Origin of the sequence: Streptomyces inusitatus, from assembly GCF_014651115.1 — a bacterium.
In the GTDB taxonomy this organism is placed as follows: domain Bacteria; phylum Actinomycetota; class Actinomycetes; order Streptomycetales; family Streptomycetaceae; genus Streptomyces; species Streptomyces amakusaensis.
In genome coordinates, this window is the sequence record NZ_BMWG01000003.1 from 193,176 (window position 1) to 308,518 (window position 115,343).

The 115,343-nt window shown below is 70.7% G+C and carries 90 protein-coding genes and 2 tRNA genes (1 of these 92 only partly in view); 42 read left to right on the plus strand and 50 right to left on the minus strand.

Translation table 11 applies throughout. The features are described 5' to 3' along the window. Positions 1-214 carry the end of a hypothetical protein gene (locus IE247_RS08400; RefSeq protein WP_190122319.1) on the plus strand. It extends 488 nt beyond the left edge of the window, so only the last 214 of its 702 coding nucleotides appear in the window; its start codon lies beyond the left edge, outside the window; its stop codon occupies positions 212-214. Between the two features lie 63 nt (positions 215-277). On the opposite strand, the gene IE247_RS08405 is transcribed toward IE247_RS08400, so the two are convergent. The 9 genes from IE247_RS08405 to rsmI all read right to left on the minus strand — a co-directional run bounded on the left by IE247_RS08405 (position 278) and on the right by rsmI (position 9,176). Beyond that, a complete protein-coding gene (locus tag IE247_RS08405; protein ID WP_190122320.1) occupies positions 278-682 on the minus strand; it encodes an Ig-like domain-containing protein in 405 nt (134 codons plus the stop codon). A gap of 223 nt (positions 683-905) precedes the next feature. Then, entirely contained in the window at positions 906-1,505 is a 600-nt protein-coding gene (locus IE247_RS08410; protein WP_190122321.1) for an RICIN domain-containing protein, read from the minus strand. A gap of 125 nt (positions 1,506-1,630) precedes the next feature. Continuing rightward, entirely contained in the window at positions 1,631-3,172 is a 1,542-nt protein-coding gene (locus IE247_RS08415) for an alpha/beta hydrolase (RefSeq protein WP_229868863.1), read from the minus strand. Between the two features lie 240 nt (positions 3,173-3,412). Then, entirely contained in the window at positions 3,413-4,333 is a 921-nt protein-coding gene (locus IE247_RS08420; RefSeq protein WP_229868866.1) for a 4-(cytidine 5'-diphospho)-2-C-methyl-D-erythritol kinase, read from the minus strand. Further along, complete coding sequence (gene rsmA / locus IE247_RS08425; protein WP_190122323.1) at positions 4,330-5,187, minus strand: 16S rRNA (adenine(1518)-N(6)/adenine(1519)-N(6))-dimethyltransferase RsmA; 858 nt, start codon at positions 5,185-5,187, stop codon at positions 4,330-4,332. Before rsmA ends, IE247_RS08420 begins: the two co-directional genes overlap by 4 nt. Before the next feature lie 16 nt (positions 5,188-5,203). Continuing rightward, positions 5,204-6,685 carry a resuscitation-promoting factor gene (locus IE247_RS08430; protein ID WP_190122324.1) on the minus strand — a complete coding sequence of 494 codons (1,482 nt, stop codon included), beginning with the start codon at positions 6,683-6,685 and terminating at the stop codon, positions 5,204-5,206. Between the two features lie 158 nt (positions 6,686-6,843). Next, on the minus strand, positions 6,844-7,713 hold the full coding sequence (locus tag IE247_RS08435; RefSeq protein ID WP_190122325.1) for a TatD family hydrolase: 870 nt from the start codon (positions 7,711-7,713) through the stop codon (positions 6,844-6,846). Between the two features lie 51 nt (positions 7,714-7,764). Then, a complete protein-coding gene (locus IE247_RS08440) occupies positions 7,765-8,178 on the minus strand; it encodes a hypothetical protein (RefSeq protein ID WP_190122326.1) in 414 nt (137 codons plus the stop codon). Positions 8,179-8,327: 149 nt separating this feature from the next. Next, the gene (gene rsmI, locus IE247_RS08445; RefSeq protein WP_190122542.1) at positions 8,328-9,176 is read right to left on the minus strand and encodes a 16S rRNA (cytidine(1402)-2'-O)-methyltransferase; all 849 of its coding nucleotides are present in this window, start codon (positions 9,174-9,176) and stop codon (positions 8,328-8,330) included. Between the two features lie 213 nt (positions 9,177-9,389). Between rsmI and IE247_RS08450 the strand changes: the two genes are divergently transcribed. Next, a complete protein-coding gene (locus tag IE247_RS08450; RefSeq protein WP_190122327.1) occupies positions 9,390-11,162 on the plus strand; it encodes a dolichyl-phosphate-mannose--protein mannosyltransferase in 1,773 nt (590 codons plus the stop codon). Positions 11,163-11,237: 75 nt separating this feature from the next. Here the strand turns inward: IE247_RS08450 and IE247_RS08455 are convergent, their stop codons facing one another. Further along, complete coding sequence (locus IE247_RS08455) at positions 11,238-11,666, minus strand: PPOX class F420-dependent oxidoreductase (RefSeq protein ID WP_190122328.1); 429 nt, start codon at positions 11,664-11,666, stop codon at positions 11,238-11,240. Between the two features lie 189 nt (positions 11,667-11,855). Between IE247_RS08455 and IE247_RS08460 the strand changes: the two genes are divergently transcribed. From IE247_RS08460 to IE247_RS08480, 5 genes are all read left to right on the plus strand, one after another. Then, entirely contained in the window at positions 11,856-13,490 is a 1,635-nt protein-coding gene (locus tag IE247_RS08460; protein WP_190122329.1) for a penicillin-binding transpeptidase domain-containing protein, read from the plus strand. A gap of 127 nt (positions 13,491-13,617) precedes the next feature. Further along, the gene (locus IE247_RS08465) at positions 13,618-14,106 is read left to right on the plus strand and encodes a YbaK/EbsC family protein (protein ID WP_190122330.1); all 489 of its coding nucleotides are present in this window, start codon (positions 13,618-13,620) and stop codon (positions 14,104-14,106) included. A gap of 106 nt (positions 14,107-14,212) precedes the next feature. Beyond that, the gene (locus IE247_RS08470) at positions 14,213-15,049 is read left to right on the plus strand and encodes a hypothetical protein (RefSeq protein ID WP_190122331.1); all 837 of its coding nucleotides are present in this window, start codon (positions 14,213-14,215) and stop codon (positions 15,047-15,049) included. A gap of 134 nt (positions 15,050-15,183) precedes the next feature. Then, a complete protein-coding gene (locus IE247_RS08475; RefSeq protein ID WP_190122332.1) occupies positions 15,184-16,005 on the plus strand; it encodes a DUF5707 domain-containing protein in 822 nt (273 codons plus the stop codon). Between the two features lie 113 nt (positions 16,006-16,118). Next, positions 16,119-16,943, plus strand: a complete 825-nt coding sequence (locus IE247_RS08480; RefSeq protein ID WP_190122333.1) for a calcium-binding protein — start codon at positions 16,119-16,121, stop codon at positions 16,941-16,943. Here the strand turns inward: IE247_RS08480 and IE247_RS08485 are convergent. Continuing rightward, complete coding sequence (locus tag IE247_RS08485; protein ID WP_190122334.1) at positions 16,940-17,968, minus strand: AraC family transcriptional regulator; 1,029 nt, start codon at positions 17,966-17,968, stop codon at positions 16,940-16,942. The genes IE247_RS08480 and IE247_RS08485 overlap by 4 nt on opposite strands. 198 nt (positions 17,969-18,166) lie before the next feature. Between IE247_RS08485 and IE247_RS08490 the strand changes: the two genes are divergently transcribed. From IE247_RS08490 to IE247_RS08510, 5 genes are all read left to right on the plus strand, one after another. Continuing rightward, positions 18,167-18,433 carry an acyl carrier protein gene (locus IE247_RS08490; protein ID WP_190122335.1) on the plus strand — a complete coding sequence of 89 codons (267 nt, stop codon included), beginning with the start codon at positions 18,167-18,169 and terminating at the stop codon, positions 18,431-18,433. Beyond that, a complete protein-coding gene (locus IE247_RS08495; RefSeq protein ID WP_229868868.1) occupies positions 18,430-19,413 on the plus strand; it encodes a 3-oxoacyl-ACP synthase III family protein in 984 nt (327 codons plus the stop codon). Before IE247_RS08490 ends, IE247_RS08495 begins: the two co-directional genes overlap by 4 nt. A gap of 100 nt (positions 19,414-19,513) precedes the next feature. Beyond that, positions 19,514-20,878 carry a cytochrome P450 gene (locus tag IE247_RS08500; protein WP_229868870.1) on the plus strand — a complete coding sequence of 455 codons (1,365 nt, stop codon included), beginning with the start codon at positions 19,514-19,516 and terminating at the stop codon, positions 20,876-20,878. Between the two features lie 60 nt (positions 20,879-20,938). Beyond that, a complete protein-coding gene (locus IE247_RS08505; RefSeq protein ID WP_190122337.1) occupies positions 20,939-21,985 on the plus strand; it encodes a 3-oxoacyl-ACP synthase III family protein in 1,047 nt (348 codons plus the stop codon). 20 nt (positions 21,986-22,005) lie between these two features. Continuing rightward, positions 22,006-24,627 carry an aminotransferase class III-fold pyridoxal phosphate-dependent enzyme gene (locus IE247_RS08510; RefSeq protein ID WP_190122338.1) on the plus strand — a complete coding sequence of 874 codons (2,622 nt, stop codon included), beginning with the start codon at positions 22,006-22,008 and terminating at the stop codon, positions 24,625-24,627. Between the two features lie 41 nt (positions 24,628-24,668). Here the strand turns inward: IE247_RS08510 and IE247_RS08515 are convergent, their stop codons facing one another. Next, on the minus strand, positions 24,669-25,520 hold the full coding sequence (locus IE247_RS08515) for an SDR family NAD(P)-dependent oxidoreductase (RefSeq protein WP_190122339.1): 852 nt from the start codon (positions 25,518-25,520) through the stop codon (positions 24,669-24,671). Then, on the minus strand, positions 25,517-26,674 hold the full coding sequence (locus IE247_RS08520; protein WP_190122544.1) for a serine hydrolase domain-containing protein: 1,158 nt from the start codon (positions 26,672-26,674) through the stop codon (positions 25,517-25,519). Before IE247_RS08520 ends, IE247_RS08515 begins: the two co-directional genes overlap by 4 nt. A 165-nt stretch (positions 26,675-26,839) precedes the next feature. Here IE247_RS08520 and IE247_RS08525 point away from each other — a divergent pair, with 165 nt between their 5' ends. Further along, the gene (locus IE247_RS08525; protein WP_190122340.1) at positions 26,840-27,364 is read left to right on the plus strand and encodes a GNAT family N-acetyltransferase; all 525 of its coding nucleotides are present in this window, start codon (positions 26,840-26,842) and stop codon (positions 27,362-27,364) included. Positions 27,365-27,534: 170 nt separating this feature from the next. Here the strand turns inward: IE247_RS08525 and IE247_RS08530 are convergent, their stop codons facing one another. The 3 genes from IE247_RS08530 to IE247_RS08540 are packed head-to-tail and all read right to left on the minus strand — an operon-like array spanning position 27,535 to position 30,204. After that, the gene (locus IE247_RS08530; RefSeq protein WP_190122341.1) at positions 27,535-28,323 is read right to left on the minus strand and encodes an energy-coupling factor ABC transporter ATP-binding protein; all 789 of its coding nucleotides are present in this window, start codon (positions 28,321-28,323) and stop codon (positions 27,535-27,537) included. Then, positions 28,320-29,078: a cobalt ECF transporter T component CbiQ gene (gene cbiQ / locus IE247_RS08535; RefSeq protein WP_190122342.1), complete on the minus strand. Its 759-nt coding sequence runs from the start codon at positions 29,076-29,078 to the stop codon at positions 28,320-28,322. Before cbiQ ends, IE247_RS08530 begins: the two co-directional genes overlap by 4 nt. 1 nt (position 29,079) lies before the next feature. After that, complete coding sequence (locus IE247_RS08540; RefSeq protein WP_190122343.1) at positions 29,080-30,204, minus strand: energy-coupling factor ABC transporter permease; 1,125 nt, start codon at positions 30,202-30,204, stop codon at positions 29,080-29,082. A 272-nt stretch (positions 30,205-30,476) separates the two neighbouring features. Here IE247_RS08540 and IE247_RS08545 point away from each other — a divergent pair, with 272 nt between their 5' ends. Further along, complete coding sequence (locus IE247_RS08545; RefSeq protein ID WP_190122344.1) at positions 30,477-30,833, plus strand: SsgA family sporulation/cell division regulator; 357 nt, start codon at positions 30,477-30,479, stop codon at positions 30,831-30,833. A 156-nt stretch (positions 30,834-30,989) separates the two neighbouring features. Here IE247_RS08545 and IE247_RS08550 read toward each other — a convergent pair whose 3' ends face one another. Together IE247_RS08550 and IE247_RS08555 are read right to left on the minus strand one after the other, a co-directional pair. Further along, positions 30,990-33,227, minus strand: a complete 2,238-nt coding sequence (locus IE247_RS08550; protein ID WP_190122345.1) for an MMPL family transporter — start codon at positions 33,225-33,227, stop codon at positions 30,990-30,992. A gap of 339 nt (positions 33,228-33,566) precedes the next feature. After that, positions 33,567-34,139 (minus strand): TetR/AcrR family transcriptional regulator, encoded by a 573-nt coding sequence (locus IE247_RS08555; protein ID WP_190122346.1) that lies wholly within the window; start codon positions 34,137-34,139, stop codon positions 33,567-33,569. Positions 34,140-34,344: 205 nt separating this feature from the next. Here IE247_RS08555 and IE247_RS08560 point away from each other — a divergent pair, with 205 nt between their 5' ends. Further along, positions 34,345-37,698, plus strand: coding sequence for a S41 family peptidase (locus IE247_RS08560; RefSeq protein WP_190122347.1), 3,354 nt, complete (start codon positions 34,345-34,347; stop codon positions 37,696-37,698). Between the two features lie 29 nt (positions 37,699-37,727). On the opposite strand, the gene IE247_RS08565 is transcribed toward IE247_RS08560, so the two are convergent. Both IE247_RS08565 and IE247_RS08570 read right to left on the minus strand, forming a co-directional pair. After that, on the minus strand, positions 37,728-38,606 hold the full coding sequence (locus IE247_RS08565) for an SDR family oxidoreductase (protein WP_190122348.1): 879 nt from the start codon (positions 38,604-38,606) through the stop codon (positions 37,728-37,730). Then, positions 38,603-40,138 (minus strand): flavin-containing monooxygenase, encoded by a 1,536-nt coding sequence (locus IE247_RS08570; protein WP_190122349.1) that lies wholly within the window; start codon positions 40,136-40,138, stop codon positions 38,603-38,605. The genes IE247_RS08565 and IE247_RS08570 overlap by 4 nt, the downstream gene beginning before the upstream one ends. Before the next feature lie 153 nt (positions 40,139-40,291). On the opposite strand from IE247_RS08570, the gene IE247_RS08575 reads away from it, so the two are divergent. Both IE247_RS08575 and IE247_RS08580 read left to right on the plus strand, forming a co-directional pair. Beyond that, positions 40,292-40,927 (plus strand): MerR family transcriptional regulator, encoded by a 636-nt coding sequence (locus IE247_RS08575; RefSeq protein ID WP_190122545.1) that lies wholly within the window; start codon positions 40,292-40,294, stop codon positions 40,925-40,927. Positions 40,928-41,162: 235 nt separating this feature from the next. Further along, a complete protein-coding gene (locus IE247_RS08580; RefSeq protein ID WP_190122350.1) occupies positions 41,163-41,957 on the plus strand; it encodes a calcium-binding protein in 795 nt (264 codons plus the stop codon). Between the two features lie 9 nt (positions 41,958-41,966). On the opposite strand, the gene IE247_RS08585 is transcribed toward IE247_RS08580, so the two are convergent. After that, positions 41,967-42,764 (minus strand): exodeoxyribonuclease III, encoded by a 798-nt coding sequence (locus IE247_RS08585; RefSeq protein ID WP_190122351.1) that lies wholly within the window; start codon positions 42,762-42,764, stop codon positions 41,967-41,969. 63 nt (positions 42,765-42,827) lie between these two features. Here IE247_RS08585 and IE247_RS08590 point away from each other — a divergent pair, with 63 nt between their 5' ends. Then, positions 42,828-43,313, plus strand: coding sequence for a GNAT family N-acetyltransferase (locus IE247_RS08590; protein ID WP_190122352.1), 486 nt, complete (start codon positions 42,828-42,830; stop codon positions 43,311-43,313). Positions 43,314-43,446: 133 nt separating this feature from the next. Here IE247_RS08590 and IE247_RS08595 read toward each other — a convergent pair. The 7 genes from IE247_RS08595 to galU all read right to left on the minus strand — a co-directional run bounded on the left by IE247_RS08595 (position 43,447) and on the right by galU (position 48,796). Further along, positions 43,447-43,520 (minus strand) — tRNA-Ala (locus IE247_RS08595). Between the two features lie 93 nt (positions 43,521-43,613). Then, complete coding sequence (gene sepX, locus IE247_RS08600) at positions 43,614-44,729, minus strand: divisome protein SepX/GlpR (protein WP_190122353.1); 1,116 nt, start codon at positions 44,727-44,729, stop codon at positions 43,614-43,616. Positions 44,730-44,846: 117 nt separating this feature from the next. Continuing rightward, positions 44,847-45,461: a GNAT family N-acetyltransferase gene (locus IE247_RS08605; RefSeq protein WP_190122354.1), complete on the minus strand. Its 615-nt coding sequence runs from the start codon at positions 45,459-45,461 to the stop codon at positions 44,847-44,849. Positions 45,462-45,475: 14 nt separating this feature from the next. After that, positions 45,476-46,027, minus strand: a complete 552-nt coding sequence (locus IE247_RS08610) for a MogA/MoaB family molybdenum cofactor biosynthesis protein (RefSeq protein WP_190122355.1) — start codon at positions 46,025-46,027, stop codon at positions 45,476-45,478. Beyond that, complete coding sequence (moaC, locus tag IE247_RS08615) at positions 46,024-46,503, minus strand: cyclic pyranopterin monophosphate synthase MoaC (protein WP_190122356.1); 480 nt, start codon at positions 46,501-46,503, stop codon at positions 46,024-46,026. Before moaC ends, IE247_RS08610 begins: the two co-directional genes overlap by 4 nt. An 80-nt stretch (positions 46,504-46,583) precedes the next feature. Continuing rightward, positions 46,584-47,888, minus strand: coding sequence for a molybdotransferase-like divisome protein Glp (gene glp, locus IE247_RS08620; RefSeq protein ID WP_190122357.1), 1,305 nt, complete (start codon positions 47,886-47,888; stop codon positions 46,584-46,586). Positions 47,889-47,893: 5 nt separating this feature from the next. Further along, positions 47,894-48,796 (minus strand): UTP--glucose-1-phosphate uridylyltransferase GalU, encoded by a 903-nt coding sequence (galU, locus tag IE247_RS08625; RefSeq protein ID WP_190122358.1) that lies wholly within the window; start codon positions 48,794-48,796, stop codon positions 47,894-47,896. A gap of 103 nt (positions 48,797-48,899) precedes the next feature. Between galU and IE247_RS08630 the strand changes: the two genes are divergently transcribed. Then, complete coding sequence (locus IE247_RS08630) at positions 48,900-49,487, plus strand: 5-formyltetrahydrofolate cyclo-ligase (protein ID WP_229868874.1); 588 nt, start codon at positions 48,900-48,902, stop codon at positions 49,485-49,487. Here the strand turns inward: IE247_RS08630 and IE247_RS08635 are convergent. Next, positions 49,471-52,335 carry a penicillin acylase family protein gene (locus IE247_RS08635; protein WP_190122360.1) on the minus strand — a complete coding sequence of 955 codons (2,865 nt, stop codon included), beginning with the start codon at positions 52,333-52,335 and terminating at the stop codon, positions 49,471-49,473. The genes IE247_RS08630 and IE247_RS08635 overlap by 17 nt on opposite strands. A gap of 312 nt (positions 52,336-52,647) precedes the next feature. On the opposite strand from IE247_RS08635, the gene IE247_RS08640 reads away from it, so the two are divergent. From IE247_RS08640 to mscL, 6 genes are all read left to right on the plus strand, one after another. Continuing rightward, positions 52,648-54,090, plus strand: a complete 1,443-nt coding sequence (locus tag IE247_RS08640; RefSeq protein ID WP_308433208.1) for a potassium/proton antiporter — start codon at positions 52,648-52,650, stop codon at positions 54,088-54,090. Between the two features lie 243 nt (positions 54,091-54,333). Further along, positions 54,334-55,632 carry an MFS transporter gene (locus IE247_RS08645; protein ID WP_190122361.1) on the plus strand — a complete coding sequence of 433 codons (1,299 nt, stop codon included), beginning with the start codon at positions 54,334-54,336 and terminating at the stop codon, positions 55,630-55,632. A gap of 69 nt (positions 55,633-55,701) precedes the next feature. Next, positions 55,702-56,058, plus strand: a complete 357-nt coding sequence (locus IE247_RS08650) for an FmdB family zinc ribbon protein (protein WP_190122362.1) — start codon at positions 55,702-55,704, stop codon at positions 56,056-56,058. Positions 56,059-56,211: 153 nt separating this feature from the next. Beyond that, positions 56,212-57,063, plus strand: coding sequence for an S-methyl-5'-thioadenosine phosphorylase (locus IE247_RS08655; protein ID WP_190122363.1), 852 nt, complete (start codon positions 56,212-56,214; stop codon positions 57,061-57,063). A gap of 462 nt (positions 57,064-57,525) precedes the next feature. Next, positions 57,526-57,825 carry an RcpC/CpaB family pilus assembly protein gene (locus IE247_RS34865; protein ID WP_308433209.1) on the plus strand — a complete coding sequence of 100 codons (300 nt, stop codon included), beginning with the start codon at positions 57,526-57,528 and terminating at the stop codon, positions 57,823-57,825. Between the two features lie 156 nt (positions 57,826-57,981). Then, positions 57,982-58,527 carry a large conductance mechanosensitive channel protein MscL gene (gene mscL / locus IE247_RS08665; RefSeq protein ID WP_190122365.1) on the plus strand — a complete coding sequence of 182 codons (546 nt, stop codon included), beginning with the start codon at positions 57,982-57,984 and terminating at the stop codon, positions 58,525-58,527. A gap of 34 nt (positions 58,528-58,561) precedes the next feature. On the opposite strand, the gene IE247_RS08670 is transcribed toward mscL, so the two are convergent. Then, positions 58,562-58,768 (minus strand): hypothetical protein, encoded by a 207-nt coding sequence (locus IE247_RS08670; RefSeq protein WP_190122366.1) that lies wholly within the window; start codon positions 58,766-58,768, stop codon positions 58,562-58,564. A gap of 311 nt (positions 58,769-59,079) precedes the next feature. On the opposite strand from IE247_RS08670, the gene IE247_RS08675 reads away from it, so the two are divergent. The 3 genes from IE247_RS08675 to IE247_RS08685 all read left to right on the plus strand — a co-directional run bounded on the left by IE247_RS08675 (position 59,080) and on the right by IE247_RS08685 (position 62,330). Then, positions 59,080-60,231 carry a low temperature requirement protein A gene (locus IE247_RS08675; protein ID WP_229868955.1) on the plus strand — a complete coding sequence of 384 codons (1,152 nt, stop codon included), beginning with the start codon at positions 59,080-59,082 and terminating at the stop codon, positions 60,229-60,231. Positions 60,232-60,281: 50 nt separating this feature from the next. After that, entirely contained in the window at positions 60,282-61,334 is a 1,053-nt protein-coding gene (locus IE247_RS08680) for a P1 family peptidase (protein ID WP_190122368.1), read from the plus strand. 144 nt (positions 61,335-61,478) lie between these two features. Next, a complete protein-coding gene (locus tag IE247_RS08685) occupies positions 61,479-62,330 on the plus strand; it encodes a DUF6227 family protein (protein ID WP_190122369.1) in 852 nt (283 codons plus the stop codon). Between the two features lie 43 nt (positions 62,331-62,373). Here the strand turns inward: IE247_RS08685 and IE247_RS08690 are convergent, their stop codons facing one another. Continuing rightward, positions 62,374-63,933, minus strand: a complete 1,560-nt coding sequence (locus IE247_RS08690; protein ID WP_229868878.1) for an MFS transporter — start codon at positions 63,931-63,933, stop codon at positions 62,374-62,376. Between the two features lie 63 nt (positions 63,934-63,996). Between IE247_RS08690 and IE247_RS08695 the strand changes: the two genes are divergently transcribed. Beyond that, positions 63,997-64,956, plus strand: a complete 960-nt coding sequence (locus tag IE247_RS08695; RefSeq protein ID WP_190122370.1) for a helix-turn-helix transcriptional regulator — start codon at positions 63,997-63,999, stop codon at positions 64,954-64,956. Between the two features lie 146 nt (positions 64,957-65,102). Here IE247_RS08695 and IE247_RS08700 read toward each other — a convergent pair whose 3' ends face one another. Then, complete coding sequence (locus tag IE247_RS08700) at positions 65,103-66,110, minus strand: sigma-70 family RNA polymerase sigma factor (RefSeq protein ID WP_190122371.1); 1,008 nt, start codon at positions 66,108-66,110, stop codon at positions 65,103-65,105. A 485-nt stretch (positions 66,111-66,595) separates the two neighbouring features. Here IE247_RS08700 and IE247_RS08705 point away from each other — a divergent pair, with 485 nt between their 5' ends. Next, on the plus strand, positions 66,596-67,615 hold the full coding sequence (locus tag IE247_RS08705; RefSeq protein ID WP_190122372.1) for a questin oxidase family protein: 1,020 nt from the start codon (positions 66,596-66,598) through the stop codon (positions 67,613-67,615). A 65-nt stretch (positions 67,616-67,680) separates the two neighbouring features. On the opposite strand, the gene IE247_RS08710 is transcribed toward IE247_RS08705, so the two are convergent. Beyond that, positions 67,681-68,463: a dioxygenase family protein gene (locus IE247_RS08710; RefSeq protein WP_190122373.1), complete on the minus strand. Its 783-nt coding sequence runs from the start codon at positions 68,461-68,463 to the stop codon at positions 67,681-67,683. A gap of 106 nt (positions 68,464-68,569) precedes the next feature. Between IE247_RS08710 and IE247_RS08715 the strand changes: the two genes are divergently transcribed. Further along, positions 68,570-69,085 carry a MarR family winged helix-turn-helix transcriptional regulator gene (locus IE247_RS08715; RefSeq protein ID WP_190122374.1) on the plus strand — a complete coding sequence of 172 codons (516 nt, stop codon included), beginning with the start codon at positions 68,570-68,572 and terminating at the stop codon, positions 69,083-69,085. A gap of 101 nt (positions 69,086-69,186) precedes the next feature. On the opposite strand, the gene IE247_RS08720 is transcribed toward IE247_RS08715, so the two are convergent. Both IE247_RS08720 and IE247_RS08725 read right to left on the minus strand, forming a co-directional pair. Beyond that, the gene (locus tag IE247_RS08720; protein ID WP_190122375.1) at positions 69,187-70,716 is read right to left on the minus strand and encodes an MFS transporter; all 1,530 of its coding nucleotides are present in this window, start codon (positions 70,714-70,716) and stop codon (positions 69,187-69,189) included. A gap of 188 nt (positions 70,717-70,904) precedes the next feature. Further along, positions 70,905-71,612, minus strand: coding sequence for a TetR/AcrR family transcriptional regulator (locus IE247_RS08725; protein ID WP_190122376.1), 708 nt, complete (start codon positions 71,610-71,612; stop codon positions 70,905-70,907). Positions 71,613-71,891: 279 nt separating this feature from the next. Here IE247_RS08725 and IE247_RS08730 point away from each other — a divergent pair, with 279 nt between their 5' ends. Continuing rightward, a complete protein-coding gene (locus tag IE247_RS08730; protein WP_229868882.1) occupies positions 71,892-73,244 on the plus strand; it encodes a M6 family metalloprotease domain-containing protein in 1,353 nt (450 codons plus the stop codon). Here IE247_RS08730 and IE247_RS08735 read toward each other — a convergent pair. After that, positions 73,228-74,931, minus strand: coding sequence for a class I adenylate-forming enzyme family protein (locus IE247_RS08735; RefSeq protein WP_190122378.1), 1,704 nt, complete (start codon positions 74,929-74,931; stop codon positions 73,228-73,230). The two genes, IE247_RS08730 and IE247_RS08735, sit on opposite strands and share 17 nt — an antisense overlap. A gap of 313 nt (positions 74,932-75,244) precedes the next feature. Between IE247_RS08735 and IE247_RS08740 the strand changes: the two genes are divergently transcribed. After that, on the plus strand, positions 75,245-76,243 hold the full coding sequence (locus IE247_RS08740; RefSeq protein WP_190122379.1) for a LysR family transcriptional regulator: 999 nt from the start codon (positions 75,245-75,247) through the stop codon (positions 76,241-76,243). Between the two features lie 40 nt (positions 76,244-76,283). On the opposite strand, the gene IE247_RS08745 is transcribed toward IE247_RS08740, so the two are convergent. Beyond that, a complete protein-coding gene (locus tag IE247_RS08745) occupies positions 76,284-77,489 on the minus strand; it encodes an FAD-dependent monooxygenase (protein ID WP_373305532.1) in 1,206 nt (401 codons plus the stop codon). Continuing rightward, positions 77,476-84,987 carry a non-ribosomal peptide synthetase gene (locus IE247_RS08750; protein ID WP_190122381.1) on the minus strand — a complete coding sequence of 2,504 codons (7,512 nt, stop codon included), beginning with the start codon at positions 84,985-84,987 and terminating at the stop codon, positions 77,476-77,478. Before IE247_RS08750 ends, IE247_RS08745 begins: the two co-directional genes overlap by 14 nt. A 554-nt stretch (positions 84,988-85,541) precedes the next feature. On the opposite strand from IE247_RS08750, the gene IE247_RS08755 reads away from it, so the two are divergent. Next, positions 85,542-85,614: transfer RNA gene (locus IE247_RS08755), tRNA-Arg, on the plus strand. Between the two features lie 148 nt (positions 85,615-85,762). Here IE247_RS08755 and IE247_RS08760 read toward each other — a convergent pair. From IE247_RS08760 to IE247_RS08785, 6 genes are all read right to left on the minus strand, one after another. Further along, positions 85,763-86,863, minus strand: a complete 1,101-nt coding sequence (locus tag IE247_RS08760) for a hypothetical protein (RefSeq protein ID WP_190122382.1) — start codon at positions 86,861-86,863, stop codon at positions 85,763-85,765. Between the two features lie 76 nt (positions 86,864-86,939). Then, the gene (gene fxlM, locus IE247_RS08765; protein WP_190122383.1) at positions 86,940-89,021 is read right to left on the minus strand and encodes a methyltransferase, FxLD system; all 2,082 of its coding nucleotides are present in this window, start codon (positions 89,019-89,021) and stop codon (positions 86,940-86,942) included. A gap of 21 nt (positions 89,022-89,042) precedes the next feature. Then, the gene (locus IE247_RS08770) at positions 89,043-90,275 is read right to left on the minus strand and encodes a lanthionine synthetase C family protein (protein ID WP_190122384.1); all 1,233 of its coding nucleotides are present in this window, start codon (positions 90,273-90,275) and stop codon (positions 89,043-89,045) included. Then, positions 90,272-93,199 carry a lantibiotic dehydratase gene (locus IE247_RS08775; RefSeq protein ID WP_373305533.1) on the minus strand — a complete coding sequence of 976 codons (2,928 nt, stop codon included), beginning with the start codon at positions 93,197-93,199 and terminating at the stop codon, positions 90,272-90,274. The genes IE247_RS08770 and IE247_RS08775 overlap by 4 nt, the downstream gene beginning before the upstream one ends. 222 nt (positions 93,200-93,421) lie before the next feature. Continuing rightward, positions 93,422-93,601, minus strand: coding sequence for an FxLD family lanthipeptide (locus IE247_RS08780; RefSeq protein ID WP_190122385.1), 180 nt, complete (start codon positions 93,599-93,601; stop codon positions 93,422-93,424). A 54-nt stretch (positions 93,602-93,655) separates the two neighbouring features. Continuing rightward, the gene (locus tag IE247_RS08785) at positions 93,656-94,102 is read right to left on the minus strand and encodes an ATP-binding protein (protein ID WP_190122386.1); all 447 of its coding nucleotides are present in this window, start codon (positions 94,100-94,102) and stop codon (positions 93,656-93,658) included. 230 nt (positions 94,103-94,332) lie between these two features. On the opposite strand from IE247_RS08785, the gene IE247_RS08790 reads away from it, so the two are divergent. Then, positions 94,333-95,616 (plus strand): NsdA family TPR-like regulatory protein, encoded by a 1,284-nt coding sequence (locus IE247_RS08790; RefSeq protein ID WP_229868884.1) that lies wholly within the window; start codon positions 94,333-94,335, stop codon positions 95,614-95,616. Beyond that, complete coding sequence (locus tag IE247_RS08795) at positions 95,613-96,152, plus strand: GNAT family N-acetyltransferase (protein WP_190122388.1); 540 nt, start codon at positions 95,613-95,615, stop codon at positions 96,150-96,152. Before IE247_RS08790 ends, IE247_RS08795 begins: the two co-directional genes overlap by 4 nt. A 288-nt stretch (positions 96,153-96,440) precedes the next feature. Here IE247_RS08795 and IE247_RS08800 read toward each other — a convergent pair whose 3' ends face one another. From IE247_RS08800 to IE247_RS08810, 3 genes are all read right to left on the minus strand, one after another. After that, positions 96,441-99,575, minus strand: coding sequence for a type I restriction endonuclease subunit R (locus IE247_RS08800; RefSeq protein ID WP_190122389.1), 3,135 nt, complete (start codon positions 99,573-99,575; stop codon positions 96,441-96,443). Next, complete coding sequence (locus IE247_RS08805; RefSeq protein ID WP_190122390.1) at positions 99,575-100,789, minus strand: restriction endonuclease subunit S; 1,215 nt, start codon at positions 100,787-100,789, stop codon at positions 99,575-99,577. Before IE247_RS08805 ends, IE247_RS08800 begins: the two co-directional genes overlap by 1 nt. Before the next feature lie 80 nt (positions 100,790-100,869). Next, positions 100,870-102,615, minus strand: coding sequence for a type I restriction-modification system subunit M (locus IE247_RS08810; RefSeq protein WP_190122391.1), 1,746 nt, complete (start codon positions 102,613-102,615; stop codon positions 100,870-100,872). Between the two features lie 852 nt (positions 102,616-103,467). Between IE247_RS08810 and IE247_RS34960 the strand changes: the two genes are divergently transcribed. The 4 genes from IE247_RS34960 to IE247_RS08830 all read left to right on the plus strand — a co-directional run bounded on the left by IE247_RS34960 (position 103,468) and on the right by IE247_RS08830 (position 107,564). Then, positions 103,468-103,659: a transposase gene (locus IE247_RS34960; protein WP_373305534.1), complete on the plus strand. Its 192-nt coding sequence runs from the start codon at positions 103,468-103,470 to the stop codon at positions 103,657-103,659. A gap of 283 nt (positions 103,660-103,942) precedes the next feature. Beyond that, positions 103,943-104,470, plus strand: coding sequence for a PadR family transcriptional regulator (locus tag IE247_RS08820; RefSeq protein ID WP_190122393.1), 528 nt, complete (start codon positions 103,943-103,945; stop codon positions 104,468-104,470). Next, positions 104,467-105,156, plus strand: a complete 690-nt coding sequence (locus tag IE247_RS08825; protein ID WP_190122394.1) for an ABC transporter ATP-binding protein — start codon at positions 104,467-104,469, stop codon at positions 105,154-105,156. Before IE247_RS08820 ends, IE247_RS08825 begins: the two co-directional genes overlap by 4 nt. Then, entirely contained in the window at positions 105,153-107,564 is a 2,412-nt protein-coding gene (locus tag IE247_RS08830) for an ABC transporter permease (RefSeq protein ID WP_229868886.1), read from the plus strand. The genes IE247_RS08825 and IE247_RS08830 overlap by 4 nt, the downstream gene beginning before the upstream one ends. A gap of 66 nt (positions 107,565-107,630) precedes the next feature. On the opposite strand, the gene IE247_RS08835 is transcribed toward IE247_RS08830, so the two are convergent. The 3 genes from IE247_RS08835 to IE247_RS08845 form a co-directional block, all read right to left on the minus strand. Continuing rightward, positions 107,631-108,533: an alpha/beta fold hydrolase gene (locus tag IE247_RS08835; protein WP_190122395.1), complete on the minus strand. Its 903-nt coding sequence runs from the start codon at positions 108,531-108,533 to the stop codon at positions 107,631-107,633. Between the two features lie 141 nt (positions 108,534-108,674). Then, the gene (locus IE247_RS08840) at positions 108,675-110,519 is read right to left on the minus strand and encodes a DUF8823 domain-containing protein (RefSeq protein WP_190122396.1); all 1,845 of its coding nucleotides are present in this window, start codon (positions 110,517-110,519) and stop codon (positions 108,675-108,677) included. 263 nt (positions 110,520-110,782) lie between these two features. Further along, positions 110,783-112,963, minus strand: a complete 2,181-nt coding sequence (locus tag IE247_RS08845; protein ID WP_308433210.1) for a D-alanyl-D-alanine carboxypeptidase family protein — start codon at positions 112,961-112,963, stop codon at positions 110,783-110,785. A gap of 341 nt (positions 112,964-113,304) precedes the next feature. On the opposite strand from IE247_RS08845, the gene IE247_RS08850 reads away from it, so the two are divergent. Both IE247_RS08850 and IE247_RS08855 read left to right on the plus strand, forming a co-directional pair. Further along, positions 113,305-114,030, plus strand: coding sequence for a GOLPH3/VPS74 family protein (locus IE247_RS08850; protein WP_190122397.1), 726 nt, complete (start codon positions 113,305-113,307; stop codon positions 114,028-114,030). A gap of 334 nt (positions 114,031-114,364) precedes the next feature. After that, complete coding sequence (locus IE247_RS08855) at positions 114,365-115,225, plus strand: helix-turn-helix domain-containing protein (RefSeq protein WP_190122398.1); 861 nt, start codon at positions 114,365-114,367, stop codon at positions 115,223-115,225. The last annotated feature ends 118 nt before the right edge of the window (positions 115,226-115,343 follow it).

Genomic DNA, 115,343 nt, shown 5'->3' on the forward strand with positions numbered 1-115,343 from the left:
CGCCGTCTCCGTGGAGGGCGTGGAGTTCGTCGAGGCGACCTTCGTCCGCACCTGCGCCGGCTCCGGGGCGGCACCGGTCTACGGGTCCGTCACGACCTGGCACAACCGCTTCGGCGGGATGTTCGAGTGCGGGACCGTCCCGAGGAACGACTACATGAAGGAGACGTACGAGATGGTCTGCGCCGCCGGGAAGGCCGCGCCCGCGGCCTCGTGACCGCGGCCCCTCGCGCCCGCGGCCCCGGGGCGGGGGCCGCGGGCGCGCGCCGGGCGGAGGGGCTCAGGTGGTGACGTTGAAGCTGCCGATGGCCTTCGCGCCGTCGTAGTTCGCGGAGCCCTTGTACTCGGCCACGTAACCGGAGACCGCCGCCGTGATCATCAGCTGGGGGTCGCTGATGTGCTGGCCGGTGTCCCACTCCGCGACGCCCTCGCGGTCGGTCTTCACGGTGCCGAAGGTCTGGCCGCCCGTGCGCACGTAGAACCGGATCGACTGGCCCTTGAGCGGCTCGTTGTTCTCATCGGTGAGCGTGGCCCTGAGCTTGGCCCGCGCCTTGCCCTGGAGGGCGCTGCCCGCCACCGTCTCCACCTCGATGTAGGACGCCTCGCGGCGCTCCCCCAGCTCGGGGTTGCGCTTCTTCTGCGGCTCGTCGGAGGTGTCGGCACCCGGGTACTGAATCTGCGACATGGAACATGCTCCTTGTGCATACGTGGGGCGTGAAATGGCCCGGACCGCTGGGCGAAGCCGGATCGGACTGTCGCCCAGCGTGCCGGTCAGATGATGCCGTACCAGCCAAAAACGCCGACTTATCGCCGCAATCACCTCAAACGAATGACTCTCGGACCTTGCGGTGTACGGGAGTTGACGATCCCCCGGTCGGCGCGCCCCGGCCAGATCCGATCAGGTCCGGTCAGATCCGGCTGATGGACCACCAGTTCTTCGCGATGTTGCTGTCCGTCTCCAGCACGACGACCTCACCGGGCTGCTGGCCGAAGTAGGGCGAGAGCACCTTGTTGGCCGAACGGGAGATCAGCTTGTAGGTGTCGCCCAGGACGTTCGCCTTGTCCTGCCAGTGGTACTCGTAGGTGTCGTTGCAGGCCCCCTGGGTCACCGACGTCTTGAAGTGGAACTCGCCGCCGGGCTTGAGGCACTTGCCGGTCCTGACATTGCGGATGAGGAGATACCCGGAGGGGGTCCGCTCCAGGTTCCACTGCTCCCCGCCCCGGGTGTCGTAGTCGTGCCAGGCGTACATGAGGATGTTGTCCGAGGAGTTGCCGCCGAAGTCCTGGGGGATGAGGGTGCCGCCGGTGGCGTTGTTGGTGATCCGGAAGTTGTCGCCGGGGGCGGCGTTCGCGGTGCCTGTGGTCAGTCCGATCAGCAGGGCGGTGAGGACGGTGAAGACCAGCGTCAGCCGGTTGAAGACATGGGTCATGAGGGTGCTTCTCTCCTGAGGAGCCTCCGTGCCGCTCTCACCGGTCGCACAGCCGGCGTCCGCCGCTACGAAGATCACTGAATGAACGAGACCTTCGTAGCGGTTGGGACGACACCGCGTCGAACCGCGCGGGCCGCCCCCCGGCCATCGGAGTGATAAGTCGGACCGCTCCCGAAGGCCGGCCGGAGCCGCTCGGGGACGGATCAGCCGATGGTCACCGGGAGAAGCGGGGACCGCGGGGGAACGGGCAGGACGGTGGCCGACTCGCTCTTGCCCTCGCGGGGGTTGGGCGCGCAGGTGACGTTTCCGGCGGGGAGCCGGCCGGTGGCCAGATAGGCGTCGGTGGTGCGGTCGGCGCAGGCGCTGCGGTTGAGCAGGTAGACGGCGTGGCCCTCGCCGCCCTTCACCGTGACCATCTTGGAGCCCTTCATCGCCCGGTGCATGCCGAGGGCGGCGGAGAGCGGGGTCTGCGAGTCCCACTCGCTCTGCACGATCAGCGCGCCGACCTTGTTGTCGACCGTGGTCTTGGGCTCGACGGCCCGGTCCCAGAAGGCGCAGGGCGTGATGTTGGAGACGTGGTCGCCGACGAGCGGGTGGCGGGCCGCGTCGCGGCGGGAGTCCTCGCGGTAGGTCTCGGGGTTCCGGGGCCAGGTGGTGTCACCGCACAGCACGGACCACTGGGACGAGATGATCGCGTCGGGCACCGGCTCGGCGGCGGGCGGCTGCGGGACGGGCTTCCCGTCGGCGAGGTCCTTGAAGATCACGACCGATTCGGCCGCGCCGCGGACGTCGAAGACCGCGGGCCGCATCGCGCCGCGCAACAGAGCGCCGTCGAAGGCCATCCCGCCGTAGACGATGGGCTCCCGTTCGGCGTGGGCGACGAGGTCCCAGAAGGACTGGGAGACCTTGGCGGGGGTGTCGCCCAGCCGGTACGTCGCCGAGCGCTCGGCGGTCCACTCGGTCCACCGCTCGAACGCCGACTCGGCCTCGGGGCCCCAGTCGCGGACCATTCCGCGCCATGCCTTCCCCGGGTCGGTCGCGCTGTCGAGGACGAACCGGTCGGCGCGCTTCGGGAACATCTGGGTGTACACGGACCCGAGGTAGGTGCCGTAGGAGTAGCCGAGGTAGGAGATCTTCTTCTCGCCGAGGACGGCGCGGATGACGTCCATGTCCCGGGCGGTGTTGCGGGTGGTGATGTGCGGGAGGATGTCGCCGTGCTGTGCACGGCACTTGTCGGCGACCGACTTGGCCCACCGCACGTCCTTGGCGAAGGTCTTCGCCTTGTACGGACGCGGCCAGGGCCGCTCGTCGGGGGTCAGTCCGCAGACGACGGGGGTGCTCGCGCCGGTGCCCCGGGGGTCAAAGCCGATGAGGTCGTACCGCTCGCGCACGGAGGCGGTCAGCATCGTGTCCAGCTCCGCCGGGAGGCCGAGCCCCGGGCCGCCGGGGCCGCCGGGGTTGGAGAGGAGCACACCGTGGCGCTTGGCCGGGTTCGCGGCCTTGAACCGGGATATCGCGATGTCGATCCTCTTGCCGCCGGGTTCCGCGTAGTCGAGCGGCACTTTGATCGTCGCGCACTGGAAGTCGGCGGGCAGGGCGGTGTGACACCTCTTCCAGTCCGGGGTCTGCCCGGTGTACTGGGCCGGCGGGGCCACGGCGGCTGCCGCCGGAGAGGCCGGGGTGGCCGGGGCCGCCGCCGCTGCGGCGGAGGCGAGGCCGGGGGTCAGGGTGGCGAGAAGGCTCACCGCGATCAGGGGCACTAACCGTCGGCTGCGCACAAGGAAGATCCTTCCGGTCGGCGTACGTACAGGGCTCGCACAGGGTGCGTACAGGGCCCGTACAGATGTACGGCCAACCCTTTCGTGTCTCGCCGCCGGAGAAATCATCCCTTGGGGCATGAACCGTCAACCCAGGTCGGACATGAGGAGGTTGACGTCTACTGCGGTGGTTGTAGAGAGCACCTGACCCGCGCCGGCCGCCGGGGATCAGCGGAGGACGGTCGCGCCCGGGGCCGGGGAGCAGGCGGTGCGGGCGGTGCGGCAGGTGCCGGAGGCGGTGAGGGCGGCGGCCACCGAGACGGCGGACGCGGCGTCCTTCACCAGGAAGGCGGTGGTGGGGCCGGAGCCGGAGACGAGGGCGGCGAGCGCGCCCGCCGCGGTCCCCGCGTCGAGGACGGCGGTCAGGGAGGGGCGCAGCGAGACGGCGGCGGGCTGGAGGTCGTTGGTGAGGGCGGCGGCGAGGGCGACCGGGTCGCCGGTGCGCAGGGCGGCGAGCAGGGCGGGGGACGCCGTCGGCTCGGGGATCTCGGCGCCCGCGGTGAGGCGGTCGAACTCGCCGTACACCGCCGGGGTGGAGAGTCCGCCGTCGGCGACGGCGAACACCCAGTGGAAGTCGCCGCCGACGTCCAGCGCGGTGAGCCGCTCGCCCCGGCCGGTGCCGAGCGCGGCACCGCCGACCAGGCTGAAGGGCACATCGCTGCCGAGTTCGGCGCAGATGTCGAGCAGCTCTTCGCGGGTGGAGCCCAGGCCCCACAGGGCGTCGCAGGCGAGGAGCGCGGCGGCGCCGTCGGCGCTGCCGCCCGCCATGCCGCCCGCGACGGGGATGTCCTTGACGATGTGGAGATGGACGTCGGGGGTGCGGCCGTGGCGCTGGGCGAGGAGGATCGCCGCGCGGGCCGCGAGGTTCGTGGCGTCCAGCGGGACCCGCGCCGCGTCGGGGCCCTCGCAGGTGACGGTGAGGGCGGCGGCGGGGCGGGCGGTCACCTCGTCGAAGAGGGAGACCGCGAGGAAGACATTGGCCAGGTCGTGGAAGCCGTCGGGGCGGGCGGCGCCCACCGCGAGCTGGACGTTGACCTTCGCGGGGACGCGGACGGTGACGGCGCTCAGGGCTTCGTCCGCGGTGCTCACGGCTTGGCCTCCGCGATCCGGGCGAACTCCTCGACGGTCAGCGACTCGCCCCGGGCCTGCGGGGAGATCCCGGCCGCCACGAGGGCCGTCTCGGCGGCGGCGGGCGAGCCCGCCCAGCCGGCGAGGGCGGCGCGCAGCGTCTTGCGGCGCTGGGCGAAGGCGGCGTCGACCACGGCGAAGACCTCGGACTTGGCGGCGGTGGTCTTCGGCGGGTCGCGGCGGACCAGCGAGACCAGGCCGGAGTCGACGTTGGGCGCGGGCCAGAACACATTGCGGCCGATGGAGCCGGCGCGCTTGACCTCCGCGTACCAGTTGGCCTTCACCGACGGCACTCCGTAGACCTTGTTGCCGGGCGCGGCGGCGAGCCGGTCGGCGACCTCGGCCTGGACCATCACCAGGGTGCGGTCGATGGTGGGGAAGCGGTCCAGCATGTGCAGCAGCACCGGGACGGCGACGTTGTACGGGAGGTTCGCGACCAGCGCGGTCGGCTCCTCGGGCAGTTCGTCGACCTTCATCGCGTCGGAGTGCACCAGGGAGAAGCGGGGGGCGCGCTCCGGCAGCCGGGCCAGGATCGTGGCGGGCAGCGCGGCGGCCAGCACATCGTCGATCTCGACGGCGACGACCTTGTCCGCCGCCTCCAGCAGCGCCAGCGTCAGGGAGCCGAGCCCGGGGCCGACCTCCACGACCACGTCGTCCTCGCGGACACCGGCGGTGCGGACGATCCGGCGGACGGTGTTGGCGTCGATGACGAAGTTCTGTCCGCGCTGCTTGGTGGGGCGGACGCCCAGCGCCGAGGCGAGTTCGCGGATGTCGGCGGGGCCGAGGAGTACGTCGGAGGGCTCAGTGGTGCTCACCGATACAGCGTACGGGTCAGCGGTACAGGCTTTGGCCGCAGTGCGGCCAGGGAGTCGCGCCGCGCTGGATGTACAGCTTCTTGGCGCGGAAGGTCTGCTCGGCGGGGGCGGCGTCCTGCGGGCGGCCCCGGCCGCCCAGCGCCCGCCAGGTGAGGACGTCGAACTGGTAGAGCCCGCCGTGGGCCCCGGTGGGGGAGACGGCGGAGGGCCGACCGCCGGACTCGCAGCGGGCCAGCGCGTCCCAGTTCAGGCCGTCCGCGCCGGGCACGGCGTCGGGCATCCGCCGGGTGCCGGTGTGGACGCGCTGGGTGACCGGCTGCCGCAGCACCACGTCGGCGACCTTCCGGGGCCGCTGGCGGACGCCGTTGACCGTGCGCAGCTCGTAGGTGACCCGGCGGGCCCCGGCCCGGCCCTGCTGGACGACGATCTCGGTGCCCGCGAAGAGCACCGGATCCTCGACGGTGACGACCTCGTACGGGATGGACACCTCGCGCACCTCGCGGCTGCCGGTGATCCGTTTGACGGTGACGGTCTGCCCGTCGCGCGGGAAGCTCGCGGGCGGTACGGAGGTGGTGTCCTGGCCGCCGAGGGTGATCCCGGCCTCGGCGAGCGCCTCGGCGACGGTGGCCGCGTTGGTGCGGATGGCGCGCTCGTGGCCGTCGGCGCGGAAGGTCACGGTCCGTTCGGTGCGGACGTCCAGGGCGAGGCCCGCGCGGGAGATCGCCGCCGAGCGGGAGGCGGAGAGATACGCGCCGTCGGCCCGTACGCCCAGCTCGCGCAGTGCGCCGCCGACCGTGCGGGCGGTGGTCCACACCTCGCGGCGCTCTCCGTCGAGGGTGAGGACGACGGGCCGGGCATGGCGGACGACGATCTCGTCGCCGCTGGTCAGCTCCGTGCCGGGGGCGGGGGCGACGAGGTCGTGGGTGCCGACGCCGACGCCGACGTCGTCGAGCAGCTCCTGTACGCGGTCGGCGAAGGTGTGCAGGGTGCGGGGGCGGCCGTCGACGGTGAGGCGTACCGCCTTGTCGCTGGCGACGAACGCCGAGGTGCCGCCCGCGAGGATGACGACGACCAGGGCCTGGGGGACGAGTCGGCGCAGACCGGTCTCCGGGCGGTCGGCGGGGCGGCGGCGACGGCCCCCGCCCCCTCCCCCGAGGGTCCCGCCGACGGCCCCGCCGATGACGGTTCCGCCGCCGCTGTGGGCGCCGCTGCCGCCTTCGGTGCGGCCGGGCGGGGCGGTGTTCCGCCGCGAGAAGGGGAGGAGGGGCGGGACGGCGGCGGGCGGGGGGACGGGCGGGGCGTACGCGGGGTGGGCGGGGTACGGGGCGGTGTACGCGGGCGCGCCGGGGCGCGGGGTGAGGATGACGGTGTCGTCGGCCGCCCGGGGGCGTGGCTCGGCGTAGCCGTACGGCCGGTACCCCGGCCCGTACCCCTGGCCGTACCCCTGCCCGTATCCGTGTCCGTACCCGTTGTGGCCCTGATGGCTGAAATGGCTCACGACGACGCTCCGTAAGGTCCGGGTCGTCCCGGGACGGCCCTGTGGGCCGGACGCTATCGGCAGCCGCGGTGACTCTCCAAAGCCATTCCGCCACCCGGCGTCACCTTCGTACGCGCGCGCTCCCGTACAGCCGCACGGGTCGGTACGGGTCGGTACGGTCAGTAGTCGAACGCGGCGGCCGTGTTCGCCGCCACCGCCTCGGCCATGGTGTCCTCGTCCAGCCCCTTCACCGCCGCCATCGCACGCAGGGTGATGGGGATCAGATAGGGCGCGTTGGGCCGTCCTCGGTACGGCATCGGGGTGAGGAAGGGCGCGTCGGTCTCCACCAGGACGAGTTCCCTGGGCGCGACGGCGAGCGCGTCGCGCAGCGGCTGGGCGTTCTTGAAGGTCATATTGCCCGCGAAGGACATGTAATAGCCCGCGTCGGCGCACAACCGCGCCATTTCCGCGTCGCCGGAATAGCAGTGGAACACCGTGCGCTCCGGCGCGCCCTCCTCCGCGAGTATGCGCAGAACGTCCGCGTGCGCGTCCCGGTCGTGAATGACCAGGGCCTTTCCACGGCGCTTGGCGATCTCGATATGGGCGCGGAAAGACCGCTCCTGGGCGGCGATCCCTTCCGGTCCGGTGCGGAAATAGTCGAGCCCTGTCTCGCCGACCGCGCGCACCTGCGGCAGCGCGGCCAGCGCGTCGATCTCGGCCAGCGCGTCGTCGAGCGCGCTCTCGCCGCCCGCCTCACGGGCCCCCTGGCGCGCGGTGCCGTCCGGGTCGCCGAAGACGATGCGCGGGGCCTCGTTGGGGTGCAGGGCGACGGCCGCGTGCACGGCGGCGTGCTCGGCGGCGGTGCGGGCGGCCCAGCGGGAGCCCTCGATGTCGCAGCCGACCTGGACGACGGTGGTCACCCCGACGGCGGCGGCCCGGGCGAGTGCCTCCTCCACCGTGCCCTGCTGCATGTCCAGGTGGGTATGGGAATCGGCGACCGGGACACGGAGCGGTTCGGGCAGCGGCGGCGGGTCGGACTTCGAGGTCATGGGCGTGATCCTACGAGGCACGCGCCCATGACCCCGGCCGAGGACCCCGTGCTACCTGCGCTGGAAGGGGTGGAGCAGATCCGACAGGTGCCAGTGGTGGGCCGGCTTGGCGGCCGGCGGCTCCTCCCCGGCGGCGCCGGCCCCGGTGCCCTTGCCCGGGGGCATCGCCTCCCGGTGCGGGGGCGCGATACGCGCCGGACTGGCGGTCCTCGCCATCAGGTCCAGCACGGAGGAGACCTGTCCGGCCCGCATGATCCGTACAACGTGCCCCCCGCAGTTCAGGCAGGTGGGGCTGGACAGCGGGGACGGAACCCGCTCTCCGTTCGCCTTGTAGACGACGTACTCGTGCCCGGCGGGGTCGCGGTGGTGCTCGATGTCGTACGACTGCTCCCAGCCGTGCCCGCAGCGCATGCACGCGAAGGCATATGCCTCGTGGACCGTGGCGGCGCCTGTGATCTCACTCATGCCTGCTCCTTTCCACTGACCCAGTGGACGCCTATTCCGGCGGGAGCGCATCAGCGCTGTCGAATAATGGATTGGTCTTTGGGCTTCCCATGCCCAAAGGGCCCCGGAGCCGGTCTGCGCTTTGCCTTCTACGGTATCCCTTTACCGTCTCAGGGGTTCGGTCGAGCAGAGTTCTTTGCCGCCACGACGGCATCGAACACCTCTCGCTTGGGCAGCCCTGCCTCGGCGGCGACGGCCGCGATGGCCTCTTTCCGGCGCTCTCCGGCCTCTTCCCGGACCCGTACCCGGCGCACCAGCTCCTCCGCGTCGAGATCGCCGGGGCCGGGGGCGGGGGCGCCCTCGACGACGACGGTGATCTCGCCGCGCACCCCGTCGGCGGCCCAGGCGGCCAGCTCGGCGAGAGAGCCGCGCTTGACCTCCTCGTACGTCTTGGTCAGCTCGCGGCAGACGGCGGCGCGGCGATCCGCTCCGAACACCTCGGCCATTGCGGTGAGGGTGTCGTCCAGTCGGTGGGGGGCCTCGAAGTAGACGAGGGTGCGGCGCTCGGACTCGTTGTCGCGGAGCCGGGTGAGGCGCTCGCCCGCCTTGCGGGGCAGGAAGCCCTCGAAGCAGAAGCGGTCCACCGGGAGCCCGGAGAGGGCGAGCGCGGTGAGCACGGCGGAGGGGCCGGGGACGGCGGTGACCCTGATGTCCTTCTCCACGGCGGCGGCGACCAGCCGGTAGCCGGGGTCGGAGACGGAGGGCATCCCCGCGTCGGTGACCAGCAGCACCCGTGCGCCGCCGATGAGGGCGTCGACCAGCTCCGGCGTACGCGCGGACTCGTTGCCCTCGAAGTAGGAGACGACCCTTCCGCTCGTCTGGACGCCGAGCGCCTGGGTCAGCCGGCGCAGCCGTCGGGTGTCCTCGGCGGCGACGACATCGGCTCCGGCCAGCTCGGCGGCGAGCCGGGGCGGGGCGTCGGCGACATCGCCGATCGGGGTCCCGGCGAGGACCAGCAGACCGGACGAGCCGGAACGGTCGGCGGGGGCCGGGGGGCCGGGGGGCGTGTCGCGGGGCTCAGTGGTCACACCGGCCATTGTCCCGCACCGGTGGCGGGGGTCGGTCCGGCGGCGGGTCCCAGGAGGGCCGACGGGGGTTCCCGCGAGGCTCTCAGGGGGTCCTCGCGGGGCCGGAGGCGCACCTCGCATACATACGTTCCCTACGATGGCGCGGTGACCAGTACCGCGCCACAGACCCACCAGGGCAGGGACGCCGAGCCGCCGCCCTCCGGCCGGCAGCAGCGGCTGCGCAGATTCGGCTACACGTCCCCGGCCGTGATCGGGCTGCGCGAGCGCCTGGTGCCGCCCTACGTCCGCCCCTCGACCCGGCTGTGGCCCGTCCTCGGCATCGCCCCCTCGGCGGTGGCACCGCTGCTGCGGGCCTCCGCCTGGCTGGGGCCGCTGCTGGTGGCGCTGGTCGCGGGCCTGCTCCGGTTCTGGAACCTGGGCAAGCCGAACCAGGTGATATTCGACGAGACGTACTACGCCAAGGACGCCTGGGCGCTGATCAACCAGGGGTACGAGGGCAACTGGCCCAAGGACATCGACAAGTCGATCCTCAAGGATCCCTCGGCCGTCGCCATCCCCACCGACCCCGGCTATGTGGTCCATCCCCCGGTCGGCAAGTGGATCATCGGCCTGGGCGAGAAGCTCTTCGACTTCACGCCCTTCGGCTGGCGTTTCATGGTCGCGGTGCTCGGCACCCTGTCGGTGCTGATGCTCTGCCGGATCGGCCGCAGGCTGTTCCGCTCGACCTTCCTCGGCTGTCTGGCGGGCGCGCTGCTCGCCGTCGACGGGCTGCACTTCGTGATGAGCCGGGCCGCCCTGCTCGACCTGGTGCTGATGTTCTTCGTCCTGGCCGCCTTCGGGGCTCTGGTGCTGGACCGGGACTGGGCGCGGCGCAGGCTGGCGGGCGCGCTGCCCGAGGACGAGGAGGGGGTGCTGCGGCCGGACGCGCACATCGCCCAGACCCTGCGGCTGGGGTGGCGGCCCTGGCGGATCACCGCGGGCGTGATGCTGGGCCTGGCGGCGGGCACCAAGTGGAACGGCCTCTATGTGATGGCCGCGTTCTGTCTGATGGCGGTCTTGTGGGACGTCGGCGCACGGCGCACGGCGGGCGCGGTGCGGCCGTACCGCGCGGTGCTGCGCAAGGACCTGGTGCCCGCCTTCGTCTCGACGGTGCCGGTGGCGCTCGCCGCGTACATGGCCTCCTGGGCCGGCTGGTTCATCACGGACAAGGGCTATTTCCGGGACTGGGCGAAGGGCCGCGAGGGGCTCTCGCCCGACAGCGTCACGCTGCCGCTGCTGGGGCAGATCGATCTGCCGCAGTTCTCCATGACCTGGGTCCCGGAGGCGCTGCGCGCCTTCTGGCACTACGAGACCGAGGTCTACAGCTTTCACGTGAATCTGAAGTCCGGGCACACCTACGAGTCGAACCCCTGGAGCTGGATCGTCCTGGGCCGCCCGGTCTCGTACTACTACGAGGACCCGGCGGCGGGCGAGGACGGCTGTCCCGCGAGTGCCGCCGACAAGTGCGCGAGCGAGGTGCTGGCGCTGGGGACGCCGCTGCTGTGGTGGGCGGCGTGCTTCGCGGTCTGCTACATCCTGTGGCGGTGGGCCTTCCGCCGGGACTGGCGGGCGGGCGCGATCGCCTGCGGTATCGCGGCGGGATGGGTGCCGTGGTTCCTGTACCAGGAGCGCACGATCTTCCTCTTCTACGCGGTGGTCTTTGTTCCGTTCCTCTGTCTGGCGGTCGCGATGATGATCGGCGCGATGCTGGGCCCGCCGGGGTCGGACGAGCGGCGGCGGACGATCGGCGCGATCGGCTCCGGCGTGCTGGTGCTGCTGATCATCTGGAACTTCATCTACTTCTATCCGCTGTACACGGGGACGCCGATCCCGGTGGAGGAGTGGCGCGACCGGATGTGGCTGGACACCTGGGTCTGATCCCCGGACCCGAGCCCGGACCCGGACCCGGACCCGGTGGCGGGTCCGGGTCCGGGTCCGGGCGGAGGGGCGGGTTCAGTCGGTGAGCCCGGAGACCGCGATCGCCTTGGCGACCCTGATCCGTACGGTGATCGAACCCGGGCCGCTGTTGCGCGCGCCGACCGCGGCGGCCACGTCCTCGCCCAGATACCGGGCCGCGATCCGGGTCGCCCAGTGCAGGGCCTGTTCCTGATCCTCACTCACCTCCGCCCGTCCCTGGAGGGTCACGAAGGCGAACGGCGGGGTCTCGTCGTCCACACAGATGGCGACCCTGCCGTCCCTGATCAGATTGTGGCCCTTGACCGACTCCTTGTCGGTGTTGAAGACCAGTTCGTCGCCGTCGAGGAGGAACCACACCGGAGCGATGTGCGGGCTGCCGTCGGCCCGTACGGTCGAGAGCTTCGCGGTGCGGGTGCCCTCCGAGACGAACGTGTGCCACTCGCCCTTCGTCATTGTTTTCGCCATTTGGCCATATTCCGACAGTTGCGGGATGACGGGCGGTCAGGCACGCCGGGCGCGGGCCGCCGCATACGTTCCGGTCCAGTAACAAGGCTGCCCCGGGAGCGTCCGCGTCCCGTAGGGTGCACGGGCCGGTTCCTTCTTGAACGCGTTCAAGAAGGAAGGTGTCGAGGTGTCGAAGAGGGGCTGCAAGCCATGCGGAGTGGAGCGAAGGTCGCCGTCGTCGGCGGCGTCTTCCTGGTCATAGCCGGCGGTGTGGGGTACGGGGGCTACGCCATGCTGAGCGACGGGAGCGGCGGCCGCGAGGCCCCCCGCGCGGAGAAGATCAGAACGGGCCCGCCGAGCGCCCAGGAGATCGAGAGGACCAGCACCGCCTTTCTCGCCGCCTGGGCCGAGGGCCGCACCCCCGAGGCGTCCCAGCTGACCAACAAGCCGGTGGACGCCGAGCCCCGGCTCACCGGCTACCGCGAGGACGCCAAGGTCTCCAGGGCGGTGATCACCCCGGGCACGCCGGTCGGCGCGAAGGTGCCGTTCAGGGTCGAGGCGACGGTGACGCACGAACACGGCAGCAAGCCCTGGTCGTACTCCTCCGAGCTGACCGTGGTGCGCGGCAGAACCACCGGCCGGCCGCTGGTCGACTGGAAGCCCTCCGTGCTGCACCCCCGGCTGACGGAGACCACCACACTGGAGCTGGACGAGTCGGCGGCCCCCGGCTTCAAGGCCCTCGACCGTGAGAACCGGCCGCTGACGAAGGAGAAGTACCCCTCGCTCTCGACCGTCCTGGACCCCCTGCGCCAGAGGTACGGCCGCGAGGAGGCGGGCGGCACCCCCGCCACCCGGCTGGTGCTCTCCTCCACCCTGGAGGGGGTGGCGAACCAGACCCTGCTGCCGCTGCACAAGGGCAGGCCGGGCACCCTGCGGACCACCCTCGACGCGGACGTCCAGGCGGCGGCCGAGCGGGCGGTGAAGCGGTACGGGCAGGCGTCCGCGGTGGCGATCCAGCCCAGCACCGGGGAGATCCGGGCCGTCGCCGGCAGCCCGGCGGGCGGCTTCAACGCGGCCATGATGGGGACACAGGCCCCCGGCTCCACCATGAAGATCGTGACGGCCGCGATGATGCTCGACAAGGGCATCGTCAAGGGGCCGGACGCGAAGGTGGAGTGCCCGGCGACGGTCGGCTGGGCGGGCGCGAACTTCCAGAACCTCGACAAGTTCGACATCCCGAACGCCACCTTCCGGGATGCCTTCCTCCGCTCCTGCAACACCACCTTCATCAAGGCGGTCACCCCGCTCGGCAGCGGGGCGCGGGACACCGCGCTGGGCGAGACCGCGCGGAAGTACTTCGGCATCGGCCTCGACTGGCAGACCGGGATCCCCAGCTTCGACGGCAGCGTGCCCGCGTCCTCGGGGACCGAGACGGCCGCCTCGTACATCGGCCAGGGCCGGATCACGATGAACGCGCTCACCATGGCGTCCATCAGCGCGACCGCGAAGAACGGGGCCTTCAAGCAGCCGATCCTGGTCCCCGCCTCCCTCGACGACCGGCGGCTGGCCGAGGCCGAGCCACTGCCGGGAGCCGTCGCCGGGGCGCTGCGGGACATGATGGGCGCGACCACCCGGGGCGCGGGCACCGGGCGGGCCGCGATGGCCTCGGTGACCGGCGTCAAGGGCGCGAAGACCGGCTCCGCCGAGGTGGACGGCCAAGGCAAGTCCAACAGCTGGTTCACCGGCTACGCCGACGACCTCGCCGCCGCGGCGGTCGTCCAGGCCGGCGGGCACGGCGGCGACGCGGCGGGCCCGGTGGTGGCTCAGGTGCTCAACGCCCGCTGAGCCCGGCCGGGCCCTTGGGGGGCCGCCCGGCCCCGGTCGGCCCCGGTCGGCCCCGGTCGGCCCCGGTCGGCCCCGGTCGGCCGAAAGATTCTCGCGCGGCGGGCGGTGCGGGCGCTAGCGTGTCGCCATGAGCGATCAAGCCACCGATGCCCATCCCCGATTCGCCGAGGCCCTGCGGGAGTTGGGCCTCGACGTGCCCGTACGCCGCTTCCCCGACGCGACCCGCACCGCCGCCGAGGCCGCCGCCGCGATCGGCTGCGACGTCAGCGAGATCGTGAAGTCGCTGATCTTCGCGGTGGACGGGGATCCCGTGCTGGTGCTGCTGGACGGCTCCTCCCGGGTGGATCTGGAGCGGGTGCGCGAGGAGCTGGGCGCGGACGCCGTCAAGCGCGCGAACGCGGACCTCGTACGGAAGACCACCGGCTACGCGATCGGCGGCGTACCGCCCTTCGGGCATCTCACCCGGACCCGGGTGCTCGCCGATCGCGCCCTGCTGGACCACCCGGTGGTGTGGGCTGCGGCAGGAACCCCGCACACGGTGTTCCCGCTCGACCCGAAGACGCTGATCGAGCACGCGGGCGGCAGGCTGGTGGACGTGCGCGAACGCGCGGCCTGAGAAATCCCGGGCAACTTCCCTTCCCCGTACAACCATTCACTCCCGTCCCGTGTCTACGTGTGCGAGTCAGCAGACTCATGAGCCACATCTGAGTACGGGGAATTACATGCGTTTTCGGATATCCGCCGCCGTCGTGACCGGTGCCGTCGTTCTCACCGGCCTCTCCGCCCCCGCAGCCCAGGCCGATGAGAAGCCGGCCGGCTTCTCGAAGGCCTTCGCCGCCAAGCCCCAGGGCGACATCTCCATCGGCGACATCAAGATCTCGGACGTCTCCCTCAACGGCGGCAAGCCGGTCATCGTCGGCACCACCAAGGAGAAGAAGGTCACGCTGACCTTCAAGGCCATCGACAACTCGGGCGTCAACGTGGCCTTCGCCTATCTGTGGCGGGGCAACGACCCCCAGGACCCCCAGGGCTTCTTCTTCGCCGACTCGGGCGAGAAAGACGTCAAGTGCAGCGGCAGCGGCAAGAAGACCAAGGCCACCTGCAAGATGACCTTCACCATCGACCCGAGCTTCGACCTGTCCAACACCGACGCGGGCGGCGGCTGGCGGGTCATGGCCGCCGCGCAGGCCAACGACGGCAACGTCCGTGCGATGTACAAGGCCAAGTCCTTCAACCTGAACCGCGGCTCCCAGATCTCGATCAACGCCGCGCCCGAGCCGGTGAAGAAGGGCAAGGACCTCACCATCACCGGGTCGCTGACCCGCGCCGACTGGGAGTCCGGCAAGTACATCGGCTACACCAAGCAGCCGGTGCAGCTCCAGTTCCGCAAGAAGGGCGCCAAGACCTTCACCACCGTCAAGACGGTCAAGACGGGCGACAGCCGCGCCCTGAGCACCACCGTCAAGGCCACGGTCGACGGCACCTACCGCTACTCCTTCGCGGGCAGCTCCACCACCGCCCCCGTCACCAACGGCGGCGACTTCGTCGACGTCAACTGACGCGACAGCTCTGAAGGCCTCCACCCGAAGGCCCTCTCCCCCGGATGCCCGCGCCCTTCCCGGCCGCGGGCATCCGGCGCATCCTCACAACCCCCTCCACGGCCCTCCGGGCCGCCATCGCACCAGGGAAACAAATGCGCTTTCGTGTCTCCGCCGCCGTCGTGACCGGGGCGATCGCCCTCACCGGCCTCTCCGCCCCCGCCGTCCAGGCCGATGAGAAGCCGGCCGGCTTCTCGAAGGCCTTCGCCGCCAAGCCCCAGGACGACATCTCCACCGGCGACACCAAGATCACGGACATCGTCCTCAACGGCGGCAAGCCGCTCGCCCTCGGCACCGCCAAGAAGAAGTTCACCCTCACCTTCAAGGCCGCCGACAGCTCCGGCATCGAGTCCGGCTCCGGTCTCCTCTGGCGCGGCAAGGACTTCACCTCCGCCAAGGAAGGCATCCGCCCCGACCAGGACGAGGTCAAGTGCAAGGGCGGCACCAAGGCCACCTGCACCGTCACCTTCACCCTCGACCCCCGCGCCGACGACGCCACCAACTCCTTCGCCGGCGGCGGCTGGCACCTCGCCGTCTCCGCCCTCGGCAAGGACCGCAGCGTCCGCGCCATCTTCAAGGCCAAGACCACCAACCTCCACCGCGCCTCCCAGATCTCGGTCAACGCCTCCCCCGAAGACGTGAAGAAGGGCAAGACCCTCACCGTCACCGGCTCCCTCGCCCGCGCCGACTGGGAGGCCAAGAAGTACACCGGCTACGGCAAGCAGCCCGTGAAGCTCCAGTTCCGCAAGAAGGGCGCCAAGACCTTCACCACCCTCAAGACCGTCAAGACCGACGCCAAGGGCAAGCTCAAGACCACCGTCAAGGCCACCGTCGACGGCACCTACCGCTACGCCTTCGACGGCACCTCCACCACCGCCCCCATCACCAACGGCGGCGACTTCATCGACGTCCGCTGACACCCCGGCCGTGTCTGCTCCGACACGGTCCGACCAGCGGATACAACCTTTCACCCGGCTTGTCCGTCTGTGGTCGGTGAGTCACAAGATTCACCGACCGAACGGAAAAGCACATGCGCATCCGGACATCCGCCGCCGCCATCACCACCGGGGCGATCGCCCTCACCTGTCTCACCGCCCCCGCGGCCCAGGCCGCCGAGAAGCCGGCAGGGCCGTCGGCATTCGCGGTGAAGATGCAGGGCGACGACATCACCATCGGAAACACCAAGGTGTGGAACGCGGTCCTCAACGGCGGCAAGCCGATCATCGTCGGTGTCAGCAAGAAGAAGAAGGTCACGCTGACCTTCAACGCCAGCGACAATTCCGGCGTCCTCGGGTCGGCCGGGCTGTGGCGCGGGAAGAACCTCGACGAGATGGAGGCGGCCATCGAAGCAGATCAGCCCGAGGTCGGGTGCACGGGCAAGAGCGCCACGAAGACCTGCAAGATGACCTTCACCTTCGACCCGAAGTCGGGCTTCCTGAACAACGGCATGGCCGGCCGCTGGAAGCTCGGCATCGCCGCGCTCGCCAAGGACGAGGACCTGGCGGTGAAGGGCAACGCGCGGAGCGCCCTCCTCCAGCGTCTGTCGAAGATCTCCATCAATGTCTCGCCCGAGCCGGTGAAGAAGGGCAAGACCCTCACCGTCACCGGCTCGCTGACCCGCGCCAACTGGGAGAGCGGCAAGTACGCCGGTTACACCAAGCAGCCGGTGCAGCTCCAGTTCCGCAAGAAGGGCGGCAAGACCTTCACCACGGTCAAGACCGTCAAGACGGACAGCAAGGGCAACCTGAAGACCACCGTCAAGGCCTCCGCCGACGGCACCTACCGCTACTCCTTCGCGGGCAACTCGACCACCCCCGCCATCACCAACGGCGGCGACTTCATCGACGTCCGCTAATACGGATCCGGTCCCGGCCGGGCCGGGGGACGGTACGAGGCGGCCACCGCCCGTGCCACTTCGGCCCGGTCCCGTGGCACGCGAGCGGCTTCCCTGAAGCGTTTGGGCGCGACTCCGGTCGCCCGTTTGAAGGCGTGGCTGAAGGCGCTCTTGGAGGCGTAGCCGAGGGAGAGCGCCAGTTCCGACACTGGTGTGTCCTCCTGGAGCAGGCTCTGTTCAGCCAGCCGCATGCGCCATTGGTGGAGGTAGGTGAGCGGCGGCACCCCGGCCACGGAGGTGAAGACCCCGGCGAAGGCGCTGCGGGACATGGCCGCCGCCCGGGCGAGTTCGGCGAGCTGCCAGGGCCGGGCGGGATCGGTGTGCATCAGCCGCAGGGCGGGGGCGATGCGCTCGTCCGCGAGAGCCCGGAGCCAGCCGACGGGAAAGGACTCGCTCCCGGCGAGATAGGCGCGCAGGACATGGGCGAAGACAAGCTGGGAGAGCTGCTCGGCCACCCTGTTCCCACCGGGGCGGTCGGCGCTCATCTCTCTCAGCAGCTGCTGGAGGTGCTGGCACAGCGTGGCCGCCTCCTCCCCGGCACGGGACATGTGGATCACCGGGGGCAGCGCCTGGAGCAGTAAGGTCCGTCCCGCGGTGTTCAGTTCGAAATGGGCGCCGATCGACACGACCTCGATGACGCCTTCCTGCCCGGCGTGGGCGAAGAGATGGGGCGAGGTCTCCAGCAGCGCCAGCGCGTCCTGCGGCGGCAGGGCCGGATCGGCGGCCAGTACATAGGGCAGGCTTCCGTTCAGGGCCACGACGTCTCCCGGCTCCAGGAGTACGGGTCGCTCGCCTCCGTCGACCGTCAGCCAGCTGACTCCGCTGAGCACGGCGTGGACCTTGAGCCTGCCGGGGGCCGGGAACCGCAGGGCCCAGGCCCCGCCGGCGGTGAGCCCTCTGGCGAGTACACAGCGCGCACCGGTCACACCGAGGGTGTGAGTGAGCGGATCGGGATTGATCGAACCCAGAAACGGTGGTGCGCCCATACGAGGACTCTCGCTCAATTTATTTGGACTGACAAGCATTTACCGGTAGTCGACAGTCGTTGCATCCTAAACAAGTCACGTTCCACGGCCGACGGGCGCCGCACGAAATGACATTTCCTTGTCTTCGTACAGATGCATGACGTACGTATATTCGATTACTGCCCGCCCGGGGGCCTATCAATCGAGATGGGAGACCCCATGACACCCTCCGAGCTGGAAAAGCTCATCACGAACATTGTGCATGGCGACAATCCGTCCACCGACCGAGTGGTGACGCTTCCGGAAAGCGATCTCGATAAAACGTTCGACCAGTTGGATGTGGACTCACTGGCCCGGGCGGAAATGGTGGAGACGATCAGCGACACCTACCGGATCGAGATCAGCGACGTACAGGCGGGGGTGCTGGACACCCCCCGCGCGGTACTGGAGTTCGTGACAGCCCATGAGACGCGGACCGGCCAGTGATCACCGAGGCCGGGCGGTCGTGCAGGGTCGTGTCGGCGGGCGCGTACCGGCCGACGCCGGTGGATTCCCTGGTGGCGGCCGAGCAGTTGGGGGTGGACCGGGAGTGGATCGTGTCCCGGACCGGAGTGGAGACCCGCGGGGTGGCCGGACCGGCCGAGTCCGTGGTCGCCATGGCCGTCCTCGCCGCCCAGGACGCCCTGTCCGCGGCCGGGGTCTCGGCGGACACGGTGGACGCCGTCCTGGTGGCGACGTCGACCAACCCGCAGCTCTGCCCGGCCATCGCCCCTCAGGTCGCCGAAGCGCTCGGCCTGCGGGTGGCGGCGTTCGACATCAACATCGCCTGTTCCGGGTTCTGCTACACGCTGCACGTGGCCAGATCGCTGATCGTCGCCGGCAGCTGCGACACGGTGCTGGTGATCGGCGCGGACAGGATGCTGGACATGGTCAACCCCAGCGATCGGGCCACCGCCCCGGTCTTCGCCGACGGAGCGGGCGCGGTGCTGGTCTCGGTGACGGACGGGCCGTCCGGGATCGGGCCTGTGGTGTGGGGTTCCTCCGGCGACCGGGCGGCCGCGCTGGAGATGCGCCCGACCATGTTCGAGGCCAACAACAACAGCTCGGTGCGCGCGGAGCTGAAGATGGACGGCCTGGCGGTCACCCGCTGGGCCTGCTCCACCGTGCCGGCCGTGGTGCGTGAGGTCCTGTCGGTGACCGGGATCGGCTGGGACGACGTGGCCATGTTCGTCCCGCACCAGGCGAACTGGAAACTGATCCAGCGGATCGCCAGATCCCTCGACCTGCCCGAAAAAGTGGCGGTGGCCGACGATGTGCGGCTGGCGGGCAACACCAGTTCCGCGTCCGTCCCGCTGGCCCTGCACCGGCTGCTGTCCACCGAGCATGCCGGCTCGGGCCAGTGGGCGGTACTGGTCGGCTTCGGCTCCGGTCTGGCCTACGCCGGACAGGCCATCCGCATCCCCTGAACCACCCGGCGGCGGCCGGGCGGCGGAGCATCGTCCGGCCGCACCGGGGCTGTGGCGGAGCGGCCGATCGGTTCCTGAGCTCCGGGAAGGAGAAAATACCGTGTCGATCAGAACAATCGGGAGCGGCGAGGCCCGTGGGCCGACCCCGCCCGGTCCGCGTCTGCCGTCGCCGGTGCAGACAGCGATCTTCACCTGGAAGCGGCAGCGGTGGGCGAACAGCCTGCGTGAGAAGTACGGCGACGTGGTCGCGCTGAAGGTTTTCCCATGGGGTTCGGTGATCCTCGTCTTCACCGCCGATCACATCGGGGCCATGTTCGGCTCACCGCCGTCCAGATTCCACGCCGGCGAGGGCAACCGGGTGCTGGCTCCGGTGTTCGGCGAGCACGCCCTGATCACCGCGGACGGCGACGAGCACCGGCGGCTGCGCAAGACGCTGGCGCCGCTCTTCGGCAGGGCCGCCGTGCGCGGCCACCAGGGCGCGGTGCGTGAGCTGACCGAGCGCGAGTTGGAGCGCTGGCCCGTGGGGAGGCCCTTCAAGAGCCTCGACCGGTGCCGCGTACTGATCCTCGACATCATCTGGCGCGTCATCTTCGGCCCCGACGAGGGCCCGGACGCCGCCCGTCTCCGCGGAATCGTCAGACGGCTCCCGGTCGTGGATCTCCTGATCCTCATGGGGCTCAACAGCCCTCAGGCACGACGCTTCGGGCCGTGGCGGCGGACGGCGAGACTGCTCGGCCGCATGGACGAGCTGATCTACGAGACGATCGAGCGGCGGAGGACCGCGCCGGACCTGGAGCGGCGTACCGATGTCCTGTCCCGGCTGGTCAGCCTCGACGGCGCGGAGCGGCTGAGCCCGGTCGAGATCCGCGATCAGCTCGTCACACTGCTGTTCGCGGGGCACGAGCCCACCGCCACGGCACTCGCCTGGACGCTGCACGAACTGGCCCGCAACCCACGAGTGGCGAAGCACGCGGCACGGGCCGCGCTCCTGGACGACTCCGCTTATCTGGAAGCCGTGGTGAAGGAGTCGCTGCGACGGCGCCCGGCGATCTTCGAGTCCATCTGGACCCTGGCCGAGGACGTCGAGCTGGCCGGTCTCCGGCTGCCCAAAGGGGCCACGGTCATGCCGATGCTCGGAGTCGTGCACCTGGATCCGGCGAACTACCGGGCCCCGGACGAGTTCCGCCCCGAACGCTTCCTGGAGGACGACATCCCTCCGCACGCCTTCATTCCGTTCGGCGGCGGCGCCCGGCGGTGCATCGGCGCGCATCTGGCCCTGATGCAGGCCACCGAGGTGCTGCGGGTCCTGCTGTCCAAGCGCGTCATCACCACCGATCGGCAGAAGCCGGAGGAGGAAGTCGCCAGAAACGTCACCGTCCTGCCCGGAGACGGCGCACGCATCATCGTGCGACCGCTGAGCGACATCGAGCAGGAGATTCCACGACCGGAGAGCCGGGCCGGATGAGCCCGAACCGATGACCGACACCGGGGACCGGGGCCACCACGAACACAGGAGTGCGTTGATATGAAACTCCGCGCTGTCACCAGTGCAATCCCCTCTCGTAAGATCACCAATACCGACATCCTGGAACTCATCGGCGAGCACAGTGCCGATCTCTTCACCGGAAATCTGAAAGGCGCTCAGCGCAAGGTCGGAAATCTATTGAACTTCACCGGTTCCGACACCCGCTACTGGCTCGAAGCCGACGAACGCCCGATCGATCTGCTGCGTACCGCCGCGCATTCCGCGCTGACACGGGCCGGCCTCGCACCCGAACAGATCGATCTGCTGATCTACACAGGGGTGGGCCGCGGCTTCCTCGAACCCGGCGGCGCCTACCACTCGGCGGCCGCCATCGGGCTGCGCAACGCTCACTGCTTCGACGTCCTCGACGCCTGCATGAGCTGGACCAGGGCCGTACAGCTCGCGGAGTCCCTGTTCCGGACCGGACAGTACCGCAGCGCCATGATCGTCAACGCCGAATTCGCCGTCAGCCGGGGCGGTGCGGTCCTCCCGCACGTGTTCCGGCTGAAGCGGATCGAAGACCTGGAATCAAAGCTGCCCGCCTACACGCTCGGCGAGGCCGCCACCGCCACCGTACTCACCGCCGACGACGCCGGTGAACCGTGGAAGTTCCGCTTCATCTCGCGGCCGGACCTCGCACCGCTGTGCAACATCACGCTCGACGGCTACGAGGGCTACTGCGACCCCTCGGACAAGCTGGCCCGCAACGGCATCGGCGTCTTCACCTCCTTCGGCATCGAGATGCACGACGTGGGCAGGGCCGAGGTGCAGGCGGTGTTCGACCAGTTGGATCCGCCGGTCGACGAGGTGGCCGCGCTGGTCACCCACGCGTCGAGCAAGCGCGCGTGGCAGGCCTTCGCCGACACGGTCGGGCTCGGCCCGGTGACCCACCATGTCTTCGACCGGATCGGCAATGTCGTATCGGCCTCGGTGCCGGCGGCCCTCGCTTCCGCCATCGACTCGGGGCAGCTTCGGCCGGGGCAGCGCGCGGTCGGTCTGATGGGCAGCGCGGGCATGTCCTTCGGCGCCTTCACCTTCGTTCTCTGAGCCACCGAACAGGAGCCGAGATGTTGCCACATCTGGTCAAAGCGGCCTCCGCCACCGCGCTGGAGACGGCGAAGTACGCGCTCGCCCGGGTACGCGAGCGCGACGCCGCGACACGCGACCAGCGCCGCGCCGACGCCATCCTGGCTTTCCTCACCCGTATGGGCCCGCTCTACATCAAGATCGGACAGATCGCCGCGACCCGTTCGGATCTGCTGCCGGCGGAGTGGGTGAGCACGCTGCGGAGTCTGCACGACCGGACCCCGCACATGTCGCCGCAGCGCACCCGCCGGGCGGTCGAGCGGGAACTGGGCGATGCGCTGGAGTCCGTCTTCAGCGCCTTCGAACTGCGGCCGGTGGCCAGCGCCTCCGTGGCCCAGGTGCACAAGGCCACCCTGCGCGACGGGCGCGAGGTCGCCGTCAAACTGGTCAAGGACGGGGTCCCCGCGCAGATCGAGGAGAGCCTCCGCACGCTCGGTACGCTCGTGAGGCTGGTCCACCGCGGTGTGCCACGGGCGCGCGGACTCAACCTCCCGACCCGCTTCGACGAGCTGGCCCGGCTGCTCCGGCCGCAGGCCGACATGAAACACGAGGCGCGCCAACAGCAGCGCATCCACACCAACTTCGCCGATCACCCCTATGTGCGGGTGCCCGCCGTACTGCCCGAGCTGGTGACCGGGCGGATGCTCGTCATGGAATTCATGGACGGAATCCCGGGAAACCGCGCCGAAACGGTCGGATTTCCACGCGAGAGGCTGGCCCGACGGCTCCAGGATGTCGTCTACACCATGCTGTACATGCATGGATTCAGCCATGGGGATCCGCATCCCGGGAACATTCTGTTCACCCCCGAGGGCGAGTTGGTGCTGCTCGACTTCGGTGTCACCGTGGAGCTGAGCGAGAACGAGAAATGGGGCTTGTCCTCGTTCTACTACGCCTGCATTCGCAAGGAGTGGAGTCTGGCGAGCGAGCGCTTCACCCGACACTTCGTACTCACCAGCCCCGAACTGGAAGCCAGGCGCGCCGAATACGATCGGCAGATGGTCGAAATTCTGCGCCATCACTTCGACATCAACTCCACCCAGTGGTCGTCCATGACCTATGTCGGCGACGTACTGAAGCTGCTGGGGCAGTACGATGCGCAGTACACCACGAATTTCACCAAGGTCGAGCTGGTTTTCCTCTCCTCCGAAGGATTCGTCACGCAGATCGACCCCGGAATCAATATCTGGGCCAACGCGCGCAAATTCACCGACCGCTACTCGCCCTATATGAGTGCGGAGGTGGAGAGCCGCTTCGCGGCCGGCTTCGCCCAGCAGATGCCGGCCACGCTGGAACTGCGCGAACGCGCCCGCGACACGCTGGTGGCCCCCGGCCACGCCGACCGCTACTTCTTCCCCAGCTCCTTCCCGGTCTTCGTACGGCAGGCCTCGGGCGGCCGTGTACGCGACTTCGACGGCAACGATTACCTCGATCTGTGCGGCGGATACGGCCCGCATCTCCTCGGCTACGCGCATCCGGCCATCAACACGGCGATCTCCTCCGCCCTCGAACGCGGACTGGTCAACGGCATCGGCAACCCGCACGAGGTCGAACTCGCCGAACTGCTCGTCGATTCGCTTCCCACGGCGGAGAAGGCCCTGATGTGCAATTCGGGCACCGAGGCGATCCTGTTCGCCGTCCGGATGTGCCGCGGGTACCGACGGCGCAGCATGGTCGCCAAGTTCGAGGGGCACTACCACGGCTTCTCCGACCAAGGCATGGTGAGTTCCTGGTTCCGCTTCTCCGGGGAGAAGGACCGGCCCGAGCCCATCGCGGGGTCACTGGGCAGTGATCCCGGCACGGTCGACAACACGCTGGTGTTGCAGTACGGGGATCTGGGGGGTCTGTCGCGGCTTCGTGAGCACGCCGACGAGCTGGCCTGCGTGCTCCTGGAGCCGATGCCGACCTCGGTGGTCACCCTCGATGTGCCCTTCCTCGCCGAACTGCGGGCGCTCTGCACCGAACTGGGCATCCCCCTGGTCTTCGACGAGGTGGTCAGCGGTTTCCGGGTCGCCTACGGAGGGGTCCAGAGCATGGTGGACATCCATCCCGATCTCACCTGTCTCGGCAAGGTGATCGGCGGTGGTCTGCCGTGCGGCGCGGTGGTGGGACGGGCCGAATTCATCGACATGGCGAAGAGTTCCCAGGATCCGTTCTACGACTACGAGAACAAGGTCTTCGCCGGTGGCACGCTGAGCGGGAACTCCCTGACCTGTGCCGCGGGCTCGGCCGTCCTGCGCCATCTCCAGGGAAATCCGCAGCTCTACACCCAGTTGGAGGAGAACACCCGGACGCTCGCCGCCATGCTGCGTGAGTCGGCGCTTCAGCGCGACATCGCCTGCCGGATCAATGCCCGCAACTCCATCTTCTCGCTCACCTTCAGCCACCGTGAGGCGACGCTCTACCGGGAACGCATGGCGGGCAGCAACTTCAAGGCCACCATCGCCCTCGCGTACTACATGCGAAAGCACCAGGTGTACTTGCCGGAGCTGCACAGCTTCCTCATCAGCGCCGCTCACACCGCGGGCGATCTGGACGAGATCGCCGGTGCTTTCGAGAAGAGCCTCGACGAAATGCTCACCGACGGGCTCTTCGTGGTCTGACCTCGGGGTGGGCCGGGACCGGGCGGGTCCCGGCCCAAGGGCTACCCGGCTGCCGGGTCCGGGTCCGGGCCCGCGTCCGGGCCCGGGTCCGGGTCCGGGCCCGGGTCCGCGTCCGCGTCCGCGAGGATGTCGCGGAAGGCCATGTTCACGGCGGTGATGCCGCCGTCGACGCGGAGGGTGGTGCCGGTGATCCAGGAGGCGTCGCGGGAGGCGAGGAAGGCGACCGCGGAGGCGATGTCCTCGGGTTCGCCGACGCGGCCGAGGGGGTAGAGGCGGCGGCCCAGCTCGGCGAGGCCCTTGGAGTCGTCGGCCCAGGCGCGGGTGCGGACGGTGCCGGGGTTGATCTGGTTGACGCGGACGCCTCGGGGGCCCGCGTGGCCCGCGAGGGTGCGGGTGAGGGAGGCCAGGCCGGCCTTGGCGGCGCTGTAGGAGTGGCCGTCGAAGTCGATCTCGGCGTTGACGGAGCCGATGTTGACGATCGCGCCCCGGCCGGAGGCGACCAGGTGGGGCAGCGCGGCGCGGGCGCAGCGGAACGCGCCGGTCAGGGAGATGTCGAGGTCGCGCTGCCAGGTGTCGTCGGGCTCGTCCTCGAAGAGCGGGGCGTCGGTGGCGCAGGCGAAGGCGTTGTTGACGAGGACGTCCAGGGTGCCGAAGTGCTCGACGGCGTACGCCACCGCGGCCTCGACCTGGTCCCGGTCGGCGACGTCGCAGCGGATGGAGTCGGCGCCGGGTATGGATCCGGCGGTCTTCGCGGCCTCCTCCTCGTCCAGGTCGCTGATCAGTACGCGTGCCCCTTCCTCGGCCAGTCTCCGTGCGGTGGCCGCGCCGATCCCCCTGGCCGCGCCCGTGATCAGTACCCCGTACCCCTCAAAACGCCTCAACGGTTCAGTCATAGCGCTGAACGTACAGCGCGAATCAGGGCCTGAGCACGGGGATCAGCGGTAACTCCTTTCCGCAGACCGTTGGTTACATAGCCGAGCGCGACCCCCGACTCGGGGTCGGCGAGGCCGAGGGAGCCGCCGCGGCCGGGGTGGCCGAAGGAGCCGGGGCCGAGCAGGGGGGCCGCCGCGCCGTGGAGCATGAAGCCGAGGCCGTAGCGGGTGGGCACGATGAGGACGCGGTCGGGGCCCGCGGACTCCTCGGTGCGGGCGAGGGTGAGGGTGGCCGGGGCGAAGAGCCGTCGGCCGCCGTCGACGTCGCCGATGGTGGCCGCGTAGAAGCGGGCGAGGGCGCGGGCGGTGGAGATGCCGCCGGAGGCGGGGAGTTCGGCGGCGCGGTAGCCGGGGTCGTTCTCGTCCGGGAGCGGGTCGATCGCGCCGAAGGCGCGGCGGGTGAGCGAGTCGGGGTCCAGGTAGGCCGCGGAGACCGCGCGCTTGGGGCGCAGGGTGAGTCCGGGGGCGGTGGGCGGCTCCTCGACCGGTCCGATGCGGCCGACCCGGTGGGCCTCCTCCGCGGGCAGCCCGATCCAGAAGTCCAGCCCGAGCGGGCGGGCGATCTCCTCGGCGACCCAGCGGCCCACGGTGCGGCCGGTGACACGGCGGATCAGTTCGGCGACGAGCCAGCTGTAGGTCTGCGCGTGATAGCCGTGATCGGTCCCCGGCTCCCAGGCGGGGCGCTGCGCGGCGAGCGCCGCCGGGCCGCTCCTCGCGTCGATCGCCTCGGCGGGGGTGAGCGGCCGGTCCAGCACGGGCAGGCCCGCGCGGTGCGAGAGGAGATGGCGCACCAGCACCCGTTCCTTGCCCGCCGCCTTGAACTCCGGCCAGTACGTGCCCACCGGCGCGTCCAGGTCGATCTGCCCCCGCTGGTGGAGCAGCAGCACCACGGCGGCGGCGACGCCCTTGGTGACGGAGCGGACCACCTGCGCGGTGTCCACCGCCCAGGGTTCCTCGCCGTCGACATCGCGGGTACCGGCCCACAGATCGGCCACCTTGACCCCGTGCCGGTAGACGGCGACGGCCGCCCCCCGTTCGCCGCGCTCCTCGAAGTTGCGGACGAACGCGTCGCGTACCGCCTCGAAGCCCTCCGCCACCGTGCCCTGGACGTCCACTGTGTCCACTCTCCCGCTCCGTCGACCTCTCCCATGGTGCAACGGCGCGGATCGGCGCTCGCTTCCGGGGCCGGGCGAGGGATGACGGAAACCCGTTTGAGCCGGAAATCGGCCCGTGTTACTACTTCCGGGTCATTGCCTGAGCGAGCGCACGGAGAAAAGAACATGATGCGGGGAGAGCTGGTGGGGCTGCGCGCCCTGGAGCCGTCGGACGCCGAGGCCCTGTGGCGCTGGAACCACGACCCCGAGGTCATGCGCTGGATGGACGACGGCCACCCCCAGTCCCTCGCCCGCACCCTCGCCTCCCTTCAGGAGCGCCCCCGCAACTCCTACGGCGACGTCCTCCTCGGCGTCGAGGCCTCCGAGGACGGCCGGCTCATCGGCCTGGTCCGCCTCCGCGACGCCGAGCCGGAGACCGGCTGCGCCGAGCTGGACGTCTATCTGGGCGAGAAGGAGTACTGGGGGCGCGGCTTCGCCACCGACGCCCTGCGCAGGGTCTGCCGCTACGGCTTCGAGGACATGCGGCTGCACAAGATCTCGCTCACCGTCGTCGTCGAGAACCACGCCGCGCGCCGGGTGTACGACAAGGTCGGCTTCGTGGAGGAGGGGCGGCTGCGCTCGGTCTTCCGCCGCGACGGCCGCTGGTACGACCAGTACACGATGGGGCTGCTGGAGGGCGAGCTGCGCTAGGGAGTGTCTTCAAAGTGGCGTCGTCCGCCCGTAGGGAGGGTCTGGCGGGGTCTGGTGCGTGCGATCGCAAGGCGGAGGAGGGAGTCGACGCGGAGCGTCGGCGACCGACGACAACGCCGCGAGCGTGCGTGCCAGGGCACGACAGGCAGACGAGACTTTGAAGACACGACCTAGGACCCGCCCGCCCGGCGGCCCGGGGCGGCCGGGACCGAGCGCGGGTCGAAGCCGTAGGAGAGTTCCAGGCGGTGGGCGCGCATGAGGGTCTCGTCGGCGAGGAGTCGGGCGGTGGGGCCGTCGGCGGCGATCACGCCCCGGCTGAGGATGGCGGCGCGGGGGCAGAGCTCCAGGGCGTAGGGCAGATCGTGGGTGACCATGAGCACGGTGATGTCCAGTGCGCGGACGATGTCGGCGAGTTCGCGCCGGGAGGCGGGGTCGAGGTTGGAGGAGGGCTCGTCGAGTACGAGGATCTCGGGCTCGGTGGCGAGGACGGTGGCGACGGCGACGCGGCGGCGCTGGCCGAAGGAGAGGTGGTGCGGCGGGCGCTCGGCGTACTCGCTCATGCCGACGCGGTCGAGGGCGCGGGTGACGCGGGTGCGGAGTTCCTCGCCGCGCAGACCGGCCGAGGCGGGGCCGAAGGCGACGTCCTCGCGGACGGTGGGCATGAAGAGCTGGTCGTCGGGGTCCTGGAAGACGATGCCGACGGTCCGTCTGATCTCGGCGAGGTTCTCGCGGGCCATCGGGAGCCCGGCGACGGTGACGGTTCCCGCGCCGCCCGCGAGGATGCCGTTGAGATGGAGTACGAGGGTGGTCTTGCCCGCGCCGTTGGGGCCGAGGAGGGCGACCCGTTCGCCGGGCTGGACGGTGAGGTCGACGCCGAAGAGGGCCTGGCGTCCGTCGGGGTAGGCGTAGGCGAGGCCCCGGACGTCGAGCGAGGGGACGGCGGTGCGGGCGGCGGTCACAGGGTCACTCCCAGGAGGCAGACGGTGAACGCGGCGGCGGGGAGGACGGCCGCGTACGCCCACTGGGTACGGGTGGCGGCGGGGTGGTCGAGCGCGGGCGGGGATCCGGTGTACCCCCGGCTGGCCATGGCGAGGTGCACCCGCTCACCGCGTTCGTAGGACCGGATGAAGAGCGCGCCGGCCGTTTTGGCGAGGACGCCCCACTGGCGTACGCCCCGGGCCTCGAAGCCGCGCGATCCGCGGGCGACGGACATCCGGCGCAGCTCGTCGGTGACGACCTCGCCGTAGCGGAGCATGAAGGAGGCGATCTGCGTCAGTTGCGCGGGGAGCCCCAGCCGCTGGAGGCCGAGGAGCAGGGCGCGCGGTTCGGTGGTGGCGGCGAGGAGCAGGGAGGCGGTGACGCCGAGGGTGGCTTTGGCGAGGATGTTCCACGCGCCCCAGAGGCCGGGGACGCTGAGCGGGAGGCCGAGGACGGTGGTGTGCTCCCCGGGGACGACGAAGGGGAGCAGCAGCGCGAAGGCCGTGAAGGGGACCCCGATGAGCAGCCGGCGGGCCAGGAGGCCCGGCGGGACGCGGGCGAGGGCGGCGACGGCGGCGAGGAGCAGCGCGTACAGGCCGAAGGCCCAGAGGGCGGTGCGCGGGGTGCAGGCGACGGCGAGGACGAAGCAGAGGACGGCGACGAGCTTGCAGTGAGCGGGGAGGGTGTGGACCGGCGAGTGGCCGGGGCGGTGGTGGGAGCGGTGGGCGCCGCCCATGTCAGGGGGTCTCCGGCGCACGGGCGGGCCGCCGTCGGCGGTGTCGGCGTCGGCGTCGGTTGCGGGTGGTGAGGTGGAAGAGCCCGATGCCGAGGGCGGCGGTCGCGCCGACGCCGATGACTCCGGCGAGTCCGACGGAGAGCCGGGGGTCGGTGAGGTCCGCGACGCCGTAGTCGGCGAGCGGCGAGCCGGCGGCGGGGTGGTCGCGGACCTTGGCGTCGATGCCGTGGTCGGCGGCGACCTTCTCCAGGCCGTCGGGGCTGGCGGAGGCGTAGAAGGAGACTCCCCCGGCGAGGACGAGGGCGGCGGCCAGGCCCGCGAGCCGGACCCGGCGCGAGGAGACGGCGGAGGAGGAGGCAGAGGAGGAGGCGGACGCGGCGGGGCCGGGAGCGGTGACCGTCGTCGCGTCGACCAGCCGCCCGCCGACGCGGAGCTTGAGCGCGGGGGCGAGTCCCCGCGCTCCGTGGACCAGGTCGGGCCGTACCGCGAGGACCGCGCCGACGGTGAGCGCGGTGATGACGGCCTCGCCGACGCCGATGAGGGTGTGGACGCCCGTCATCGCGGCGAGCACGGTGCCGGTGGGTACGTCGGTGGTGCCGCCGACGGCGTGGAGCAGGGTGAAGGCGGCGGCGGACGCGGGTACGGAGATCAGCGCGGCGGCGAAGGAGGCGGCGGTGACCGAGCGCCGGGCGCGCGGCAGCACGGCGAGCAGGGCGCGGAAGACCCCGTACGCCACGGCGACGGTGACCACGCCCATGAGGACGATGTTGACGCCGAGCGCGGTGAGGCCGCCGTCGGCGAAGAGGAGGCTCTGTGTCAGCAGGACGACGGAGACGCAGAGGACGCCGGTGAAGGGGCCGACGAGGATCGCGGCGAGCGCGCCGCCCAGCAGATGGCCGCTGGTGCCCGCGGCGACGGGGAAGTTCAGCATCTGGGTGGCGAAGACGAAGGCGGCGAGGAGCCCGGCGAGCGGGGCGGTGCTCTCGGGGTGGGGGCCGAGGGCGGTGGCGGGGCCCGCGGCCGACTCCCGGCGGGCTCCTCGGAGGCTGATCGCGAGGGCCGCGGCGGCCGTGGCTCCCGCCGCGAGGGACACGGGTGCGTTGATGAATCCGTCGGGCACATGCATGGCGCGCTCCGCATCGGACAGACGAGGACTGCGGCGAGGACTGCGGAAAGAACTGCGGCGAGGACTGCGACGAGGACTGCTCGGCCGTGCACTGCCCGGCCGGTCACTGCCGTCGATAGTGGGCCTGTTGCACATCGCTCGCAAGAGCGGACCGGTCACAGAAAGGGGTCGAACGAAGGATCGAACATCCCGTCGAACACCATGCGGAATCGATGCTTCACGTAAAATATGGGACATTAGAGGGCAAATAAGACGAGTGTGAGGAGCGATCGATGCCCGCCGCCGCCGTCGAAGATCTCGCCTGGGGCCGGATAGTCACCGACGCTCCCCAGGAGCGTCCCGTGCGCGTCGCCCTCTGCTACGAACCGTCCGAGGACCCCGCAGCGGTCCGGTTCTCCTTCCCGGGCGGGCGTGACGTCCCCCGTGACTGGACCTTCCCGCGCGAGCTGCTGGAGAGCGGGCTGCGCTCCCCCGTGCGCGAGGGCGATGTGGAGGTCTGGCCCTGCGGCCGGGTCCAGGCGGTGGTGGAGCTGCACACCGCGGACGGGGTCTCGGTGGTGCAGTTCGACACCAGCGCGCTCAACAGATTCCTGCGCCACACCTACGCGGCGGCGACCCCGGCGCGCTGAGCGGCGTACGCCGGGCGCCCGCCCGGCCCGCCCGAATACGGCGGTGGCCGCACCCCCCGCCTGGAGGAGTGCGGCCACCGTCGTATCCGTATCCCGTATCCGTATCCGTATCCGTATCCGTATCCGCGCACGGCGGACCGGCGGGATCCCGAAGGGTCAGACGCGAGCCAGCTCGCGATCGTCGTCAGGACCGCCCGGAGCGTGGGCGAGCTGCTTCTGGAGCTGCTCGCCCTCCACGTCCACATTGGGCAGCGCCCGGTCGAGCCAGCGCGGCAGCCACCACGCCTTGTGACCGAGGAGCGCCAGCACCGCGGGCACGATGGCCATCCGGACCACGAAGGCATCGAAGATCACCGCGATCGCGAGACCGAAGCCGATCATCGTGACCATCTGCTCGCCGGAGCCGATGAAGCCCGCGAAGACACCCACCATGATCGCCGCAGCGGCGGTGACGACCCGCGCGCCGTGCTTGAAGCCGGTCACCACGGCCTCGCCGGGGCGCTCGCCGTGGACGTACGCCTCGCGCATGCGGGTGACGAGGAAGACCTCGTAGTCCATGGCCAGACCGAAGACGACACCCACCATGAAGATCGGCATCATCGACATGATCGGACCGGGCTGCTCCACATTGAACAGCTCGCCGAGCCAGCCCCACTGGAAGACCGCGACGACCGCGCCCAGCGCCGCGAGGACGGAGAGCAGGAAGCCGAGGGCCGCCTTCAGCGGAACCAGGATGGAGCGGAAGACCAGCACCAGCAGCAGGAAGGCGAGGCCGACGACCAGCGCCAGATAGGGCACCAGCGCGTCGTTCATCTTCTGCGAGAAGTCGATGTTCAGCGCCGTGGTGCCGGTGACCAGGACCTTCGCACCGGTGTCGGAGGTGATGTCCTTGCCGGAGTCACGGATGTCGTGCACCAGGTTCTCGGTCTTCACCGAGGAGGGGCGGTCCTTGGGGACCACGGTGACGAGACCGGTGTCGCCGGCCTCGTTCAGCGGGGCGGGGATGACCACGGCCACCCCGTCGAGCTTGCCGATCCGCTCGGCGACCTCGTCGACCGCGGCCTTGGGGTTCTCGCTCTTCTTGGCGTCGACCACCAGGGTCAGCGGACCGTTGAAGCCGGGGCCGAAGCCGTCGGAGAGCAGGTCGTACGCCTTGCGGGGGCTGGAGGAGGGGGCCGAGGAGCCCTCGTCGGGCAGACCGAGCTGGAGCGAGCCGACCGGGACGGCGGCGATGCCGAGGCCCACCACGCCGACGAGCAGCACGGCGATCGGGCGGCGCAGGACGAAGCGGGCCCAGCGGGTGCCCATGTTGGGCTTGCCGGAGACCGGCTCGGGGCTCTGGTGGCCGGAGAGCTTGGCCTCCTTGCGGGCCTTGCGGACCTTGCGGCCCAGCACCTTCTCGCCCGCGAAGCCCAGCAGCGCCGGGATCAGGGTGATCGCGATGATGACGGCGATGACCACCGTGCCGGCCGCGGCGAAGCCCATCTTGCTGAGCATCGGGATGTTCACGACGGCCAGGCCGACCAGGGCGATGACCACGGTCAGACCGGCGAAGACCACCGCGGAGCCCGCGGTGCCGGTGGCCCGGCCCGCCGCCTCCTCGCGGGAGTGGCCCTCCAGCAGCTCCGCGCGGTAGCGGGAGACGATGAAGAGCGCGTAGTCGATGCCGACCGCGAGACCGATCATCATCGCCAGGGTGCCGGTGGTGGTGCCCAGGTCGAAGACGTTGGCCAGCGCGGTGATCGAGGAGATGCCGATGCCGACGCCGATGATGGCGGTGAGCAGCGGAAGACCGGCCGCGATCAGCGAGCCGAAGGTGATGGCCAGCACGATCGCCGCGATGACGATGCCGATGACCTCGGCGGAGGACGGGTCGACCTCCGCCGCGGCGGCGTCACCGCCGATCTCCACGGTCAGCCCCGTGTCCCGGGCCTTCTCACCGGTCTTCGTCAGCGCGTCACGCGTCTCGTCGGTCAGCTCCATGCCGCTGACCTTGTAGCTGACGGAGACGTACGCCGTGCCCGCGTCCTTGGAGACCGCGCCCGCGGTGTACGGGTCGGCGACGGAGGCGATCTGGTCGGAGCCCGCCTTCAGATCGGCGACGACCTTGTTGACCTCGGTCTTGTTGGCCGGGTCGGTCATCTTCTGACCGTCGGGGGCCTTGAAGACGATCCTGGCGGTCGCGCCGTCGGCGCTGGCCCCCGGGAACCGCTCTTCCAGGACGTCGAAGGCCTGCTGGGACTCGGTGCCCGGGAGGGCGAACCCCGGGTCCTTGGGGGTGGAGGCGCTGGAGGCGGCGACACCCGCGAGCACCAGCAGCGCCACCCATATCAGGGCGACGAACCGGCGTCTGCGGAAGGCGAACCGGCCGAGTTTGTAGAGGAACGTGGCCACGAGGGCTTACTCCCGTTATTGAAGACGGAACAGGACATGGGGAGTCGGCCCGACGGACGAGAGCAGCGCGCGTCAGGTACGGGGTGGTGCGGTGAGCGGGGTGGGGAGAGGCTCTGGGGAGAGCCGGGGCTCGGAAAAGGGCTCGGGGGAACCCGCGGGCCCGCTGGGGAAGGGGGCCCGAAGTCTCAGGGAGAACAGGGAAAGCAGGAGAAGCGGGGGAACAGAAGGGGCGGGGCTCAGGGCTCGGGTGGGGGGTTCACGGAGACTCAGCGGTGCGGGGAGGGCCGACAGCGGGGGCAGCCGCCCACTCCTCGGCCGCCGGGAGTACGGTGACGCATATCAGGCCTCCAGCGCCGGAAGGACGACGGCGTCCACATACTGGCGGAGGAACTCGATGTCCGGCGGCCGGACGTCGACCACCTCCCGGGCGAAGAACACACCGAGCAGCATGTGCGGCAGGAAATCCTTCGCGGGGTTGTCCTCACGGATCTCCCCCCGCTCGACCGCCCGCCGCACCACGGTCTGAAGCTCGCCCGAGTCGGGCTCGACGAGCTGCTCCCGCAGCGCGCGGTGGAGATCCGGATGGGTGTGGATGGCCTGGAACAGCCCGCGCAGCAGCGCGGTGTCCCGCGCCATCTCGGCGTCGTCGCCCCGGCAGACCATCGCGTGGAAGTCACCGCGCAGCGAGCCCGTGTCGACCTCGCTGCTGTTGTGCGGGGACAGCTCGCGCAGCGCCTTCGCCACCAGCTCGGGCTTGCCGCCCCACTGACGGTAGAGGGTGGCCTTGCTGGAGCGGGTACGGGCGGCGATCGCGTCCATCGTCAGGGCGTCGTACCCCACTTCGCGCAGCAGATCGAGGACGGCGCCAAAAAGCTCGCCCTCGCGCTCCGGCGTCAGCCGGCTGCGGGTCATGGCGGGCCTCCCCTCACCGATCGAATGATCAACCGAACGAAACGGTTTCGTACACTTAGGAATTTACTCCACCGCTCATCGAAACGAAAACGTTTCGCTTGTGTCCTCGGTCACGCCCCGGCGGCACCGGGGGTCGCCCCCGGCCTCCGCCGCCGGAGTCGCCGCCGGAGTTGCCGCCGCCCCGGAGCGCGGAAAGCATTGGGGGGTGAGCGACGACGTGGCGTATCTCCGCTTCCCGCATCTCCACGGCGATCTGCTGTGCTTCGCCGCCGAGGACGATCTCTGGGTGGCGCCGCTGGTCCCCGAGGGCCACCGGCCGGGCCGGGCCTGGCGGCTCACCGTCGACCGGACCCGGGTCGGACACCCCCGCTTCTCGCCGGACGGCGGGAGCATCGCGTACACGAACTGGCGCAGCCTCGACCCGGAGATCCATCTCGTCCCGGTGGCGGGCGGCGCCGCCCGGCGGCTCAGCTACTGGGGGTCGGCCGACACCCGGGTCTGCGGCTGGACCCCCGACGGCCAGGTGCTCGCCGTCTCCTCGCACGGCCAGCCCTTCTCGTACTTCTCCTGGGCCTACAGCGTCCCCACCGACGGCTCCCCCGGCGGACAGCTCCCCTGGGGTCCCGTCTCGGACATCGCCGTCGCCGACGACCCCGGCGGCGAGCGGCGCACCCTGCTGCTCACCGGGAAGCCGCCGCACGAGCCCGCCTTCTGGAAGCGTTACCGGGGCGGCGCGACCGGGCGGCTCTGGCTGCACGGGCGGCGGCTGCTGGCCGAGCTGGACGGGCATCTGGAGTGCCCGATGTTCGTCGGCGGCCGGATCGCCTTCCTCTCCGACCACGAGGGCATCGGAAATCTCTACTCCTGTCTGCCGGACGGTTCCGGGCTGAGACGTCATACCGACCATGACGCTTTTTATGCCCGCCATGCCTCCACGGACGGCCGGCGGGTCGTCTACCAGTGCGCGGGCGAGCTGTGGATCGCCGGGGAGCTGACCGATCCCGCCTCGGTCCCGCGCAGGCTGGAAGTGCGGCTCGGCGGGCCGCGCACCGGCCGGCGCGTCCATCAGGTGCCCGCCGCCAGCCATGTGGACGCGGTCTCGGTGGACACCACCGGCCGGGCGAGCGCCGTCTCCGTGCGCGGCAGTCTGTACTGGCTCACCCACCGCGACGGCCCGGCGCGCACCATCGCGGACACCCCGGGGGTACGGGTGCGGCTGCCGGTGATGCTCGGCGCGGGCGGGCAGGTGGCGTATGTGACGGACGCGGAGGGCGAGGACGCGGTCGAGATCGCCTATCTGCCCCGGGCCAGCGGCGACCGGGAGCCGAGACGCCCGGCGGCCGGGCCGCTGGGCCGGGTGCAGGAGATGGTGTCGGACCCGGCGGGGGAGGTCCTGGCGATCGCCTCGCACGACGGGCGGCTGCTGCTGCTGGACGCGCGGGAGGCGGAAGAGCCGGAAGAGCCGGAAGACACCGACACGGGTACGGGGGCGGGGGCGGGGACGGGGGCGGGGGCGGGGACGGGTACGGCGGGCGGCGGCGGTCTGGTCGAGCTGGCCCGGTCCGACAACGGCCCGGTGCGCGATCTGGCCTTCTCCCCCGACGGCTCCTGGCTGGCCTGGTCCCAGCCCGGCGTCGGCCGTTCGCTGCGGCAGATCAAGCTGGCCCGGATCGCGGACCGGACCGTCGTCGACCTCACCGACGGCCGCTTCGAGGACGAGAATCCGGTCTTCACCGGCGACGGCCGCTATCTCGCCTTCCTCTCCTGGCGGGGCTTCGACCCGGTGTACGACGTCCACACCGGGGATCTGTCCTTCCCGCTGGGCTGCCGCCCCTATCTCGTACCCCTGTCCTCGGCGACCCCCTCGCCCTTCGCGCTCTCGCCGGACGGACGGCCCGCGGCGGGCGGGCTCGATCCGCTGGAGGAGTCCGACGCCCCGCAGTCCGAGGGCGCGGCACCGCCGCTGATGGTCGAGATGGAGGGGCTGGAGAGCCGGGTGACGCCGTTCCCGGTGGCGGCGTCCAAGTATTCGGCGATGTGCCCGGTGAGCGGCGGCGGGCTGGTCTGGCTGCGCTGGCCGATCTCCGGCGCGCTCGGGGAGACCTTCGCCAATCCGGCGGACATGTCCGGGCGGCCCACCCTGGAGCACTTCGACATCTCCAAGGCGCGGCGCACCGAACTCGTCGGCGATCTCGACTGGTTCGCGGTGAGCGGGGACGGCACCCGGCTGGTGGTGGTCGACGAGGACGAGCTGAGCGCGGTCCCGGCGACCGAGCCCGCCGACGGGGACTCGACAGTGCTGCTGGATCTGCGGCGGATCCTGCACGAGGTGGACCCGGCGTCCGAGTGGCGTCAGGCGTACGCCGAGGCGGGCCGGCTGATCCGGGCCTACTTCTGGGACCCGGGGCTGAGCGGCGTCGACTGGGACGCGGTGCTCGACCAGTACCGGCCGCTGGTGGAGCGAGTGGCCTCGCCGGACGAGTTCGCCGATCTGCTCCGCGAGGTGCTGGGCGAGCTGGGCACCTCGCACGCCTATGTCTCCCCGGCGCGCCGGAACGAGGGGCCGCCGCACTACCAGCGGCCGATGGGGCTGCTGGGCGCCAATCTGATCTGCCGGGACGGGAACTGGCTGGTGAAAAGGATTCTTCCCGGCGAGTCCTCCGACTCCAAGGCGCGCTCCCCGCTGGCCGGGGCCGGGATCCGCGAGGGCGCGGCGATCACCCATGTGGACGGCCGCCCGGTCGACCCGGTCGCGGGCCCCTTCCCGATGCTGTCGGCTGCCGGCGGCACCACGGTCGAGCTGACCTTCCGGCCCGCCGAGGGCGGCCCCGGCTCCCGGCGGGTCGCGGTGGTCCCGCTGGTGGACGAGCGCCCGCTGCGGTACCAGGACTGGGTGGCGAAACGCCGTGCGGTGGTCCGCAGACTGAGCGGCGGGGCCTGCGGCTATCTCCACATCCCGGATCTGGGCGGCTCCGGCTGGGCGCAGTTCAACCGCGATCTGCGGCTGGAGGTCTCCCGTCCGGCGCTGATCGTGGATGTACGGGGGAACGCGGGCGGCCACATCAGCGAGCTGGTGGTGGAGAAGCTGAGCCGGAGGATCCTCGGCTGGGATCTGACCCGGGACGCCCAGCCGGTCTCGTACGCCTCCAACGCGCCGCGCGGGCCGGTGATCGCGCTGGCCGATGAGGCGACCTCGTCGGACGGTGACATGATCACGGCGGCGTTCAAGCTGCTGGGCCTCGGGCCCGTGGTGGGCTGCCGGACCTGGGGCGGGGTGGTGGGGATGACGGGACGGCACCAGCTGGGCGACGGCACGGTGATCACCGTGCCCATGAACGCGGCCTGGTTCGACGCCTACGGCTGGTCGGTCGAGAACCATGGCGTCGAACCGGATCTGCCCGCACTGCGGACCCCCCTGGACTGGGCGGAGGGCCGCCACGCGGGCCTGGACGACGCGGTCCGCCTCGCGCTGGAGATGCTCGCCGAACGCCCGGCGGCGAGCCCGCCGGGCTACGACGCCGTACCGGACCGCCGGCGGCCCGTCCTCCCGCCGCGCTGAGGGACCGGCCGCCCCTCAGCGCGGCGGGATCACCCGGGCCCGCGCGCCGCCTCGTCCGCCGCGCCGCCCGCGCCGACGAGGCGCTGGGAGACGCCCGCGACCCGGGGGCCGAGGCGGGTCATCTCCCGTCGGCCCGCCGCCGCGACCAGCGGCGGCAGCAGCCCCCGTACCGCCTGGGTGGAGCGCAGCCAGCGCTGCCCGTACACCTGCGCGGAGCGGCGCTCGATCCCCGCCACGATCCGGTCGACGGCGGGGCCCGCCGGATAGGTGCGGTTCGCGGGCCAGGGCAGCCGCCCGCGTGTCTCGCGCATCACCTCGTCCCGGTCGGCCCCGCGCACCATGTCGGTGTCCGTCCAGGACAGATAGGCCACCCCGACCCGTACGCCCCGGTGGGCGACCTCGGCGCGCAGGCTGTGGGCGAAGGCCTCGACCCCGGACTTGGAAGCGCAGTACGCGCTCATCAGCGGCGCGGGGACGATCGCCGCCAGCGAGGCGATCTGGAGGAAGTACCCCCGGCTCTCGGTCAGCACCGGCAGAAACGCCCGTCCGGTGATCGCGCTTCCGATCAGATTGACCTCGATCACCCGCCGCCAGGAGGCCGGGTCGGAGTCGGCGAAGGGGCCGCCGGACGCCACCCCGGCGTTGGCGACGACGATGTCGGCCTTGCCGAAGCGCGCCTTGACCTCGGACGCCACCCGGGCCATCGCCTCGTGATCGGTCACATCCGCCTGCCACCAGTCGTTCTCGGTGTAGAGCCGGCCGCCGACCCGCTTCAGCTCCTCGGGCTCCAGGCCCACCAGCGCCACCCGGGCCCCGCGCGCGGAGAGCTTGCGGGCGAGGAGTTCGCCGACCCCTCGGGCCGCGCCGGTGACCACAGCGACCTGTCCGTCGAGCCGGTGCCGCCTCATACGGTCTCCTCCACCGAAGCCGCCGTCGCCGTCGCCGTCGCCGTCGCCCGCGCGCGCAGCACGTCGTACTCCGCGAGGTCGACCCGCCGGGTGACCCGGCGGAACTCGGCGGTCGTCCCCGGCCAGGTCGTGGTGTTGCGGCCGCTCGCGTCGAGGTACCAGCTGGCGCAGCCGCCGGTGTTCCAGACGGTCCGCCGCATCCGCTGCTGGACCTCTCGGTTCCACGCCTCGACGGCGGCCGGGCGGGCGGCGAGCGCGGTGCGCCCGCCGAGGGTGTTCAGCTGGCGCAGATAGTCGGCCAGATAGTTCAGCTGGGACTCGATCATGAGGATCATCGAGGAGTTCCCCAGAGCGGTGTTGGGGCCGATGATCGTCATCCAGTTGGGGAAACCGGCGGCGGTCGCGCCGCGCAGCGCGCGCATGCCGTCCTTCCAGGACTCCGCGAGGGTGATCCCGTCCGCGCCGACGACGCGCTCGGCGATCGGCGTGTCGGTGATCCGGAACCCGGTGCCGAAGATGATCACATCCGCCTCGGTCTCGGTCCCGTCGGCGGCGATCAGCGTCGAGCCCCTGACCTCGGCGAGCCCGGACGCCACGATCTCCACATTGGGCCGGACGACGGCCGGGTAGTAGTCGCTGGAGAGCAGGATCCGCTTGCAGCCGATGCGGTACGAGGGCGTCAGCGCGGCCCGCAGCGCCGGGTCCTTCACCGACTTGGCGAGATGGGCCCGGGCCATGGCCTCCACCGGACCGAGCCGGCCGGGCCGCTTGGTGAAGGCGGAGACCTGGAGCTCACGCAGCGCCCAGAGCGCTCCGCGCCGTACGGACGCGGTGAACGGCAGCAGGCGGTGCAGCCCGCGCTCGGCCTCGGTGATCCGCCGGTCCCTCTTGGGCAGCACCCACGGCGGGGTCCGCTGGAAGAGCGTCAGCCGCGCCGCCTCCGGCTGGATCCTGGGCACGATCTGGATCGCGGACGCCCCGGTGCCGATCATCGCGACGCGCTTGCCGCGCAGCTCACGGCCGTCGCCCCAGCGGGCGGTGTGGAAGACCTCGCCGGGGAAGGAGTCGAGCCCGGGGATCTCGGGGATCTTCGGGTCGGAGAGCGGGCCGGTGGCGGAGACCACCACATCGGCCGTGTAGTCGCCCTCGCTGGTCTCGATCGTCCAGCGCAGCTCGTCCTTGTCCCAGGTCATCTTCTGTACGTCGTGGCCCAGCCGCAGATGCGGGCGGAGCCCGAAGACGTCCACGACATGCTCCAGATAGGCGCGGATGTGCCGCTGCCCGGAGAAGGTGCGGGGCCAGTCGGGGTTGGGGGCGAAGGAGAACGAGTAGAGATGCGAGGGCACGTCGCAGGCGCACCCCGGATAGCTGTTGTCGCGCCAGGTGCCGCCGACGGAGTCGGCGCGCTCCAGGACGACGAAGTCGGTGATGCCCTCGCGGCGGAGCCGGACGGCGGCCCCGAGACCGCCGAAGCCGGATCCGACGACCGCGACCCTCACATGCTGTTGGTGCTCCTGTTCCCGCCGGCTCATGCCGCCTCCCACCGAAAGCCACCACTCTGCCAGCGATCACTGGCACAGTTGGGAGCGTAGAGCAGCGGGCTACCGTGCGGTAGGGGCAGGACACGCCAAGTTACTGGCGGTACAACATAGGCTTCGCCCGTGGCAGAGGGACGCGAGTACCGCATGGAGGAGCTGGCCGACAAGGCCGGCATCACGGTGCGCACCCTGCGCTTCTACCGTGAGCGGGGACTGCTTCCGCCGCCCCGGCGCGAGGGCCGGATCGCCTGGTACGACGATCATCATCTGGCCCGGCTGCGCACGGTCTCCGCCCTGCTGGAGCGCGGGCACACCCTGAACGGCATCGCCGATCTGGCGACCGTGTTCGAGAGCGGCCGGGACGCCGCCGAGCTGCTGGGCCTCCGTCCCGGCGGGCCGACGGAGGAGGTCCCGGTCCGGCTCACCCCCGAGGAGCTGGCCGACCGCTTCGCGGGGGAGGCCACCCCGGAGAATCTGGCGACCGCGCTGGAGCTGGGCTATCTCGCCCCGGACGGCGACGAGATCGTGCACATCAGCCGCCGGCTGCTGGACGTCTCCACCGCGCTGGTCCGCGAGGGGGTGCCGCTCTCGGCCGTACTGGAGGCGGCCCGCCGGGTGCGCGTCCACGCCGACGCGCTGGCCGAGCTGTTCACCGAGGTTCTCGGCGCGCACGCGCCGGAGGCGGGCGCGGCCGGCCGGCTCCGCCCGCTGGCGAAGAGCGTGGTGGAGGCGGAGCTGTCGATGGCCCTGGACCGCAGGCTCCGGCCGGACGGTCCCGCCTGAACCCGGCCTGAACCCGGTCTGAACCCGGTCTGAACCCCGTCCGATCCCCGTCCGATCCCCGTCCGATCCCCGTCCGGTCCCACCGGCCTCACGGGTGCGCACCCGAAGCACCGGTTTGGTCTAGACCAAGTTGGGTACGCTTCCGTCGCGGAGTGCCCCTTTGGCATGCCCATGCCTATATCCGTACTCAGTGCCAGGTTGACCCATCGATCACCCCACATCGAGACGAGGTCCCATGAACCGACACGAAGCCACCGCCCGCGCGGTCGCCGTGACCCTGCTCGCCACCGGTCTCACCGCCGGTCTCGCCGCCGCCCCGGTGGCCGCCGCTTCCGGAGCCTCCGGGACTTCCGGGGCGCTGTCCCGCGTAGGCGCCGACTGGGCGGCTCAGTCGATCCTCTTCACCGACGCCTCGGGACAGGTCAACGACCTCCATGTCATCCCCATGGACACCGGCTCCGGCATCCGGCGGATCGGCTTCCGCGACGCGGTCCCGCTCGAACCCGGCGAGCACTGTTCGTACCTCGAACCCGGCAACCAGACCTTCGTCGTCTGCGAACTGCCCACCGGGGCCTCCCGGCCGGACCGGATCGACGTCCTCCTCGGCGAGGGCGACGACACGATCGTCACCAGCGACCCCGCGGTCTCCACCGTCCGCGGCGGCCCCGGGAACGACACCCTGCACGCCCACAGCGCGCACACCGTGCGGGGCGACGCCGGGGACGACATGGTCATGGGCCACTCGGTCCTGGACGGCGGCGACGGCACGGACCATCTGATGGGCGACGACAGCGCCCAGCGGCTGTGGGGCGGCCGGGGCCACGACATGATCGAGGCGTACGGCGGAGCGGACCTCATCCACGCCGGTCCTGGCGACGACCACGCCATGGGCGGCGACGGCCGCGACATCATCCTCGGCGGCGGCGGGAACGACACCCTGCACGGCGAGGGCGGCGACGACCTGCTCGACGGCGGGCCCGGGAAGGACACCCTCGAAGGCGGCCCGGGCCGCGACATCATCCGCCGGTAGGCGAGGCCCTCAGGGGCCGTAGACCACCGTCACGGGCGCGTGGTCGCTCCACCGCTCCTCATGGGTCGCCGCCCGCTCGACCGATGCCTTGAGCACGCGCGCGGCCAGCCCCGGCGAGGCCATCTGGTAGTCGATCCGCCAGCCCGAGTCATTGTCGAAGGCCCGGCCCCGATAGGACCACCAGCTGTACGGACCCTCCTGGTCCGGGTGGAGCGCCCGCACCACGTCCACGTACTCCGCCTCTTCGAGCACGCGCGAGAGCCACGCGCGCTCCTCGGGCAGGAAGCCCGCGTTCTTCTTGTTGGCGCGCCAGTTCTTCAGGTCCGCCTCATGGTGGGCGATGTTCCAGTCGCCGCAGACGACGACCTCCCGGCCGGCCGCCGCCGAGCGCTCCCGCAGCTCGCGCAGATACGGCAGGAACTCGTCCATGAAGCGGTACTTCTCGTCCTGGCGCTCGGTGCCCACCTCGCCGGAGGGCAGATAGAGGCTGGCGACGGTGACACCGGGCAGATCGGCCTCGATGTACCGCCCGCTCCCGTCGAACTCGGCCGAGCCGAATCCGATCCGCACCTCGTCCGGCTCCCGCCGGGTGTAGAGCGAGACCCCCGCCCGCCCCTTCGCCGCCGCCGGAGCGTGCGCCGTGAACCACCCCTCGGGCCGCCGCACCCCCTCCGTGAGCTGCTCCGGCTCGGCCCGCACCTCCTGGAGGCAGACGACCTCGGCGGCCGTCCCGGCGAGCCACTCCACAAAGCCCTTCTTCGCGGCGGCGCGGAGACCATTCACATTCACGGAAGTCACGGTGAGCATCCCGGCACGATACCCAGGACCGACGCGAAGACCCACATTTCCGGTACCCGTACGATCGATCGCATGGATGTACGACCCACTCCGTTCGACCACCCCGACGCCGTCAAGCTCAGCGACCAGGTACTGCTCGAATACATCGAGCGGTACGGGGACGGGGAGGGCGACGAGACCCCCCTGAGCCCCTCGATGTTCGCTCCCCCCAGCGGGCTGTATCTCATCGCCTACGACGACGGGGACCACCCGGTGGCGACCGGCGGCTGGCGCGCCATGGACGAGAACGAAGAGGGCTACTCGGACGGCGACGCCGAGCTGAAGCGCATGTACGTCATCCCCGAGGCCCGCGGCCTCGGCCTCGCCCGCCGCATCCTCACCGCCCTCGAACAGGACGCCCGCGCGGCCGGCCGCAGCCGCATGGTGCTGGAGACCGGGGACCAGCAGCCGGAGGCGATCGCCCTCTACACCTCCACCGGCTACCTCCCCGCCCCGAGGAAGTTCGGCCACTACCGCGACCACGAGAGCAGCCGCTGCTTCGTCAAGCCCCTGATCTGACCGCGCCCGCCGGGCCCCGAGGGGCCCGGCCGTCGTGCGCTCCGGACCCGAAACGACGGAATCCCGCCCGATCTTGACGATCGGACGGGATTCCGTCAGCGATTCCGGGGCGAACCCTGGAACCGTTGCGTTGTGGACCTGTGGGGATTTGAACCCCAGACCCCCTCGATGCGAACGAGGTGCGCTACCAGACTGCGCCACAGGCCCTTGCAACGAGTGAAACTCTAGCACCCTCCCCGGGGTGGTTGGAAATCCGCTCCCCCGCTGGTCACGACCCGTCCCCGGCGGCCGGACGGCGGGTCACTCGTTGGCGGCGCGGGGGCGGTCGTCGCCGTCGGCGTACTGATCGAAGAGGGGGGTGCGGCCACGGTCGCGGGCGGTGCGGCGGGGCTGTGGGGTGCGCCGGGGATGGGCGGGCGGGTCGGCGGGGTCGGGGTGGGCGGCGGTGGGGTCGGCCGTGGAGGAGCGGGCCGAGCTCCAGGTCTCCGGGTCGTTCATGTCGACGCCGCCCGTGGCGCGGGGGGCGACCGGGGCGGTGACATAGGTCGGCAGCGGGACCGGGACCGGCTCCCAGCTGTCGCCCGTGGCCGGGCCGCGGTCGCGCTGCTGGTCGACCCACTCGGCGTGGTCGGTCTGCTCGACCAGCGCCCGGCGGTCCGCCGCCTGCGGGGAGAGCTTGGCCGGCGCGGGCTCGGGGCCCGCCTCGGGCTCGGAGGCCGAGGGGTCGGCGGGACCGGCGGGCGGGGCCTGGTGACGGCGCGGGCGGTTCTCCCGCAGCCGCTGGGCCGCCTGCTCGGCGCGGCGGCGGTCCATGACCACCACGAAGCGGCGGCGCTCCTGGCCGCGCAGATGCACGATGTACACGCTCAGCAGGACGGCGGGAAGCGCGGGAGCCCAGAGGAAACCGAGGCCGCCGACGGCCGCCACGACCGAGCCGAGGGTGAAGGCCAGGAAGAGCAGGATGGTCGTACGCCGACGGCGGGCCAGCACCTTGCCGCGCCGGGCCCGCTCGGTGGCCGCGCCGTCACCGGGGGCGGGACGGCGGCCCCGGGGGGCCCTGGCCTGCGGGGCCGGGGCCTGAACCGGGGCTTGGACCTGGGGCTGGGGCGGGGCCTGCGCGGCCGGCCGGACATCGGTCCGGGGCGCGGCGAAGCCCCGGACGTCCACGGTACTCAGCCGGTCCGTGGCGGCGTCCGGGTCGGCGTCGGGACCGGGCTGCTCCCCGGCGCGCTCGCGCAACTCCTTGGCGTACCGGCGCTCCATCGCCCCGCGTCCGGACAACAGCCGGATGGCGGTGGAGAAGCGCTCTGTCGGACGAGCCTCGTTCAACTCGTCCTGCCTGCGGAGCCACATCGGCACCAGGTAGGCGGCCCAGGCCCCGACGATGACTGCGTAGATGAGGCCGCTGCTGCTCACGGTCACACCGTAGAGGGATTCCGGCGGCAGGATCCGCCAATTGGCCCGGTGTGTCGCGCGATCCCGCTAATATCACTGACTTTTTTTCTGATTGTTCCGATCAGAGTATGGTCAGGATCACTCTCGGTCGGGGTGCGTCGCCCGTGGGCCCACCCGCTGCCAGCGGCGGAGCAGCCCGTCGGGGACCTCCTCGGCGGTCAGCGCGAAGACCAGATGGTCGCGCCACGCGCCGTCGATGTGCAGATATCGGGGGCGCAGACCCTCCTCGCGGAAGCCGAGTTTCTCGACCACCCGGCGGCTGGGCCCGTTCTCCGGGCGGATGCAGACCTCCATCCGGTGCAGCCCGACCGAGTGGAAGCAGTGGTCGACGGCGAGCGCGACGGCCGTGGGCATCACGCCGCGGCCCGCGACCTCGCGGTCGACCCAGTAGCCGACATGGCCCGAGCACATGGAGCCCCAGGTGATGCCGGCCACGGTCAGCTGGCCCACCAGCCGTCCCCGGTACTCGATGACGAAGGGCAGCATCCGGCCCGCGTTGGCCTCGGCGCGCAGATGACGGACCATCTGGCGGTAGGTGGGCCTGCGGGAGGCCGGGACACCCGGGACGGGCGGCGGGACCGTCGCCTCCCAGGGGCGCAGCCAGTCGCGGTTGCGGCGGTTGACCTCGCGCCAGGCGCTCTGGTCGCGCAGCTTTATCGGACGGAGGACGATCTCGCCGTCCGTCAGCACCACCGGCCAGGGCGCGTTCAGCTCGGGCTCCCGGCGGCTCGTGGCGGGCCGCCGCCGGGGTGGCCCTGGTCCGTGTGGCCGCCGTGGGCGGCATGGTCGCCGCCGTGGATCTGGTCGATCGCGTGGAGCAGCAGCGGTTCGAGGACGGCCAGGCCGTCCCGTACCCCGCCGGTGGAGCCGGGGAGATTGACGATCAGGGTGTGACCGGCGATTCCGGCCAGGCCCCGGGAGAGGGCGGCGGCCGGGAGCTTGGTCAGGCCGTGGGCGCGGATCGCCTCGGGGATGCCGGGGATCTCGCGGTCCAGTACGGCGCGGGTCGCCTCGGGGGTGCGGTCGGTGGGCGAGAGGCCGGTGCCGCCGGTGGTGACGATCAGGTCGTAGCCCGCGCTCACGCCCGTACGCAGGGCCTGTTCGACGGGGTCCCCGTCGGGGACGACCCGGGGCCCGTCGACGGTGAGGCCGAGGGCGGTCAGGCCCTGGGCGATGATCGGGCCGCCCCGGTCCTCGTAGACCCCGGCGGAGGCCCGGTTGGAGGCGGTGATCACCAGCGCGCGGCGGGCGGTGGTCATGCGCAGCTCCAGTCCCCGGACCGGCCGCCCGATTTGGCCTCGACGCGGACGTCGGTGATGACGGCGGTCCTGTCGACCGCCTTCACCATGTCCACGAGGGTGAGCGCGGCGACCGAGACGGCGGTGAGGGCCTCCATCTCGACCCCCGTGCGGTCGGTGGTGCGTACCGTGGCGGCGATCTCCACCGCGTCGTCGGCGACCGTGAGGTCGACCGTGACGCCGGAGACCGCCAGCGGATGGCAGAGCGGAATCAGCTCGGGGGTTCGCTTGGCCCCCATGATCCCGGCGATCCGGGCGGTGGCGAGCGCGTCGCCCTTGGGGACGCCGTCGCCGCGCAGCAGCTCCACCGCCCGGGGGGAGAGCAGGACCCGGCCGGTGGCCCGGGCGGTGCGTGCGGTGACGTCCTTCTCGGAGACGTCCACCATGCGGGCCGCCCCCGCATCGTCGATGTGCGTCAGCCTGCCGTCGGTGCTCATGTCTTGGTCGCCGCTCCCGGTCCGGGCATCGGGCCGCCAGGGCCCATGTGGGCAGACACGGTACCTTCCCGGCGGCCGCGTCAGCCGAGGAGGACCACTTGGACCTCCGTGCCGGGCTCGGCCGACTCGACCTCCTCCGGGAGCACGATCAGACAGTTGGCATGGGCGAGGGCGGCGACCAGATGGGAGCCGGAGCCGCCCACGGGGGTGACGGAGCCGTCCGCCGGGTCGTGGGCGCCGCGCAGGAACTGCCGGCGTCCGGGGATCGAGGTGAGGGCCTTGTCGGTCTTCAGCTCGGCGCGCACCCGGGGGCGGTGGATGTCCGTCAGACCCATCAGGGTGCGGATCGCGGGGCGGACGAACAGCTCGAAGGAGACGTAGGAGGAGACCGGGTTGCCGGGCAGGGCGAGCAGCGGGATGTGGTCGGGGCCGATGGTGCCGAAGCCCTGGGGCTTGCCGGGCTGCATGGCCAGGGTGCGGAAGTCGATCCCGGTGCCGGGGTCGTCCTCCCCCTCGCCGACGGAGCTGAGGGCCTCCTTGACCACGTCGTACGCGCCGACGCTGACGCCGCCGGTGGTGACCAGCAGATCGGCGCGGATGAGCTGGTCCTCGATGGTGGAGCGGAGGGTGTCGGCGTCGTCGGTGACCGCGCCGACCCGGTAGGCGAGCGCGCCCGCGTCGCGCGCGGCGGCGGCCAGGGCATGGCTGTTGGAGTCGTAGATCTGGCCCTCGCCGAGGCTCTCGCCCGGCTGCACCAGCTCGCTGCCGGTGGAGAGCACGACGACGCGCGGCCTGGGGCGCACCCGGACCGTGCCCCGGCCGATCGCGGCGAGCAGGCCGAGCTGGGGCGGGCCGAGGACGGTGCCCCGGGCGAGGGCCAGCTCCCCGGCCTTCACATCGCTGCCGCGCGAGCGGATGTGCGCGCCCTCGGCGGCGGCGCGGTGGACGCGGACCTCGCCGCTCGCGTCCTCGGGGGCCCGGCCCGCGGGGCGCATCTCGGTGGCGGGTCCGCCGCCGCTGCCGCCGTCGGTCCACTCGACCGGGACGACGGCCTCGGCCCCGGGCGGCAGCGGTGCGCCGGTCATGATCCGGGCGGCCTGGCCGGGCCCCACGGCGGGCGGCTCGCCGCCGCCGGCCGCGACGTCGCCGATGACGGTGAGGACGGCGGGGAACTCCTCGCTCGCCCCCTGGACATCGGCGACGCGGACCGCGTACCCGTCCATGGAGCTGTTGTCGAAGGGCGGCAGGGCGACGGGGACGGTGACGTCCTCGACGAGGACGCAGCCCTGCGCGTCCATCAGTTGCAGTTCGATCGGATCCAGTGGGCGGATCGTCGCGAGGATGTCCTCCAGGTGGTCGTCCACCGACCAGATCGCGCTGCTCACCGTCGTTACATCTCCTCGGTCACATACGTCTGGAGCCAACTCCGGAACTCGGGTCCCAGGTCCTCACGTTCGCATGCGAGTCTGACAATGGCCCGCAGATAGTCGCCCCGGTCGCCGGTGTCGTAGCGGCGGCCCTTGAAGACGACGCCGTGCACCGGGCCGCCGATCGTCTCGTCGGCGGCGAGCTTCTCCAGGGCGTCGGTGAGCTGGATCTCATTGCCCCGGCCCGGTTCGGTCTCGCGGAGTATGGCGAAGACGGCGGGGTCCAGGACGTAGCGGCCGATGATGGCGAGGTTGCTCGGGGCCTCGGCGGCGGAGGGCTTCTCGACCAGCCGGGTCACCCTGACGACGTCGGACTCGCCGGTGGCCTCGACGGCGGCGCAGCCGTAGAGATGGATCTGCTCGGGCTCGACCTCCATGAGGGCGATGACGCTGCCGCCCTCGCGCTCCTGGATCTCGACCATGCGGGCGAGCAGCGGGTCGCGCGGGTCGATCAGGTCGTCGCCGAGGAGGACGGCGAAGGGCTGGTCGCCGACGTGCGGGGCGGCGCAGAGGACGGCGTGGCCGAGGCCGCGCGGGTCGCCCTGGCGGACGTAGTGCATGGTGGCGAGGTCGCTGGACTCCTGGACCTTCTTCAGGCGCTCCTCGTCCCCCTTGCGGGTCAGCGCCTCCTCCAGCTCGTAGTTGCGGTCGAAGTGGTCTTCGAGCGGGCGCTTGTTGCGGCCCGTGACCATGAGCACGTCGGAGAGTCCGGCGGCGACCGCCTCCTCCACGACGTACTGGATCGCGGGCTTGTCGACGACAGGCAGCATCTCCTTGGGAGTGGCTTTGGTGGCAGGCAGGAAGCGCGTGCCGAGGCCGGCGGCGGGGATGACCGCCTTGCTGATCCTGGTGTTCGACTCATTCATGTTCAGCACAATATCCGGTGACCGGGGAGGCGGAGCGGGCATCGGACAAGCCCTCCGCCCCGAGCCGCACAGGAGAGGCCTTTCATCCCATATGAGCGAAGAAATGACGACAAAGCGCGCCATTCGGAGTGAACTGCTGGCCGCACGGCGGCGGCTCACCCCCGAGCTGCTGAAGGAGACCGACGCCGCCTTCGCGGACCGGGCGGCGCGCCTGGAGGAGTTGTCGGGCGCGGCCACCGTCGCCGCGTATGTCTCGGTGGGGAGCGAGCCGGGCACCCGCGCGCTGCTGGAGGCGCTGCGCGCCCGGGGCGTACGCGTGCTGCTGCCGGTCCTGATGGCCGACGACGATCTCGACTGGGGCGAGTACCGGGGCGCGGAGCACCTCGTCGCCGCCGGGCGCGGGCTGCTGGAGCCGGACGGGCCCCGGCTGGGCCCGGACGCGGTGCTCGCCGCCGGGGCCGTGCTGCTGCCCGGGCTCGCGGTGGACGGCCGGGGGCTGCGGCTCGGGCGCGGGGGCGGCTCGTACGACCGGGTGCTGGCGCGGCTCGCGGCCCATGGCGCGCACCCGGCGCTGGTGGTGCTGCTGTACGCGAACGAGGTGGTCGCGCGGGTCCCGGAGGAGCCGCACGACCACCCCGTACAGGCTGTGGTCACCCCCGAGGGGGTGCGCCGGTTTACGGCTTCAGCGTGAGTGTGTCGACGGTGTTGGTCTCGACCGCTTCCTCGGTGAAGGACCAGTCGAGGAGTTCGCCCTCGGCCCACTTGTCGGTCTGATCCGTGTAGTGCGCGCTGTAGGCGTGCCCGGACGCGCCCGTCAGATTGATCCAGTCCGACTTGTCCCAGTCACCCACGTTCACCACCATGCGCATGGACGGCACCCAGACGACGTCGTAGCCCGCGGCCGCGTTCCAGCCGGTGGCGTTGACGGTGGCCTCGCCGCCGCCCAGGTCCCAGGGGCCCCGGTTGAGCAGGAACTTCAGGACGCCGGGGCCGTCCGTGCCGAGGGTCTGGTTCTTCAGCTTGAGCTGGTGCAGCCGGCCCCAGCTCCAGCTGTCGATGTCCTTGCCCAGCTCGGCCGTCAGCTCCCAGCGGGCGTCCTCCATGGCCCGTGCGAACAGCTCGTCACGGGTGTCGGCGGCCTTGTCGGAGCGGCTGGCGGGCGCGCGCCACCACGGGTTCTTCTCGTCCTCGACGATGCCGCGCACCACCTCGAACCAGCGGTCGCCGCCGTCCGGCTGCGCCGAGTCCGCGTCGCGCTCGCCGCACTCGATGACCCGCTCGCTCAGCTCGTCGTCCGGAACGGTGCTGTCCGCCGGGCGGACGCTCAGGCACTCGCCCTCCACCCTCAGCTCCTTGGGCAGCTTGTTGCCGAAGGCGAGCTTGAGGATGTTGCGCCACACACCGTTGAAGTAGGCGGCGGCGGCCGAGTCCGGCTCCTGGGTGTAGTCCCAGGTCTCCAGCAGCTTCTGGGCCTCGCGGACATACGGGTCGTCGATGTCGATCTTCAGCAGATGCGGGGTCAGCAGCTTCGCGATCTCGCTCGCGTTGTCCATCTGCATGGTCCGCATGTCCTCGGTGGAGATCTTGCCGCCACCCTTGATCTTGGACTCGATCAGATTGTTGAGCCGCTGGCTGCGCGCGCCGTATCCGTAGTCCTCGGTGATGGCGTACGGGTACTTGTCGGCGTCCACGACGGCCTGGTTGGCGGTGACGATGTAGCCGCGCTTCGGGTTGAACTCGTACGGCATCTCGTCGAAGGGGATGTAGTCCTTCCAGCGGTACTCCGGGTCCCAGCCGGGCGCGGGGGCGGAGCCGTCGCCCGCCGCGCGCCGCGGGATCTTGCCGGGGGCCTGGTAGCCGATGTTGTTCTCGCTGTCGGCGTAGATCAGGTTCTGGGAGGGGACCTCGAAGTCCTTGGCCGCCTTGCGGAAGGAGGCGAAGTCGTTCGCGCGGTTGAGCGCGAAGACCGCGTCCATCGACTTGCCGGGCTGGAGGGCCGTCCACTGGAGCGCGACGCCGTAGCCGGTCGCGCGGTCCGGGGCGGCGTTGGAGACCGGGGCCTTCTGGCCGACCTGCGCCAGCTCGGTGCTGCGGTCGGAGACCAGCGGGCCGTGCTCGGTGGCGCGGACCGTGATGGGCTTCGGCTTGCCGCCCGCGACCTCGATGACCTCCTTGCGGGTGATGAGCTTCTTCTGCTCGTCACCGACCTGGTAGGTGTTGCCGGTGAGCTTCTCCAGATAGAGGTCGGTCACGTCCGCGCCGAGGTTGGTGAAGCCCCAGGCGATGTCCTCGTTGTGTCCGATGATCACACCGGGCATTCCGGAGAAGGTGAAACCGGCGGTCTGGTACTGGCAGGACTCGCTGACCTTCCGGCAGTGCAGGCCCATCTGGTACCAGAGCGAGGGCAGCTGGGGAGCGAGGTGCGGGTCGTTGGCGAGCAGCGGCTTGCCGGTCGTCGTGTACTTGCCGGAGACGACCCAGGAGTTGGAGCCGATGCCGTTGCCGCTGGGGCCGAGCAGGGCGGGGATGGTGTCGAGGGTGTCGGCGAGCGCGGCGAGCTGGGTGTTGAGGCCCTGGGTGGCGTCGGCGGGGGTGCCGGCCGTGCCGGTGCCGGTGCCCGTACCTGTGCCCGTGCCGGTCCCAGTACCTGTGCCCGTACCTGTACCCGTGCCCGTACCCGTGCCCGTACCTGTACCCGTACCGGTACCTGTGCCCGTGCCCGTACCGACCGGCGCGGTCTGGCCGTTGGCGGTGCCCGAGGGCGTGGCCTCGGGGTCGAACTTCCCGGTGACCGGGTCGATCCCGCCGCGTTCCATGATCGGCTTGTTCCTGTCGTACGGATACGACGGGTACAGCTCCTTGATCTGCTTCTTGCTCAGCCTGCTGGTCAGCAGCGAGCGGTCGATCTCCTCCTCCATGTTGCCCCGGAGGTCCCACGCCATCGCCTTGAGCCAGGCCACCGAATCGACCGGCGTCCACGGCTCGGGCTTGTAGTCGTTGGTGAAGGCGAGCGCCGCGTACTCGACGGAGAGATCCTTCGCGCCCTTGCCCGCGAGATACGCGTTGACACCGGCGGCGTACGCCTTGAGGTGGTTCTTCGTCTCGGCCGTCAGCTTCTCGTCGTATTCCTTCTGCGCGACGCCGCGCCAGTCGAGCGTACGCAGGAACGCGTCCGTCTCGACCTGGCTCTCGCCGAACATCTCGGAGAGCCGTCCCGCCGTCATATGACGGCGTACGTCCATCTCCCAGAAGCGGTCCTGAGCGTGGACGAAGCCCTGAGCGCGGAAGAGATCCTCGTCGGTGTCCGCGTAGATCTGCGGAATGCCGTAGTCGTCGCGCTTCACCTCGACCTCGCCGCGCAGGCCCTCGATCTCTATCGTGCCGGTGGTCTGCGGGAAGGAGGCGCGCACGGTGCTGACACCCCAGTACCCGCCGTATCCGATGCCGCCGAGCAGCGCCAGTACCAGGAAGATCACAAGCAGGCGGGCGCGTCGCCCCTTCTTCTTCTTGGGGGAAGAGGCGGTTGTGTTGGAGGGCATCGCTGTCCTTCGAGGCGCAGGCTGGTACAGGAGTGCTGGAGCCAACCATAGGCGCAGCGCCCCACCGCCCCTGACGCGGTATCCGAAAGCGGTGCACCGGGTGAGAGCGAGGGGCCCCTGTTCACGGGGCGGGCGCACGGCGGCCCATGGAGAAGATCCACGCGGGATCGGGCGTCAAGGAAACGTTAAAGATTAGGTAAGGTAACGAAGTGTCGCCGCCCGGATCAGCGATCCGGCACGTAGAGGCGCGAGGGGAAGGATCGGCCACTGACTGTCCACCAGCTCAACGAACTCCTGCTCATCTGCTCGCTCGTGCTGCTCATCGCCGTCGCGGCGGTACGCGTCTCCTCGCGCAGCGGGCTCCCCAGCCTGCTGCTGTATCTCGGCATCGGGATCGCGATAGGGCAGGACGGTTTCTTCGACGTCGAGTTCAACAACGCCGAGCTGACGCAGGTGATCGGCTATGCCGCGCTTGTGGTGATCCTCGCCGAGGGCGGACTGGGCACCAAGTGGCACGAGGTCAAACCCGCGCTGCCCGCGGCCGTCGCGCTCTCGACCGCCGGTGTCGCGATCAGCGTGGGCATCACCGCGTCCGCCGCGCACTATCTGGTCGGCCTGGAGTGGCGGCAGGCGCTCATCATCGGCGCGGTGGTGTCCTCGACGGACGCGGCGGCCGTCTTCTCCGTACTGCGCAAGGTGCCGCTGCCGTCCAGGGTGACAGGTGTGCTGGAGGCCGAGTCCGGCTTCAACGACGCCCCGGTGGTCATCCTGGTGGTGGCCTTCTCGACGGCCGGTCCGGTGGACGACTGGTACGTCCTGGTCGGCACGATCGCGCTGGAGCTCGCCATCGGCGCGGCCGTCGGTCTGGCGGCCGGATTCCTCGGCGCGTTCGGGCTGCGGCATGTGGCGCTGCCCGCCTCGGGTCTGTACCCGATCGCCGTGATGGCGATCGCGGTGGTGGCGTACGCGGCCGGGGCCATGGTCCACGGCAGCGGATTCCTCGCGGTCTACCTCGCCGCCATGGTGCTCGGGAACGCCAAGCTGCCGCACGCCCCCGCCAACCGGGGCTTCGCCGAGGGGCTGGGCTGGATCGCCCAGATCGGGATGTTCGTCCTGCTCGGTCTGCTGGTGACGCCGCACGAGCTGGTGGACGACTTCTGGCCCGCGGTGACCGTGGGACTGGTGCTGACCATGGTGGCGCGGCCGGTGTCGGTCTTCCTCAGCCTGCTGCCGTTCCGCATCCCCCGGCGGGAGCAGGTGCTGCTCTCCTGGGCGGGGCTGCGCGGGGCGGTGCCCATCATTCTGGCCACCATCCCCATGGTGGCCGGGGTCGAGGGCAGCGACCGGATCTTCAACATCGTCTTCGTCCTGGTCGTCGTCTACACCCTGCTCCAGGGCCCCACCCTGCCCTGGCTGGCCAGGGCCCTGAAGATCGGCCCCGGCGACCCGTCCGACCTGGGCGTGGAGTCCGCGCCGCTGGAGCGGCTGCGCGGGCATCTGCTCTCGGTCTCGATCCCCGACGAGTCCAAGATGCACGGCGTCGAGGTCGCGGAGCTGCGGCTGCCGCCGGGGGCGGCGGTCACCCTCGTCGTCCGCGACGGGAAGAGCTTCGTCCCGCTGCCGGCCACCGTGCTGCGCCGGGGCGACGAACTGCTCGTCGTCGCGACCGACCCCGTGCGCGACGCCACCGAGAAACGCCTCCGGGCCGTCGCGCACGGCGGCAAGCTCGCGGGCTGGCTGGGCACGGGACCGTGACCCGTCCGCCGCCCGTCGTCCTGACCGGCCGGTTCCGGCCGGTCAGGACGGCGGGCCGGGGCTCCCTGTAATATGAGCGGGTATTGATCGACCACCTCTGCCTGACGCAGAGCTGGCGCGACCGTATGGCGGCCGAATCGTCCCCCCAGGACCCGGTATCTACCGCAGTCCCGCGCGTAGAGGACAGCTCTCGGCCTCCCCGTACCCCCGGGGACGTCACCAGGCGGCAGAAAGGCACGGGCCGTGGCATCCACGGTCACGAAAGACCCCCGCCCCGGGTACGGACAGCTCCTCCGCACCCCCGGCGTCTGGACCTTCCTGCTTCCGGGCTTCGCCGCCCGACAGCCCTTCGCGATGCTCACCATCGGCATCGTGCTGCTGGTCCAGCACACCACCGGCTCCTACGGCAGCGCCGGAGCCGTCGCCGCCGCGACCGGTGTCTCGATGGCCCTGTTCGCCCCGCAGAGCGGCAAGCTCGCCGACCGCTTCGGCCAGCGCGCCGTCCTGCTCCCGGGCGTGCTCATCCACACCGCGTCCGTATCGGCCCTGACCGCCCTGGCGCTCGCGGACGCCCCCCTGTGGGCCCTGTTCGTCGCGGCGGTGCCGACGGGCGCCTCCGTACCGCAGATAGGCCCGATGGTCCGCGCCCGCTGGGCCGCGAAGCTGGACGGTTCGCCGCTGATGCCGACGGCCGCCGCCTTCGAGTCGGTGACCGACGAGTTCACCTTCGTCGTCGGACCGGTCCTCGCCACCGCGCTCTGCGCCGGTGTCCACCCGGCGGCCGGCCTGATCGCCGAAGCGGCCCTGACCCTGGTCGGCGGTCTGCTTTTCGCCGCGCAGAAGCGCACCCAGCCGAAGGTGCTGCCGCGGGGCTCCGCCGACGGCTCCGGCCCCCGGGTCTCGGCGCTCTCCATCCCGGGCATACGCGTCCTGGTGATCGCCTTCCTCGGCATCGGCTCGGTCTTCGGCGGCATGCAGGTCTCGCTGACCGCCTTCAGCGAGGAGATCGGCGATCCGAGCGTCAACGGACTGCTGTACGGGATCTTCGCGGGCGGCAATATGCTCGCGGGCGTCGCCTGCGGCGCCATCGCCTGGAAGAGCGGCCCGCGACGCAGAGTGGTGATCGGTTACGTGGGGCTGACCCTGGCCGCGTCCGGGCTCTGGGCGGTCCACTCGGTCGCCCTGCTCGCGGCGCTCGGCCTGCTGGTCGGGCTCTGCATCGCCCCCGCGCTGATCGGCGGCTACACCCTGGTGGAGTCGCTGGTGCCGGCCTCGGCCCGGACCGAGGCCTTCACCTGGCTGACGGGAGCAGTGGCTCTCGGCCAGGCGGCGGCCGTCACGGCGGCCGGACAGCTCGCCGACGCCAAGGGCGCGAGCGCGGGTTTCGTGGTGCCGCTCGTGGGCACCGTACTGGCTCTGATCACGCTTCTGACCTTGCGTTCCCGGCTTTCGCCGCAGGGCGGCGGGGGCCAGGGCGGGGGCTTGATCGCCGCCCGTGGGGCGAGTGGGATGGATCACCGAGAGCCGGTGGCGGTGGACTGACGCAGCGGAATACGTCACTATGGACCGTCGTTAGCACTCATTGAGTCAGAGTGCCAGGAGGAAGACACAGTGCCGACCTACCAGTATCAGTGCACCGAATGCGGCGAGGGCCTTGAGGCGGTGCAGAAGTTCACCGATGACGCCCTGACCGTGTGCCCGAATTGCGAGGGACGCCTGAAGAAGGTGTTCTCGGCAGTCGGCATTGTCTTCAAGGGCTCCGGCTTCTACCGCAACGACAGCAGGGGCTCCTCGTCGAGCAGCACGCCTGCCGCGTCGTCCACGTCGAAGTCGTCCGACACGAAGTCGTCGTCGTCCGACGCGAAGGCGTCCGCGTCCTCGTCGTCCTCGTCCTCTTCTTCATCGACCTCGTCTTCTTCGTCGTCGTCGAGTTCCACGGGTTCCGGCGGCAGCAGCTCCGCCGCCTGATTCCGGCTCTTCTTCTTCACCGGCCTTCACCGGCCTTCACCGATCTCCATCGTTTTCCGCCGAGGGCCCCGCCGTTCCACACGGCGGGGCCCTCGGCGTATCCGTCCCCGTGGGCCCCGTGGACCTCTTCCGCGCGTCGATAGTGTGCTCGGCATGACTGACGTGGACGTGGACATGAACGCAGAGATCGGTGTCATCGGCGGCTCGGGTTTCTACTCCTTCCTGGAGGACGTGACCGAGGTCGAGGTCGACACCCCTTACGGCAGCCCCAGCGACTCCCTGTTCTTCGGCGAGGTGGCCGGGCGGCGCGTCGCCTTCCTCCCCCGGCACGGCCGCTCCCACCACATCCCGCCGCACCGCATCAACTACCGGGCCAATCTGTGGGCCCTGCGCTCGGTGGGGGTGCGGCAGGTGCTCGGGCCGTGCGCGGTGGGCGGGCTGCGGCCCGAGTACGGGCCGGGGACGCTGCTCGTACCCGATCAGCTGGTGGACCGGACGAAGACCCGGGCGCAGACGTACTTCGACGGGGAGCCCAGGGCTGACGGCGTTGTCCCCAACGTGGTGCACACCACCTTCGCCGATCCCTACTGTCCGACCGGCCGGGCCGTGGCGCTGAAGGCGGCGCGGGGGCGCGACTGGGAGGCGGTGGACGGCGGAACGATGGTCGTCATAGAGGGGCCGAGGTTCTCCACCCGGGCCGAATCGCGCTGGCACGCGGCGGCGGGCTGGTCGGTGGTGGGCATGACCGGGCATCCGGAGGCGGTGCTCGCTCGTGAGCTGGAGCTCTGCTACACCTCGCTGTCGCTGGTCACCGACCTGGACGCGGGGACCGAGACCGGGGAGGGGGTCTCGCACACGGAGGTGATGCGGGTCTTCGGCGAGAAGGTGGGGGAGCTGCGGAAGGTGCTCTTCGACGCGGTGGGGGCGCTCCCGGCGACCGGGGAGCGGGATTGTCTGTGCGTGAGTGTTCACGAGGGGTGGAAGCTGGGGATGGAGCTGCCCTGACCGCTGCTCGGGGACTCGTTCGGGGACCCGTCCGGGTGAGGGAGTTGTCCACAGGCCGTGGGCCGTCCACAGGCTTCGGCGGGATCGGGGCGGACGGCGCATCGTGAAGGGGCGAGGTTCCGGCCGGTGGCGGCCGGGACACCCTCTCCATGACGGGCGGTGCGGGTACCGATGTCGTTTCCCTCTTCCTCTTCCTCTTCTTCCGGGGGCCCGTCTTCCGGGGGCCCGCCTTCCGGGGTCCCGGAGTTCGCGCCGATCCGGGTCCGGGGCGGGGCGCACCGGCTGCGGCGGGCGGTCGGGAGGCGGCGGCGGGCGCTGGCGGCCGGGGTCGCGCTGACGGCGGCGGCGCTGGCCGCGTCGGCTCCCCGTGGTGCCGACGGCGGAAGTGCCGGGCCCGGGGCCGGGAGCGGGCGGGCCGTTCCGGACGGGGCGGGCGGCGGGGAGCGGGCCTCGCGGAGGCCCGTGGTCCACGCGCTGGTCTCGGCCCCGGTGCGGATCGCCGACGCGGCGACGGTCCGGCTGCTGCGTCCGGGCGACCGGGTGGATGTGATCGCGATGCCCCTCCCCCCGCCGCCGCGCTCGGACCGGGCGGATCAGCCCGGGGCCCGGGTGGTGGCGACGGGGGTGCGGGTGGCCGGGGTGCCGAGGGCCGCCGGGCCGGCCGACGGCGGCGCGCTGGTGATGCTCTCCGTGCCGCGCGCCGTCGCCGCCGAACTGGCCGCCGCGAGCGCGGCGGGCGCCCTGGCGGTGAGCCTGTGCTGAGCCGTCGGCAGGGAGTGGAAAGGGCGTTCACTCGTACTGACGTACCGACGCGTCACCTCTTCGTACCCGTGAAGTGGACAGCCCGCCCCGGCCTTGCCGTAGGTTGCGGGAGGTTTTGTTCCGTCCCCTGTACGAAATGCGAAGAAAGGCTCACTTGTGAGCGAGAAGAAGGTCAGCGTTCTGGAGGGCTTCAAGGCCTTCCTGATGCGCGGCAATGTGATCGACCTGGCGGTGGCCGTCGTCATCGGCGCGGCGTTCACCTCCGTGGTGAACTCCGTGGTGAAGGGCATCATCAACCCGCTGGTCGGCGCGTTCGGCACCAAGGACCTCGACGCCTACAGCTCCTGCCTCAAGGGCACCTGCAAGGTGGTGAACGGCGAGGTCGACGGCATCAAGATCCTTTGGGGTTCCGTCCTCGGGGCCATTCTGACCTTCCTGATCACCGCCGCCGTCGTCTACTTCCTGATGGTGCTGCCCATGTCGAAGTACCTGGCGCGCAAGGCGGCCAGGGACGCGGCGAAGGAAGGCACCAAGGAGGTCGTGGAGCTGTCCGAGCTGGAGGTGCTCAAGGAGATCCGGGACGCGCTGGTGGCGCAGTCCCGGGGCGGCTCGGCTCCCGGATCGGGCACTGGCTTCGGCAGCGGTCCCGGCTCCGGCTCCGGCTCCGGTCCCGGTACGGAATCCGGGCCCGGCAGGCTGTAGCGGGAGCGGGGCCCGACGCCGGGAGGGCCCGCGCTCAGAGGTGGTGGGGCGGCTTCTCGTCGAGGAAGCGCGCCAAGTCGTCGGCGGAGCCGCCGCTCGCGGCGGGCCGCTCGCCCCATCCCCGGTCCGTATCGTCCGAGGACGGCTGGTCCAGCGGATCGTCGAAGTCGATCCTCGGCGCGGCGGGCCGCTGTCGGGAAGGCTTCGCGTCTCGCGGTCCGGGGGCGGGGGCGGTGCTCATGTCTCCAGGGTACGGCGGCGGCGCCCGGCACTCCCCCGGCCCGGGTCCCGGACCGGGACCGAAACCGGGGCCGAAACCGGGGCCGAAGGGCCGGGCGGATGGGACGTCATCCGCCGGGCGCGCGTCCCGCCGCCCGGCGGCGGGGTCTCTGCTGTTCTGGACGTATGACGCGCTCAGGCAGCTCAGACGCCCCGGAGAACCCGGAGAACCCGGAGAACCCGGGGCACACAGCGGACCCGGCCCCGGACCCGGCGCACGGGCCCGGCGCGGGGACGGGCAGCGAGGCGGACGGCTACGAGCCGCTGCGGCGGATGGCTCCCCGCAGCCGGGACGAGGCACATCGCGCGGCCACCCCGCTGGAGCTGTTCTTCGACCTGTGCTTCGTGGTCGCGGTCGCCCAGGCCGGTGCGCAGCTCGTCCACTCGCTCGCCGAGGGCCACCCCGCCACCGGCCTCGTCGGCTACTGCTTCGTCTTCTTCGGCGTGTGGTGGGCCTGGATGAACTTCACCTGGTTCGCCTCCGCGTACGACTGCGACGACGTCCCCTACCGGATCGCGACCCTCGTCCAGATCGCGGGCGTCCTCGTCTACGCGGCCGGGGTTCCCCGGGCCTTCAACGAGAACGAGTGGAACGTCGCGGTCGCCGGCTATCTGATCATGCGGCTGGCGCTGACGAGTCAGTGGCTGCGGGCGGCCTCGGCGGAGCGGGGCCGGGCCAGGGCGGTCGCGCTGACGTATGCCGCCGGGATCATGCTCTGCCAGGCGGGCTGGGTGGCCCTGCTGTTCGCGCCGCAGGGCTGGCGGCACTGGCTGTTCCCGATCGTGGTCGTGGCCGAGCTGCTGGTCCCGCCGTTCGCCGAGCGGCGCCGGGAGACGCCGTGGCACGCGCACCACATCGTGGAGCGGTACGGGCTGTTCACCCTGATCGTGCTGGGCGAGACGATGGCGGCGAGCACGGTCGCCGTGCAGTCGGCGGTGGACGAGCACAAGGCGGTCGCCGAGCTGCTGCCCATCGCCGCCGGAGGGCTGCTGATCATCTTCTCCGCGTGGTGGATCTACTTCGCCGTGCCGGCGCACGAACGGCTGATCTCCAACCGGCAGGCGCTGCCCTGGGGCTACGGCCATGTGCTGATCTTCGGCTCGGCGGCGGCGATCGGGGCGGGCATGGAGGTGGCCGTCGAGCACGGGGCCGGGGTCGCGCACATCTCCTCGTTCGCGGCGGGAGCGTCCGTCACGGTGCCCACCGCCGTGTTCCTGCTGACCGTCTGGCTGCTGCACGCCCGGCACTTCAAGCACGGCACGGTCCAGCAGCTGACCCTCCCGCTGGCGGCGGTGGCGATCCTCGGGTGCACCTTCGCGGGCGGCTGGGCGGTGTTCGCGGCCGGACTGGTCGCCGCGGCCACCGTCGCGGCCGGAGTGATCCTCAGCGACCGCGCGCGGACCCCGCTGCCCGTACGGGCGTAACGGGCCCGCGCGGACCGCCCCCGGGGCCCGGCCGTGATACCCAGGGAGGCATGAGCGACTGGGCGAGGCCGCCGGGCGGGAACGACGCGTTGACGGATGTGGCCGGGCTGCGCGTCGGGCACGCGCGGGTGGCGGGCGAGCGGGCGCTGAGCGGTACGACGGTCGTGCTCGCGCCGGAGGGCGGGGCGGTGGCCGCCGTGGATGTGCGCGGCGGCGGTCCGGGCACCCGGGAGACCGACGCGCTCGACCCGCGCAATCTGGTGGAGCGGATCGAGGCGGTCGTCCTGACCGGCGGCAGCGCCTACGGGCTGGACTCGGCGAGCGGGGTGATGGCCTGGCTGGAGGAGCGGGGCCGGGGGGTGCCGGTCGGCGGCCCCGGGCAGGTGGTGCCGGTGGTGCCCGCGGCCTGCCTCTTCGACCTGGGGCGCGGCGGCCAGTGGCGGGCCCGGCCCGACGCGGCCACCGGGCGGGCCGCGATCGAGGACGCGGCGCGCGGCCCGCTCGGCGCGCCGGTGGCGATGGGGAACACGGGCGCGGGGACGGGCGCGGTGGTCGGCGGTCTGAAGGGAGGGGTGGGGACGGCGAGCGTGTTTCTGCCGGGCCCGGGCATCACCGTCGCGGCCCTGGTGGCCGTCAACGCGGTGGGGTCGGCGGTCGATCCGCTCACAGGGGTGCTGTACGGGAGGTACTTCGAGGGCGCCGTACGCCCTCCCGGGCCGGCGGTGCACGCGCGGGCGGCCCGGAGGCTGGCGGAGGCGGTCGCGGCGAGCGGTCCGCAGCCGCTGAACACCACGCTCGCGGTGGTCGGCACCGATGCCGCGCTCACCCGGGCCCAGGCGCAGAAGCTCGCGGGCACGGCGCACGACGGCATCGCGCGCGCCGTGCGCCCGGTGCACCTTCTGAACGACGGGGACACCGTCTTCACCCTCGCCACCGGGGCCGTGGAGCCGGCCGCCGGAAACCCGCTCGCGCTCAACGATGTGCTGGCGGCGGGCGCGGACTGCGTCAGCCGGGCCATCGTGAAGGCGGTCATGGCGGCCGAGAGCGTGAGCGGCCCCGGCGGGGTCTTCCCCTCGTACCGGGAGCTGTACGGCATCAACTGATCCATGGGCCATGCCCGTTGACACGAAGCGGGGAACTTCACAAAGACTTGCTTCGTTTTTCGCAACGAGGGGACGAGTCGCAAGGACAAGGGGCTACTTTTAGCAATCAACGAGTTACTTGTGGCGACGGCCTGGAGACCCACCTTGAACGATCCGCATGAGACGACCGAGGCACACCTCAAGCGACTCCTGGGCCGGGCGCTCAACTCCTTCGACCTGCCCGACACCACGGTCGAACGACTGGACTCGGCACTGGCTCACGCGAGTTCGCTGCACTCCTCGCACCACAGCGGCTCGCTGGACCGCGCCACCTACCGGCACACCTATCTGCTGAGCGACGGCAGCGCGCTCACGCTGTGGGAGCTGGTGCACAGCACCGGTCCCCGGGGCGGTGTCGAGCAGCACGAGCTGTACACGGAGGAGTCCGAGGTGCGCCTCGCGGCGTCCCGGCTCCCGGCGGGGTTCCCCGGCTTCGCCGACACGGACGAGCCCGGCGGCATCGCGCCGTCCCCGTTCCCTCCGCCCCGCGCGGACGACGGACCCGCCTGGTCCTCCGGCCGGCCGGAGGCCGCCCGCCCGGGACCGACGGGCCCGTCAGACGATCCCGACGCGGACTTCGCGCTGCTCGCCGATCTGATCGCCGCGCCTCCGGCGGCGCTCCCCCGGATGTACGCGCCGGACGACTCGGCGGACCACGCCCGCCGGGTCCTGCGCCGCGCGGAGAACGCGGACCGGCCGGGTGAGAAGACGGCCCGGCTGCTGCGCTCCTCCTTCGCCCACCACATCACCCAGGTCTCCGCCCGGCAGTGCCTGGTGGGCGGCAAGGACGCCGGGTTCACGCTCTACGAGCACGCGTTCCTGCTGCTGGACGGAGCCGAGATCAGTCTGTGGGAGGTGGAGCACACCGCCACCCCCGACGGCCGTCACATGTGCGAGGTGTACCTCTCGGAGCACGCCGCGCGCGAAGCCATGGAGCTGCGCGCGCGGGTGCGGTGAGGTCTTTCGGCTGCCGCCCGCGCGGCAGGAGGCCGCGCAGGGGTCAGTGCGTCAGCACCGGCTCCCGGTGCGCCTCGGGCTCGGTGGGCTCGGCGGCCTCCGGCTTCGGCCTGGGCCGGGCGGGCAGCGCGAACATCACCAGGAAGATCACTACGAGTACCGCGACCACCCAGGACAGGGAGTTCTGGAAGGCGTCCGCGAAAGCCTCGCCGACCGCTTCCGGCACCCCCGCGCCCGCGCCGGCCCCCGAGTGCTCCGAGATCCCGTCGCCGGTCGAGCCGCTCATCGAGCCGAAGAAGACCACCGAGACCAGTCCGAGGCCGAGCGCGTTGCCGGTCTGGCCCATCGTGTTGATCAGCCCGGAGGCCGAGCCCGCGTGCTCGCGCGGCACATCGGAGAGGACCGCGTCGGTCAGCGGGGCCACGATCAGCCCCATGCCCACTCCCATGACGACCAGCGGGGCGATCATCTGCCAGGAGTTGATCCCGGTGCCGTAGTGCCCGGCCGCCCAGATGTAGAGCAGGACCCCCGCCGCCATCGTCAGCGCGCCCGCCTGAAGCACCTTCCGTCCAAAGCGCGGCACCAGCTTCTGCACGGAGACACCCGCGGCGGCCGACACCGCGATGGAGAACGGAACACCCGTCAGCCCGGCCCGCAGTGGGGTCCAGCCCAGCCCTATCTGCATGTACAACGTCCACACCAGGAAGAACACCCCGAGGACGACCCCGAAGACGAGCTGCACCGCGATACCGGCGGCGAAGCTCTTCACCTTGAACAGCGACAGCTCGACCAGCGGCGAGCCGTCCTTGCGGGTCTTGTACCGCTCGTACGCCACGAACGCGGTCAGCACCACCAGGCTGCCCGCCATGCACAGATGTCCCCACAGCGGCCAGTCCAGCTCACGGCCCCGGGTCAGCGGGTAGATCAGCAGCAGCAGGGCCGCGGTGACCATCAGCACACCGATCAGGTCCAGCTTCAGCGCCTTGGGCGCACGGGACTCGGTGATGAACTTCCGGCCGAGGATCAGACCGGCGATGCCCACCGGCAGATTGATGAGGAAGATGGGCCGCCACTCCAGGCCGAAGAGGTTCCACTGGGTCAGCAGCGCGCCGAGCAGCGGCCCGGAGACCGCGCCCAGGCCGACGACCGCGCCGAACAGGCCGAAGACCTTGCCCCGCTCATGCGCCGGGAAGGTGGCGTGGACGATCGACAGCACCTGCGGCACCATCAGCGCGGCCATCGCGCCCTGGAGGATCCGGGAGCCGACCAGCATCTCCGAGCTGGCGGCGAAGCCGCCGAGCGCGGAGGCGAGGGTGAAGCCGGCGATGCCGATGAGGAAGATCCGCTTACGGCCGTAGATGTCACCGAGCCGACCGCCCGTGATCAGACCGGCCGCGAAGGCGAGTGCGTAACCGGCGGTGATCCACTGAATCTCGCTGAAGGAGGTGCCGAGGTCCCGCTCGATGCTGGGGATCGCGATATTCACGATGGTGACATCGACCAGGTCCATGAACGCGGCGGTCATGACGATGGCGAGGGCGATCCAGCGGCGGCGGTCCGAGGTGCCACCGACTGGGACGGGCTGTTGGCTCTGTTGACTCATGAGGAAGACATTAAGTGTCTTCTAGGCCAGAACATGTCCTATATCGAAGGCATCCTGGTGCCCATGACGGATACTCCGGCACGGCTGCTGAATCTCCTCTCCCTTCTTCAGACCCCGCGCGAGTGGCCGAGCAGCGAGCTCTCCCGCCGCCTCTCGGTCAGCGCCCGGACGATCCGGCGGGATATCGACCGGCTGCGGGAGCTGGGCTATCCGGTCGAGGCGACCAAGGGCGCGGTCGGGGGATACCGGCTGGTGGCGGGAGCGGCGATGCCCCCGCTGCTGCTGGACGACGAGGAGGCCGTCGCGATCGCGGTGGGGCTGCGGGCCGGGGCGGGCCATGCGATCGAGGGCGTCGAGGAGGCGTCGGTCCGGGCGCTGGCCAAGCTGGAGCAGGTGCTGCCCGCCCGGCTGCGGCACCGGGTGTCCGCCCTCCAGGCCGCCACCGTCCCGCTGGCCAGGGGTGACGGCGCGACGATCGACCCCCGCACCCTGACCACGATCGCGAGCGCGGCCACCGGCGGGGAGCGGCTGCGCTTCGGCTACCGGGCGGGCGACGGCGTCGAGAGCAAGCGTCTGGTGGAGCCGCACCGGCTGGTCTCGACGGGCTACCGGTGGTATCTGGTGGCGTACGACGTGGGGCGGGAGGCCTGGCGGACCTTCCGGGTCGACCGGGTGTCGGAGCCATTCCCGACGGGGGCGCGCTTCACCCCCCGGGAGCTGCCCGCGGCGGGGGCCGACCTGCTGAAACACACCCGCCCGGACCGGCAGGAGCACGCGGTGGACGTGGACTTCGAGGCCCCGGCGGCCTTCGTCTCGGCCCGGCTGCCGAAGTCGCTCACCCCCTCCCCGACGGGCGAGGGAAGCTGCCGGCTGGTGGCACGGTCGGCCGACTCACTGGAGTGGCTGGCCCTGCGGCTGGCACTGGTCGACTGCGAGTTCACCGTGCACGGGCCGCCGGCCCTGGTCACGCACCTCGAAGAGCTGGGGGCCCGGCTGACCCGCTCGGCCACCGCGAAGGCCTGAGGGCGGAAGGCATCGGGGCCGAAGGCCTGGGGGCAGAAGGCCTGGGGGCAGAAGAAAGGACCCCGAGGCCAAGGGGGGAGATGGCCTCGGGGCCCGGCTCTGGGCGGGCGGGCGCGGGATCACGCGGTCCCGCCCGGCGGACGGGGTCACGCGGCGGCGTCGAAGCCGGTGTCCCGTGCCATCTTCTTCAGCTCCAGCAGAGCGTGCTTCTCGATCTGCCGGATCCGCTCCCGGGTCAGACCGTGCTCCTTGCCGACCTCCGTCAGCGTCCGCTCACGGCCGTCCACGATGCCGTAACGCATCCGGATGATCGACGCGGTGCGCTGGTCGAGCTTGCCGATCAGATCGTCGAGCCCCTCGCTGCGCAGCAGGGTGAGCACCGACTGCTCCGGCGAGACCGCCGAGGTGTCCTCCAGCAGATCGCCGAACTGGGTCTCGCCCGCGTCGTCCACCGGCATGTTGAGGCTGACCGGGTCGCGCGCCCAGTCCAGCACGTCGATGACGCGCGCGGGGGTCGAGGCCAGCTCCTCCGCGATCTCCGCGGGCTCCGGCTCGCGGCCCTTCTCACGGTTGAACTCGCGCTGCACCCGGCGGATCCTGCCCAGCTCCTCCACCAGATGGACGGGGAGCCGGATGGTGCGCGACTGATCGGCTATGGAGCGGGTGATCGCCTGGCGGATCCACCAGGTGGCATACGTGGAGAACTTGAAACCCTTGGCGTAGTCGAACTTCTCGACCGCGCGCACCAGGCCCGCGTTTCCCTCCTGGATCAGGTCGAGCAGGGGCAGCCCGCTGCGCGGATAGCGCCGGGCGACCGCCACGACCAGCCGGAGGTTGGAGCGGATGAAGACGTCCTTGGCGCGCTCTCCCTCGGCCACCAGGGCTTCGAGCTCCTCGCGCGCGGCACCCGCGGCACCGCTCTCGCTCTCGGCATCGCCGGCCAGGATCTGCCGGGCATAGACACCCGCCTCGATGATCTGGGACAGCTCGACCTCCTTGGCGGCGTCGAGCAGCGGTGTGCGCGCGATCTCGTCGAGGTACATGCCGACCAGGTCGCGGTCGGCTATCTCGCCGCTCACCGCGCGAACGCTGCTGGCCCGGCCGGTGGTCCTGGTGGTCTCGGACTGGCGACGGGCGACGGCACGGGTTGCCATGCGAGCTCCCTTGCTGAGTAGGTCGCGACACCCTTCCGGGTGCCCTGCATCCGATGGAAACAACGACTGGAATCCGGACAGAATTCCCATGTGGCACCCCCACTTTTACGATCTTGCAGTACCCTGTCCCGCCGCCGAGGCGGAACAGATGACCGCAGAATCACTGGAGGCGCAGGTCAGACCGGTCGTGGCAGTCGGCCGACGCCCTCGGCGGCGCGCTGCGCGACTACCCCATGAGACGTCCGTCACGCCTGCCACGTTCATCTCGCCGACGTATCTGTGAACAACGTCGTCCGGGACCGCGTTCCCACCCTGAAGGACGGTCTCCACCGCTCCCGGGTTGCCCGGAACCCCGACGCCGCGCCCCGCCCGGGCCGCGCCGGGTACCGGGCGGGGATCAGGCGGGGATCGGCCCTGAGGTGTAGGACCAGGTGTAGGACTCCAGCCCGTTACGGACCCGGCGGGCCCGCGCCTACGGTCGGCGCATGGACACCACCGGCACTCTCGACGAAGCGCTCGACCGTATCCACGCCTCCGGCCCCGAGTACCTCGGCTGGCTGAGCAATCACGCCCCGATGGCCGTCGAGGCGCTCGCGCGCCACGGCCAGGCGGGGGCCGTCCACCGCTGGCTCGACCGCTACCGCGACAAGCTGGAGGAGATGCCTCCCCGGCAGACCCCGGTCACCGGGTCGAACTGGCGCGAGGCGCTCGGCGACCCGGCGCGGATCACCGACTGGACGGATCACTTCGAGCGGGAGACCGCCGAGCACCCCTGGCGGGAGGTCCTGGCCGAGTGGTGGCCCCGGCTGCTGCCCGGTATCGCGGGCGGCGCCACCCACCCGGTGATCCGGACGGGCCATGCCGTGCGCACCCTGCTGACCACCGAGGAGACCCGCCCCCGGGTGACCGAGCTGGCCCACGCCCTCGGCTACTGGGCCGCCCGGCACTCCCCGCTGGGCGGGCCGCGGACCCTGGCGGCCGTGCCGAGCGCCGCCGCCGCGCTGGACGCGGTCCCCGTGGTGGCCGACCGGTCCGGCGGCATCGAGCACCGGCTGAGGCAGCTGACCGCCTTCCCCGGCTGGCCCCCGGCCACCGCCGCTCCCCTGGACCCCGACGCCGCGCACGCGCGGCTGCGCGAGCTGGTCACCGCCGCGACCCATCGCTACGCCACCCATGGCCACGGCGAGCCGGTGATGCTGGTGCACTCCGCGACCGCGCCCAACGCCGTACTGCGGGTGCTGCCCGCGCTCCCCCGTGAGCTGTGGCCGGTCAGCCTGGCCGCCGCGTGGGCGGCGAGCGCGGCGGTGACCGCCGCCTACAGCCCGGACGCCCCGGCGGCGTACACCCCGACCCGGGCGAGCGCGCAGGAGATCTTCGAGCGGGCGGCGGCGCACGGCGAGGACCACACCATCAAGTTCACCGACACCGCTCTCGACATCGGCGACGAGCGCGCGCTGACCGCCGCCGTCCGCTCGATCGAGCTGAACGAGCCCTTCCCGTACTGACCCGGGGGACACGACCCGACCTGGGGGACGCGACCCGACCCGGGGACTCGGCCGACCCGGGGGACTCAGCCGTACTGCACCGAGCGTTTCGCGAGCCCCATCCAGAACCCGTCGATCACGCTCCGCGCGCCGTCCAGCTCGTCCTGGGCCGCGCCCAGGGTGACGAAGAGCGGGGCGAAGTGCTCGGTCCTCGGGTGGGCGAGCCGCCCGGCCGGGGAGGTGTGCTCGAAGTCCAGCAGCGCGTCCACGTCGGCCGCCGCCAGCGCCCGGTTCCCCCAGTCGTCGAACTCCGCCGACCAGCCGGGGATCCCGCCCTGGCGCAGCGCCGCCAGATTGTGGGTGAAGAAGCCGCTGCCGACGATCAGGACTCCCTCGTCGCGCAGCGGGGCGAGCTTGCGCCCGATCTCCATCAGCCGGCGCGGGTCCAGGGTGGGCATCGAGATCTGGAGCACCGGAATGTCGGCCGCCGGGAACATCTCCACCAGCGGTACGTACGCGCCGTGGTCGAGCCCCCGGTCGGGGATGTCCTGTACGGGGCTGCCGGGGCCGCGCAGCATCTTGCGCACGGTCTCGGCCAGCTCGGGCGCGCCGGGGGCCGCGTACCGCACCCGGTAGTAGTGCTCGGGGAAGCCCCAGAAGTCGTACACCAGCGGCACGGTCTCGGTCGCGCCGAGCGCGAGCGGGGCCTCCTCCCAGTGGGCGGAGACCATCAGGACGGCCTTGGGGCGGGGCAGTCCGGCGGACCAGGCGGCGAGCTGGCCGGGCCAGAGCGGGTCGTCGGCGAGCGGCGGGGCGCCGTGCGAGAGGTAGATCGCGGGCATCCGCTCCGCGACCGGGGTGGCGGTCATCGTGACGACTCCGATCCTCGAACACAAAGAATTCTTGAAAGTTAAAGCGATACTCACCGTAGACCCATATAGTTCAACTTTCAAGAAGTGGTCGTACAGTGGACCCATGACAACCGCACCCACCGGCGGGGGCGAGCGGGAGACGCGCTGGCTCACCGACGACGAGCAGCGTGTCTGGCGCGCCTACCTCCACGCCACCACCCTCTTCGACGACCATCTCGACCGCCGGCTCCAGCGGGACGCGGGGATGCCACACATCTATTACGGCCTGCTGGTGCAGCTCTCGCACGCCCCGGGCCGCAGCAAGCGGATGACCGAGCTGGCCATCGACGCCAAGATCACCCGTTCCCGTCTCTCGCACGCCGTCGCCCGGCTGGAGAAGAACGGCTGGGTGCGGCGCGAGGAGTGCCCGTCCGACAAGCGCGGACAGAACGCGATCCTGACGGACGCCGGCTTCGCGGTGCTGGAGAAGGCCGCGCCCGGGCATGTGGAGACGGTGCGGCAGGCGATGTTCGACCGGCTCACCCCGGAGCAGGTGGAGCAGCTCGGCGAGATCATGCGCGTGCTCGCGGAAGGGCTCCAGCCGGAGGACTCCGGCGCGGATCTGCCCTGGCTGAGATGAGCCCCGTAGCCCCGTACGGGGAAAGAACGCGAAGGGCCCTGCCCGACACCGAGTGTGTCGGGCAGGGCCCTTCGTGTTCTCCGATCCGGCCGTCAGTGCGCTCAGTGCGCGACGACCGGGATCCTGATCTCGTCCTCGGCCCCGTCGGCGGAGCCCCCGGCCGGGCGGGTGTCCGGCCGGCCGCTGGTGATGAGCGCGAAGGCGATGCCCGCCGAGATCACCAGGATCCCGACCGCCCACCAGATGGCGGAGGTGAAGCCGTGCACCATGCCCTGAAGCTCAAGCAGCTTCGGGTCCGCCGCGCCGGCGGCCCGGTCGGAGATGTACGAGGTGGTCGCCGAGGCGGCGATCGTGTTCAGCAGCGCCGTGCCGATCGCGCCGCCGACCTGCTGGGAGGTGTTGACCATCGCGGAGGCGACACCGGAGTCGGCCGGGTCCACCCCATAGGTGGCCAGCGACATCGCGGGCATGAACGCCGTGCCCATGCCGAGGCCCAGCAGCAGCTGCGCGGGCATGATCAGACCGGCGTAGGAGCTGTTCAGATCGAGCTGGGTCAGCATCAGCATGCCCGCCGCGGCGGCCAGGAAGCCGGGCGCCATCAGCATCCGGGGCGGCACCCGGGTCATCAGCCTGGTGCCGATCTGGGTCGATCCCACGATCATGCCGACGATCATCGGCATAAAGGCGAAACCGGTCTTGACCGGCGAGTACCCCCGGACGATCTGGAGGTAGAAGGTCAGGAAGAGGAAGAGCCCGAACATCGCGATGACGGCGAGACCCAGCGAGAGATAGACACCGCCGCGATTGCGCTCGGTGAGCACGCGCAGCGGCAGCAGCGGGGCCTTGACCTTCGCCTCGGTGATGACGAAGGCGGCCAGCAGCACGACGGAGGCGACGAACACGCCCACCGTCAGACCGTCCGTCCACCCCGAGTGCTCGGCGCGGGTGAAGCCGTAGACCAGCGCCACCAGACCCAGCGTGGACAGGACGACGCCCGGGATGTCGAGCGAGGAGCGGTTGCGGGCGCTCTCCGGCTCCCGGATGACGAGGTACGCGCCGACGGCCGCGACGATCGCGAAGGGGATGTTGACGTAGAAGGTCCAGCGCCAGTTCAGATACTCGGTGAGGAAGCCGCCGAGGATCAGGCCGACCGCGCCGCCGCCTCCGGCGATCGCGCCGTAGATGCCGAACGCCTTGGCGCGCTCCTTGGCGTCGGTGAACATCACCGCGAGCAGGGAGAGCGCGGCGGGCGCGAGCAGCGCGCCGAACGCGCCCTGAAGGCCGCGCGCCCCCAGCATCATGGCCTCGCCGGTGGCCGCGCCGCCGAGCGCGGAGGCGGCCGCGAAGCCGATCAGGCCGACGATGAAGGTGCGCCTGCGTCCCCACAGGTCGGCGATGCGGCCGCCGAAGAGCAGCAGACCGCCGAAGGCCAGGGCGTAGGCGGTGATGACCCACTGCCGGTTTCCGTCGGATATCCCCAGGTCCTGCTGGGCGGTGGGGAGCGCGATGTTCACGATCGTCGCGTCCAGCACCACCATCAGCTGGGCGAGGGCGATGAAGACCAGCGCCTTCCACCGATTCGGATCGGCGGATCCTGAATCAGGGAGGGAGGTTCCGGATGTTTTTGGCATGGGAGTAGCCACCTCTTGGTGCGAATCGATCAAAAAGATGTGAAAGCGCGGCACCGCTCGCCGCGTCGCTCACCGGCCCGGTTCAGGTCCGGCTGAAGTCGTTCAGTTCGGGCTGAGGGCCCGTTTCGGGTTGAAGGCCCGTCTCAGGGTCCGGTTCAGGCCCCGCCCTGGTTCTCTGCCGCTCGGTGTCAGTGGGCCATGGGGGCTCGCAGATCCTCGATGGTGGCCGCCCGGCCGGTCAGCTGTGAGCGGGCGGGGGCCTGGAGACCGTCCAGGAAGATCTCCAGATGGCGGTGGATGAAATCCCCCATGTCCGGACAGCCGGTGTGCGGCAGCGGCCGGGTGAGCTGGGCGATGGCGACCAGTACGTCCCCGACGGCGACGTCGGTGCGCATCCGGCCCGCCGCCTGGGCCCGCTCGATCAGCTCCCGCACGGTGCGCTCCATGCGGGCGCGCCCGGCGTCCAGCTCGGGGCGGCCCACGTCGAAGGCTCCGGAGAGCACCGGGCAGAGCGCGCCGATGCGCTCGGCGGACGCCGCGTGGACGAAGCGGCGCAGCGCGTCGAAGGGGTCGTCCTCCTCGGCCGCCGCCTCGTCCGCGCGGTCCGCGATGCGCGAGACCACGGAGAGGACGACCTCGTGGATCAGGGTGGGGCGGTCGGCGAAGTGACGGTAGAGCGTGGCATTGCCGATGCCCGCGCGCCGGGCGATCTCGTCCAGCGGGACGGCCGAACCGAACTCCACGAACATCTCGCGCGCGGCCGCCACGATCCGCTCCCGGTTCCGCAGGGCGTCCGCCCTGGGCCTGGGCACGGGGCGCGCGTCCGCGCCGTCGCATCCGGCGGGGGCGCTGCGCGCGCACTCCCCGCCCTGTGTCCCGGTCCCGACGGGCCTCATCGCTCCGTCCCCTCCCTCTCCACGGCTCTCCCGATCTTCAAACGGGGAGCAGTTCCCCGGTTCTCCATGACACGGGTGCAAACGGGGAGCGCCTCCCCGGTTATTTCCCCTCCGCTCCGTGACCCGCGTCACTCTCACTTGGGCCCTGCCCGTACACCCCCGATACACCCTCGATCCCTCGTACGGCCCACCCCGCGCGCGCCGTCCGGCCGCCCGTCACAGGCTGATCCACAGAGCGCAGTCAGGGCCGGCCTGCTGTCGAGGACCCGAGGCGGTTGTATGGCCCGCATACGCCACCGGATACGCCGGGCCCGCCGCGCGGACGGGTCGGGCCGGGTCAGCGGGGCCAACGGGTCCGGCCGCCGGGCGGCCGGGTCGGGCAGGGGCCGTCGAATAGGCTTCGCGGCCGTTCTCACCGCGCTGTCGCTCGCGGCCCTGACCACGGCCGGCGGCGGCCCGCCCGCCCCCGTCCCCTCGGCCGGGCCGGTGGCCCTGGCCGACGCCACCGGGCTCGGGTCCTGTCGTATCCCCGCCGCCCGGGACATCCAGATGTCGGAGGGCATACCGACCCCGCCCGGCTACACCCGCTCCACGGGCGAGGTCCGCGCCCTCAATCTGATGATCGACTTCTCGGACGCGGAGGGCGAGGGGAAGGCGCTGGACCGGCTGGCCGAGTTCTTCCCGCAGACCTCGGACTGGTTCAGGACCAGCTCGTACGGCCGTCTCGACTACCGCCCGCACGCGCCGGTCACCGAGTGGCTGCGGATGCCGCTGTCGTTCGAGGAGTACGGGATCGAGCGCGGCTCACCGTATGAGCCCGGCTATCGCAAACTCGTCGAGGACCTGGTCACGGTCGCCGACTCGAAGGTGGACTTCAGCGCGTACGACCTGGTCAATGTGCTCGTCACACCCAACGCCGGGCCCTCGGCCCTGGACACCGTGCTCTCCGTGACCTTCTCGGGCAACGCGGAGGCCCCGATCGCCGACGGCGTCCCGCTCGCCAACACGTCGTTCGTCTACAGCCGCCAGGACGACGGCTCCGGCTCGTACGCCGAGACCGGGTTCCGGGTGCTGCCGCACGAGAACGGCCATGTCTTCGGACTGCCCGACCTCTACACCTCCGAGGGCGGGGGCGCGGTCGGCCACTGGGACATCATGTCCGAGGACTGGGGGGCCAACAACGATCTGCTGGGCTGGCACAAGTGGAAGCTCGGCTGGCTGGACTCGGCCCAGCTCGGCTGCGCGTCCGCCCCCGGCACCGCCGAATACACGCTGACCCCGCTCGCCGCCCCGGGCGGCGCGAAGATGACGATCGTCCCGCTGACCCCGGACTCCGGATACGCCGTCGAGGTGCGCACCCGCGCGGGCAACGACGAGGCCATCTGCCGGCCGGGGGTGCTGATCTACCGGGTGCACGGCGATGTGGACACCGGGCAGGGCCCGGTCACGGTCGCCGACAGCGAGCGGGACAGCGGCGGCTGCACCCGCCGTCCCAATGTGCACGCGGAACTCTCGGACGCGCCCTACCAGCCCGGTCAGTCCTTCACCGACAAGAAGAACGGAATCAAGATCTCGGTGGTCCGGAAGGAGCGCGGCGGCGGCTACACGGTCCGGGTCACCCGCCGCTCCTGAGGCCGTCGACCCCGTGCTCCGCGAGGAACGCCTCCCGCAGCTCCCGCTTGAGCGCCTTGCCCGTAGGGCTCCTCGGCACCTCCCCCAGCGCCACCCGGGCGGGCACCTTGAAGGCGGCCAGCCGGAGCCCCGCGTACCGTCTGAGCGCCTCCCCGGACACCTCCGCCGCCGCCCCGGCCCGCAGCCGCACCACGGCGACGACCTGCTCCCCCAGCACGGGATCCGGAACCCCGAACACGGCCGCGTCCTCGACCTCCGGGTGCTCGTGGAGGGCGGACTCGACCTCGGCGCAGTACACGTTCTCGCCGCCCCGGATCACCATGTCGGTGATCCGGTCGACGACGGTGATCCGCCCGCCGTCCCGCGCCACGGCGAGATCACCGGTCCGGAACCAGCCGTCCCGGAACGCCTCGGCGGTGGCCCGCTCGTCGCGCCAGTAGCCGCGTACGAGCGACTGCCCGCGCAGCCACAGCTCTCCGACCTCGCCCTCGGGCAGCTCCCGCCCGTCGGGCCCGGCGATCCTCGTCTCGACGGCGGGCGCGGGCCGCCCCACGCAGGCGGGCTCCTGGCGGCACTCGTCGCCGAAGTTCGCGAGGACGCCTCCGCCGGTCTCGGTGAGGCCGTAGCCGTTGCGGGGCTCGATCCGCCGCCCGTGGCGGGCGGTGAGCCGCGCCACGAGGTCGCCGGGGGCCGGGGCCCCGCCGGTGGCGAGATGGGTGAGCGTGGTCAGCGGGGAGCCGTGGCGCTCGGCGGCGGCCAGCAGCCCGAGCGCGGTGGCGGGCACCCCCGCGTAGTGGGTGACGCCGTGTTCGGCGATGAGCGCGAGGGCGCGTTCGGCGTCCCACTTCCGCAGCAGTACGAGGGTGCCGCCGACGGCCATCGCCGAGCAGAGCGCGGTGAACGCGGCGACATGGAAGAAGGGGTACGTCATCAGCGTCACGGGGGCGGGCCCCATCCCCGGGAGCGTTCCGCGCGCGAGGGCGGCGGCGGCCGCGTGGTAGCGGGGGTGGGTGGCGGCCCCGGCCATGGCGAGCTGGGTGGCGACGGCTCCCTTGGGCCGCCCGGTGGTGCCGGAGGTGTAGACGATGGTGGCGTCGTCCTCGGGCCGGATCTCGACGGCGGGCGGCGCGCCGTACGGGTCGGGGGCCTCGAAGTCCTCGTACCACTCGACCCCTGTGCCCCAGCCGTCCCGCCCGTCCTGCTCACCATCGAAGACCACGGCCCGCGCCCCGCTCCCGCGCCGCCAGCCGTCGACCGCCGAGAGCCGCTCCCCGTCCACCAGCAGCACGGCGGGGGCGCAGTCGTCGAGGGCGTACGTCAATTCCGCCTCGGTCCACCAGGCGTTGAGCGGTACGGCGATCAGCCCGGCCAGCTGCGCTCCCCAGAAGGCGATCTGCCACTCGGGGTGATTCCGCATCGCGATCCCGGCCCGGTCGCCGGGCCGCAGTCCGTACACCTCGGCGAACCGCCGGGCCAGCGCGCAGGCGGCGGCGAAGAACTCGCGGTAGGTGTAGGAGGCGCTCTCCCCGATGAGGAAGACCCGGTCCCCGAAGGCCCAGACGGGCTCCACGAACTCGACCAGCGTGCGGGGCCCGTCGGCGTACCGCGGGCTCCCGTCCTCGCCCCGCACCACGGCGAAGGGCGCCCCGGGCCCTGTGAGCACTCCGTCCGTCCGCACCCCGGCCACTCCTCGTACCCCGTCCGCCCCAGCTCGACCCGGCGACGCTATGCGGGGGCCTTGGACCCGTCAAGACCGGCCCCTGCACATTCACGGCTTCGGCGCATCACGGGATTGCGCGATAAACGCCGAATACCTTACGAAGCCACAATTCACCGCACGCGCGATAACCCGAGTCGAATATTGTTTCGAGATCGCCGCAACGTCGCATGCTCCTGTGGGAGATGACGCCCCACCTGGGCGGCGGGGCGGGTGCCGCATTCCCCGGCGTCCGCCCCGCCCCCATCCCCCCACTCGCTCGGCCGAACTCATGGAGCCTTGTATGCCCCCGTCTCGCACACCGGGAAAAGAGAAAGAGAACACGGCGGACCGGGAGGACATCGCGTCACTGAACCCGGCCTGGCTCCGCACCTTCATCGAGGTCTACCGGGCGGGTTCCTTCGGCAAGGCGGCCCACCGGCTGCACATCTCGCAGCCCGCCGTCACCCAGCAGATACGGGGGCTGGAACAGCGCGCCGGGGTAAGGCTCTTCGTCCGTCACGCCACCGGCTCCGAACCCACACCGGCCGCCGATCTGCTCGCGCGCGACGCCGAAGGGCCGGTGAACGCCCTCGACTCCGTGCTGAAGCGCCACTTCGGCACCGGCGATCCGCGCCGCCCGCTGCGGCTGGGCGCGCCCAGCGATCTGATCAGCGACCGGATACTGCCCGCGCTCGCCGACATGCTCATGGACCGGATCCAGCTCCGCACCACCCTCGCCCTCTCCGACACGCTCCTGTCCCAACTGGTCTCCGGGGAGCTGGACATCGCCGTCGTACGGACCCGTCCCCGGCTGAAGGGCGTCTCCGCCCGGCCGCTGTACGACGAGGAGTGCAGCCTCGTCGCCGCCCCCGGGATCGCGCGCGCCCTTCCCGGGGACCTCCTGGCCCTGGAGGCCCCGCAAGCCCCGCAGGTCCCGCAGGTCCTGGAGGCTCTGGAGGCTCTGGACGGCCACCCGCTCGTCGCCTTCGCCGAGTCCCTCCCGCTCATCGACCACTACTGGTGGTCCGTCTTCCACACCCCTGCCTCCCGGACCCCCGAGGTGGTGCTGCCCGACCACCGGGCGGTGCTCGCGGCCGTCAGGGCCTCGGTCGGCATCACCGTCGTCCCCGCCCATCTGTGCGCCGACGACATCGCCCGGGGCACTCTGGTGAACCTCCTCGAACCCGCCGTACCGCCGATCGTCACCACCTATCTGGCCGTCCGGGAGGGGGACATCGCCCACCCCGAGGTGTCCGAGGCCCACAAGAGGCTGCTCGACCAGGGGCGCACCTGGAGCTGAGACCACCGGGCCCCGGCCCGGCCCCGGGCCCGCCGGGGGCTCACCCGGGCCAGCGCAGCGCCGCCTCCTGCTGCCGCTCCAACTCCTCCTCGCCCGTCAGCCGGAGCCGTTCGTCGCGCAACGCGCACTCCCCGGGGTCCGCCAGCTGCTCCAGCTCGCTGACGGCGCGGGAAGCGGCGACCATCTCCCGGGTGCGCTCGCGCCGTTCGTCCTCGTACGCCCGGAAGGCGGCGGCGGGATCGCCCGGCGCGGCGGCCAGCCGGCGGGCGAGGGCCACCGCGTCCTCGACAGCCATCGCGGAGCCCTGCCCCAGGCTGGTCAGCATCGGGTGGGCGGCGTCGCCGAGCAGGGTCACCGGGCCCTCGCCCCAGCGCTCCAGGAAGGCGCGGTCCCGCGAGGGCACGGCGAGCACGGCCTCCGCCGGGGTGGCACGGATGATCTCCGTCACCTCGTCCGCCCAGCCCGCGTAGGTGTCGGCGATCTCGTCCCTGCCGCCGTCCCAGCCGTACGAACGGGCGGCCGGCATGTTCTTCGTACCCCACCAGTAGTAGCGGCCGTGCCCGACGTCGACGAGGCCGAAGCGGCGGCCGGTCCCCCAGTAGTGCCCCACATACCCCGGGCGCAGCGCGGGGTGCTCGAACGGCACGACGGCGAGCCAGCAGATGTAGCCGCCGTCCCGGGACTCCTCCGGGCCCGCGAGCTGTCCGCGGACGGCCGAGTTGAAGCCGTCCGCCCCGATCACCGCGTCGGCCCTCGCCTCGCTCCCGTCCTCGAAGCGCAGGGTGACGCCCGCCTCGCCGACCTCGTAGGCGGAGAGCGCCGCCCCGAGCGTCAGCGGCACATCTCCGATCCCCTCCAGCAGCGCTTCCTGGAGATCGGCGCGCGTGACGCACACGGAGGGCACGCCCAGCCGCTCGGTGACCGCCCGGATCGGGAGGTCGCGGATGACCTCGCCCCGGGTGTCGCGGATCGAGAAGGTCTCGATGACCTGTCCGCGCTTCTCCAGACCGAGATCGATGTCGAGCGACCGCAGCGCGCTGATCGCGTTGCCCATCACCGACAGCGCCGAGCCCGCCGCCCGCAGCTCCGTGGCGCGCTCGTAGATCCGTACGCCGACGCCGAGGCGGCGCAGCGCGACGGCGGCGGTCAGTCCGCCGATGCCCGCTCCCACGACGGCGACCTCTGTCCGCCGAACCGAATTCGCCCTGCCGCTCGCCATGCCGTCAGCTCCGTCACTGCTCGATATCGGGAAGGGGGAGGTCTTCCTGCGGGCCGGGACCGGGACCGCTCCGCAGCAGACCGGCCACGGTCCGCGCGGTGGTGACGACATGGGGGTGCTCCATGAGCGAGAGATGGTCCCCGGGCACCGGGACGACCCGCACCCGGCCCGCGGTCATGGCCCGCCACCCGTTGGCCGGGTCCTCGTGCCTGCTGCCGCCCGCCGTGTGCATGTCCAGCAGTACGCGGGGCAGCGGCTCCTCGGCGCGGATCAGGGTGAGGTCCTGGCGGGCCTCGTGCGGGCGGTAGTCGAGGGCGGAGTTCCAGTTCGCCTCGTACACGCGGAAGAGCCTGCGGACGACCGCGCCGGAGCTGCCCTCGGGGAGCACCCCGGTCTCGGCGGCGAACCGCGCGATGAAGTCGAACTTCTCGTCGAGTGTCGTCAGTTCCCCGGGGATCGTCTCCAACGGGGACTCGCCGCCGCGCTTCAGCGACAGCAGCTCCCAGAAGAACCAGCCCAGCAGGGCGTCCTCCTCGTGGCGGAGGCGGTGGCCGGGGTTCAGCGCGGTGGTGTCGAGCAGCAGGAGATCTTCGACGGTCTCGCCCGCGCGGGTGAGCTGGAGTGCCATCTCGAAGGCCACGAACCCGCCGAAGGACCAGCCCGCGATCGAGTACGGGCCCTTCGGCCGCACCCGGCGCACCGCGGCCAGATAGTAGGCGGCCAGCTCGGACACCGACCGCCGCGGCTCGGTCCCGGGGTCCGCGCCCGCCGCCTGGAGCGCGTACAGCGGCCGTCCGGGCGGGAGCTGCCGGGCGAGCGGTACGTAGCAGAGCACATTGCCGCCCATGGGGTGCACCAGGAAGACGGGCGCTCCCGAGCCCTCGCGGCGCAGCGGTACGAGGGGGTCGAAGGCGGGCGCGGCGCCGGTGGAGCGGAGCCGCTCCGCGAGACCGGCGACGGTCGGGCGGGTGATGAACTCCGAGAGCGGGACGGTGATGCCGTACCGCTGCTCGATGATCACCACCAGTCGCATCGCCGTCAGCGAGGTGGCCCCGAGGTCGAAGACGTCGTCGTGGACCCCGACGGCCGAGGGCGGCAGCTCCAGCAGTTCGGCGAGGGTCTCCACGAGGGAGGCCTCGTAGCCGTCCCGGAAGGTCCGGTACTCGGCCTCGGCCTCGGCCTGGGTTCCGGTCTCGGGGCGCAGCGGCAGGCGGCTCAGCTCCGCGTCGTCCCGTTTGCCGCTGGGCAGCAGCGGCAGGCGCGGCAGCCAGGCGAAATGGCCGGGGACCAGATGCGCGGGGAGCACCGAGCGCAGATGCTTGCGGAGGTCTTCCAGGGGGACCAAGTCCGGCGAGCCGACGAGGAAGGCGGCGAGCGCGGTGTCGCCGCCGGGGCCGCGCCGGGGCACCACGGCGACCTCCCTGATGCCGGGCCGCAGCTCGCCGAAGCCGATGACGGCGGCCTCGGCCTCGGCGGGTTCCACCCGGTGGCCGCGCACCTTCACCTGCGAGTCGGCGCGGCCGACGCAGACGATGTCGCCGTCCGGGAGGACGAGGCCGAGATCGCCGGTGCGGTACAGCACCCCGTACGGAGCCCGCTCCGAACCGTGTCCGTGTCCGTGCCCGTGTCCGTGTCCGTGTCCGGCTCCGTCCCCGAACGGGTGGGGGACGAAGCGCTCGGCGGTGAGGCCGGGCCGGTTCTCGTACCCCCGCGCCAGACAGACCCCGCCGATGTACAGCTCGCCGCGCGCCCCGGGCGGCACGGGCCGCAGCCGCGCGTCCAGCACATGGAGCTCGGCCCCGCCGATCGGGCGGCCGATGGGCGGCAGGGACGGGAAGGCGGCCGGCGGTCCGGTCATGGTGAAGACGGCGACGACGTGCGACTCGGTCGGCCCGTACTGGTTCTCCAGGATCGCGCCCGGGAGCGCGGCGGCGAAGCGGCGTATCTGCTCGGTGACACGGAGCTGCTCGCCGGAGGAGATCAGCACCCGCAGCGCGCGCGGGGCGATGCCCAGCGCGTCGGCGGCCTCGGCGAGCTGCTGGAGCGCCACGTACGGCAGGAAGATCCGGACGACGCCCTCCTCGTCTATCAGCCGGAGCAGGGCGGCCATGTCGTGGCGGCCCTCGTCGCCGACGAGGACCAGGGTGCCGCCGCCGCAGAGGGTGGAGAAGATCTCCTGGAAGGAGACGTCGAAGCTGAGCGGCGCGTACTGAAGGGTCGGTTCGCCGACGGCCCCGGTGGGCATCCGGTTCTGCCAACCGATCAGATTGGCCAGCGAGCGGTGCGGCACGGCGACGCCCTTGGGGACGCCGGTGGAGCCGGAGGTGAAGAGGACATACGCGGTGGAGGCGGGCGAGGGGGCCTCGGCGTCCCCTCGAAGGGAGCCCGCGACCGATTCCGTGACCGATTCCGTGACCGATTCCGTGAGCGTTTCGGCGGAGAGCAGCAGGGCCGGGTCCGGGACCAGGGCGGCGTGGCGGGCGGAGGCTATGACGCGCGGCGGGCGTGCCTGCGCGATCATCGCCGCGAGCCGGGCCGCCGGATAGCCGGGGTCCAGCGGAAGGACCGCGGCCCCCGCGAGAAGGGTGCCGACGACCACGGCGATCGTCTCGGGCGAGCGGTCCATGGCGATGCCGACGCGGTCGCCGGGCCGGATCCCGGCCGCCGGCAGCCGCGCCGCCACCGCCCGGGCGGGGGCGGCCTGCCGCCGGTAGGGCCCGCACTCCCCGCCCCAGGGCAACGGGAGGGCGGCCGGGGTACGGGCGGCCTGTGCCAGGAAGCGCGCGGTGACCGGAAGATCCGCGTCCGGGGAGACCTCGGCACGGGTCGGAGCCGGGGCGAGGAAGCCGAACCCGACCTCCTCGTCCGGCCGTTCGCACATCCGGTCGAGGATCGCGGCCCAGGTGCGGGCCAGCAGATCGGCCTGACCGGCGCTGAAGATCCGTCCGTCGAAGTCGAGGCGCAGCCGTATTCCGTCGCCGACGGGGTCGCTGACCGCGTTGACCAGCAGCGAGAAGTTCGTCCGCTCCCAGGTGCGGAAGTCCAGCAGCCGCACTCCGGGCAGCTCCAGCACCGGCCCGAGCTGGTGGAAGCGCACATAGTTGAAGGCGTGCTCGAAGACCGGAGCGCCGTGGTCCTCCTGGATCGCGCTGAGCGGGTAGCGCCGGTGGGGGTAGCCCTCGCGCTCCAGCCGGGACACCTCCCGGATCACCGCCGACCACGGTTTCCCCGCGGTCCGCACCCGCAGCGGAACGGTGTTGAGGAAGAGTCCGACGGCGCGTTCGCCCCCGGCCCGCTCCGGCCTGCCATGGGTGATCAGTCCGGTGACGACGTCCTCCGCGCCGGTGAACATCGCCAGGGTGAGGCTGTGCGCGGCGAGCAGCACCGACTTCACCGGCACCGACTGCTCGGCGGCGGTCCGCCGGACCCGGGCCACGAGTTCGGCGGGCAGCTCGACATCGCGTACGAACTGCTCCTCTTCGCCGGGGGCGGTGTGCCGGCGCATCCCCTCGACGGCGTCCGCCCCGGCTCCGCGCAGGACCTCCCGCCAGTACTCCCCGCTCCGGCCGGATTCGAGCGCGCGCCGTTCGGCGCGGACGTGGTGGGCGGCCGACGGGGGCGGGGCCTCGGACACCGGACCGATGTCCAGGCCGATGCCGTGGGCGTACTCCTGGAGCAGCTCCCGCAGCAGATTCGCCACACTGCCGCCGTCGAGCAGCGCGTGGTGGAAGCTCAGCAGCAGTTCGACGGTGTCCTGGTCCTGATCCTGATCCTGGTCCTGGTCCTGACCCCGGTCCCGGTCCCGGAGATACACCCGCAGGTGGTGCAGCGGGCCGCGCTCCATGTCGTACGCGTGGCGGCTCCGCTCCTCGGCGTGGCGCAGGATCTCGGCCTCGGCGTCGGCGTCGGCGTCGGCCCCGGCCCCGGCGTCGGTCCCGGGGAGCGGGCGCAGATCGACGACGTCGAGCGGTACGGCGGCAGCGGCGGCCGGGTGGACGATCTGGAGCGGTTCGGAGTGACTGCCCAGGTCGAAGGTGGAGCGCAGGGCGGGATGGCGGGCGGTCAGCCGCTCGGCGGCGGCGCGGAAGGCGTCCTCGTCCCAGCGGATGGCGAGGGTGTAGCGGAACACGTCCTTGTACAGGGCGGAGTGGCGCTCGCCACGGCTGTGGTAGATCAGTCCGAGCTGGAGCCGAGTGAGCGGAATGGCATCCTCCGCGCCTTCGAGCGCGGCCCGGTCGACCCGCGACACCAGCGCGAAGGGGGCAAGTTCGGCTTCCTCCCCGCCGCCGTCCGGGACCGGGACGGTGTGGCGGGCCAGCTCCGCGACGGTGGGGTGGCGCACCAGGTCCGCGAGTTCGAAGCGGAGTCCGCGCCGCTCGGCGCGGGCGCGGACGGTGAGCATGAGGATCGAGTCCCCGCCCAGCGCGTAGTAGTCGTCGTGGACCCCGACCCCGACCCCGCCGGATCCCTCTCCTTCTCCTTTGAGCACCTCGGCCCAGATCTCGGCGAGTGCCTTCTCCGTCTCCGTACGGGGCGCCTCCCCCTCCCCGCCGTCGCCGCCGACGGCGCGCGGCGCGGTCTCCGGGGCGGGCAGCGCGCGGAGGTCGGTCTTGCCGCTGGGCGTCAGGGGGAGCCGGTCGATCCGCAGCAGCAGCGAGGGAACCATGTACTCCGGCAGCGCGTCACGCAGGGCCGCCCGGATCTCCGCCTCGGGCGGGCCGTCGGCCTCGCCCGCCGCGTAATAGCCGATCAGACGGGTGCCGCCGGACGGCGACGGACCGCCGACGACGACCGCGTCCCGGACACCGGGCAGGGCGGCGAGCGCGGCGGCGACCTCTCCGGTCTCGACCCGGTTGCCGCGCACCTTGACCTGTCCGTCGAGGCGGCCCAGGTATTCGATGTTCCCGTCGGCGAGCAGCCGGGCGAGATCCCCGGTGCGGTAGAGCCGCCCGCCCGGGGTGAAGGGGTCGGGGACGAATCTCTCCTCGGTGAGTTCGGGCCGGCCGAGATAGCCGCGCGCCACCTGCACCCCGCCGATGTACAGCTCGCCGGGGAGGCCGGGCGGCTGCGGATGTCCGTACTCGTCCAGGATGTACAGCGCCGTGTTGTCCACCGGCCGTCCGATCGGGACCCGTCGGACGGGACGGCCGTCCGGTTCGGCCGCGCAGATGTACGAGGTGACATCGACGGCCGCCTCGGTCGGCCCGTACAGATTGACCAGCCGGGGCGGGGCCGGCACCCGGTGCGCGAAGACCCGGTGGAACTGGTCGACGCGGTCGGGCGGGAGCGCTTCGCCGCTGCAGAAGACATACCGCAGGGACGCGGCCTCCCCGAGCCGTGAGGGGTCCCCCTCCAGCAGGTCCAGGAAGGGGCCGAGCATCGAGGGGACGAAGTGGAGGACGCTCACACGGTGTTCGCCGACCGTCCGCAGCAGAGTGCGCGGATCCTTCTCGCCCCCGGGCTCCAGCAGGACCAGCGCCGCCCCGTCGGCCGCCCACCAGAACAGCTCCCACACCGATACGTCGAACGAGATCGGCGTCTTCTGGAGCAGGGTGTCCGCCGCGCCGATGGGATGGAGGCGCTGGGTCCACTCCAGCCGGTTGACCACCGAGCGGTGCTCGACCATGACGCCCTTGGGGCGGCCGGTCGAGCCGGAGGTGTAGATGACATAGGCGAGATGCCCGGGGGTGGCGACCGGCTCCGGGGGGTCCGTACGGGTCTCGGCGGCGAGCAGCTCGGCGAAGCCGTACGCGCGAGCACTGCCCGTTTCATCCGCTTGATAGGTGCCGTCATGGACGACGACCCGGGCCCCGCTGTCCGCGAGCATGAACCGGATGCGCTCGGCCGGGTAGTCCGGGTCCACCGGAACGTACGCCGCGCCCGCCTTCAGCACCCCGAACAGCGCCACCGGAAGATCGATCCCGCGCCGCATCACCACCGCGACCCGGTCCTCCTCCCCCACCCCCCGCGCCCGCAGGGCCCTCGCCAGACGATTCGCCCGCCGGTCCAGCTCGCCATAGGTGAGCGAGCGGCCGGTCGCGGCGTCCGTCACCGCCGTCCGCTCCCCGTGCCGGGCACAGCTCTCCTCGAAGAGCCCATGCACCGTCCGCCGCCCCTGCCCCGGCACGGTCCGCCCCCGCCCGAGCGCCAACACGGCCGCCCGCTCCTCCCCGCCCGTCAGCGGCGTCTTTGCGAGCGGCCGGTCCGGCGCCTCCACCCCCGCCGCCAACAGCCTCTTGAGCTGCTCCGCGACGGCGGCAACCGGCAGATCCTCGTCGAACACATCCGTCGCGTGAACGAGATCCACCCGCATGCCGGGCACATCACTGAAGTCCTCTATATAGACATTGAGAACGCTCTGATCCCGCCCGGGAGCCGTAATACCCGTCTCCCGCTCGACGCCGTCCAGCGGCCTCGGCCGCTCGTACCGCAGATAGGACACCGTCACATCGAAGAGTTCCCTGGTACGAGAGCCGTCCGCCGCGAGATCCCGCAACACGTCCCCGAAGGAGGTCCGCTCATGCCGCTGCAACTCCCGTACATCGGCACGCACTTCCCGTACGGCCTCCTCCAACGGCCGCCCATGGACCTCCCGCACCCGTAACGGCAGCGTATTGGCGAGCTGCCCGAGCGGCGCCCCCTCCCACGACCGCCGGTTGAGCAGCGGCACCCCCAGCACCACCTCATCCACCCGGTGCACCCTCGCGAGCCACCCCCCGAGCACCGTGGCCACATACGCGAAGGGCGAGTACCGAGCGCCGATACGATCCATCAGCTCCGGCCCCACCGTGAAGCCGTACCGCACCATCCGCCGCCCACCACTGGGCGCCCTCCGAGCGAACAGCGCGGGCTCCACCCCCGCCATGGCCTTCCGGTGAAACTCCCGGTCCTCGGCCGCCTGCCGCCCCGACCTGTACTCGGCCTCCCGCTCCACCAGCGAGACACTGGACGGACCCCCGACGGGCGGAAGCTCCACACCCTCGGCGACAACACTCGCGTAGTCCTCGAAGATCCGCCGGCTGAGCTGATTCAGCGTCCAGCCGTCCACCGCGATGTGATGCGCCTTGACGACCAAATGCACCACCCCGGCACTCTCCACCACCAGCGCCGCCTCAACCACCGGCCCCCGCCCGAGCACCACCGGCCGCGCCATCTCCCTCTCCAGCCACCCGGCCACCGCCCCCGCCGGATCCCCCTCCCCCGAGAGATCCACCCTCCGCACCCTCAGCGGCCCCTCATCGACCCACTGCCGCGCCACCCCGTCCCGCTCCTCGAACCTCAGCCGAAACGTGTCGTACTCACCGAACGCCCGCTCAACCCGGCGAGCCAGCTCATCCCGGTCGACCGCACCCTCAAGCCTCTCGTGCAACCGGCAGTTGAACTGCGGATCCCCCGGCAGCAGCACCGCCGCCGCCCAGATGTCCCGCTGGTAGGCGGTCAGCGGGTACAGGGCGGGGGTTCCAAGCGGGACGGGGATTCCGGGCGGGACGGGGGCCGAGGCTTCCGGGTGGCTGCCGCTTCGCATGCTTCCTCTTCCCCCGCGGCCCATACCGCCGCCGATAAATCCAGACCGACGGACGGACGCTACAAACCATTGCGCGAATTTGTCAACGATGCATTTACCGACCCCCTTACCAGCGTTTCCCCATAGGCCAGATTATTGGCATCATGAATTGAGTTATTGGACACTTCGGCGGGCGGCGGGGTCTACTGACAGGGCATGCCTGCGTCAAGGATCCGCAGGTGGCAGCCGCCTCTCTCATCGGGAACAAGGGTCGGGCGGCCCGATACCAAACAGGTCAATTCTCGATACAACAATGCGCCGAACCTTGAATATCAGAACCTCACCCGGCACCCGCCGAAGGGTTTCACCAACACCACCCCTCCCATCCCCCAAGAGAACACCCCACACAAAACAGCACCCCCACCGGAACAAATCCACCGCCACGGACTCGCAACAGCTCCGCCACCCAGACCGAGCCGAGCACCCACCCCGCCCACCCCGAGGCGATCACTCCAGCCGCCCTCACCGGCTACACTGACGGCGGTACGCCAGTCCGCTGGCGAGCGCCACTCCTCGCCTTCGTAGCTCAGGGGATAGAGCACCGCTCTCCTAAAGCGGGTGTCGCAGGTTCGAATCCTGCCGGGGGCACAACGGTTACCGCTCTGACCTGGGGTTTCTCACCCAGGAAGGCGCTCTACTCGGCCTCGGACTCCTCGTCCGAGGCCGTTTGCGTGCGCGGACGGAGAGTCGATCTCCAAAATTCCTCCCACGGATCAACACCATCCGGTGACACTGATCACCACAGTGCAAAGCTGTCCCGGATCACCTTGTCGCTGGTACGCAGGGCCGCCGACAGCTCACCGTGCAGATGGTCCGGGATGGCCCCGGCACCCAGCGCGCAGGCCCGGACCAGGGCGTGGCAGTCCTGGGCCTCCCGATCTGTGGCCAGGGTGAGGAAGCACGGGTGGGCCATAACCTCGCGTGCCGCGTAGCCGTCCTCGGCTTCGGTCGTCCTGCGGTGGAGGTCTTCCGCGATGTGCTGCGCGGCGGGTGCTTTGACGGTGTCGACCGTGTCGAGAATGGTGAGGCCCAGCCGGATGTCGAAGACGGTCATCCCGGGCTCTGCCGACCGTTGAAGGTAGGCCGCGATCAGTTCTGCCAGGTGGTCATCGCATGGCTGTTGGGCCTCGCGGCGGCACAGGACGGCCAGGCACGCCGTGACGAGTTGTTCCCAGGGGTCTCCGGGCGTCGTGTCGTGGAGGAGCGTTGCTGCCGATGCCGTGTCGCCGGATACGAGGGCGGTCAGTACGGCGACCTGGCGGCCGTCGAGCATCCGCTTGCCGACGCCCCGGTGGGACTCGATGTGCGTCAGGGCCTCAACCCAGCGTCCGGCGGTGGTGAGGGTGCGTGTGCCGTCGGCGAGGAGTACCCGCCAGAGCCAGGCACGGACCTCTTGGCGGTCGGCTTCGGTCGCCGTGAGGTCCGCCGGTATCCCGACGCCGTCGAAGCGGGCATGTGCGCCTGCCTCGACGGCTCCGTACAGGTCGAGCAGGCGTTGACGTCCCTCGTCGGCGCGGCCGACGCGGATCTGGAGGCGGGCGAGGTTGACGACGGGTTCGAGTCCTCGGATCGCGCTCGTCCCGGACAGCGGACAGGCGTGGAGGTACGCGGCGGCGTGCTGGTGGCACAGCTCGCGCGCCAGGTGGGGAAGGCCGAGGTCGGAGGCGATGAGCGCGGCCTGGTTGTAGACGGCCGATGCCAGGCCCTGGTCGGGCTTCCGTACCGCGGTGTCGGCCAGATCGGCGAGCGCGCGGATACGTTGGGGCAGGGGTGAGCAGGCGGGGCGGAATCGGGCGACGAGCGGGAAGCGCTGGGCGGTGGGTCCGTGCGGGTCCATGAGTCCCCCGGGGCGTGGTTGGGGACGGTGCCCGCCCGCCGTAGGCCGACGGGCACCGCCGTCTATCTGTCGGTTGTCACTGCCAGTCGACGACGATCCGGTTCAGCGGGGTGTTGAGGGCGAAGAGACCGGGACGCTGTTCGACGGGTGGGGCGTCGAGAGGCTGGATCTCGAAGGTGGCCTCCCGGCCGCGGTACTCCCGGTCCCAGGTGCGGATGGCGTCGGCGACCTTCGCGGCCAGTTCATCGCTGCCGGGGCCGTGGCCGATGACACCGAACTCCCAGAGCTTGCCGCCCTCCGAGGTCCTCTTCTCCAGCAGCCGCCGGGCCAGGTACGTGACGGCGCCCTTCTCGACAGCCGCGGTGGACGATGGGTACGGGTCCTCGCTGAGCAGCCCGCCCTTGGCGCTCTGCGGGAAGAGCATCCGGATCAGTCCGGAGGGCAGGGAACAGGTGAGGAACAGCTCCATCCATTCCGGCGACTCCAGGGCGCGGACCGTCATCCCGGTCCACTCCTCGATGCGCGGCTGCTCCAGAACGCGGGCGAGGGCGTCGGCGTCGATGTCCTGTCCGGCGGGGGCCTGAAGCCGGACGGTGCCGTCGGCACTGAGCGGAACGACCCGCCGGTCGTCGTCGGCGATGCCTCGCCGGAGCGGCATGAAGGTGTTCATCTCACTGCCGAGCGACACCCATCGGCCGCCGCGCTGTTCGTACGCGATGGAGCGGGCGACGCTGCCCTTGAGCCGCTGGGGGACGAGGAGCCTTCCCCCGGGGGCGAGTTGCTCCAGCCAGGCGTGCGGCACACCGTGCGCGCCGACGGTGGCGATGATCCGGTCGTATGGTGCGCCTTCCGCGTATCCGAGAGCGCCGTCCCTGGTAACGGCCTCGACGTTGGTGATCCCGGCTGCGGCGAGGTGGGCGCGGGTGCCCTCCACGAGGTCTTCGTCCACGTCGAGGGTGGTGACGTGACCGGTCTCGCCGACCAAGTGCGCGAGAAGTGCGGCGTTGTAGCCGCTTCCGGCGCCGAGTTCGAGGACGCGGTCGCCGGGACGAACGTCGAGCTGGTCCAGCATGAGGGCGACGACCCCCGGCTGGGAGGCACAGGAGATGGAGGTGCCGTCGGTGTCGTACTTGATGTGCACCGGCGCGTTGGCGTAGGCGTCTTCGAGTGACGCGTCGGGCACGAACGCATGGCGGGGGACGGTCCGCAGGGCGTTCTCGACGGCTGCGGTGCCGGCGTGTCCGTTCGCCCGGATCTGGTCGACCAGGGTGTTCCGGAGGCGCTCGGCCTCCGCCGAGTCGGCGGTGATCGTGTCGGTGTTCACCGCGCCGACGTTGTCGACGTCCGCCGCTGCCCCGCTGAGCGCTGCGGTGTTGTCACTGGTTCCCATGACTACCTCTCGTGCGATGTTGAACAGAGCGCTCTGGTCGTCCCGAAGGAGACCGGCGCGGTTGGCGTGGAAGATCACGTGGTGGGCGAGCACCGCCCGCAGGCCACGGGTGAGACCACCGTGGTTCGCGAGATCGGTGAGCGCCGCCCCGGCCCGCTCGAAGGCGGTGACCCATTCGTCATGCCTGTGGAACGGGCCGCCCGGGTGGCAGAGACTGCGGGCGTCGGCCGTCATCAACTTTCGTACGGTGGGAGCAAGCTCGGCGGCCCGTTCGGCCGGCAGCGGATCGGTGGCCGGTCGAAGGGCGGCGACCTTCGACCAGACGTCCCCCTGCTCGAACCAGTCGAGCCCGGCACCGCGCAGCATGGAGCTCACCAGCAGGACGACGGTCTCTCGCCGCCCCAGGTGCCTCGGGCCCGGCTGGTACGTCAGCAGGTGATGGGAGTCGCTGTGGAACAGCTCGTGGGCTGCGTCCATGGCGGCCCGGCCGCCGAACGCGTCGGTCTCGGGCTCGTAGGTATCAGGCCGCCACGATACGACTGAACCCTCACCGACCAGGTCGTCCAGCAGCGACTCCACGACTGAGGCCGGTTTGTCGGCGCGATACCGCAAGGGCCAGGGCTGCTTGTTCATGAACCACCAGCCGGAGAGCTGCCCGGCCGCCTCGGCGGTGATCAGCGCTGGGGCGAGGCGTTTGGCGATGACGAGTTGGGCGCGCGGGCGGTCGACGAAGGTGATGCTGTGCTGGTGCCAGCGGTCGGAAGGCATCGGGGTCCTTCGGTCGGTGGATCAGGCGATGAGCAGGCAGGAGTCCCAGGAGGATCGGGGCGGGGTGGTGGTGCTGGGCGCGATGAGCGCCAGGGCGACACCGGCAGCACCGTCGAGAAGGCCGGGATCTCCGCTCCTGAGCGCCGCGCCCGGTGGGTGGATCTTGTCCAGGAGAGCCGGGATCGCGGCGCGTATCCGGTCCGCGGTCATGGCATGGGCGTCGTCGGCGACACGGGCGGCGAGGTGGGCAAGCCCCGCGAAGCCGTGGCAGAGGCCGTCGTCCGTGATGACCTTGAGCTGATCGGAGTCAGTGAGGGCGGCCACGAGGGCGTTCTCGGCCTCGATCCGGCGGTGGGCGTCTCCGAGGATGAGCGCCGCGAGCTGCTGAGCACGGGCGAGGCCAGCGGTCCCGTAGCACCACGACGGTCGCCGGGGCACGGACGGAGTCAGACGGTTGGCCCGCAGTTCGTCCCGGGTGATCCAGTACGGCCACGCCGGACCGGGCCCGGTCTCCCAGCGGTCCAGCCACGCCAGGATCGTCCGCATCGCCGCGTGGTGCCCGCTGACGACGGTTCCGTGCTGGGCGGCCAAGGCCAAGAGGGCGAGTACGCCGCCGATGCCGTGCGCCATGCCGTGGTTGGCGTGGCCGCCGGGGAAGCGGTCGTCCGGGTTGCCCGAGGGGCCGGTCTCCGTCCACCAGCCGGGCAGGGTCTCGTCCTGGTCGGTCAGCGGTTCGGTGAGGCGTACGCAGTAGTCGAGCACGGCACGCGTCGTGTCGCCGTCGGGGCTGCGGCGCAGAAGATATGCCCCGTACCCGGTGAGCCCTCGGATGGCATCGAACTCGGCGAGCTGAGGCAGGCGCCCGGCGTCGATGCGGCGGTGGGCGGCATCCAACCGGCGCCCAACATCGATCGCGATCTGCTGGTCCATTGCCTCCAAGGCGCGCTGGTATGAGCCGGGAACCTGGTCCGCCGCACAGGCCAGGGCATGGGCAAGGGCGGGAGCCCCGTAGAAGGGGTGGCTGTCGGGACCGCTGGTGAGGGGTTGGCGGGAGGCAGCGGCGAGCCAGTCGTGAGCCCGCTGCCATGGTCCGAGGCCATGCGCGGCCAGTTCGATGTGCAGGAGTGCGATGCCGGGAGGGCCGTAGGCCAGGTGCTGCCCGTACGAGGGCACTGCCCAGGACCGGGGCACGTCGGGATCGGCGAGCTGGGACGCGATGGCGGCGGCCAGGTCGAAAGCCGGGTGGGTGGTCATGACGGCCTCCTCTTTCCACGGGCGGTCCAGGCGAGAGCGGCAGCGCGCGCCAGGTAGAGGCACACCTCTTCCTCGGGGAAGTTCACCGCGACATGCCGCACGAAGTGGACGTGCAAGAGGGACGTCAGAACGTCGTCGACGGCGATTCCCTGGGTGTCCGGACCCGGCAGGTGGGGCCGGTAGGCAGCAAGGGCCGCGTCCCGGTCCGCCCACCCGGACACGATGGCTTCCCCGCCTGGTACTCCGCGCAGCGCCGCCCAGTCGTCGCGGGGGTCGGCCAGTCGTACGGCCTCAGTGAACTGCGGGCGCGATACGGGTGCGGGAGCCGTCGGTGGAATGTGGTCGAGCAGCCACCGCATCCCGGCTTCCGTGCTGCCGAGGAAGGCGGAGGCGATGGCGGCGGTGTGCGCCGCCACCAGGGCACGTTGGCCGGGACGCTGCCGCTGCGCGAGCTGCGCCACCACGGCACGCGAGTCGGCCCGGAAGACATCCTCGGCGGCCTCCCACGCCGCGCCGGAACCCCAGCGGCCCATCTCGCGGTACGAGGTCGGATAGCGCAGATCGGCAAGCAGGCCGGCCCGGCGCAGCTCGTCGGCCCACTCGCTCACCGCACGGGCGGTCTCGCCGAAGTCATCCGGATGGGGAAGAGCGATGCGGAGGCGGAGGTGCTGGGCCGGGTCGCGGAAGCGGATGAACCACCAGGGTGGGTTGCCGAGCTGCTTCAGTAGGTCGGGCAGGTGCTGGGCGAGCACGGTGTCCTGGCGGCGGGTGTCTCCGTACAGGGTGGACAGGAGTACGGGGGAGGTGGCTGGCGGCTGCATCTGTGCTGGTGAGAGCGCACGAGCCGGGGTGGGGGCGGGTAGGGGCGGCCACGCCGTCGGCCGTACCGCCTTGAGTGGCAAGACGACCTCGTGGGCACGCCCGCCGCACCAGCCGTACCCCTCCGGGGCTTCGACGAGCACGGCGGTGTGCGCACGGTCGAGGTGCTGGCGGAGCAGCGTTCGGTGACCAGCCTCGTCGAGGTCGAGGAAGAGGTGCTGGTCTCCCTCCACGAGATAGACCTGCCGTGGCAGCTGCCGCCGAACCCGCCAGTCGGCCAGGGCCGCATGCCACTTGGCGCCGCTGGGCAACTCCGACGACTCCAGCCGCCAGCGCGCCGGAGCCAGCACCGTACGTCCGTAGCGGAGACGCGGAAGGAACGGCATCGCTGCAGCGGCACCCCAATCGAACACGGTGACCTGCGCGCACTGGGCCCGGGACAGCTCGGTGAGGAAGCGTGCCAGCGGCGGGGTGTGCGTGCGCAGGTTCAGCGCGTTCATTCCCACCGCTTCGATGCGGTGGCCCCGCTCGGGGGCGGCCAGGTACATCCGGCGTCCGTCGCACGCGACCGCGAGATCGTCGAGGGTGAGAACGCCGGCGTCAGGGGCTCGGTGCTCCTGGAGGCTGATCACGGTGGGCAGGACCTGGGGTGTACGAGTGACATGAGCGCTTTCGGGGAGCAGCGGCGGGAAGGAGAGCTGCGCGGGCACGGTGTCACCGTCCGCGGTCGGGAGATCAGCCAGCTCCGTGCTCAGCGCCTCACGGTCTGCGGGCTCCAGCACACTGAGGAAGCGTCCCGTGGAAACGCCGACGCCGCGTGACACGCTCACGATCTCCAGCCGGAACCGCCCGCGCCGCAAGTCCTCCGAGCCGGCCGAGTGCACCCGTACACCTACCTCCAGGTGCGGTGGAACCCGCAGGTCGTCGGGCCCCACATCGAGAGCGGCGACCAGCTCGTCGGTGAGGACGACCTCCTCCTGGCCTTCGAGCGCGGCAGTCTGCGCCAGGCGTACGAGTACGTCGTCCCGAGCGGAGACCCGAGGCCGGCGCGCACGGGCCGGAGTGCCCGGGTAGCCGTCGGGATAGCCGACGCCACTGTCCGCCACGGCCTCCTTGAGGGGCACCATCGTGCCGATGCCGTACCGCTCGTAGAACCGCTGGTGATACTCGCCCCAAGCAGCGGTTCCGTACGGGCGAGCGCTCAACCGGGTCAGGACGAGCGCGGCACGTTCGACTTCCCGGGCCAATGCCTCCGGCAGGACGAGCTTTGCGTTCAGCTGTAGGTCGAACGCGATGGGGTGGCGCTTCCCGTCCGGCACGAGCTCCCGCATCCGCGCGGCGGCTCTGTCCCGACCGTCATGCGTGGAGCACTCCCTCAAGGCTGACCGGATCGCGCGCAGCTCGGCCACCGTCTTCGAGGTCCGTGCAATGCTCTCGGCTTCGACGGCGTCGAGCTGGTCGACGAGGTACCCGAGAGCGTCGGTCTCCGTGCTCGGGGCGTGCAGGCCGGTGATCAGCACCCGCCGTCGGATCAGCTCCGCCAACAGCCGACGGGTCTTCTCCGGCCCGGCCTCGGGGAACTCCGCCCGGAGTTTGCTCAGAAGCCTGCCCACCCTGATCGGCACCTCGGCCGCGGTGAGGGTCGCCCGCACTGGTGCGGTAAGGGCCAGCGATGCCTCGACGGCGCGGGTCTCGTCGCCTCGGGCATCAGACTGAAACGGCACGATGAGCCGGTCCTCACGGACCGACGCGGTGTTGTTGGCAACGACGGACAGCCGTTCGAGCAGCTCCGGGCACGACTCCAGCCGCTGTACGACCGTGGCCAGCCACTCCGCCCCGGCTCGGCCGACGAGCACGTGTTCCTCGCCCCAGTCCGCACTCGCCCGCGATCCGAATGATGCGGCGGCCACACCGGCGAACAGCCCAAAGGGAGTCGCCCGGTGCTGGGCCCGCAACAAATACCGGACCACGGAAAGTACCGTACGCCGAAGGGCCCGCAGATCGGGCCGTTGAGCTGTGCACAGGCTCTGCACTTGCGCGGCCAGCGCCGGACTGGAGTGCTGCAAGCTCTCGGCGAAGACCTGGTTCGCCCAGACCGCACGCAGCCACGCCGCTTGATTTGCTGCGGCATCGGTCAGCCCGTCGTTCAGGTCGGGCCACGGAGGGACCGCCAGCGGCGGCCGGGCGACGGCGCGCACGAGCACGGTTGTTCCAGCGCGGAACGCAGCAGTCACGGTAACCACCGACTACCTCCGTAGGGTGCGGGAACGGGCGGCTGGTGCCGCCGCACGGAGGCAGCGGCACCAGCCGAACTGGCCAAGGGCAGGTCAGGCGACGTTGGTCGTGCAGGCCCCGCAGGTGGTGCCGCAGTTGTCGTCGGTCAGATTGACCAGCCCAGCCGGGTCGGCAATCTCGACGAGGGAGACATCCAGGTCGAAGCTGTCCGATGCCTCGGGCGTCCGGGGGCGGACCTGGGTGAGACTGGGGATCACGATGTTGCGCGTCATGGTGACTACCTCCTTGTTTCGTGGGTTCACTGGTTGATGCAGCCGACGGGTCGTTCATCCGTCGCTGGTGAGCTGAAGCTCGGCCCAGACCTCCTTTCCCCATGGGCACCTGTCCGAGCCGTACAGGTCATAGCCCCTGCAGTCCGACACCGCGTCGATGAGAAGCAGGCCGCGGCCCGACTCGTCACCGTGGTCCGCGTGGCCGGCGGCGGGCAGACGCTCCGGTTCCCAATCCACGACGCCGACCCGGACCCGAGACGCGCTCGGGCGTCCCACGGTCAGACGGATGTCGTGGCACGAGGTGTGCTTCGACGCGTTCGCGATCAGTTCCGTGACGATCAGCACGGCACCGTCGGCGAGTTCATCCAGGCACCACGCACCGAGTACACGCTGGACTAGCTTGCGGCCGGTCTCAGCGGTGGACGGCTGGCACGGGATGGTCTGGCTGTAGGCGGGGTGCCCGACACGGGCGGCATGAACAGGTGTGTTGAGACTCGTCATGGGGATGGAGCCTTCGGGTTGTCTCGGTGCCCGGTCCGCCCCTTGCGAGATGTGAGCGTGCGGACCGGGCCGTCAACAGCCGCCCGGGATGGTGGGCGGCCGACACCCAGATAACCCCGGTTTCCGTTCGGCTGGTTAGGGCCATCAGGCAGGCGCTCAAGGGCCGACCTAGGGCGATTTGACCCAGCGTTTACCTGACGACTGGGCCACGCGAGCGCTACCGTGCCGGGATGGATGCCACGCGCAACACCGTTCTTGAGGCGTGGATGGCAGAGCACGGCTACAGCTCCAACAGCCTCGCCGACGCTGTGAACAGGTCCTTAGAGCAGTTGACCGGAAGGCCCGGAGGGCTCGACGGATCATCGGTCCGGGGCTGGAAGGCCGGCCGCGTGAAGTGGCCGAAGTCAGCCACTCGCAAGGCCCTTGAAGACATCGCTGGTCTGCCCGCCACCGCTTTAGGGTTCGTACCACGGGGCAGGACTCTGTCGGCCCTGGTTCCACCGCAGCAGGAGGACCCTGACATGAAGCGCCGCACACTCGTCGGCGGGCTCGCGACGGCCGCCGTCGCCGCGGCCTCACCTGGCACCGCGTCGCCACGCAGGATCGGCATGAGCGACGTCGACCGTCTCCAGAAGCGCTTCGCCGAGATCATCGCCAGCGACCACCGGCACGGCGGCCGGCTCGGTATCGAACAGCGAGCCGCCGCCCTCGCCGACGAGGCACTGAACCTCCAGAACGCGGGAAGCGCCACCCAACGCGTACGCAGCAGCCTCTACGCCTCCGCAGCAGCGTTCCGCTCCTCGGCGATGTGGGCCGCGATCGACGGCCGGCGCTACGACGACGCCAAGACCCACATGCGGGAAGCTCAGACCCTCGCCGAGATGTCCGGTGACCAGGCGATCAAGTTCCGCATCTGGAGCCACACCGGAACCATGTACCGGCACCTCGGCCGCCCCGCAGACGCCCTCGCCGCGAACGACGTGGCCCGCAACCTCTTCCTCACCCGGCGCGACCCCCTGTTCGCGTCCCTCGGCCTGGCCCGGCAGGGAGCCATCCTGGGCACAGCCCAGGATCGCAGCGGCATGCGTCGAACGTTCGACCAGGCACAGGAGGCCATGCTGCGCTCCAACCCGACGGACTACCGCCCCGTGTGGATGCTCGCCTTCTACGACCAGGCCGAGCTGGACTCACTGGCCCTGTCCGCGAACCTGGCGCTGGGCGACTACCCGACCGCCGAGTACCACGCCCACCGCTGCCTGTCCGCGCTCCGCCCCCACATGATCAGATCCCGCGCCATCGCGACGACCCGCCTCGCACACGCCCAGCTCGCGCAGGGGGCCGCGGACGCCGCCACGGCCACCGCGATGAAGGTCCCCACCGACGTCGCCACCCACCATGCCCGGGTAGCCCGCATGCTCCAGGAGTTCGGCGCCGCCCTTCGCGCCACCGCTCCCGGCAGCATCACCGCGCAGACATGGACCGAGCACGCCGCCACCTGGAGGACCACCGCATGACCACGGCCCCCACCATCGAACTGCGCACCTTCACCACCCTCGGCCCGATCCGCGGCGACCTCCTCGACGTCTACGCCGACGTCCGCGCCCCCCTCCTCCACCTCCCGAACTACGCGGTCACCACCTTCGGCGAACGCCTGGACCGCCACGGCACCGAACCGGGCTTCGTCGCCGTCCTCGCCTACACGGACGACGAACCAGTCGGCTACGCCTACGGCAACACCATCGAACGCGGCGACCGCTACTGGCAGCGCACCACCCCGGAGCCGGCCGAGAAGTACACCGAGCGCCCAACGCTGGCCATGAAGGAGATCGGCGTCCGCCTGGCCTGGCGGAAGACCGGCACGGCCCGCCGCATCCACGACGCACTCCTCGCCGCCCGCCAGGAGCCCTACGTAACGCTCATGGTCAACCCTGCCGCTGGCGACGGAAAGGTCCACGCGCTCTACAGGTCGTGGGGGTACCAGGACATTGGACAGAGTCAGCCGTCACCAGCCTCGCCGTCCCTCACCGTGATGGTCCACGCCAACAGCTGACCCAGACGCGGGTCGCATCGGAGGTGCTCTCTGCGTCACATGCTCCCAGTAGTCAGCTTCTGCTCGTTGGCTGACCTGTACGGTCTCCGCGTCGCCCAGTATCGTGGCGGACCGAGCCTGGAGACCGGGGAGCCACACGCCGCGCCAGTCAGCAGCATCTCCAGGCCGCGCCCGGTTATTGACAAGCGGCCCCGAGGTCAGAGGCTCGGGCAGCAGTGGTACGGACCCTGTCTGCCTTCACCTATGTGTGGAGTGGTCTGCTGGAGGCAAGACCTGTGTGCTGCCGTACTAAGAATCCACCTGCTGATCGACCGCTGCTTCGTAGAAGGCATCCGCGAGGGCGACGATGATCGAGTTGATGGCCGGCCCGTCGGTGAAGAAGTAGTCAGCCATCGTGTTGTGGGCGTCCTGGTTGTCTGCGACCGCCTCCGTAACGGCTGCTTGGAAGTCTGGTGACTCCACGAACTGCTTCTTGGAGTTCACCTTGGTCTGCCTGATCAGGTTCGGGTCGGCGAGCAACCGCTGGACGAGTCCCTGTACGAACTCCCTGACCTGGGACTCGGCGAACGATTCGGCGCCGAAGAGGTCATTCATCTTGTCTATGACGACCTGGAGCGCGACGTACTTCGGATCCTTCTTCATTCCCGTGCCGGCTGCGCTGATGCCCTTCAGCTGCCCGTCGCCCACGAGCGAGATGTTGACCGGGATTGCCTTGTTGTGCTTGACCCCGACCAGCACCACGTCGGAGAGGTCCACGTCGGCCGCCCAGGCGGACTCGGCGATGACCTTCTCCAGCAGGCGCAGGAAGATCGAGAGCATCTCCATGTAGGGGTCACCGTAGTCGACGATCTGGGACATGAAGTCATAGAGACGTACGTAGGTGGAGACATCCTTGCGGAATAGGTCGAGCGCCTGGAGCGTGACCTTGTCCTCCTCCTCGATCGCCCGCGCGTAGCGGCGCCGGAAGTCGTGCTGCGCCGAGCTGATCGCCGCCGAGAGCGCGTTGTTGCCCTTCCGGGTCACCCACAGCTCGGCGACCTTGCGGACGTCGTCCTCGGTGTAGATTCCGGCCTGGGCAAGCTTGTTAGCCAGGTGGACGACGACGTACGGATCGGTCTCGGTCTCCAGGGTCGCGTTCTTGAAGTACGGCTCGAAGGCCGCCTTGATGTCCTCAGGCTTGTTGGCGAAATCGATGACGAACGTCTTGCGCTTCTGCTCCCCACCAGCGGTGCGGTGGGTGCGGTTGAGCCGCGAGAACGTCTGCACCGCAGCGACCCCCGACAGCTTCTTGTCAACGTACATCGCCGAGAGGAGAGGCTGGTCGAAACCAGTCTGGAACTTGTTGGCGACCAGCATGATCTTGTAGGTGTCGCCCTTGAACGCGGCTGCCAGATCAGCCCCCGCACCGGGGTTCATATTGGCCTCGGTGAACTCGTCATCCTTTGACGGCCGCGGGCCCCAGTCGCTGTGCCAGGTCTCGTCCTCGACCATCGTCACCCCGGCGGAGAAGGCAACCAAGGTGCGGTAGTTGTACGAGGCATCCTCGGTGCGGCGCCTGGCGATGTAGGCGTCGATGGCCAGCTTGTACTTCACCGCAGACTTGCGCGAGTCGGTCACCACCATCGCCTTCGCCTTGCCTTCGAGCAGGTAGGCGACGTTGGCGTGGAAGTGCTCGACGATGATCTGCACCTTCTGGCTGATGTTCGTCGGGTGGAGCTTCACCCACCGCATCAGACCCTTGCGGGCGGTGGCCTCCTCGACCTCCCCGCCGTCGCCGCTCTCGGCCTTGCCGGCGATTTTCAGCGCGGTGTCATAGTGCTGGTAACCCCTGAGCACGTCGAGGATGTAGCCCTCCTCGATCGCCTGCTTCATCGAGTACAGGTGGAATTCGTTCGGCTTCCCGTCGGCCCCCTTGCGGCCGAACAGCTCCAGCGTCTTATTCTTCGGCGTCGCGGTGAAGGCGAAGTAGGAGATGTTGTCCGACTCGGCCCGCTCGGTCATCTCAGAGGCCAGGATCGACTCCACATCGACCTCGCCGCCCTCCTCGATCTCCTTGACCTCCTCGGCCGTCAGCACCTGCTTCAGCTTCGAAGAGATCTGCCCCGACTGGGAGGAGTGCGCCTCATCGGCAATGACAGCGAACCGTTTGCCCTTCAGGCCAGCGTTGCTCCGGATCTCGTTCAGCGCATGCGGGAAGGTCTGCACCGTCACCGCGATGATGAGCTCACCGTTCTTCAACGCCTGCGCCAGCAGACCCGACTTCGACTTCAGGCCAGCCTTGCGGACGTCCTCGGGGCTGATCGTCCTGACGATCTTGTCGGTGCCGTCGATCTGCCGGATCGCATCCTGCAGCTGGGAGTCGAGCACAGTGCGGTCCACGACCACGATGACCGAGTCGAAGACCTTCTGATTGTCGACATGCAGCCGCGCCAGCCGGTGAGCCGTCCAGGCAATGGTATTCGTCTTCCCCGACCCGGCCGAGTGCTCAATCAGGTACCGCTGCCCGACACCCTCTTCCTTCACCGCCTCGACGATGTTCGTGACGGCCTCCCACTGGTGGAACCGCGGGAAAAGCATGCTCGTACGCCGCACCGAGGTGCCGGTAGTGACGTCCCACTCCTCCTTGGTCTCCACGATCATCAGCCGCCCGATGATGTTCAGCCAGGCGTGCTTCTCCCAGACACGCTCCCACAGGTACGCCGTCGACGACCGGCCGTCCGCACCGGGCGGGTTGCCGGCTCCACTGTCGAAACCAATGTTGAACGGCAGGAAGTGGGTCTTCTCCCCCTCCAGCCTCGTGGTCATCGCCGCCAGGTCGTTCGAGACCGCGAAGTGCACGAGCGCCCGGTACCCGAACGACAGCAATGGCTCCGGCCGCCCGTTCGTCAGCGGATTGCGACGCAGCTTGTACTGGTTGACTGCCTCGTCCAGCGACTGGGTGAAGTCGGTCTTCAGCTCCACCGTGGCCACCGGAAGCCCGTTGATGAAAAACACCAGATCGATACTGCGCTGGTCAGCGGTCGAGAAGTGCACCTGCCGCACCACCCGCACCCGCATCGCCTCGTAGAGCGTCGTCGTGGTCTCGTTGAGCGACGTCTCCGGTCGGAACTGCGCCATCTTCAACCGGCCACCGCCTATGTACTGCACCCCGTTGCGCAGGATGTTCAGCGTCCCACCGCCGTGCTCCAGCGGCCGGTCAAGCGCCGCGGTCAGTACGTCGAGGAACTTCGCCTGCGAGCCCGCCGACTTCAACGCCTTCTCGTACGCCAGCTTCTGCGTCTTCTCCAGCCATGCGAACAGGTCTTTGGGAAACAGTGCCCGCTCGCGGTCGTATCCCGTGTCGTTGGCCGAGTACAGCCAGCCGCAGCCCTTGAGGTACTCGCAGATCTCTGTCTCGAAGACCACCTCCTTGTGGTCAGCCATCACGGCACCTCTCGTACGTCGATCTGCCCCGTCACCGCAGCCGTGATCACCGCAGACCGACGTTCCCTGCAGAGCTCGATGAACCGGTCCGACTCGGCGATGAGCGCGTCGATCTTCGCGGTCTCTCCGTCCAGGCACTGGACGATGCGGCGTTGCTCGTCGAGCGGCGGGAGCGGGATACGGAAGGCCTTCAGGTCACCCATCCCGATCGTTCGGATCGTCGATCCGTTCTGGAACGAGTCGAAGAATGGCTGCATCGCATCCTCGAACAAGACCCAGAGGTATTCAGGGTCAAGGTCAGGCCCGCACACCCACGCCGCGAAGTGCTGAGATGTCGCCATCGGGGCACCCATGATCGCCGTCCGGCCGACAGTCGCGTCTCGCGAGAGGACAACGGTTCTTGCTGGAAGGAGCCGGGCAGAACTGTTGGCGATCCCAGCGTCGCTGATGTGTTGTGCCGTGTCCTGCAGGTACTTGACGCCCCGCATCATCCCAACGTCGTGGAGGCTTACCCATGGGATATAGCAGTCCCGCCACCAGTCCTCGCGGGAGCGGCTCGGCGTGTGCCCGCTCTCCAGCTCGGCGACTGACGTGAGCGGGACAACACGCCAATCAGCTGGGAGATTCTCTGCCCACGGCAGAGGGCTCTCGACCTCATCGGTCGGCACTGTTCCATGCAAAGCAACGTTGACACGGAGCGCAAACCGCCGCTCCCGGAGCATTTCAATCAGCCGCTGTTGCTCTTCGATGAGCGTGTCGATGCGGGCCGTTTCGCGGTCAAGGTAGTCGGCGATTGCGCGCTGCCCATCAGCCGGTGGCAGGATGACGGGCAAGCGAGCAACATTCGAGAACTTCAACGATTGACGGACGCCCCCGCCAAGACCGTAGAAGACCTTGGTCACGTCGTACGACCGCATTAGGTACTCGGCGTAACGCGCGTCAATTCCGGTTGGCCTCGCCGAGACGTATGCGGACGTGATGATCCCGCGCTCAGTCACACGCGCCGATCGCAGGCTGCGCTGGTCGTTCTGAAGGTCAGTAAAGCGAAAGACCAAATGGTTCGGCTCGACGATTTGATAAGTCTCGAAGGACTCAGGCAGGAGACCCCCAATGGCGTCGATATCTTTTCTAATGATGCGTCCGAAACTGAGGGACAGAAGATTACTCTCGGTCAGGCCAACGTTCTTGACCTTCGACTCGTGGAGCACAGACATCAGCGGCACTGTGTCCCACCCCTTAGGGATGCGGCCAACCCAAGGGACACCACTGTCCTGATACTCGGCGTACGACATCATCATCCCTCGACCTCGCGCAGCAATTCGAGGATCTTAGCGACCTGCTTCTCCAAGTCGGCGTCGATCTCGGCGAGCAAACGGGGCGGAACGTACTTATAGAAGTGGCGGGTAAAGGGGATCTCGTAGCCAGTCTTGGTCTTGGCCAAGTCAACCCAGGCGTCAGGAACGTGCGGCTTCACTTCCGCATCGAAGTACGCCTGGATTACTTCGCGCTCCCCTGCCGCACCAACGGTCGAGCCACCATAGGTGAAGGGCACGTTCTCGGTGTCGCGCTTCTTCGAGTCTGGCTTCGGGTTGCCCTTTCGGTCGACGGCAGGATTCCCGCCCCTATCGAGCAGAGGGCGCTCGACGGTGACAGTCCAGTAGCCGAACTCATCGTTGCGCAGGACTTTGGAGAGCTCGGGGTCGGCGTCCTCGAAGTCGGCGTACAGCCGCACGACCTTGGCGCGGTCGTCGTCGCTGATCTCGCGCCCCTTGGACCCTAGGTTCTTGCGCATCTTGGTCCAGAACGACGTGCCGTCGATGAGTTGCACCTTGCCCCGACGATCGGGGTGCTTGGTGTTGTCAAGAATCCAGATATAGGTGGCGATGCCGGTGTTGAAGAACATGTTGGTCGGCAGAGCGACGATCGCCTCGACGAGGTCTTTCTCCAGCAGCCATCTGCGAATATCGGAAGGGCCGGATTCGGCACCTCCGTTGAAAAGTGGCGAACCGTTCATTACGATCCCGACGCGCCCCCCGCCGTCCTCGGGTTCACGCATCTTGTGGGTCAGGTGAAGCAGGAAGAGCATCTGACCGTCAGATGTCGCAGGAAGCCCCGGCGCAAAGCGACCATAGGGGCCAGCGGAATCGCGCTCCTCATTGACAGCCTTGGCATACTGCTTCCAGTCCACCCCATAGGGCGGATTGGACATGCAGAAGTCGAACTGGCGCCCCTTGAAGGCATCGTCGGTGAGCGTGTTCCCGAAGGCGATGTTGGAGGTGTCGTGGCCCTTGGCGAGCAAATCGGACTTGCAGATGGCGTACGACTGCGGGTTGTACTCCTGGCCGTACAGGCTCAGCTTCGCTTCGGGGTTCTCGGCGAGCAGGTGTTCCTCTGCCAGGGAGAGCATGCCGCCGGTACCGGCGGTGGGGTCGTACAGCGACCGGATGATGCCACCCTCGGTGAGGTCGACGTCCTTCTCTGCGAAGAGCAGGTCGACCAGCAGCCGGATCGCGTCGCGCGGCGTGTAGTGGTCTCCGGAGGTCTCGTTCGCTGCCTCGTTGAACTTGCGGATGATGTACTCGAACGCATCCCCCATGTCTGCGTTGGACACCACGCCGGGATGCAGGTCGACGGCGCCGAAGGACTTGACGATCTCGCGCAGGAGCCCGGCCTTCTCCAGGGCCAGGATCTCCTTCTTGAAGTCGAAGTACTCGAACACGTCCACGTCGGCGGAGAACCGGTCGATGTAGTCGGCGAGGTTGTCCGCCAGCCCGTCCGCATCGGCCAGCAGGTTCGCGAACTCGTAGTTGGACGTGTTATAGAACGTCCGCCCCGTGGCCTTCTTGACCTCGACCTTGAGCCGGTTCGGGTTCTCGTACCTCGCAGTCAGCTCCTGTACCATCGCGCGGTCCGGTTCGAGTACACAGTCGAGCCGTCTCAGGATCGTGAACGGAAGAATCACTGTCCCGTACTGGTTCGGGCGATAGGGGCCCCGAAGCTGGTCAGCGATCAACCAGATGAAGCTACCGAGCGTGCTCACAAGGTTCCTCACGAGAATCGTCTAGCAATGACGTCACTCTGCCAGATGTAGCAGCCACCGTCCCGTGGTTCAGCCATGGGACCTCCTCTGCATGCTCTTCCTGATCGACCCAGGTGCTTGCACGTGTAGCCGGAGCGGCAACTCCGCTGGCGTTGGAAAATGCAAAGCAAACCGGGCGCCGCAGCCCCCACTACGGCGAGATAGAAATGCGCCGGCACGACACCGAGATACCTCAGGTGCGTGAGCAATGCGTGAGCGGACTGCCCGATACAGGGCGGCATGAGCCGGATCAAGTGGCTCGCCGCGCGGTTCTGACCAGGGGAAACAGCACCGCGCGCGGCAGCGCCAGGCATCACCCAGCAAGGATTCGACCCCACTCCTAAAGCGGGTGTCGCAGGTTCGAATCCTGCCGAGGACACGCTAAAGCAGCAGGTCAGAGGCCCTGTCGTTCACTAGGGCGACAGGATCTCCGGCGTGCAGCACACATAAGGACGTCCGGCGAGCGGCACGCGAGGCCGGGAGCCGTCTGAGCTGGAAGACAATCACGCGGCTGGTCGGCGGCCGGCTGCTCGTTCTTGATGAGCGAGAGGTCCCCAAGAAGATCGAGAAGCGCGCCAGGGACGCGGCTGCCGGGACGATGGACCGGGATGGCGGGAGGACCGTTGAGCCGGGCCGACCTGCCCGAGCCCGGAGCGGTGCTCGCTAAGCTCGACTCCATAGCTGACCAGGCCGGCGACGAGGCAACGGAGGCCAGCCGCCGACTCGGCTTCCCGCCCGAGGAGTACCCGCCCTTCGTCCAAGCCAGCTAGGCAGTTTCGTTTGGATCTTCTGCTCGTTGGCCTGGGTGGGTCGTTGACTGACGCACAGTGGGCGCGGATTGAACCGTTGCCGCCGGATCGGACGCCGAAGCGCGGTGGCCGGTGGCGTGACCACCGCGAGGCGATCGACGCGATCGCTTTCAAGTTCCAGACCGGCTCGCAGTGGGTTCACCTGCCGGAGAGGTACGGAAACTGGCGGGCCCGGCGCGTTCCTCGCGCGCTGTAATTCATCAACTCTCCTTGCGGCGATCGCAGGCGTGTTTGGCGCGTCCGTGCCCGGCCTCGCAGACCTCCTGGGCCTGATGCGCACGCTCGGCTTCCGCCGCCTCACGCACCTCGCCTTACGGACCGCCGCCAACAGAACGATCCGCTGCCCGGAGGGGGCAGCCCGTACAGGATGCCCAAGCCTCTGGCTGTGACCCGCCCCGCCCTCTGCCTCCCACAGCCCCCGCAGCCCCGCCGCAAGCGGCTATACACACCATGTATACGCAGTGTGTATAGTCCTCGGCATGTCCATGGGTCACACACTGCTCGGGCTCCTGGAGTCCGGGCCGCGCCACGGTTATGACCTCAAGCGCGCCTTCGATGAGAAGTTCGGCCATGACCGGCCGGTCCATTACGGGCAGATCTACGCGACGATGTCGCGGCTGCTCAAGAGTGGGTTGGTGGCGATCGATGGTGTGGAGTCGGGTGGTGGCGGGCCGGAGCGGAAGCGGTACGCGATCACTGAGGCTGGGATCAGTGATGTCGGGCAGTGGCTGGGGCGGCCGGAGAAGCCGCAGCCGTATCTGCAGTCGACGCTTTATACGAAGGTTGTGCTCGCCCTGGTCACGGGGCGGAGTGCGGCGGGTCTGCTGGATACGCAGCGGGCCGAACATCTGCGGATGATGCGCATTCTGACCGACCGCAAACGCGGCGGAGACTTCGCTGATCAGCTCATCTGCGACCACGCCCTGTTTCATATGGAAGCCGATCTGCGCTGGCTGGAGCTGACAGCCGCGCGTCTGGACCGGCTCGCTAAGGAGGTCGGCGCGTGAGCGCGTACCCCGGTTCTCTTCTCTGGGCCCAGGATCTGCGGAAGGTCTATGGCCCCACACCCGCCCTCGACGGGGCGTCCTTCTCCGTTCGCGCGGGTGAGGTCGTGGCCGTGATGGGGCCGTCGGGGTCGGGGAAGTCGACTCTGTTGCACTGCCTGGCCGGGATCATCTCCCCGGACTCGGGGTCGATCGGCTATGGCGGTCAGGATTTGGCGACGATGTCGGACGCGCGTCGCAGTGCGCTGCGGCGGTCGGAGTTCGGTTTTGTGTTCCAGTTCGGGCAGCTGGTGCCGGAGCTGACGTGTACGGAGAATGTGGCGCTGCCGCTGCGGCTGGCGGGGGTCGGGCGGAAGGAGGCGCAGCGGGCCGCGCTGGAGTGGATGGCGCGGCTGGAGGTGGCCGAGGTCGGGGACAAGCGGCCGGGGGAGGTCTCGGGAGGGCAGGGGCAGCGGGTCGCGGTGGCGCGGGCGCTGGTGACGTCGCCGAGGGTGATTTTCGCGGACGAGCCGACGGGGGCGCTGGACTCGCTCAATGGGGAACGGGTGATGCAGCTGCTGACGGACGCGTCGCGGGAGACCGATGCGGCGGTCGTCCTGGTGACGCACGAGGCCAGGGTGGCCGCATACTCGGACAGGGAAATCGTTGTGCGTGATGGCAAGGTTCGAGACATGGCAGGCACGGTATGAGTCAGCTCACGAAACCCCCTGTCGTCATGGTCACCGAGACCGATACCGACGGCGCGGGCGGGGTCCGGGGCTGGGTCAGGGAGCTGGCGCTGGGGCTGCGGTTCGCCGTCACCGGCGGCCGGCGTGGCTGGATACGCACGGCTCTGACCGCCTTCGGCGTGGGGCTGGGTGTGGCGATGCTGCTGGTCGCCTCGTCGATCCCGCAGATGCTGGAGAACCGCGATGGGCGCGGGGACGCCCGTCAGATCGCGAAGTACGACTCCGAGAAGGCGTCGGACCGCTCGTTCCTCTACTTCCCCAACAACACGGACTACCACGACATAACGGTGACCGGCATGCTCCTCCAGGCGGAGGGCAAGGGTGACATCGCGGCCCCGCCCGGTCTGACGGAGCTGCCGAAGCCGGGCGAGATGGCGGTCTCCCCCGCTCTCGCCGAGCTGCTGTCCTCTCCCGAGGGGGCGCTGCTGAAGGACCGGCTGCCGTACAAGATCACGGCCACGATCGGGGACACCGGTCTGACCGGGCCGAACGAGCTGGCCTATTACGCGGGCACTTCCGCTCTCACGGAGGCGAGCGCGGGCGGGCGCTCCGAGGGCTTCGGCGGCGGGCCCCGCTTCAGCGAACCGCTCAACGGGATACTGCTGCTGATCGTCCTGATCGCCTTCATCGCCCTGCTGCTGCCGGTCGCGGTCTTCATCTCCAGCGCCGTGCGCTTCGGCGGCGAGCAGCGCGACCGCCGGCTGGCGGCGCTGCGGCTGGTGGGCGCGGACCGGTCGATGGCGAACAGGATCGCCGCGGGCGAGTCGCTGTGCGGGGCACTGCTGGGTCTGCTGGTGGGCGGTGGGCTGTTCACGCTCGCCCGCCACTGGGCGAGCGAGGTCACGGTCTGGGACATCTCGGCGTTCCCCTCCGATCTCTCTCCGGCTCCGGCGCTGATCGCGCTGGTCGCCGTCGCCGTGCCGGCCGCCGCGATCGTGGTCACGCTCTTCACCCTGCGTTCGGTGTCGATCGAGCCGCTCGGTGTCGTACGGAACAGCACGCCGCGCACCCGCAAGGTGTGGTGGCGGGTGCTGATGCCGGTGCTCGGCCTGGTGCTGCTGCTGACGCAGACGGGCTCGATCTCGATGGGCGGCACCTCGATCAACTCGCTGCTGATCGGCGCGGGCGCGCTGATGGTGCTGGTGGGGATCACCGTGCTGCTGCCCTGGCTGGTCGAGGCCGTGGTGAAGCGGCTGGACGGCGGGCCGGTCGCCTGGCAGCTGGCGACGCGCCGGCTCCAGCTCAGCAGCGGTACGGCGGCCCGCGCGATCAGCGGCATCGTGGTCGCGGCGGCCGGGGCCATCGCGCTCCAGACGCTCTTCAGCTCGGTGGAGGGCAACTTCATCAAGCCGACCGGGGCGGACACCGAGCAGGCCCATCTCCATGTTTCCTCGCAGGTCCGGGACGGGGCCGAGGCACGCGCCAAGCTCGGGCAGTACGCGGACTCCAGGGGCGTCGCCGGGCTGGTCGGGATCGTGGAGTCGACGGCCAACCAGACGGGGCCGAAACCGGCGGGCGAGGAGGAGTTCCTCTTCACGGCTCTCACGGTCGGCGACTGCGCGTCGCTGCGGCAGCTCGCGAAGCTGCCGTCCTGCGAGGACGGCGATGTCTTCACCGTCGACAAGGTCGACAAATACGACCAGTACACGTACTACCCGCGTGCCGGGCAGAAGCTCTCGCTGGGCGGCAACCGGAACCACGGCGATGCCGGTGAGCAGCTGGCGTGGCAGATCCCCGCCGACGCCAAGAGGGTGAAGGCTCTCATCGACCCGTCCGGCGAGCGGACGGGCGGAGTGCTGGCCACCCCCTCCGCCGTGGATCTGGCGAAGCTGTCGAAGCCCTGGGCCACGGCCATGATCAAGCTGGACTTCAAGACGCCGAACGCCATGGAGCACGCGAGGAACGCGGTGGCCGAGCTGGCCCCGCCGCCCCAGCCGACCACCGTGCGGGAGATCGAGCTGAACGAGGTGAACGCGAAGTTCGCCGGTATCAGGACCGGTCTCCTCATCGGCGCGACGGCGACGATGGCACTGATCGCGGTCTCCCTGCTGGTCACCACGTTGGAACAGCTCCGGGACCGCAAGCGGCTGCTGGCGGTGCTGATGGCCTTCGGCGCCCGGCGCTCCACGCTCTGCTGGTCGGTGCTGTGGCAGACGGCCGTGCCGATCGGTCTCGGGCTGGCGCTCGCGACGGTCGGAGGGATGCTTCTCGGCCAGGTGCTGCTGCTGATGGTGGGAACGATCGCGACGGACTGGCTGGTCTTCCTGCCGATCATCGGGGTCGGGGCCGGGCTGATCCTGCTGATCACGCTGCTGAGCCTGCCGCCGCTGTGGCGGATGATGCGCCCGGACGGTCTGCGCTCGGAGTAGCCGCACAAAGCAAGTAAAGGAGGAGGGGGTACGGGGAGAGCTCCCCGTACCCCCTCCTCGGTGCTGCTACGGGACCTCGGACCGCGCCGCGTCCTGGATCACCCGTGTCACCAGATCGGGGTGGGACATCATCGACACGTGCGAGGACTCGATCTCGACGGTGCGCGAGCCGGCCCGCTCGGCCTCGAAGCGCTCCAGATCGGGGGCGATCGCCTTGTCGTTCTTCGACACGACGAACCAGGACGGGATGGTCTTCCAGGCCGCCGCCGTCGCCTCCTCGGCGAATCCGGCCGCCGCGACGGGCCGCTGTTCGGCCGCCATCACCCGGGTCTGCTCCTCGGGGAGGTCGGCGGCGAAGACGGCGTGGAACTTGTCCGTCTTGATGTAGAGGTCGGTGCCGCTGCCGTTGGCATCGGTGTACGGGACGGGGTTCAGGGCCGGTGCCAGTTCGCTGCCCGGGAACTTGGACGACAGCCCCTCGGGGGACTCGCCGATGTCCGGCATGAAGGCGGAGACGTACACCAGCGCCTTGACGTTGGGGTTCCCGGCGGCGGCCTGGCTGATGACCGCGCCGCCGTAGGAGTGCCCGGCGAGCACGATCGGGCCCTCGATCGACTTCAGGACCGAGGCCACGTAGGTTGAGTCGTTGCTGACGCCCCGCAGCGGGTTCGGCGGGGCCACCACCTTGTAGCCGCGGTGCTGGAGCCGCTCGACCACGTCGTTCCAGCCGGAGGCGTCGGCGAACGCGCCGTGCACCAGGACCACCGTCGGCCTGACCCGGTCGCCGGTGCCTTCGGGGGTTTCCTGGTCCTCGGGGCCGGCGACGGCGGGGCCGGCCGCGAACAGGGCGGCGGTCGCGACGAGGGCGAGCGCGCCCGTACGGGAGAGTCCGCGGCGGCGGCGCGGCCCCGGGGAGCCGGATCCGGCTCCGGCTCCGGAGGAGGAAGCGGGCAGGGAGGACACAGCCATGGCTGGCTCGTTTCTGCTGGGGGAAGGCTGTCGGTCCTCAGCGTTGGCGAGTCCCGGCGGCCCCGCGCGCCCCACGGAGCGGGAGAGTGAAACGGCCCCCGCGTCCGGGTGACGCCACCACACCGAGGGAGGGCGGCGGCCTCAGGGCCCGCGCAGCTCCTCGGGGCAGGGGGTCCCGCGCGAGATGCCGTACGGGGCCGCCAGCCGGTACTCCCCGGCCCGGGGCGCGACCAGTTCGGTCCACTCGTCGCCCTGCGCGTCCTCCTCGGCCTTGAGGAGACAGCCGTCCAGGTTCACGAAGGATCTCGGCTCGCTCTCCCCGCGAAGCTTGGACTCCTCCGTCTCCTCCGGTACGCGCACCTTCTCGCCGTCCGCGTCCACCAGGCCCAGCCAGGGCGAGTACGGCACACGGATCATGACCCGGCCCGGCTTGTCCACCTTGATCCGCACCTGGTCGGCGGCGGCCCGCTGGACGACGGCGGGCGGGTCGGCCATCGGCTGGGGGTCGCGGACCGCGAAGAGCTGCCAGTTCTCGTCGGACCAGATCCGGTCCAGATACGGCAGCCCCTGGCTCACCAGCTCCGCCTCCGCGCGCCCGCCGGTGTCGGGCGGACCCTCCGGCAGGACGACGTAATGCACCGCCCACCGGTCCAGCCAGGCCCGGTAGTCGGCGGAGCCCAGCGGGGTCTCCTTGTCGTAGAAGATCGGGTTCCGCTCCATGTCGGCCTGGCGGTTCCAGCCGCGGGCCAGATGGAAGTACGGCGAGAGCGCGGACGCCTCCCGATGGCTGCTCGCGGGGACCACCTCGACCCGGCCGCGCTCGGCCTTGACATCCTGGAGCTTGTCGACCAGCGGGGCCAGCTCGAACGTCCAGGACGCCGTCGGGGCCGTCCGCACGATGTCGTCCACGGCCTTGAAGCCGATCCAGAAGTTGAGCCCCGCGAAGGCGAGGACGAGCGCGTACCACTTCCGGGAGCGGCGGACGGTGTACGGCAGGGCGGCCAGCAGCGCCACCCCGGCGAAGAGCATCGGCAGCCGCGAGATGTTCGAGCCGATCTGGGAGTCGATGACCCAGGTCAGCAGGGTCGCGACGGAGTAGAAGGCGGCCCCGACCCGGACCGTGCGCCACTCCTTCGGCACCAGCAGAAGGACCGCGATCCCGAAGACGAGAGGGAGCGAGGTCGATCCGAAGGACATCGGCTGGGTCCCGGAGAAGGGGAACAGCCAGGAGGAGAGCGCCACGACCGCGACCGGCGGCAGGCCCAGGACGTACGCCCCCGGCCTGCGCCCGGTGAGGAAGAGCGCGGCGGCCACCACACCGACGAAGAGCCCGGCGACCGGGCTGGAGGCCGTGGCGAGCGCCGCGAGGACGGCGGTCACGGCCGCCTTCGCCCAGCGCCTGTGCAGCCAGAGGTAGGGCCAGCAGAAGAAGGCCGCGACCGCGCCCACCGCGAACATCATGCCGAGGCCGAAGGTGACCCGGCCGGAGAGCGCGTTGCAGAGGAAGGCGAAGACCCCGGCGAGCGAGCAGGCGAGCGGATTCCGCACGGCCCGTATCCGGACCAGGATCAGCGCGGTCAGCGCCGCCGAGGCCGTGCCCGCGAGCATCATGGTCGGCCGGACGCCGATCAGGGACATCAGATACGGCGAGACGACGCTGTACGAGACGGGGTGCATCCCGCCGTACCAGGCGAGGTTGTACGCCGAGTCGGGATGGCGGCCGACGAACTCGGTCCAGGCGTCCTGGGCCGCCAGATCGCCCCCGCTGTTGGCGACGAAGAGAAACCAGAGCACATGGGTGAGCGCCGCTGCCACGGTCGTGACCAGCACGGGACGGCGGGTGGCACGGTCCCGGAGGTCGGCGGCGGCCTCTCGCACACGGCCGCGCCCCCCGTCCCCCGGGTCCGAGCCGGCGGAGGACAGATCGGGGCGCGGTCCCGTACGGGTGCTGTGGCCGTCCGTCCGGACCGGCTCAGCGGTGCTCACTGCGACTCTCTCCCCGTCTTCCCGTCCAGGTGCTGGTCATGCCGCCGGGTGGGTGTCGGTATGGGCGTGGTGGTGGATTCGATCCGTGGATCCGTGGATCCGTGCCGTGCGCCGCCGCCCTCCAGGACGTGTTCGGGCGCTCTTCAGTTGCCCGGACGCTAACACGAGGGCGTCCCGGGGATCCGGGACGCCCTCGCACCCGGCCGGAAGAGGGCCGGTATCACCGCTCGGAGCGGTAGGCGGGTCAGCGAGCGGGAGGCGGGTCAGCCGACCCGGGTCAGCTTCTCGCCGAAGCCGGGCTCCGCCATGTCCCGCTGGAGCGCGACCGGCGCGGAGACCAGGCCGGGGCCGGTCCCGACGGAGATACGGCCGATCTCGTCCCCGGCCGCCCCGCTGCCCGGGACGGTCTTGCCGCCGCCGTCGATGGTCAGCCTGACCTCATGACCGGCCCAGCCGATGGCCTTCAGATCCTTGGTGGCGACGACCGGGGTGACCCCGCCGAGACCGTTGTCGATCCGGCCGACGACATCGCCCTTCCTGACCACGGTGGCCGAGGTCAGAGCCTCCTGGGCCTTCTCGATGACCCGGATGCTGTGGGTGACCGCCAGCTCCACCTTGGCTGTCAGGTTCGGGGCGTCCTGGATGCCCAGGGTGACCCCGAGGATGCGGCGGTCCTTGCCGTCGACCGGCACCTGGGCGGCCCAGAGGAGATTGCCGCCGGCCGGGGTGGAGGAGCCGGTCTTGATGCCGCCGATGCCGGCCTTCAGCAGCGCCCGGCCATTGCCGTTGTAGATCGTCTCGCCGAGGGTGGGAATCTCGACGTGCGGGGTGTCGACTATCGAGCGGAAGACGTCGTTCTTCATCGCGGCCTTGGCCAGTTTGAGCTGGTCCTGCGGGGTCGAGACGGTGGTCTTCGACAGACCGCTCGGGTCGGTGTAGACCGTGTCCTTCATCCCGAGGTCCTTGGCGGCGGCGTTCATCTTCGCCACGAACGCCTTCTCGGATCCCGCGTCCCAGCGGGCGAGCAGCCGGGCCACATTGTTCGCGGAGGAGATCATCAGCATCTCCAGCATCTCCCGCTGGGTGTACTGCTGGCCCTCCTCGACGGGCTCGACGGACTCTATGTCCTCGCCCTTCTCGTACTCCTCGTCCGCGCGCCGGTCGATGGTGATCTTCTCCCCGACCTGCTTGCCGGTGAGGGGGTGGTCCCTGAGGATCAGATACGCCGTCATCGTCTTGGTGACGCTCGCGATCGGCGCGGGCTTCTGCGCGCCGTACGTGGCGACCATGCCGACGCCCTCGACCTCCACCGCGCCCTGGCCCTCGCCGGGGAACGGCAGACCGAGCTTGCCCCCCTCGAAGGTGAAGGACGGGTCGACGGAGAGCGTCATCCGGGGCTCGGGCAGCGGGCGCATCACCTGCACGACCGCGAAGGCGACCAGCAGGAGCAGCACGAGCGGCGTCCAGATCTTGACCCGGCGCAGCGCCGAACGGACCGGGGTGTCCGGGGTGTTCGTCAGCTGGGCGAGCAGGTCCAGCGGGGGCTGCGGCGGCAGCGGCTGCTGGCTGGTCCGCTCGGCCTCCGCGAGGCCGGTGGGCCCTGCGGGTCCCGCGGGACCGGCGGGGCTCGCGGGGCCCTGGGGCCGGTCCTCGGAGGCGCGCGCCGGGGCCGAGGCGGCGGCCGGGGCGGCCGGGGTGTCCTTGCGGCCCCAGGACGCCGTCCGCACGTCCTCGTCACCGCGCAGCGGTACGAAGGTGCTGGGCCGCTCCGCCGGGGTTTTCCGGGCCGGGTTGGACTCGGTGCGCGGGGCGGGCGGGATCTTCAGCGCCCGGGTGGGGCTGTCGTCGGCGGGCTCGGGCTTGGTGATGGCCTTGAAGGCCGTGGTGGGGTGGTCGACCTCGTCGTCGTCGGCCTTGGCGGCGGCCTTGTCGGCGTCGGCGTCGGCATCTTTGTCCGCCTTGGCCGGAGGCTTGGCCGGGGCGGCGGCCGGAGCCTTGTCCACGTCCTTGACGGGAGCCTTGGCCGACTCCTTGGCCGACTCCTTCTTCGGGGCCGGGTCCTCGCCGGACGCCTTGTCCTCGTCGTCCTCGTCCGTATCGGCCTTCACGGCGGGGACAGCGATGGTCTCGCCGTCCTTGGCGCCGGCGTCCCCGGCGTCCTCTTCGGCACCCGTGTCCGCGTCGGCGTCGGCGGGCTTCGCAGGAGCCCCCACCTTCACCTCGGGCAGCAGCGCCGTCTCCTCGGCCGCCGACTCGGCCGCCGTCTCGGGCAGTGCGGCGGTCTCGTCGGCGGGGTCCGAGCCCTCACCTTCGCCGTCCGGCTCCTCGTCGGCGGAGGCGACCCACGCCGCCACCGCGGACCGGAGCTGCTTGTCCTTCTCCACCGACCCGGTCTCGGTGCCCGGTTCGGGCCGCCCTCCCCCGGAGGACGCCGGCTGATCCACACCCGATGACCCCGCCCGGCCCAGCACGGCGACACGCGGTTCGTGTTCGCCTGAAGCCGTCTCCCCCGACGACTTCCGCTGCTCCGACCTGTCGGGGGACTCGCCCGCCACCGTGCCTCCTCCATGAGTCATGCGCCGTTGCCATACGACGCACTGCGGGACGCCGGATATCGGCGGCCCGTGTTGTCCGAACCATCTATCAGTGTCCTGTGTGAGAGCACGGCCCCTGTGTGTAGACGAGAACGACATACCTATCGGTTCCCACACAAAGCCCACAGGCGCTCTCGACAGACCAATGTGAGAGGGGTCACCCTGTCATTCATCCACGCGGGGAGGCATGGATGGGCAGGAGCCGCAGAACAATTCCGGAGGAGCTTCTGCTGCTCGCTCTGGACCCGGCCACGGGTACCACAGCGCAGCCGCAGTCGCTCGACCTCGGCCTGGCCGGAGCCCAGCTAGTAGAGCTGGCTCTGGCAGGACGGATAGCCCCAGACGGGGATCGTATCGCCGTGGTGATGCCACGGCCGACAGGAGATCCGACACTGGACTCCGCACTGGAGCTGTTGCGCAGACGCGGCAGCCCGGTCCGGGCCGTCCACTGGATCGGCGGGCCCCGGCTGGGGCTGCGTCAGATCTATCTCGCGCACCTGGAGCGGTGCGGCATGGTTCATGCCGTGGCGGGCCAGATGTGCGGGGTGCTGCCTACGACGCGCTATCAGGCGACGGAGACGGCGATCAGCCGGGACATCAGAGCCCGGCTGGACAACGCGATCCGCACCGGCGTACCGCCGGACCCGCGGACCGCGGCGCTCGCCGCGCTGGCCCACGCGGTCGGACTCGGCAAGCACCTGTACCCGGGCAACGAGGGTCGTTCCTCGCGGTCCCGGCTGCGGGACCTGATCAGACACGACCCCATGGGCGGACTCGTGGCGCATGCCGTGATGGACGTCCAGAACGGGGTGGCGGCGCAGCCGCGCCGCAGCCCCTCCGCGTCCGCCGGCGGCCGTCAGGCAGCCGTGTCGATGCAGCCGCGCCGCGGAAGCATGGCCCGCGTCGCCGCGCACTGAGCACAGCCGTACCACCCAGAACAACAGAGCAATATCGAGCAGTACCGAGCAACACCGCGCGGAAACCGGCATCCCAAAACCCTCTGCCGGACCACCGCACCCCCCGGCCGTGTCAACGGCCTTTTCACTCGCCGTACATGACGCGCGGGGCGGCCATAGGCTGTCCCGCGCGTTCCCATGTGACGCGCGAACGTGCGACCTCACACACAGCGACGGCGAACGCGTCTCCCGCGAATGCGACTCGTGTTGTGATTTTGCAGCGCGCATGTGCCGTTTGGTGGCAGTCTGCTGAGCAGTAGATACGCTCAGCTACGCAGTCGGAGGTGCAGTTTCCGTGGCGTCCAACGTCAATCCCACCGTCAGGCGACGCCGATTGGGCCTGGAGCTGCGCCGGCTCCGGGAACTCAAAGGCATGACGGCCGAAGAGGTGGCGGAGCGCCTCCTGGTCTCCCAGTCGAAGATCAGCCGTCTGGAGAACGGCCGCCGTTCCATCAGTCAGCGCGATGTGCGCGATCTCTGCGGAGTCTACGAGGTGGAGGACCACCGCATCGTGGATTCGCTGATGCAGATGGCCAAGGACTCTCGCCAGCAGGGCTGGTGGCACGCGTTCGGCGACATCCCGTACAGCGTCTACATCGGTCTGGAGACCGATGCGGCGAGCCTTCGGGTGTACGAACCCCAGGTGGTGCCGGGTCTGTTGCAGACGCGCTCCTACGCGGAGGCGCTGATCGCGGGCGCGCTGCCGGAGAGCGGCGTACCCGACATCGACAAGCGGGTCAGCGTGCGGATCCGCCGCCAGGACCGGGTCAAGGCGGGCGAGCAGCCGCTGCGGCTGTGGGCGGTGATCGACGAGGCGGCGCTGCACCGGGTGGTCGGCGGCAAGGAGCTGATGCGCGAGCAGCTGGAGTATCTGATCGAACTCTCCCAGCTGCCGCATGTCACCGTGCAGGTGCTGCCGTTCGAGATGGGAGCGCATCCAGGCATCAACGGTCAGTACGCGATCCTGGAGTTCCCTGATGCGACGGATTCGAGCGTCGTCTATATCGAGGGCGTCACCAGTGATCTGTATCTGGAGAAGGCCAATGATGTGCACAAGTACAGCGTGATGTACGAACATCTGCGCGCCCAGGCGCTGAATGTCGAGCAGACGAGGGCGTTCATCGAGAACATCGCCAAGCGGTACACCAAGCCGTGAGAATCGCCCGGCGGCCGTGGCGGAGGGGTGGGGGAGGCGCAAGCTACACCTCCGCCGCGGGACGACGGGGTGTCCATTGGAATATGCCATCCGACCGAGTGAACGCGGGCCTCATGGG

Coding starts and splice junctions, on each gene's coding strand:
- IE247_RS08830 (WP_229868886.1), top strand. CDS start 105,153: ATGAGTCAGCTCACGAAACCCCCTGTCGTCATGGTCACCGAGACCGAT.
- IE247_RS08580 (WP_190122350.1), top strand. CDS start 41,163: ATGAACCGACACGAAGCCACCGCCCGCGCGGTCGCCGTGACCCTGCTC.
- IE247_RS08680 (WP_190122368.1), top strand. CDS start 60,282: ATGAGCGACTGGGCGAGGCCGCCGGGCGGGAACGACGCGTTGACGGAT.
- IE247_RS08720 (WP_190122375.1), bottom strand. CDS start 70,716: ATGCCAAAAACATCCGGAACCTCCCTCCCTGATTCAGGATCCGCCGAT.
- IE247_RS08565 (WP_190122348.1), bottom strand. CDS start 38,606: ATGAGGCGGCACCGGCTCGACGGACAGGTCGCTGTGGTCACCGGCGCG.
- IE247_RS08725 (WP_190122376.1), bottom strand. CDS start 71,612: ATGAGGCCCGTCGGGACCGGGACACAGGGCGGGGAGTGCGCGCGCAGC.
- IE247_RS08405 (WP_190122320.1), bottom strand. CDS start 682: ATGTCGCAGATTCAGTACCCGGGTGCCGACACCTCCGACGAGCCGCAG.
- IE247_RS08770 (WP_190122384.1), bottom strand. CDS start 90,275: ATGACCACCCACCCGGCTTTCGACCTGGCCGCCGCCATCGCGTCCCAG.
- IE247_RS08820 (WP_190122393.1), top strand. CDS start 103,943: ATGTCCATGGGTCACACACTGCTCGGGCTCCTGGAGTCCGGGCCGCGC.
- IE247_RS08730 (WP_229868882.1), top strand. CDS start 71,892: ATGGCCCGCATACGCCACCGGATACGCCGGGCCCGCCGCGCGGACGGG.
- IE247_RS08780 (WP_190122385.1), bottom strand. CDS start 93,601: ATGACGCGCAACATCGTGATCCCCAGTCTCACCCAGGTCCGCCCCCGG.
- IE247_RS08575 (WP_190122545.1), top strand. CDS start 40,292: ATGGAGGAGCTGGCCGACAAGGCCGGCATCACGGTGCGCACCCTGCGC.
- IE247_RS08635 (WP_190122360.1), bottom strand. CDS start 52,335: ATGCCCTCCAACACAACCGCCTCTTCCCCCAAGAAGAAGAAGGGGCGA.
- IE247_RS08675 (WP_229868955.1), top strand. CDS start 59,080: ATGGCTCCCCGCAGCCGGGACGAGGCACATCGCGCGGCCACCCCGCTG.
- IE247_RS08570 (WP_190122349.1), bottom strand. CDS start 40,138: ATGAGCCGGCGGGAACAGGAGCACCAACAGCATGTGAGGGTCGCGGTC.
- IE247_RS08515 (WP_190122339.1), bottom strand. CDS start 25,520: ATGACTGAACCGTTGAGGCGTTTTGAGGGGTACGGGGTACTGATCACG.
- IE247_RS08690 (WP_229868878.1), bottom strand. CDS start 63,933: ATGAGTCAACAGAGCCAACAGCCCGTCCCAGTCGGTGGCACCTCGGAC.
- IE247_RS08555 (WP_190122346.1), bottom strand. CDS start 34,139: ATGACCCGCAGCCGGCTGACGCCGGAGCGCGAGGGCGAGCTTTTTGGC.
- IE247_RS08465 (WP_190122330.1), top strand. CDS start 13,618: ATGAGCGATCAAGCCACCGATGCCCATCCCCGATTCGCCGAGGCCCTG.
- IE247_RS08475 (WP_190122332.1), top strand. CDS start 15,184: ATGCGCTTTCGTGTCTCCGCCGCCGTCGTGACCGGGGCGATCGCCCTC.
- IE247_RS08585 (WP_190122351.1), bottom strand. CDS start 42,764: ATGCTCACCGTGACTTCCGTGAATGTGAATGGTCTCCGCGCCGCCGCG.
- IE247_RS08740 (WP_190122379.1), top strand. CDS start 75,245: ATGCCCCCGTCTCGCACACCGGGAAAAGAGAAAGAGAACACGGCGGAC.
- IE247_RS08715 (WP_190122374.1), top strand. CDS start 68,570: ATGACAACCGCACCCACCGGCGGGGGCGAGCGGGAGACGCGCTGGCTC.
- IE247_RS08460 (WP_190122329.1), top strand. CDS start 11,856: ATGCGGAGTGGAGCGAAGGTCGCCGTCGTCGGCGGCGTCTTCCTGGTC.
- IE247_RS08590 (WP_190122352.1), top strand. CDS start 42,828: ATGGATGTACGACCCACTCCGTTCGACCACCCCGACGCCGTCAAGCTC.
- IE247_RS08480 (WP_190122333.1), top strand. CDS start 16,119: ATGCGCATCCGGACATCCGCCGCCGCCATCACCACCGGGGCGATCGCC.
- IE247_RS08795 (WP_190122388.1), top strand. CDS start 95,613: ATGACCACGGCCCCCACCATCGAACTGCGCACCTTCACCACCCTCGGC.
- IE247_RS08630 (WP_229868874.1), top strand. CDS start 48,900: ATGACGACAAAGCGCGCCATTCGGAGTGAACTGCTGGCCGCACGGCGG.
- IE247_RS08850 (WP_190122397.1), top strand. CDS start 113,305: ATGGGCAGGAGCCGCAGAACAATTCCGGAGGAGCTTCTGCTGCTCGCT.
- IE247_RS08655 (WP_190122363.1), top strand. CDS start 56,212: ATGACTGACGTGGACGTGGACATGAACGCAGAGATCGGTGTCATCGGC.
- IE247_RS08490 (WP_190122335.1), top strand. CDS start 18,167: ATGACACCCTCCGAGCTGGAAAAGCTCATCACGAACATTGTGCATGGC.
- IE247_RS08540 (WP_190122343.1), bottom strand. CDS start 30,204: ATGCATGTGCCCGACGGATTCATCAACGCACCCGTGTCCCTCGCGGCG.
- IE247_RS08805 (WP_190122390.1), bottom strand. CDS start 100,789: ATGTCTGTGCTCCACGAGTCGAAGGTCAAGAACGTTGGCCTGACCGAG.
- moaC (WP_190122356.1), bottom strand. CDS start 46,503: ATGAGCACCGACGGCAGGCTGACGCACATCGACGATGCGGGGGCGGCC.
- IE247_RS08695 (WP_190122370.1), top strand. CDS start 63,997: ATGACGGATACTCCGGCACGGCTGCTGAATCTCCTCTCCCTTCTTCAG.
- IE247_RS08835 (WP_190122395.1), bottom strand. CDS start 108,533: ATGGCTGTGTCCTCCCTGCCCGCTTCCTCCTCCGGAGCCGGAGCCGGA.
- IE247_RS08700 (WP_190122371.1), bottom strand. CDS start 66,110: ATGGCAACCCGTGCCGTCGCCCGTCGCCAGTCCGAGACCACCAGGACC.
- IE247_RS08485 (WP_190122334.1), bottom strand. CDS start 17,968: ATGGGCGCACCACCGTTTCTGGGTTCGATCAATCCCGATCCGCTCACT.
- IE247_RS08470 (WP_190122331.1), top strand. CDS start 14,213: ATGCGTTTTCGGATATCCGCCGCCGTCGTGACCGGTGCCGTCGTTCTC.
- IE247_RS08800 (WP_190122389.1), bottom strand. CDS start 99,575: ATGGCTGACCACAAGGAGGTGGTCTTCGAGACAGAGATCTGCGAGTAC.
- galU (WP_190122358.1), bottom strand. CDS start 48,796: ATGAATGAGTCGAACACCAGGATCAGCAAGGCGGTCATCCCCGCCGCC.
- IE247_RS08505 (WP_190122337.1), top strand. CDS start 20,939: ATGAAACTCCGCGCTGTCACCAGTGCAATCCCCTCTCGTAAGATCACC.
- IE247_RS08525 (WP_190122340.1), top strand. CDS start 26,840: ATGATGCGGGGAGAGCTGGTGGGGCTGCGCGCCCTGGAGCCGTCGGAC.
- IE247_RS08610 (WP_190122355.1), bottom strand. CDS start 46,027: ATGACCACCGCCCGCCGCGCGCTGGTGATCACCGCCTCCAACCGGGCC.
- IE247_RS08440 (WP_190122326.1), bottom strand. CDS start 8,178: ATGAGTGAGATCACAGGCGCCGCCACGGTCCACGAGGCATATGCCTTC.
- IE247_RS08790 (WP_229868884.1), top strand. CDS start 94,333: ATGGATGCCACGCGCAACACCGTTCTTGAGGCGTGGATGGCAGAGCAC.
- cbiQ (WP_190122342.1), bottom strand. CDS start 29,078: ATGGGCGGCGCCCACCGCTCCCACCACCGCCCCGGCCACTCGCCGGTC.
- IE247_RS08750 (WP_190122381.1), bottom strand. CDS start 84,987: ATGCGAAGCGGCAGCCACCCGGAAGCCTCGGCCCCCGTCCCGCCCGGA.
- IE247_RS08545 (WP_190122344.1), top strand. CDS start 30,477: ATGCCCGCCGCCGCCGTCGAAGATCTCGCCTGGGGCCGGATAGTCACC.
- IE247_RS08510 (WP_190122338.1), top strand. CDS start 22,006: ATGTTGCCACATCTGGTCAAAGCGGCCTCCGCCACCGCGCTGGAGACG.
- IE247_RS08670 (WP_190122366.1), bottom strand. CDS start 58,768: ATGAGCACCGCCCCCGCCCCCGGACCGCGAGACGCGAAGCCTTCCCGA.
- fxlM (WP_190122383.1), bottom strand. CDS start 89,021: ATGCCTTCCGACCGCTGGCACCAGCACAGCATCACCTTCGTCGACCGC.
- IE247_RS08760 (WP_190122382.1), bottom strand. CDS start 86,863: ATGGACCCGCACGGACCCACCGCCCAGCGCTTCCCGCTCGTCGCCCGA.
- IE247_RS08455 (WP_190122328.1), bottom strand. CDS start 11,666: ATGGCGAAAACAATGACGAAGGGCGAGTGGCACACGTTCGTCTCGGAG.
- IE247_RS08435 (WP_190122325.1), bottom strand. CDS start 7,713: ATGACCTCGAAGTCCGACCCGCCGCCGCTGCCCGAACCGCTCCGTGTC.
- IE247_RS08785 (WP_190122386.1), bottom strand. CDS start 94,102: ATGACGAGTCTCAACACACCTGTTCATGCCGCCCGTGTCGGGCACCCC.
- IE247_RS08705 (WP_190122372.1), top strand. CDS start 66,596: ATGGACACCACCGGCACTCTCGACGAAGCGCTCGACCGTATCCACGCC.
- IE247_RS08710 (WP_190122373.1), bottom strand. CDS start 68,463: ATGACCGCCACCCCGGTCGCGGAGCGGATGCCCGCGATCTACCTCTCG.